This is a genomic window from Rhizobium sp. BK316 (genome assembly GCF_014193695.1).
Lineage (GTDB): Bacteria > Pseudomonadota > Alphaproteobacteria > Rhizobiales > Rhizobiaceae > Rhizobium.
In genome coordinates, this window is record NZ_JACHZR010000007.1 from 1 (window position 1) to 115343 (window position 115343).

109 protein-coding genes and 1 tRNA gene (1 of these 110 running past the window's edge) are annotated in these 115343 nt (G+C 60.0%); 51 read left to right on the top strand and 59 right to left on the bottom strand.

Annotated features, from left to right (window positions below; translation table 11 throughout):
- Nucleotides 1-190 precede the first annotated feature (190 nt).
- From FHT87_RS27300 to tsaD, 5 genes are read right to left on the bottom strand one after another with little or no spacing between them, the layout of a single operon-like run.
- Nucleotides 191-838, bottom strand: coding sequence for a methyltransferase (locus FHT87_RS27300; protein ID WP_183805896.1), 648 nt, complete (start codon nt 836-838; stop codon nt 191-193).
- Between the two features lie 6 nt (nt 839-844).
- On the bottom strand, nt 845-1276 hold the full coding sequence (locus FHT87_RS27305) for an EVE domain-containing protein (RefSeq protein WP_037101755.1): 432 nt from the start codon (nt 1274-1276) through the stop codon (nt 845-847).
- Between the two features lie 5 nt (nt 1277-1281).
- Nucleotides 1282-1575 (bottom strand): YciI-like protein, encoded by a 294-nt coding sequence (locus FHT87_RS27310; protein WP_183805898.1) that lies wholly within the window; start codon nt 1573-1575, stop codon nt 1282-1284.
- Nucleotides 1576-1584: 9 nt separating this feature from the next.
- Entirely contained in the window at nt 1585-2568 is a 984-nt protein-coding gene (locus FHT87_RS27315) for an NAD(P)H-dependent glycerol-3-phosphate dehydrogenase (RefSeq protein ID WP_183805900.1), read from the bottom strand.
- Nucleotides 2565-3662, bottom strand: a complete 1098-nt coding sequence (tsaD, locus tag FHT87_RS27320) for a tRNA (adenosine(37)-N6)-threonylcarbamoyltransferase complex transferase subunit TsaD (RefSeq protein ID WP_183805902.1) — start codon at nt 3660-3662, stop codon at nt 2565-2567. The genes FHT87_RS27315 and tsaD overlap by 4 nt, the downstream gene beginning before the upstream one ends.
- A 72-nt stretch (nt 3663-3734) precedes the next feature.
- Between tsaD and hemC the strand changes: the two genes are divergently transcribed.
- The 6 genes from hemC to FHT87_RS27350 all read left to right on the top strand — a co-directional run bounded on the left by hemC (nt 3735) and on the right by FHT87_RS27350 (nt 9597).
- Nucleotides 3735-4664: a hydroxymethylbilane synthase gene (hemC, locus tag FHT87_RS27325; RefSeq protein WP_183734379.1), complete on the top strand. Its 930-nt coding sequence runs from the start codon at nt 3735-3737 to the stop codon at nt 4662-4664.
- A 5-nt stretch (nt 4665-4669) separates the two neighbouring features.
- The gene (locus FHT87_RS27330) at nt 4670-5377 is read left to right on the top strand and encodes a uroporphyrinogen-III synthase (protein WP_183734380.1); all 708 of its coding nucleotides are present in this window, start codon (nt 4670-4672) and stop codon (nt 5375-5377) included.
- A gap of 68 nt (nt 5378-5445) precedes the next feature.
- Nucleotides 5446-6717, top strand: coding sequence for a COG4223 family protein (locus FHT87_RS27335; protein ID WP_183734381.1), 1272 nt, complete (start codon nt 5446-5448; stop codon nt 6715-6717).
- Between the two features lie 2 nt (nt 6718-6719).
- Nucleotides 6720-8327, top strand: a complete 1608-nt coding sequence (locus FHT87_RS27340) for a heme biosynthesis protein HemY (RefSeq protein ID WP_183734382.1) — start codon at nt 6720-6722, stop codon at nt 8325-8327.
- Between the two features lie 18 nt (nt 8328-8345).
- The gene (locus FHT87_RS27345; protein WP_183734383.1) at nt 8346-8831 is read left to right on the top strand and encodes a TerB family tellurite resistance protein; all 486 of its coding nucleotides are present in this window, start codon (nt 8346-8348) and stop codon (nt 8829-8831) included.
- Nucleotides 8821-9597, top strand: a complete 777-nt coding sequence (locus FHT87_RS27350; protein ID WP_183734384.1) for a glutamine amidotransferase — start codon at nt 8821-8823, stop codon at nt 9595-9597. Before FHT87_RS27345 ends, FHT87_RS27350 begins: the two co-directional genes overlap by 11 nt.
- Here the strand turns inward: FHT87_RS27350 and FHT87_RS27355 are convergent.
- Nucleotides 9551-10795, bottom strand: a complete 1245-nt coding sequence (locus FHT87_RS27355) for an MFS transporter (RefSeq protein ID WP_183734385.1) — start codon at nt 10793-10795, stop codon at nt 9551-9553. The two genes, FHT87_RS27350 and FHT87_RS27355, sit on opposite strands and share 47 nt — an antisense overlap.
- Nucleotides 10796-10933: 138 nt before the next feature.
- Between FHT87_RS27355 and FHT87_RS27360 the strand changes: the two genes are divergently transcribed.
- Both FHT87_RS27360 and FHT87_RS27365 read left to right on the top strand, forming a co-directional pair.
- Nucleotides 10934-11224, top strand: a complete 291-nt coding sequence (locus FHT87_RS27360) for a YggT family protein (protein ID WP_183734650.1) — start codon at nt 10934-10936, stop codon at nt 11222-11224.
- The gene (locus FHT87_RS27365) at nt 11221-11532 is read left to right on the top strand and encodes a DUF167 domain-containing protein (protein ID WP_183734386.1); all 312 of its coding nucleotides are present in this window, start codon (nt 11221-11223) and stop codon (nt 11530-11532) included. Before FHT87_RS27360 ends, FHT87_RS27365 begins: the two co-directional genes overlap by 4 nt.
- Before the next feature lie 3 nt (nt 11533-11535).
- Here FHT87_RS27365 and ppa read toward each other — a convergent pair whose 3' ends face one another.
- From ppa to FHT87_RS27385, 4 genes are all read right to left on the bottom strand, one after another.
- Complete coding sequence (ppa, locus tag FHT87_RS27370; protein ID WP_183734387.1) at nt 11536-12072, bottom strand: inorganic diphosphatase; 537 nt, start codon at nt 12070-12072, stop codon at nt 11536-11538.
- Between the two features lie 148 nt (nt 12073-12220).
- Complete coding sequence (locus tag FHT87_RS27375; protein WP_183734388.1) at nt 12221-12727, bottom strand: GNAT family N-acetyltransferase; 507 nt, start codon at nt 12725-12727, stop codon at nt 12221-12223.
- Between the two features lie 198 nt (nt 12728-12925).
- Nucleotides 12926-14746 carry a translational GTPase TypA gene (gene typA, locus FHT87_RS27380; RefSeq protein ID WP_183734389.1) on the bottom strand — a complete coding sequence of 607 codons (1821 nt, stop codon included), beginning with the start codon at nt 14744-14746 and terminating at the stop codon, nt 12926-12928.
- Nucleotides 14747-14905: 159 nt separating this feature from the next.
- Entirely contained in the window at nt 14906-16993 is a 2088-nt protein-coding gene (locus FHT87_RS27385; RefSeq protein WP_183805904.1) for a M3 family metallopeptidase, read from the bottom strand.
- Nucleotides 16994-17198: 205 nt separating this feature from the next.
- Between FHT87_RS27385 and FHT87_RS27390 the strand changes: the two genes are divergently transcribed.
- Nucleotides 17199-17645, top strand: coding sequence for a hypothetical protein (locus FHT87_RS27390; protein WP_183805906.1), 447 nt, complete (start codon nt 17199-17201; stop codon nt 17643-17645).
- Here the strand turns inward: FHT87_RS27390 and FHT87_RS27395 are convergent, their stop codons facing one another.
- Together FHT87_RS27395 and FHT87_RS27400 are read right to left on the bottom strand one after the other, a co-directional pair.
- Nucleotides 17646-18287 (bottom strand): LysE family translocator, encoded by a 642-nt coding sequence (locus tag FHT87_RS27395; RefSeq protein WP_183805908.1) that lies wholly within the window; start codon nt 18285-18287, stop codon nt 17646-17648.
- A 185-nt stretch (nt 18288-18472) separates the two neighbouring features.
- Complete coding sequence (locus FHT87_RS27400) at nt 18473-19696, bottom strand: argininosuccinate synthase (protein WP_183734392.1); 1224 nt, start codon at nt 19694-19696, stop codon at nt 18473-18475.
- A gap of 188 nt (nt 19697-19884) precedes the next feature.
- Here FHT87_RS27400 and FHT87_RS27405 point away from each other — a divergent pair, with 188 nt between their 5' ends.
- Entirely contained in the window at nt 19885-20736 is an 852-nt protein-coding gene (locus tag FHT87_RS27405) for an SDR family NAD(P)-dependent oxidoreductase (protein WP_183734393.1), read from the top strand.
- 87 nt (nt 20737-20823) lie between these two features.
- On the top strand, nt 20824-21465 hold the full coding sequence (locus tag FHT87_RS27410) for a LysE family translocator (protein WP_183734394.1): 642 nt from the start codon (nt 20824-20826) through the stop codon (nt 21463-21465).
- A gap of 24 nt (nt 21466-21489) precedes the next feature.
- Here the strand turns inward: FHT87_RS27410 and FHT87_RS27415 are convergent, their stop codons facing one another.
- From FHT87_RS27415 to FHT87_RS27435, 5 genes are all read right to left on the bottom strand, one after another.
- Nucleotides 21490-22284 carry an ABC transporter ATP-binding protein gene (locus tag FHT87_RS27415; protein WP_112970802.1) on the bottom strand — a complete coding sequence of 265 codons (795 nt, stop codon included), beginning with the start codon at nt 22282-22284 and terminating at the stop codon, nt 21490-21492.
- Nucleotides 22281-23159 carry an ABC transporter permease gene (locus FHT87_RS27420; protein ID WP_183734396.1) on the bottom strand — a complete coding sequence of 293 codons (879 nt, stop codon included), beginning with the start codon at nt 23157-23159 and terminating at the stop codon, nt 22281-22283. The genes FHT87_RS27415 and FHT87_RS27420 overlap by 4 nt, the downstream gene beginning before the upstream one ends.
- Before the next feature lie 223 nt (nt 23160-23382).
- Complete coding sequence (locus FHT87_RS27425; RefSeq protein ID WP_183734397.1) at nt 23383-24336, bottom strand: ABC transporter substrate-binding protein; 954 nt, start codon at nt 24334-24336, stop codon at nt 23383-23385.
- A gap of 93 nt (nt 24337-24429) precedes the next feature.
- Nucleotides 24430-25665: a 23S rRNA (adenine(2503)-C(2))-methyltransferase RlmN gene (rlmN, locus tag FHT87_RS27430; RefSeq protein ID WP_183734398.1), complete on the bottom strand. Its 1236-nt coding sequence runs from the start codon at nt 25663-25665 to the stop codon at nt 24430-24432.
- 245 nt (nt 25666-25910) lie between these two features.
- On the bottom strand, nt 25911-26426 hold the full coding sequence (locus FHT87_RS27435; protein WP_183734399.1) for an invasion associated locus B family protein: 516 nt from the start codon (nt 26424-26426) through the stop codon (nt 25911-25913).
- Between the two features lie 336 nt (nt 26427-26762).
- Here FHT87_RS27435 and FHT87_RS27440 point away from each other — a divergent pair, with 336 nt between their 5' ends.
- Nucleotides 26763-27323: a sigma-70 family RNA polymerase sigma factor gene (locus FHT87_RS27440; RefSeq protein WP_183734400.1), complete on the top strand. Its 561-nt coding sequence runs from the start codon at nt 26763-26765 to the stop codon at nt 27321-27323.
- Here the strand turns inward: FHT87_RS27440 and FHT87_RS27445 are convergent.
- Together FHT87_RS27445 and FHT87_RS27450 are read right to left on the bottom strand one after the other, a co-directional pair.
- Nucleotides 27320-27712, bottom strand: a complete 393-nt coding sequence (locus tag FHT87_RS27445) for a YkvA family protein (RefSeq protein ID WP_183734401.1) — start codon at nt 27710-27712, stop codon at nt 27320-27322. The two genes, FHT87_RS27440 and FHT87_RS27445, sit on opposite strands and share 4 nt — an antisense overlap.
- A gap of 64 nt (nt 27713-27776) precedes the next feature.
- Entirely contained in the window at nt 27777-28082 is a 306-nt protein-coding gene (locus tag FHT87_RS27450) for a 4a-hydroxytetrahydrobiopterin dehydratase (protein ID WP_183734402.1), read from the bottom strand.
- Nucleotides 28083-28117: 35 nt separating this feature from the next.
- Here FHT87_RS27450 and FHT87_RS27455 point away from each other — a divergent pair, with 35 nt between their 5' ends.
- Nucleotides 28118-28618, top strand: coding sequence for a low molecular weight protein-tyrosine-phosphatase (locus FHT87_RS27455; protein ID WP_183734403.1), 501 nt, complete (start codon nt 28118-28120; stop codon nt 28616-28618).
- Here the strand turns inward: FHT87_RS27455 and thpR are convergent.
- Nucleotides 28525-29118 carry an RNA 2',3'-cyclic phosphodiesterase gene (gene thpR / locus FHT87_RS27460; RefSeq protein ID WP_183734404.1) on the bottom strand — a complete coding sequence of 198 codons (594 nt, stop codon included), beginning with the start codon at nt 29116-29118 and terminating at the stop codon, nt 28525-28527. The genes FHT87_RS27455 and thpR overlap by 94 nt on opposite strands.
- A gap of 68 nt (nt 29119-29186) precedes the next feature.
- Entirely contained in the window at nt 29187-29831 is a 645-nt protein-coding gene (locus FHT87_RS27465; RefSeq protein WP_183805910.1) for an arylesterase, read from the bottom strand.
- Between the two features lie 72 nt (nt 29832-29903).
- Between FHT87_RS27465 and FHT87_RS27470 the strand changes: the two genes are divergently transcribed.
- The 4 genes from FHT87_RS27470 to FHT87_RS27485 all read left to right on the top strand — a co-directional run bounded on the left by FHT87_RS27470 (nt 29904) and on the right by FHT87_RS27485 (nt 34727).
- Nucleotides 29904-30611, top strand: coding sequence for an ABC transporter ATP-binding protein (locus tag FHT87_RS27470; RefSeq protein ID WP_183734406.1), 708 nt, complete (start codon nt 29904-29906; stop codon nt 30609-30611).
- Nucleotides 30608-33151 (top strand): ABC transporter permease, encoded by a 2544-nt coding sequence (locus FHT87_RS27475; RefSeq protein ID WP_183805912.1) that lies wholly within the window; start codon nt 30608-30610, stop codon nt 33149-33151. The genes FHT87_RS27470 and FHT87_RS27475 overlap by 4 nt, the downstream gene beginning before the upstream one ends.
- 178 nt (nt 33152-33329) lie before the next feature.
- Nucleotides 33330-34058, top strand: a complete 729-nt coding sequence (locus FHT87_RS27480; RefSeq protein ID WP_183734408.1) for a Bax inhibitor-1/YccA family protein — start codon at nt 33330-33332, stop codon at nt 34056-34058.
- A 111-nt stretch (nt 34059-34169) separates the two neighbouring features.
- A complete protein-coding gene (locus tag FHT87_RS27485; protein ID WP_183734409.1) occupies nt 34170-34727 on the top strand; it encodes a GNAT family N-acetyltransferase in 558 nt (185 codons plus the stop codon).
- Nucleotides 34728-34733: 6 nt separating this feature from the next.
- Here FHT87_RS27485 and FHT87_RS27490 read toward each other — a convergent pair whose 3' ends face one another.
- From FHT87_RS27490 to acnA, 3 genes are all read right to left on the bottom strand, one after another.
- The gene (locus tag FHT87_RS27490) at nt 34734-35135 is read right to left on the bottom strand and encodes a DUF2794 domain-containing protein (protein ID WP_183734410.1); all 402 of its coding nucleotides are present in this window, start codon (nt 35133-35135) and stop codon (nt 34734-34736) included.
- Between the two features lie 273 nt (nt 35136-35408).
- Nucleotides 35409-36149: a thioredoxin family protein gene (locus FHT87_RS27495; RefSeq protein WP_183734411.1), complete on the bottom strand. Its 741-nt coding sequence runs from the start codon at nt 36147-36149 to the stop codon at nt 35409-35411.
- A 236-nt stretch (nt 36150-36385) separates the two neighbouring features.
- Entirely contained in the window at nt 36386-39076 is a 2691-nt protein-coding gene (acnA, locus tag FHT87_RS27500) for an aconitate hydratase AcnA (RefSeq protein ID WP_183734412.1), read from the bottom strand.
- 261 nt (nt 39077-39337) lie between these two features.
- On the opposite strand from acnA, the gene ccmA reads away from it, so the two are divergent.
- Genes ccmA through FHT87_RS27525 form a run of 5 tightly spaced genes read left to right on the top strand, consistent with a single transcriptional unit; the run spans nt 39338 to nt 42229 of the window.
- Nucleotides 39338-39982 carry a heme ABC exporter ATP-binding protein CcmA gene (ccmA, locus tag FHT87_RS27505; protein ID WP_183734413.1) on the top strand — a complete coding sequence of 215 codons (645 nt, stop codon included), beginning with the start codon at nt 39338-39340 and terminating at the stop codon, nt 39980-39982.
- Nucleotides 39979-40638: a heme exporter protein CcmB gene (gene ccmB / locus FHT87_RS27510; protein WP_183734414.1), complete on the top strand. Its 660-nt coding sequence runs from the start codon at nt 39979-39981 to the stop codon at nt 40636-40638. The genes ccmA and ccmB overlap by 4 nt, the downstream gene beginning before the upstream one ends.
- 48 nt (nt 40639-40686) lie before the next feature.
- A complete protein-coding gene (locus tag FHT87_RS27515; RefSeq protein WP_183734415.1) occupies nt 40687-41448 on the top strand; it encodes a heme ABC transporter permease in 762 nt (253 codons plus the stop codon).
- Between the two features lie 2 nt (nt 41449-41450).
- A complete protein-coding gene (ccmD, locus tag FHT87_RS27520) occupies nt 41451-41624 on the top strand; it encodes a heme exporter protein CcmD (protein WP_183734416.1) in 174 nt (57 codons plus the stop codon).
- Nucleotides 41621-42229 (top strand): DsbE family thiol:disulfide interchange protein, encoded by a 609-nt coding sequence (locus FHT87_RS27525; protein ID WP_183734417.1) that lies wholly within the window; start codon nt 41621-41623, stop codon nt 42227-42229. Before ccmD ends, FHT87_RS27525 begins: the two co-directional genes overlap by 4 nt.
- On the opposite strand, the gene FHT87_RS27530 is transcribed toward FHT87_RS27525, so the two are convergent.
- From FHT87_RS27530 to FHT87_RS31315, 6 genes are all read right to left on the bottom strand, one after another.
- Nucleotides 42226-42813, bottom strand: a complete 588-nt coding sequence (locus FHT87_RS27530) for a DUF2585 domain-containing protein (protein WP_183734418.1) — start codon at nt 42811-42813, stop codon at nt 42226-42228. The genes FHT87_RS27525 and FHT87_RS27530 overlap by 4 nt on opposite strands.
- Nucleotides 42810-43454, bottom strand: a complete 645-nt coding sequence (locus FHT87_RS27535) for a septation protein A (RefSeq protein WP_183734419.1) — start codon at nt 43452-43454, stop codon at nt 42810-42812. The genes FHT87_RS27530 and FHT87_RS27535 overlap by 4 nt, the downstream gene beginning before the upstream one ends.
- A 59-nt stretch (nt 43455-43513) precedes the next feature.
- Nucleotides 43514-45079, bottom strand: a complete 1566-nt coding sequence (ftsY, locus tag FHT87_RS27540) for a signal recognition particle-docking protein FtsY (protein WP_183734420.1) — start codon at nt 45077-45079, stop codon at nt 43514-43516.
- A 16-nt stretch (nt 45080-45095) separates the two neighbouring features.
- On the bottom strand, nt 45096-46370 hold the full coding sequence (gene mtaB / locus FHT87_RS27545) for a tRNA (N(6)-L-threonylcarbamoyladenosine(37)-C(2))-methylthiotransferase MtaB (protein WP_183734421.1): 1275 nt from the start codon (nt 46368-46370) through the stop codon (nt 45096-45098).
- Nucleotides 46367-47269: a diaminopimelate epimerase gene (gene dapF, locus FHT87_RS27550; RefSeq protein ID WP_183734422.1), complete on the bottom strand. Its 903-nt coding sequence runs from the start codon at nt 47267-47269 to the stop codon at nt 46367-46369. The genes mtaB and dapF overlap by 4 nt, the downstream gene beginning before the upstream one ends.
- Before the next feature lie 169 nt (nt 47270-47438).
- On the bottom strand, nt 47439-47663 hold the full coding sequence (locus FHT87_RS31315) for a hypothetical protein (protein ID WP_246698181.1): 225 nt from the start codon (nt 47661-47663) through the stop codon (nt 47439-47441).
- A gap of 484 nt (nt 47664-48147) precedes the next feature.
- Between FHT87_RS31315 and ffh the strand changes: the two genes are divergently transcribed.
- From ffh to leuC, 9 genes are all read left to right on the top strand, one after another.
- On the top strand, nt 48148-49731 hold the full coding sequence (gene ffh, locus FHT87_RS27555) for a signal recognition particle protein (RefSeq protein WP_183734423.1): 1584 nt from the start codon (nt 48148-48150) through the stop codon (nt 49729-49731).
- Nucleotides 49732-49747: 16 nt separating this feature from the next.
- Complete coding sequence (locus FHT87_RS27560; protein WP_183734424.1) at nt 49748-50068, top strand: chorismate mutase; 321 nt, start codon at nt 49748-49750, stop codon at nt 50066-50068.
- 49 nt (nt 50069-50117) lie between these two features.
- A complete protein-coding gene (gene rpsP / locus FHT87_RS27565; RefSeq protein WP_183734425.1) occupies nt 50118-50486 on the top strand; it encodes a 30S ribosomal protein S16 in 369 nt (122 codons plus the stop codon).
- A 125-nt stretch (nt 50487-50611) separates the two neighbouring features.
- Nucleotides 50612-51181 carry a ribosome maturation factor RimM gene (gene rimM, locus FHT87_RS27570; RefSeq protein ID WP_183734426.1) on the top strand — a complete coding sequence of 190 codons (570 nt, stop codon included), beginning with the start codon at nt 50612-50614 and terminating at the stop codon, nt 51179-51181.
- A gap of 5 nt (nt 51182-51186) precedes the next feature.
- Complete coding sequence (gene trmD, locus FHT87_RS27575) at nt 51187-51888, top strand: tRNA (guanosine(37)-N1)-methyltransferase TrmD (RefSeq protein ID WP_183734427.1); 702 nt, start codon at nt 51187-51189, stop codon at nt 51886-51888.
- Nucleotides 51889-52086: 198 nt separating this feature from the next.
- Nucleotides 52087-52623 (top strand): 50S ribosomal protein L19, encoded by a 537-nt coding sequence (gene rplS, locus FHT87_RS27580; protein ID WP_183734428.1) that lies wholly within the window; start codon nt 52087-52089, stop codon nt 52621-52623.
- Between the two features lie 146 nt (nt 52624-52769).
- Entirely contained in the window at nt 52770-53567 is a 798-nt protein-coding gene (locus tag FHT87_RS27585; RefSeq protein WP_183734429.1) for a transporter substrate-binding domain-containing protein, read from the top strand.
- Between the two features lie 18 nt (nt 53568-53585).
- Complete coding sequence (locus tag FHT87_RS27590) at nt 53586-54404, top strand: amino acid ABC transporter permease (protein ID WP_183734430.1); 819 nt, start codon at nt 53586-53588, stop codon at nt 54402-54404.
- 241 nt (nt 54405-54645) lie between these two features.
- The gene (gene leuC / locus FHT87_RS27595; RefSeq protein WP_183734431.1) at nt 54646-56055 is read left to right on the top strand and encodes a 3-isopropylmalate dehydratase large subunit; all 1410 of its coding nucleotides are present in this window, start codon (nt 54646-54648) and stop codon (nt 56053-56055) included.
- An 83-nt stretch (nt 56056-56138) separates the two neighbouring features.
- Here leuC and FHT87_RS27600 read toward each other — a convergent pair whose 3' ends face one another.
- Together FHT87_RS27600 and FHT87_RS27605 are read right to left on the bottom strand one after the other, a co-directional pair.
- Complete coding sequence (locus FHT87_RS27600; protein ID WP_183734432.1) at nt 56139-56969, bottom strand: aldo/keto reductase; 831 nt, start codon at nt 56967-56969, stop codon at nt 56139-56141.
- Nucleotides 56970-57115: 146 nt separating this feature from the next.
- Entirely contained in the window at nt 57116-57664 is a 549-nt protein-coding gene (locus FHT87_RS27605) for a L,D-transpeptidase (RefSeq protein WP_183734433.1), read from the bottom strand.
- A 141-nt stretch (nt 57665-57805) separates the two neighbouring features.
- Between FHT87_RS27605 and FHT87_RS27610 the strand changes: the two genes are divergently transcribed.
- Nucleotides 57806-58489, top strand: a complete 684-nt coding sequence (locus FHT87_RS27610) for a response regulator transcription factor (protein WP_112564470.1) — start codon at nt 57806-57808, stop codon at nt 58487-58489.
- A 1-nt stretch (nt 58490) separates the two neighbouring features.
- Entirely contained in the window at nt 58491-58946 is a 456-nt protein-coding gene (locus FHT87_RS27615; RefSeq protein WP_183734434.1) for a cyclic nucleotide-binding domain-containing protein, read from the top strand.
- A gap of 6 nt (nt 58947-58952) precedes the next feature.
- Here FHT87_RS27615 and FHT87_RS27620 read toward each other — a convergent pair whose 3' ends face one another.
- The 6 genes from FHT87_RS27620 to tesB all read right to left on the bottom strand — a co-directional run bounded on the left by FHT87_RS27620 (nt 58953) and on the right by tesB (nt 66497).
- Nucleotides 58953-59756 (bottom strand): exodeoxyribonuclease III, encoded by an 804-nt coding sequence (locus FHT87_RS27620; RefSeq protein ID WP_183734435.1) that lies wholly within the window; start codon nt 59754-59756, stop codon nt 58953-58955.
- Nucleotides 59757-59855: 99 nt separating this feature from the next.
- Nucleotides 59856-60539 carry an outer membrane lipoprotein carrier protein LolA gene (locus tag FHT87_RS27625; RefSeq protein WP_183734436.1) on the bottom strand — a complete coding sequence of 228 codons (684 nt, stop codon included), beginning with the start codon at nt 60537-60539 and terminating at the stop codon, nt 59856-59858.
- Between the two features lie 135 nt (nt 60540-60674).
- A complete protein-coding gene (locus tag FHT87_RS27630; protein ID WP_183734437.1) occupies nt 60675-63350 on the bottom strand; it encodes a DNA translocase FtsK in 2676 nt (891 codons plus the stop codon).
- Nucleotides 63351-63588: 238 nt separating this feature from the next.
- Complete coding sequence (locus tag FHT87_RS27635; protein ID WP_183734438.1) at nt 63589-65019, bottom strand: ammonium transporter; 1431 nt, start codon at nt 65017-65019, stop codon at nt 63589-63591.
- Nucleotides 65020-65049: 30 nt separating this feature from the next.
- Nucleotides 65050-65400, bottom strand: coding sequence for a P-II family nitrogen regulator (locus tag FHT87_RS27640; RefSeq protein WP_007814595.1), 351 nt, complete (start codon nt 65398-65400; stop codon nt 65050-65052).
- A 212-nt stretch (nt 65401-65612) separates the two neighbouring features.
- A complete protein-coding gene (gene tesB / locus FHT87_RS27645; protein ID WP_183734439.1) occupies nt 65613-66497 on the bottom strand; it encodes an acyl-CoA thioesterase II in 885 nt (294 codons plus the stop codon).
- An 85-nt stretch (nt 66498-66582) separates the two neighbouring features.
- Here tesB and FHT87_RS27650 point away from each other — a divergent pair, with 85 nt between their 5' ends.
- On the top strand, nt 66583-67797 hold the full coding sequence (locus FHT87_RS27650) for a ubiquinone biosynthesis hydroxylase (RefSeq protein ID WP_183734440.1): 1215 nt from the start codon (nt 66583-66585) through the stop codon (nt 67795-67797).
- 9 nt (nt 67798-67806) lie between these two features.
- Here FHT87_RS27650 and FHT87_RS27655 read toward each other — a convergent pair whose 3' ends face one another.
- From FHT87_RS27655 to FHT87_RS27670, 4 genes are all read right to left on the bottom strand, one after another.
- On the bottom strand, nt 67807-67995 hold the full coding sequence (locus tag FHT87_RS27655; RefSeq protein ID WP_183734441.1) for a Trm112 family protein: 189 nt from the start codon (nt 67993-67995) through the stop codon (nt 67807-67809).
- An 8-nt stretch (nt 67996-68003) separates the two neighbouring features.
- Entirely contained in the window at nt 68004-68675 is a 672-nt protein-coding gene (locus tag FHT87_RS27660; RefSeq protein ID WP_183734442.1) for an LON peptidase substrate-binding domain-containing protein, read from the bottom strand.
- 102 nt (nt 68676-68777) lie between these two features.
- Nucleotides 68778-69752, bottom strand: a complete 975-nt coding sequence (gene trxA / locus FHT87_RS27665) for a thioredoxin (RefSeq protein WP_183734443.1) — start codon at nt 69750-69752, stop codon at nt 68778-68780.
- 56 nt (nt 69753-69808) lie between these two features.
- Nucleotides 69809-70318, bottom strand: a complete 510-nt coding sequence (locus FHT87_RS27670; protein ID WP_183734444.1) for a prolyl-tRNA synthetase associated domain-containing protein — start codon at nt 70316-70318, stop codon at nt 69809-69811.
- A 257-nt stretch (nt 70319-70575) separates the two neighbouring features.
- Here FHT87_RS27670 and FHT87_RS27675 point away from each other — a divergent pair.
- The 3 genes from FHT87_RS27675 to FHT87_RS27685 all read left to right on the top strand — a co-directional run bounded on the left by FHT87_RS27675 (nt 70576) and on the right by FHT87_RS27685 (nt 75090).
- Nucleotides 70576-70650 (top strand) — tRNA-Gly (locus tag FHT87_RS27675).
- Nucleotides 70651-71209: 559 nt separating this feature from the next.
- On the top strand, nt 71210-73672 hold the full coding sequence (locus tag FHT87_RS27680; protein ID WP_183805971.1) for a phosphoketolase family protein: 2463 nt from the start codon (nt 71210-71212) through the stop codon (nt 73670-73672).
- Nucleotides 73673-73770: 98 nt separating this feature from the next.
- Nucleotides 73771-75090 carry a glucoamylase family protein gene (locus FHT87_RS27685; protein ID WP_183734445.1) on the top strand — a complete coding sequence of 440 codons (1320 nt, stop codon included), beginning with the start codon at nt 73771-73773 and terminating at the stop codon, nt 75088-75090.
- 98 nt (nt 75091-75188) lie between these two features.
- Here FHT87_RS27685 and FHT87_RS27690 read toward each other — a convergent pair whose 3' ends face one another.
- Nucleotides 75189-76877: an ABC transporter ATP-binding protein/permease gene (locus tag FHT87_RS27690; protein ID WP_183805914.1), complete on the bottom strand. Its 1689-nt coding sequence runs from the start codon at nt 76875-76877 to the stop codon at nt 75189-75191.
- A 405-nt stretch (nt 76878-77282) separates the two neighbouring features.
- Between FHT87_RS27690 and FHT87_RS27695 the strand changes: the two genes are divergently transcribed.
- From FHT87_RS27695 to FHT87_RS27740, 10 genes are all read left to right on the top strand, one after another.
- Nucleotides 77283-78416, top strand: a complete 1134-nt coding sequence (locus tag FHT87_RS27695) for an ROK family transcriptional regulator (protein ID WP_183734446.1) — start codon at nt 77283-77285, stop codon at nt 78414-78416.
- An 8-nt stretch (nt 78417-78424) separates the two neighbouring features.
- On the top strand, nt 78425-79867 hold the full coding sequence (locus tag FHT87_RS27700) for a M81 family metallopeptidase (RefSeq protein ID WP_183734447.1): 1443 nt from the start codon (nt 78425-78427) through the stop codon (nt 79865-79867).
- Nucleotides 79868-80074: 207 nt separating this feature from the next.
- Nucleotides 80075-80800: a FadR/GntR family transcriptional regulator gene (locus tag FHT87_RS27705; RefSeq protein WP_183805916.1), complete on the top strand. Its 726-nt coding sequence runs from the start codon at nt 80075-80077 to the stop codon at nt 80798-80800.
- Nucleotides 80801-80879: 79 nt separating this feature from the next.
- Entirely contained in the window at nt 80880-82388 is a 1509-nt protein-coding gene (locus tag FHT87_RS27710) for an ABC transporter substrate-binding protein (RefSeq protein WP_183734449.1), read from the top strand.
- Between the two features lie 63 nt (nt 82389-82451).
- Complete coding sequence (locus FHT87_RS27715) at nt 82452-83399, top strand: ABC transporter permease (RefSeq protein WP_183734450.1); 948 nt, start codon at nt 82452-82454, stop codon at nt 83397-83399.
- Nucleotides 83396-84280 carry an ABC transporter permease gene (locus tag FHT87_RS27720; RefSeq protein ID WP_183734451.1) on the top strand — a complete coding sequence of 295 codons (885 nt, stop codon included), beginning with the start codon at nt 83396-83398 and terminating at the stop codon, nt 84278-84280. Before FHT87_RS27715 ends, FHT87_RS27720 begins: the two co-directional genes overlap by 4 nt.
- Before the next feature lie 21 nt (nt 84281-84301).
- Nucleotides 84302-86086: a gamma-glutamyltransferase family protein gene (locus tag FHT87_RS27725; RefSeq protein WP_183734452.1), complete on the top strand. Its 1785-nt coding sequence runs from the start codon at nt 84302-84304 to the stop codon at nt 86084-86086.
- A 2-nt stretch (nt 86087-86088) separates the two neighbouring features.
- The gene (locus FHT87_RS27730; protein ID WP_183734453.1) at nt 86089-86844 is read left to right on the top strand and encodes a DUF1028 domain-containing protein; all 756 of its coding nucleotides are present in this window, start codon (nt 86089-86091) and stop codon (nt 86842-86844) included.
- A gap of 40 nt (nt 86845-86884) precedes the next feature.
- Nucleotides 86885-88723 carry an ABC transporter ATP-binding protein gene (locus tag FHT87_RS27735; protein ID WP_183734454.1) on the top strand — a complete coding sequence of 613 codons (1839 nt, stop codon included), beginning with the start codon at nt 86885-86887 and terminating at the stop codon, nt 88721-88723.
- Between the two features lie 255 nt (nt 88724-88978).
- Nucleotides 88979-90310 carry a glucoamylase family protein gene (locus FHT87_RS27740; protein WP_183734455.1) on the top strand — a complete coding sequence of 444 codons (1332 nt, stop codon included), beginning with the start codon at nt 88979-88981 and terminating at the stop codon, nt 90308-90310.
- A 103-nt stretch (nt 90311-90413) separates the two neighbouring features.
- On the opposite strand, the gene FHT87_RS27745 is transcribed toward FHT87_RS27740, so the two are convergent.
- The 6 genes from FHT87_RS27745 to FHT87_RS27770 form a co-directional block, all read right to left on the bottom strand.
- A complete protein-coding gene (locus FHT87_RS27745; protein WP_183734456.1) occupies nt 90414-91451 on the bottom strand; it encodes an ABC transporter ATP-binding protein in 1038 nt (345 codons plus the stop codon).
- Nucleotides 91448-93115, bottom strand: coding sequence for an iron ABC transporter permease (locus FHT87_RS27750; protein ID WP_183734457.1), 1668 nt, complete (start codon nt 93113-93115; stop codon nt 91448-91450). Before FHT87_RS27750 ends, FHT87_RS27745 begins: the two co-directional genes overlap by 4 nt.
- Nucleotides 93116-93179: 64 nt before the next feature.
- Entirely contained in the window at nt 93180-94205 is a 1026-nt protein-coding gene (locus FHT87_RS27755) for an iron ABC transporter substrate-binding protein (protein WP_183734458.1), read from the bottom strand.
- 197 nt (nt 94206-94402) lie between these two features.
- Nucleotides 94403-95941, bottom strand: a complete 1539-nt coding sequence (locus FHT87_RS27760) for an aldehyde dehydrogenase family protein (protein ID WP_183734459.1) — start codon at nt 95939-95941, stop codon at nt 94403-94405.
- Between the two features lie 25 nt (nt 95942-95966).
- Complete coding sequence (locus FHT87_RS27765; RefSeq protein WP_183734460.1) at nt 95967-97250, bottom strand: FAD-binding oxidoreductase; 1284 nt, start codon at nt 97248-97250, stop codon at nt 95967-95969.
- A gap of 69 nt (nt 97251-97319) precedes the next feature.
- Complete coding sequence (locus tag FHT87_RS27770) at nt 97320-98726, bottom strand: VOC family protein (protein ID WP_246698182.1); 1407 nt, start codon at nt 98724-98726, stop codon at nt 97320-97322.
- A 102-nt stretch (nt 98727-98828) separates the two neighbouring features.
- Here FHT87_RS27770 and FHT87_RS27775 point away from each other — a divergent pair, with 102 nt between their 5' ends.
- From FHT87_RS27775 to FHT87_RS27785, 3 genes are all read left to right on the top strand, one after another.
- Complete coding sequence (locus tag FHT87_RS27775; protein WP_183734462.1) at nt 98829-99737, top strand: LysR substrate-binding domain-containing protein; 909 nt, start codon at nt 98829-98831, stop codon at nt 99735-99737.
- A 70-nt stretch (nt 99738-99807) separates the two neighbouring features.
- Nucleotides 99808-100044 carry an Lrp/AsnC ligand binding domain-containing protein gene (locus FHT87_RS27780; protein ID WP_113299657.1) on the top strand — a complete coding sequence of 79 codons (237 nt, stop codon included), beginning with the start codon at nt 99808-99810 and terminating at the stop codon, nt 100042-100044.
- Nucleotides 100045-100159: 115 nt separating this feature from the next.
- Nucleotides 100160-101314, top strand: coding sequence for a glycosyltransferase family 4 protein (locus FHT87_RS27785; protein ID WP_246698183.1), 1155 nt, complete (start codon nt 100160-100162; stop codon nt 101312-101314).
- A 97-nt stretch (nt 101315-101411) separates the two neighbouring features.
- Here FHT87_RS27785 and FHT87_RS27790 read toward each other — a convergent pair whose 3' ends face one another.
- The 9 genes from FHT87_RS27790 to epmA form a co-directional block, all read right to left on the bottom strand.
- Nucleotides 101412-104723, bottom strand: a complete 3312-nt coding sequence (locus tag FHT87_RS27790; RefSeq protein WP_183734463.1) for an alpha/beta fold hydrolase — start codon at nt 104721-104723, stop codon at nt 101412-101414.
- Nucleotides 104724-104813: 90 nt separating this feature from the next.
- Entirely contained in the window at nt 104814-105992 is a 1179-nt protein-coding gene (locus FHT87_RS27795; RefSeq protein ID WP_183734654.1) for a glycosyltransferase family 4 protein, read from the bottom strand.
- A 46-nt stretch (nt 105993-106038) separates the two neighbouring features.
- Nucleotides 106039-108513: a glycoside hydrolase family 2 protein gene (locus FHT87_RS27800; RefSeq protein WP_183734464.1), complete on the bottom strand. Its 2475-nt coding sequence runs from the start codon at nt 108511-108513 to the stop codon at nt 106039-106041.
- 16 nt (nt 108514-108529) lie between these two features.
- The gene (locus FHT87_RS27805) at nt 108530-109510 is read right to left on the bottom strand and encodes a DUF1839 family protein (RefSeq protein ID WP_183734465.1); all 981 of its coding nucleotides are present in this window, start codon (nt 109508-109510) and stop codon (nt 108530-108532) included.
- Nucleotides 109501-110409, bottom strand: a complete 909-nt coding sequence (locus FHT87_RS27810; protein WP_183734466.1) for an amino acid--[acyl-carrier-protein] ligase — start codon at nt 110407-110409, stop codon at nt 109501-109503. Before FHT87_RS27810 ends, FHT87_RS27805 begins: the two co-directional genes overlap by 10 nt.
- Before the next feature lie 4 nt (nt 110410-110413).
- The gene (locus tag FHT87_RS27815) at nt 110414-111595 is read right to left on the bottom strand and encodes an acyl-CoA dehydrogenase family protein (RefSeq protein WP_183734467.1); all 1182 of its coding nucleotides are present in this window, start codon (nt 111593-111595) and stop codon (nt 110414-110416) included.
- Nucleotides 111595-111846 carry an acyl carrier protein gene (locus FHT87_RS27820; protein WP_183734468.1) on the bottom strand — a complete coding sequence of 84 codons (252 nt, stop codon included), beginning with the start codon at nt 111844-111846 and terminating at the stop codon, nt 111595-111597. Before FHT87_RS27820 ends, FHT87_RS27815 begins: the two co-directional genes overlap by 1 nt.
- Before the next feature lie 264 nt (nt 111847-112110).
- Complete coding sequence (locus FHT87_RS27825) at nt 112111-113163, bottom strand: lysine-2,3-aminomutase-like protein (RefSeq protein WP_183734469.1); 1053 nt, start codon at nt 113161-113163, stop codon at nt 112111-112113.
- Nucleotides 113160-114224 (bottom strand): EF-P lysine aminoacylase EpmA, encoded by a 1065-nt coding sequence (gene epmA, locus FHT87_RS27830; RefSeq protein WP_183734470.1) that lies wholly within the window; start codon nt 114222-114224, stop codon nt 113160-113162. The genes FHT87_RS27825 and epmA overlap by 4 nt, the downstream gene beginning before the upstream one ends.
- Before the next feature lie 149 nt (nt 114225-114373).
- On the opposite strand from epmA, the gene efp reads away from it, so the two are divergent.
- A complete protein-coding gene (gene efp, locus FHT87_RS27835) occupies nt 114374-114943 on the top strand; it encodes an elongation factor P (protein WP_064696465.1) in 570 nt (189 codons plus the stop codon).
- 129 nt (nt 114944-115072) lie between these two features.
- Here efp and FHT87_RS27840 read toward each other — a convergent pair whose 3' ends face one another.
- A protein-coding gene (locus FHT87_RS27840; RefSeq protein WP_183734471.1) for an SIS domain-containing protein crosses the window boundary here: on the bottom strand, nt 115073-115343 show its 3' end. It continues 458 nt past the right edge of the window; only the last 271 of its 729 coding nucleotides appear in the window; its start codon lies off the right edge, out of view; its stop codon occupies nt 115073-115075.

Sequence of the window (115343 nt, forward strand, 5' to 3'; positions counted from 1 at the left end):
CGCAATCCATCACTGACCTCCAAAAGTCAGTGTTGAATCTGATTTGCCACCTCTTGGGAATCTCAATCCGTTAAATCGTCACCACGACCTAGAGCATGTCGCGCAAAAGTGTGCAGCGGTTTTGCGATAACGACATGCTAAAATAAGAGCTTAAAGCGTATCAGGCGAATCTGAAAGATCGCGATACGCTTTAAGGCCTGAACCGCCAGACGGTCGTCTTCTTGACCTCGCTGTCTTCAAGCGCCCGGGTGACGGGCACTTCATAGACGGCGCAGAATTCCAGCCTGTCCTTTGGTAGATAGGCCCGCCCGGGATCGCCGACCAGCACATCCTTGCCCTCGGCAGCGAGCGTTTCGAACCAAGGCACCAGCGCACCGGCGAAGGATTTGTCGTAGAAAACGTCGCCGGCAAGAACCACATCCGCATCGACATTCTGACCGATGAGATCGGCTCTGGTGAAATCCAGCGAGACGGAATTGACGGCCGCATTCAGCCGCACCGCCGTCTGCGACCACGGATCGATATCAGCCGCCGTCACCCTGGCCGCGCCAGCCTGGCTTGCGGCAATTCCTACCAATCCGGAACCGCTCGCGAAATCGAGGACGCGCCTGCCACGGACCGTTTCGGGGTGATCGAGAACATAACGCGCCAACCCCTGCCCGCCCGCCCAGGCGAAGGCCCAGAAGGGTGGCGGCAGGCCGATCGCCTCCAGCTCCTCTTCCGTCTTCAGCCAGAGTTCATGGGCTTCGCTCGCGAGATACAGCCGGATCTCCGGCACATGCGGCGGCGCAAGCAGGCTGGTATTGGCGCGGATGAAGGTTTCCGGGTCGGTTTTCAAAGCTGCTCAGCGCGGCGGATTGTCGAAACCGCCCATGCGGCAGACCTCGGCCCATTCGTCATCCGTCACCGGCTGCACGGAAAGCCGCATCGAGGTGACCAGCGACATCTTGGACAGTTTCTCGTTTGCCTTGATGTCCTTCAGCGTCACCGGCTTCGGCACATCCATGACGGCGCGGATATCGACGCAATCCCAGCGATCGTCACCCTTCGCCGTCGAATCGGGATGCGAGAGCGCGCAGACCTCGACGATACCGACGATCTCCAGCCCGTCATTGGAATGGTAGAAGAAACCCTTGTCGCCGATCTGCATTGCCCGCATATTGTTGCGCGCTAGGTAGTTGCGCACGCCTGTCCATTCGGTGCCCTTCTCTCCGGCTGCCTTCTGCTGTTCCCAGGACCAAGCAGCAGGCTCGGACTTGTATAGCCAATGCGCCATCCCGCTTAAGCCTCCGGCTTGTTGAAGACCCAGTTGAAGGGCTTGATCTCAACGCTTTCGAACAAGCCGGCCAGCGCATAGGGATCGGCAGCGCCGAGCGCCTTGGCATCATCAGCCGTTTCTGCATGAACGATGACGAGACTGCCATTCGGCTTGCCTTCGGCATCGAGGAATGGACCAGCCATGGCAAGCTTGCCTTCGGCATTCAGCTTGTTGAGATAATCGAGATGGGTCGGACGCGTTTCCATGCGCACGTTGAGATGGCCGGGCTTATCCTTGCAGAGGAGGGCGAAAAGCATGTCTGTCTCCTATTCGGTCGTAATCGGACGTGTCATCAATTGTTCGATGGCTTCGGATATGCCGAGCTTGCCTTCGATGATCGCTGAAACCGCATCGGTGATCGGCATCTCGACACCAAGCTCCCTGGCAAGCCGCGACGCGACAGCCGCGGCGAAAGCCCCTTCCACCAGCTCGCCACGGGACGGATCGACCTTTTCGCCACGCCCGAGCGCAATGCCGAAACGCAGGTTGCGCGACTGATGGCTGGTTGCCGTCAGCACTAGATCGCCGAGGCCGGAAAGCCCGCGCGCCGTATCGGCATGGCCGCCCTTGGCGACGATGAAGCGTGACATCTCGGCGAGACCACGGGCAATCAGCGCCGCACGCGCCGAATCGCCGATACCGCCGCCTTCGACGATGCCGCAGGCAATCGCCAGCACATTCTTCAAAGCGCCGCCAAGCTGCACGCCGATGCGGTCCGCCGATGCATAGAGCCGGAAGGTGCGACCCGAAATCGCCTGCGCCAGCCGTTCGGCAACCTGCATGTCGGCAGCGGCAATCGCCATGGCCGTCGGCAAACCCTTGGCGATATCGGCGGCAAAGCCCGGACCGGAGAGCACGGCTACCGGATGATCCGGCAGTTCCCGCTCCAGCATATCGGTCAGCAGCGCGCCGGTTGTCCGCTCGATACCCTTTGCACAGGTGACGACGATGGCATCCTTAGCCAGATAAGGACCATATCTCCGCGCCGCATCTGCTTGTGCCTGCGAGGGCATGGCAAAGAGTACGATATCCGCATCGCCGATCGCGTCGGCTTCGGCAGAAAATTCCAGTGTTTCCGGCAGCGCAATGCCGGGCAGAACAGCATCATGTAGCCGCTCCGCCTTGAGATCTTCGATCAGCGACGGATTGCGGCCGACGAGGATAACCGAGTTGCGCCCTGTCAGCGCGATGACGGCCGCGAGTGCCGTGCCGAAAGCTCCCGATCCGACGACGGCGATGCGCTCGCTCATGCCTTGGCTCCCCGCTTTCCGGACCCAAGCACGGTCGCTGCGTTGGAATCGAGCGGCCAGCGCGAACGCGGCTGCACGTCGAGATCGTCAGGCGCAACACCCTTCGCCATACGTTCTAACCCGGCCCAGGCGATCATCACGGCATTGTCGGTGCAAAGCCGAAGCGGCGGCGCGATGAAGCGGAAGCCGTTCTTATCGCAAAGCGTCTGCAGCGTGCTGCGGATTTCCAGATTGGCGGCGACGCCGCCAGCCACCACCAGCGCCGGCTTTTCGGAAAGGTTCGGGAATTCCGTTTTGAACCGCTGCAGGCCACGGCCGATACGATCCTTCATCGTACGGGAAATCGCTTTTTGGAATGAGGCACAGATATCGGCGACATCCTGATCCGTCAGTGGCGCAATCCCAATTGCCGCCTGCCGCACGGCCGTTTTAAGGCCGGAGAACGAAAAGTCGAGCCGCGCCTCGCCCACCAGCGGTCGAGGGAATTTGAATCGATCGGCATTGCCGCCCTTCGCCATTCGCTCCACCGCCGGTCCACCTGGATAGGGAAGGCCGAGCAGCTTTGCCGTCTTGTCGAAGGCTTCGCCCAGCGCATCGTCGATCGTCGTGCCCCAGCGCTCATACTCGCCGATGCCGCGCACGAGGATGAGCTGCGTGTGACCGCCGGAGACGAGCAGCATCAGATAAGGAAAGGAAAGACCATCCGTCAGCCGCGCCGTCAGTGCGTGGCCTTCCAGATGGTTGACGGCATAGAGTGGCTTTCCAGCGGCCTTGGCGATCGCCTTGCCGGTCATCAGCCCCACCAACAAACCACCGATCAGTCCGGGACCCGAAGTCGCGGCGATCGCATCGACATCGGAGAGCGACACATTGGCGCGCTTCAACGCCTCGTCGATCAACTCATCCAGCGCTTCCACATGGGCGCGCGCTGCAATCTCCGGCACCACGCCACCATAGGCGCTATGCTCGTCCAGCTGGGAAAGAACGATATCCGATAGTATATTGGAGCGACCTTCCGCATCGCGCTCGACGACGGCAGCAGCGGTTTCGTCGCAGCTTGTCTCGATACCGAGGATGCGCAGAAAGGGAGCCATGAAACCTGTTCGTTGATTGCGATAGGGGTTAAACCTGTTTACGAGAACTCCGGTAACAACGGATCAAAGCGGATGCAAACAAAACCTTTCCGGATCGGCACGCGCGGCAGCCCGCTGGCGCTCGCACAGGCGCACGAAGCCCGCGACCGGCTGATGGCAGCCCATAACCTGCCGGAGGAGATGTTCGAAATCGTCGTGCTGACGACCAAGGGCGATCGTATCACCGACCGTTCGCTGGCCGAGATCGGCGGCAAGGGGCTTTTCACCGAAGAGCTGGAGCAGCAGCTCATCGCCGGCGATCTCGATTTCGCCGTGCATTCCAGCAAGGACATGCCGACCACCCTGCCGGAAGGCCTCTATCTCTCCGCCTACCTGCCGCGCGAAGATATCCGCGACGCGGTCGTCGGCCGCACCGCGCCAAAGCTGATCGACCTGCCGCATGGTGCGACCGTCGGCTCGTCCTCGCTTCGCCGTCAGGCGCTCATCCGCCGCATGCGGCCGGATATCAACGTCATCACCTTCCGCGGTCTCGTGGAAACGCGCCTGCGCAAGCTGCAGGAAGGCCAGGTCGACGCGACGCTTCTGGCGCTCGCTGGCCTCAAGCGTCTCGGCAAGGTCGACGTCATTACCGATATCCTCGACCCCGACAATTTTCCGCCCGCACCGGCGCAAGGGGCGATCTGTCTTGAAAGCCGCATTGGCGACAGCAGGATCGACGATCTGCTGGCGCCGATCAACGATTCGCCGACCTTCGACACGGTCTCCTGCGAACGCGCCTTCCTTGGCGCCCTCGACGGCTCCTGCCGGACACCGATCGGCGGCTATGCCGTCTGCGAAGGTGATCAGATACGATTCTCGGGCCTCATCATCACGCCTGACGGCCGCCACCACCATGCCATCACCATCGACGGCCATCGCCGAGATGCAGCGGCACTCGGCACCCGCGCCGGACAGGACGTCCGCGAAAGGGCTGGCAGCAGCTTCTTCGAGGACTGGAGCTAGCCTACATGCGCGTGCTCGTCACCCGTCCGGCGCATTCGGGCGAGCGCACCGCTCAACGTTTGCGCGAGCTGGGTCATGAGCCGTTGCTGCTGCCGCTCGCCCATCCCGTCCACGACATGGTAGCTGCTCGGCTGGCTCTGGAAACATCAACCGGGTCAATCGCCATAACGAGCGCCGAAGCGGTGCGCACCTTGCAGGCTTTAGGCGAGGCACTTTCACCTCACCTTTCTCGCAGCCTTTTTGCCGTTGGCGAAACGACGGCCGACGAGGCACGCAAGCTGGGCTTCCATTCTGTCACCGCATCGTCAGGTAGCGGCCGTGCGCTTGCCGAACTGATCGCTGCAAGTAACGCAGGAGAGCTTCTCTATCTCGCCGGCAATCCGCGCGCCGGGACCTTCGAGACGCGACTGGCGGAGCTCGGGCACAATGTCTCGATTGCCGAATGTTACCGGATGGAGCCCGCCGCACCCAACCCGGAAGCCGTCACGACGCTCCTGACAGAGAATGCTCCGGATGCGGTTCTTTTTTACTCCCGCCAGACCGCTGGCAATTTCTTTCACATCCCGCAGGTAGAGTCCCTTTTTCTGCAGCAGCCGAAAATCCGTCTCATTTGTCTCAGCAACACTGTTGCGGAAGCTGTTCCACCGGTCTTGAAGAGAGCCCTGGAGATTTCGCCAATGCCGGATGAAAAAAGCCTTTTGTCGCTGCTTTGAAGGCTTTAGCCGCCCAAATTTGATCTAACCTCTTCCCTTAATTGTCATCCCTGTCTAGTTTCGTTGCAATGCAGGATAATGAGGACCTCATGGTATCGGGAAATCCGCCACGCCACTCGAAGAGCTCCGACGAACCGGTCACGATCGACTTGGACGCGCAAGACTTCGCCTCGGCGAACGACCCCGAAAAACCTGCCGAAACGTCAGCGGAAGTAGCCGGTGATGCGCCAGCCACCGAAGCCGTAGCGGCTGCGGAAGCCAGCGGTGAGCCCCTTTCGGAACATGAGAGCGAGCGAGCCGCAGGAGCACAGGAAGAACCGCCGGCCAAAGAGCCTCCCCTGAGCGAACCTGTGCGGCCAGCACCTCAGAAGGGTGCGGGCACTTCGGGTCTTATCGCCGCTGGCATCTTCGGCGGCCTCGTCGCCCTGCTTGGCGCTGGCGCGATCCAGTATGCCGGCTATTTGCCGAGCTCCTCGACCCAGCAGACGAACTCGGGTGAATTAGCCGATCTCTCTAGCGAGATCGAAGGCCTCAAGCAATCGGTCGCGAGCCTTGCCGCCAACCCACCACCGGCCGCCGATAGCAGTGCGCTCGAAAAGCGCGTCGCTGCTCTCGAAGCGGCCCCTCCGGCGCCGGCACCCGGCACATCGATCGGCTCGGCCGATGCCGAAGCGCTCAACCAGAAGATTGCAGATTTGACAGCTGAGATCGATCAGCTGAAGACGAGCCTTGCGCAGACCACCGAGCAGCAGGCTTCAAACGACGCCGATGTTTCGAGCCGCCTCGCCGAAGCCGAAAAGAAGCTGAACGAACCGCGCGAGGATGTCGCCGTCGCTCGCGCCATCGCTGCTGCGGCTCTGAAGGCCGCGATCGACCGCGGCGGCCCCTTCATCGCGGAACTCGATACGTTTGCGGGCGTCGCCCCTGATGATCCGGCCGCGATCGATCTGCGCAACTTTGCCGAAACCGGCGTGCCCTCGCGCGCCGAGCTGATCCGACAGGTTCCCGATGTCGCCACGGCCATCGTCGAATCCGTCAACCAGCCCGATCCCAACCAGAGCTGGTCGGACCGGCTGATGTCGAGCGCCAAATCGCTGGTGTCGGTCCGCCCCGTCGGCAATGTCGAAGGCGAAAGTGTCGAAGCGATCGCCGCGCGCATGGAGGACAAGGTGAAAAACGGCGATCTGCCCGGTGCAGCCACCGAATGGAACAGCCTGCCCGCAACGGCAAAACAGGCTTCCGCCGCCTTCAAGCAGTCGCTCGAAGCCCGCATCCGCGTCGAAGATCTCGTTGGCGGTGCTCTCTCCAAGGCCGTTTCCGGCACCGGCAAGGAAGGATGAGTATGGTCCGCCTGGTTATCTTCGCGCTCCTCGTCCTTGTTCTTGCTTATGGTTTCTCCTGGCTTGCCGACCGCCCTGGCGATCTGTCGCTGATCTGGGAAGGTCAGATCTACCAGACCAAGCTGATCGTTGCGGCAAGCGCCATCATCGCGTTGATTGCCGCCGTCATGGTGGCTTGGTGGTTCGTCCGCCTCATCTGGACCTCGCCGCATTCGGTGACGCGTTATTTCCGTGCCCGCAAGCGTGATCGCGGCTATCAGGCGCTGTCGACCGGCCTCATCGCTGCCGGCGCGGGAAACTCCCTGCTCGCCCGCAAGATGGCGGCCCGCTCACGCGGTCTCATCCGCGCCGATCAGGAACCGCTGATCAATCTTCTGGAAGCACAGGCCGCTCTCATCGAAGGCCGCTATGACGAGGCACGCTCCAAGTTCGAGGCGATGGCCAATGACCCCGAAACACGCGAGCTCGGCCTGCGCGGTCTTTATCTGGAGGCCAAGCGCCTCGGTGCCAACGAAGCCGCCCGTCAATACGCGGAAAAAGCCGCCGACAACGCGCCCTACCTGCCCTGGGCCGCACAGGCGACGCTCGAATATCGCAGCCAGTCCGGTCGCTGGGATGACGCTATCCGTCTGCTGGAACAGCAAAAGGCCGCCAAGGTCGTCGAAAAGGCCGAAGCCAATCGCCTGCATGCCGTACTTCTGACCGCCCGCGCCGATGACAAGCTGGAAAGCGACCCCGTCGGCGCTCGCGACGATGCCCAGCAGGCGCTGAAACTCTCCGCCGATTTCGTGCCGGCCGCGCTTATTGCCGCCAAGGCGCTTTTCCGTGAAGGCGGTATACGTAAGGCAGCCTCCATTCTCGAACAAACGTGGAGGGCCGGGCCGCATCCGGAGATCGGCCGCATCTACGTTCGCGCCCGCAGCGGCGACTCCACGCTCGACCGCCTGAAGCGCGCCGAGCGGCTAGAGAGTATGCGACCGAATAATGTGGAATCCCTCCTCATCGTCGCTCAGGCGGCGCTCGACGCGCAGGAATTTGCCAAGGCCCGCGCCAAGGCAGAAGCCGCCGCTCGTATCGAACCGCGCGAAGCAGCCTTCCTTCTGCTTGCGGATATCGAGGAAGCCGAAACCGGCGATCAGGGCCGTATGCGCCATTGGCTGGCACAGGCGCTGAAGGCACCGCGCGATCCGGCCTGGGTTGCCGATGGTTTCGTCTCCGACAAATGGCTTCCCGTCTCGCCCGTAACCGGCCGTCTCGACGCCTTCGAATGGAAGGCGCCTTTCGGTCAGCTGGAAGGACCGGTGGAGGAGGGTTCGACCGCCCCCCTTGAAACGGCGCTGAAGACCTTGCCGCCATTGCGTGAAACCCGGCCGGAAAGCGTGGTCAACGACCACCGCATCATCGAGCTGGAGCGGGCCGCAACGATTGCCGAAGCCGTGCGTCCGGCAACTCCTGCACCCGCACCGGCAAAAGCCGCCGACCCGTCTGCCTCCCGGCCGGTTCCTCCGACACTTGAACCAAAACCCTTCTTTGGCGGCCTGCCAGATGATCCCGGTGTCCGTGACCCCAAAGTGGAACCGGAACCGAAGACACGGCTCCGTCTTTTCTGAAATGGAACGAAAAACCGCATGCTCGAACGCTTTCAGGCCTTTTTCCAGCATCTGACCGCCGACCGTCCGAAGTCAGGCTTTGCCCCCGATGATCCGCGCATCGCGGTAGCCGCGCTCTGTATGCAGGTCATGGAGGCCGACGGCCAGATCAAGGACAGCGAGAAGAAGCGACTGCGCAAGCTCCTGAGGGAGCAGTACGCGCTTGATGGTAAGCAGCTCGACGCGCTGATGGCCGCGGGGCGGGAAGCCGAAAGCTCGGCGGTTGATTATTTCCGCTTCACATCCGATCTTAAGAGGCATCTCAATACCGAACAGCGACTGGAGCTGATCGGCATTCTCTGGGATATCGTCTATGCCGATGGCGAGCGCAGCGAGATGGAAGACCATGTGATCTGGCGTATCGCCGATCTCCTGGGTGTTTCTTCCCGTGAGCGTATTCAGAAGCGGCAGGAGGCGGCCGCGCGGGTTACGGACGCACAGGTGGTGCAGGACGATGCCGACTGACAGAATTATGAGACGCGACAAGCGTCCCATTCTCATCATTCTTCATCAGGAGCGTTCCAGCCCTGGTCGTGTCGGCCAGCTTCTCATCGAGAAAGGCTATGATCTCGATATCCGCCGCCCGGTACTCGGCGATAAGTTGCCCTCCACGCTCGATGATCATGCCGGTGCAGTGGTTTTCGGCGGCCCGATGAGCGCCAACGATCCCGATGAGTTCGTGAAAGCGGAGATCGACTGGCTGGAGATACCGCTCAAGGAAAACCGCCCCTATCTCGGCATCTGCCTTGGTGCACAGATGCTGGCGCGCCAGCTCGGCAGCAAGGTCACTGCCAATTGTGACGGGTCCACCGAGATCGGCTGGTATCCGCTGCATACGACCGAAAGGGGTCGGCTGCTGATGCACTGGCCGAAAATGGTCTATCACTTCCACCGGGAAGGATTTGAACTGCCGCATGGTGCCGAGCTGCTGGCATCCGGCGACGCTTATCCCAATCAGGCCTTCCGCTACAATGGCAACGCCTGGGGCCTGCAGTTCCACGCGGAGCTGACACGGGTGATGATGCATCGCTGGGTGGTGCACGGCGCCCACCGCTTCATCCTGCCGAATGCACAGCAGGGGCGCGAACATCTCGAAGGTCGCATGCTGTTCGATGCGCCGCTGAAAGCCTGGCTCGACGAGTTTCTTGACGTCGTCTTCGAAGGCAAGGCGATAGTAGCAGAAGCTAAGCCGCTTCCCGCACAGGCGCATCGAGCGTATCGATCTTCCTGAGTTTCGGAAAACCGGTCGCCCAGAGCGCGGCGACGGCAAGCGTGCCGATCCCGCCGATGATGACGGCCGGGACAGCGCCGAAGACCGAAGCCATCGTGCCCGCCCTGAATTCTCCGAGCTCGTTGGACGCACCGACGAAGACCGTATTGACCGCGTTGACGCGACCGCGCAGATGATCCGGCGTCCAGAGCGCAATCAGGCTTTCGCGGACATAGACGGAGATCATGTCCGCAGCCCCCATGATGGCGAGGGCAGCGATGGAAACCTCGGTATTCGTCGACAGGCCGAACACGATCGTGCCGAGGCCGAAGATAGCCACGCCGATGAACATGTAGATCCCCGCCTTATGCTTCAGCGGATAGGCGGCAAGGAAGATTGCCATTATGATGGCGCCGACACCCGGTGCCGAACGAAGCAGACCAAGGCCCCAAGGTCCAAGTGTCAGGATGTCACGCGCAAAAATCGGCATTAGCGCAGTGGCGCCGCCGAGCAAAACAGCGAAGAGATCGAGCGAGATGGCGCCGAGCACCACCTTCTCCTCCCGGATATAGCGGAAGCCGCCGAGGATCATATCCCAGCTCTTGGCCTCGCCTGCCGTCTTCTGCGGCGGTTTGGGGATCATGTAGAGCAGGATCGCGCCGAGTGCGGAGAAGACGACGGCAACGACATAGGCGGTTGATGCGCTAACGCCATAAAGCAGACCGCCGAGCACAGGGCCGGTGATAGCCGCAAGCTGCCAGGAGGATGAGTTCCAGGCAATCGCGTTGGAAAGATCCCTTTCCGGTACGAGGTTCGGCGCGAGCGACTGCACGGCGGGCGTCATAAAAGCGCGCTCGATGCCGAAGATCAACAGCACAATGAAGACCGGGATCGGTGAAAATGTGCCGGTAATCGTCATTCCCAAGAGCGCAAGCGTGCAGAGCGCGCTGACCAGAGAACAGATCGAAGCGATGGCGCGACGATTGTGCTGATCGGCAGCGGAGCCGGTAACAAGGATCAGCAAGAGTGACGGCAGGAACTGCACGAGCCCGATCAGCCCGAGATAGATTGCGCTCCCTGTCTGATCATACATCTGCCAGCCGACCGCGACGCTGACGATCTGCTGCGAGAAGGAAAGCAGAAACTTCGCGAAGAAGAAACGGGTGTAGGACGGATGCCGGAACGCGGCAAAACGGTCTCCGGTGGGCGAAAGCGACATACAAGCTTTTCCGAGGAAACGGCGCCAAAGCCGTGCAAAAGCGGCCGTTAAACATGATTCATCGTGCGGTTCCACACGGCACTTGCTCGTTTAGTCGCCAATGTCTACATGTCTGTCAACAACGAATTGGAGACGACGATGATTGCGCTGTTTCAAACCATTGATTTGGCTTTGCAACTTTATACTTGGATCCTGATTGCCAGCGCTATCTTCTCCTGGCTCTATGCATTCAACGTCATCAATTCCAGCAATCAGTTCGTCAATCAGGTCGGAACGTTCCTCTATAACGTCACTGAACCCCTGCTGCGCCCGATCCGTCGCCTGCTGCCCAATCTCGGCGGCATCGACATCTCGCCGATCATCCTTTTGCTGATCATCTTCTTCCTGCGTTCCTTCCTCTGGACGACGATCTATCCGCTCGTCGCTTGACCTCGCCCTGGAAGAAATTTGACGATCATATCCGCCTGGCCGTCCGGCTGACGCCGAATGGTGGGCGGAATGCCGTTGACGGAATCGAAGCCGATGGCGAAGGCGGGATGCTGCTGAAGGTCCGCGTCACTGCTGTCCCTGAAAAGGGAAAAGCCAACAAGGCGCTCATTGTCCTCGTTTCCAAATCGCTCGGCATCGCCAAATCCTCCGTCGATCTCGTCTCCGGCGACACATCGCGTAAAAAAATCCTCCGGATCGATGGCGACCCGGAGGATTTGATCAAAAAGCTTGAAACGCTTGTCGCCTGAAGATCAGGCCTTTTCCTTCTTGGCGCGTTCGATCGCTTCGAGGATGAGCGCGCCGGCTTCCTTGGAATCGCCCCAGCCGTAGATCTTCACCCATTTGCCGGGTTCCAGATCCTTGTAGTGCTCGAAGAAGTGCTCGATCTGCTTCAGCGTAATTTCCGGAAGGTCGGTGTAGTCCGTGACCTTCTCATAGCGCAGCGTCAGCTTGGGCGACGGAACGGCAATGATCTTTTCGTCCTTGCCGGAATTGTCTTCCATCTTCAGAACGCCGATCGGGCGGACGTTGATGACACAGCCCGGGACCAGCGGGCGGGTGCTGGCGATCAGGACGTCGATCGGGTCGCCGTCTTCCGAGAGCGTATGCGGTACAAAGCCATAGTTACCCGGATAGGTCATCGGCGTGTAGAGGAAACGGTCGACAACCAGCGTGCCGGCTTCCTTGTCCATTTCATACTTGATCGGATGACCGCCGACCGGAACCTCGACGATAACGTTGACATCTTCTGGTGGATTATTACCGATTGAAACGGCATCGATGCGCATAGGAAACTCCCGCGAGGTTGAATTGCTCGCAGCCAGTTAATCGGTTTCATCCCGCAACGCAACATGCCTCGCAAGCAATGCTTAATATGCAAGGACACTCAAAAGTAGAATATTTGCAGCGTAAAATGGATCGGTTGCGAAGCCGTAATCAGTTCCAGATGAAGCCGATCTTTTTGATCTGCTTATGGTCGAAATTTTCCATGCCTTCGCAGAAATCGATACCGCCATGATCGCGATAAAAGCTGGCAGCCGTCTCGTTTTCTTCCAGGCACCAGACGACCATCCCGTTGCAACCGAGGGACTTCAGCAGTCGCCGGGCTTCGCCGAAAAGCAGTTTACCGAGGCCGATGCCCTGGTATTCCGGACGGAGGTAAAGCTCGTAGATTTCGCCTTCCTGCGGCAGCGCGCGGGCGCGATTGAGGCCGAGGGTCGCATAGCCCGCGACAGTGCCCGCCACATCGAGAACAAGCAACGTGGCAGGGCCACGTGTCGCCTTGCGCCACCAATTTTCCCCGCGGCGTTCGATCATCTGGGTGAGTGCGCGATGCGGAATGATGCCTGCATAAGTATGCTGCCATGAAAGCCGATGGGCTTCCGAAATGGCTCGGGCATCATGCGGTTCGGCCCGCCGGACATCAATCGACAACGTCTTCATAACGCTTACTCTGGTCCTGCCGGAGGCAATTAACCATATGCGCTGACCGCATCGTGATCGATTGCCCACAGACTTGATATGTGGACGACAGATAAATTTTAACGCTTTTTTAACGATTGTCACAAGCCGGAATCGACGCAGCGCACAATAAAAAACCCCGGCGCAACGGCCGGGGTTTTAAGGGATGGCTCAAGGCTCTTAGAGCGCCGCCTTCGACTTTTCGAACCGCTTGCGGTCGTTTGCGTCGAGATACATCTTGCGAAGACGAATATTCTTCGGCGTCACTTCCATCAGCTCGTCGTCTTGGATCCAGGAGAGCGCACGATCAAGCGTCATGCGGATCGGCGGCGTCAGCTTCACCGCTTCGTCCTTGCCGGCGGCGCGGATGTTGGTGAGCTGCTTGCCCTTCAGGACGTTTACCTCAAGGTCGTTGTCGCGCGAATGGATGCCGATGATCATCCCGGCATAGACCTTTTCGCCCGGCTCGATGATCATCGGGCCACGATCTTCCAGGTTGAACATCGCATAAGCGACGGCTTCGCCGGAACCGTTGGCGAGCAGCACGCCATTGACGCGGCCACCGATCACACCCTTGTAGGGCTGGTAGTCATGGAACAGGCGGTTCATGATCGCCGTGCCGCGCGTATCCGTCAGCAGCTCCGACTGGTAGCCGATCAGGCCACGGGTCGGTGCGTAGAAACGCAGGCGAAGGCGGTTGCCGCCCGACGGGCGCAGCTCAGCCATTTCGGCCTTGCGCTCGGACATCTTCTGGACGACGACACCGGAATGTTCTTCGTCGACGTCGATGACGACTTCTTCGATCGGCTCCAGAAGCTGGCCGCTTTCGTCCTTGTGCATCACGACGCGCGGACGTGACACGGCAAGCTCGAAGCCTTCACGACGCATGGTTTCGATGAGAACGGCGAGCTGAAGTTCGCCGCGGCCGGAAACGTAGAACGAATCCTTGCCTTCGGCTTCTTCGATCTTCAGGGCGACGTTGCCCTCGGCTTCCTTGAAGAGACGGTCGCGGATGACGCGGCTCGTCACCTTGTCGCCTTCGGTGCCCGCCAGCGGGCTGTCGTTGACGATGAAGGACATGGTAACCGTTGGCGGGTCGATTGGCTGCGCCTTCATGGCTTCCGAGACGGACGGATCGCAGAACGTATCGGCGACAGTACCCTTGGAGAGACCAGCAATCGCGACGATGTCGCCCGCCTGCGCATCGTCGATCGGCTGACGCTCGATGCCGCGGAAGGCGAGGATCTTGGAAATACGACCGGTTTCGATCAGCTTGCCATCCTGGCCGAGAACCTTGACGGCCTGGTTCGGCTTGATCGAGCCCGATGCGATACGGCCGGTGATGATACGGCCGAGGAAGGGGTTGGCTTCGAGAATGGTGCCGATCATGCGGAACGGACCTTCTTCGACGGTCGGCTCCGGAACATGCTTCAGCACTAGGTCGAGAAGCGGCGCAAGACCCTCATCCTTCGGTCCCTCTGGATTGACGTTCATCCAGCCGTCGCGGCCCGAACCGTACATGATCGGGAAGTCGAGCTGTTCGTCGGTTGCGTCGAGGTTTGCAAAGAGGTCGAAGACTTCGTTGATGACTTCTTCATGGCGGCCATCGGGGCGGTCGATTTTGTTGATCGCGACGATCGGGCGAAGGCCGACCTTCAGTGCCTTGGAGACGACGAACTTCGTCTGCGGCATCGGGCCTTCGGAGGAATCGACCAGAACGATCGCGCCATCCACCATCGAGAGAATGCGCTCGACCTCACCGCCGAAGTCGGCGTGGCCGGGGGTGTCGACGATGTTGATACGGACACCCTTCCACTCGACCGAGGTCGCCTTGGCGAGAATGGTGATGCCGCGTTCCTTTTCGAGATCGTTCGAGTCCATCACGCGTTCTGCAACGCGCTGGTTCTCGCGGAACGAGCCGGACTGTTTCAGGAGCTCGTCGACGAGGGTCGTTTTGCCATGGTCAACGTGCGCGATGATCGCGATGTTGCGAAGTGCCATTTGTCATAATCTCTGAGGCTGGGGCGCTACGCTTAGTGGACGCGCCATTTATGTTTGGCGCGCTCATACCGTTTTTTTCGCGATTGCGAAAGGGGGTGGCACGCGAAAGCTGCGGCATGGCCGTCACCATGCCGCTTTGCTCTATGTCATCAAACTGTCTTATGCGTCGCTACCTGTCAATTCCTCGAAGGTCGCAAGCCCCTTTTTGACGAGCATGGCGTCGGGGCTCGGCAGCTTGCCGCGGAAAGCCTTGTAGGCATCTTCCGGATCGACGGAGCCACCGGTGGAGTAGATGTTCTCGCGAAGCTTCCTGGCCATTTCGCCATTAAAGGCATCGCCCGTCTCTTCGAAGGCGGCGAAGGCATCGGCATCGAGCACTTCAGACCACATGTAGGAATAGTAGCCTGCCGAATAGCCGCCGGAGAAAATATGCTGGAAGTGCGGCGTGGCATGACGCATGACGATCGATTTCGGCATGCCGATCTCCGAGAGCACCTCAGCCTGGACTGCCATCGGATCATCCACCTTGTCACGCGTATGGAAAGCCATGTCGACAAGCGCCGAAGAGGTAAACTCCACCGTGTTAAAGCCGGAATTGAAGGTACGCGCTGCCAGGACCTTGTCGAGCAGCGCCTGCGGCATCGGTTCCCCGGTTTCGAAATGCACAGCATATTTCTTGAGGACATCGGGAACCGTCAGCCAGTGTTCGTAGAGCTGTGAGGGTAGCTCCACGAAATCGCGCGAGACGGCTGTGCCGGCGACCGAGGGATAGGTGACGTTGGACAAGATACCGTGCAGCGCGTGGCCGAACTCATGGAACAGGGTGCGCGCATCATCAAGTGAAAGCAGAGCCGGCTTGCCTTCGGCAGGCTTTGCGAAGTTACAGACATTGTAGATGATCGGCAGCTCGCCGTGATGACCGTTCTTCAGCACCAGCTTGTGCTGCGACTGGAAGGAACTCATCCAGGCACCTGAACGCTTCGAGCCGCGGGCGAAATAGTCGCCGAGGAAGAGGGCGACCAGCTTGTCGTCGCGGTCGCGGATCTCGAAGACGCGCACGTCGGGATGATAGGCAGCAATGCCCTTCTTCTCCACGGCACGAATGCCGAACAGCCGGCCGGCAACGTCAAAGCAGGCATCGATGATCTTTTCGAGCTGCAGATAGGGTTTCAATTCCGCTTCCGAGAAATTGAACCGCTGCGCCCGGATCTTCTCCGCATAATGGCGCCAGTCCCAGGGCATAACCTCATGGTTCTTGCCCTCGGCAGCGATCAAACCGGCAATATCGGCTTCCTCCTCCTTGGCACGCTTCACGGCCCTTGCCCAGACGGCACGCAGCAGATCGTTCACGGCCTCTGGCGTCTTTGCCATCGTGTTGTCGAGCTTCAGTTCCGCAAAATTGCCGTATCCAAGGAGCTTCGCCACCTCGTCACGGAGAGCAAGCGTCTCGCGAATGATGCTCCTGTTGTCAGTCGCGCCGGCATTTTCACCGCGCGCCACCCAAGCTTTGAAGGCCTGCTCGCGAAGATCGCGCCGCTCCGAAAAAGTGAGGAATGGCTCGATGATCGAGCGCGACAGCGTTACGGCATATCTGCCGTCCTCGCCGCGCTCGCGGGCAGCAGCCGCCATCGCGTCGCGCAGGAAATCGGGAATGCCGGCGAGTTCGTCTTCACTGGAGAGGATCAGTGACCAGCTCTTCTCGTCGGCCAGCACGTTCTGTCCGAAGCCGGTGCTGAGGCCGGCGAGTTTTTCATTGATCGCAGCAAGCTTCTCCTGCTCCGCCTTAGGCAGCTTGGCGCCGGATTTGACGAAGCCTTTCCAATGCCGTTCCAGCACCCGCGTCTGTTCCAGCGTCAGCCCAAGGCTTTCACGTTTTTCCCAGAGCGCATCGATGCGTTTGAACAGGTCGGCATTCATGCCAATCTTCGAATAATGCCGCGACATCTTCGGCGAAATATCCCGTTCCAGTGCCTGAATGACGTCGTTGGTATGGGCACCAGCGCGGTTCCAGAAAAGAGCGGAAACGCGCGACAGCTCATCGCCGGCGATTTCGAGCGCTACGACCGTATTGTCGAAGGTCGGTTCCTGCCCGTTACCGGCGATCTCGTCGATCTCTCTTTCGTGCGAGGCAAGAGCAGCCTCGAAGGCAGCCTCGAAATCGCCATCGGCAACCGCATCAAAACGCGGCAGTCCATGAAGGCCATTCCAGCTGACAAGTGCCTGATTGAATTGACTGGGAGAAGACATATGAAAGTCCTTTATGCCGGCAAGTGGATCGGTAATATAGGAAGGCCGTCACAGAATTGATATGTGGGTAACTTGGACTTTTGCCCGCCTGGCTGAATCTTAAGGGCAAGAATTGATACATGAAAATTAACCAATCGTTAACGATTGACGCGAATCGGGCCGAGACGCTAGTTTCCCTTTAATCTTCATGTAAGAGGACATGCGCATGGAAATTTTTTCCCTGCGGTCTTCTCAGACTTTGCTATTCAAAAACAATCCCAATAATAACGCAAAAAGTTCGAAGACCGCTGATATTACAATCGGACCCAAGCCGGCTGTCACCCAAGGTTCGTTCCAGATCGACGATTCTGACAAAGGGCAGGCGCTCGATTTTACGGCCGTCAGCCCGGGTGAATTGCGCAGCTATGCACGCCAGAGCTACGATAACGGCCTGATCGATCAGAAAACGTTTGCAGCAATATCCGAACCGCTTCCGATGCACGCGATCGATCCGCTCGGCAATGTCATCGATCTATCCAACGTCACCGACGGCACGAGCTTCAACTTCCTCGACTACTATCGCAGCCAGCTTCAGATCGCCATGTCGATCGGCGATCCGAACGAGGTTCAGACGCTGAATTCGGTCGTTGGTTTCCTGGGCAGTGAGGCCTGATCAGGCCTTCCGCCAGCCGAGCAGACCGGGCGTGGCGTGCCACAGCGCCTGCACGGCAAAACCCATGAAGAGCACGCCCGAGCAACGGACGATCAAACGTTCATGCGCGCGGTAGAAGCGGCGCACAACGCCGGCGCCGATGATGCCGATCAGGATGATATCCGCCGTGATGAAGCCCACGAAGGAAACACTGAGCAACATCGGCAGCGCCTGGAAATCGAGCGCGTTCGCAGAGCCCGCAACTAATGCCGTGAACGTGGCGAGCGCCACTGGATAGCCCTTCGGATTGGTGACGCCGAAGATCAGCCCACGTCGGAAAGGCCGCTCCACCACCATCAATGCCTGCCCCTCCGCTTTCGGCTTAGCATTGACGGCGCTCCAGCCGATCCAGGCAAGATAGAAACCGCAGGCGAGCCCGAGCAGGTCGAACACGAAAGTGCCTATGGTCTTCGCCCCGACGATCGCGACCAGCGCCAGTCCCGACCAGATAAGATCGCCGACGAGATGGCCCATCATGAAGAAGGCGCCTGCCTTGCGGCCCTGCCCGGCGCCAATGCCGAGAAGCTGCAGGAAGGCCGGACCGGGAATGAGCACATAGAAAAGCGCCGCCAGAAAGGCGCTGAGAAGCAGGGATTGCGGCATGGAAATGCTCCAGTGATGACGGCTCAGCTTATGCGACAGCCCTGCCGCGTCAAGACGTAGCAACCTGCAATCGGTGCGAAAAAGAAAAGGCCCGCGTTCCGTGAACTGCCCCCGAAGGTTGTCGTCCAACTTTCGGGGGTCAGTTCACGGAGCGGCGGGCCTCTTTGAGATCGGTCTGAAGCCGCTTACTTCTTCAGGTTACGCTTGCCGAGCGTGCGAAGACGCAGCGCGTTGAGCTTAATGAAGCCCGCAGCATCCTTCTGATCGTAAGCGCCCTGATCGTCTTCGAAGGTAACGAGCTTGTCGGAATAGAGCGACTTTTCGCTCTCGCGGCCGATGACCATGACATTGCCCTTGTAGAGCTTCAGCGTCACTTCACCTTCGACATGCTCCTGGCTCTTGTCGATGAGAGCCTGCAGCATCTCGCGTTCCGGCGAGAACCAGAAGCCGTAATAGATGAGTTCGGCATAACGTGGCATCAGCTCATCCTTGAGGTGAGCAGCACCACGGTCGAGCGTGATCGACTCGATGGCGCGATGCGCCGCAAGCAGGATCGTGCCGCCGGGGGTCTCGTAGACACCGCGCGACTTCATGCCGACGTAGCGATTTTCGACGAGGTCGAGGCGGCCGATACCGTTGTCGCGGCCGTAATTGTTGAGCGCCGCAAGCAGCGTCGCAGGGGACATCTCGACACCGTTGATCGAAACGGCGTCGCCCTTGCGGAAGCCGACCTTAATGGTGGTCGCTTTGTCGGGCGCCGCTTCCGGCGAGATGGTGCGCATATGCACATATTCAGGTGCTTCCTGCGCCGGATCTTCCAGAACCTTACCCTCGGAAGAGGAGTGCAGCAGGTTAGCGTCGACCGAGAAGGGCGCTTCGCCCTTCTTGTCCTTTGCGACCGGGATCTGATGCTTCTCGGCGAATTCAAGCAGGTCGGTACGGCTCTTGAAGGCCCAGTCGCGCCACGGCGCGATGATTTTGATATCGGGGTTCAATGCATAGGCCGAAAGCTCGAAACGGACCTGGTCGTTGCCTTTACCGGTCGCGCCATGCGCGATCGCATCGGCGCCAGTCTTTCGGGCGATATCGATGAGATGCTTGGAGATCAGCGGACGGGCAATCGACGTGCCGAGCAGATAGACGCCCTCATAGACGGCATTGGCGCGGAACATCGGAAAGACGAAATCGCGCACGAATTCTTCGCGCACGTCCTCGATGTAGATCTCCTTGATGCCGAGCATCTCGGCCTTCTTGCGCGCCGGCTCCAGCTCTTCGCCCTGGCCGAGATCGGCCGTGAAGGTGACGACTTCGGCGCCGAGTTCGGTCTGCAGCCATTTCAGGATGATCGAGGTATCGAGGCCGCCCGAATAAGCGAGCACGACTTTCTTCACGTCTTTGTGTGATGCCATGATGATGAGGTCCGTTGCATGAAGGCCGCGGCACACCCGCAAAGCCCAGTATCCCGGCACTTTTAGCGAGATTGGCGCGTGACGCAAGGGCAACGAGGACGGCAACCGGCCCGATAGGGTTTGACAGCGCAAACCGTGAGCCCATATTCGGCAACGTCCGAACAATGCTCCGAGGAGAGGCTAGGCCCGTGACAAATATTCAAGACATTTTCAAGCAATCCAATGTTGCCGTCATCACCGGCGGTGCGTCCGGCATCGGCCTTGCGGCCGCAAAGCACTTTGCCAAGGCCGGCATGAGTGTCGTCATCGCCGATCTGGGCGGCGACAAGCTGGCGGAAGCGCGCGCCGAACTGGAAGCGATCGCCGGCCAGGAACATGTAATGGCCGTCGAGACCGACGTTTCGCAGAAAGAACAGATCGAAGCTCTCGAACGCGCCGTCATCCAACGCTTCGGCCGCGTTCACGTGCTGATGAACAATGCCGGCATCGGCCCGGAAACATCAATTTTCAGCGCCCAGGCCGGTTGGGACAATATACTCGCCGTCAATCTTCTCGGCGTCATCAACGGCGTCAGAACCTTCGGCCCTGGCATGATCGCCCATAACGAACCGGGCCTCATCATCAATACCGGCTCCAAGCAGGGCATCACCACGCCGCCCGGCAACCCCGCCTACAATATTTCAAAAGCCGGCGTGAAGGTTTTCACAGAAGCGCTCGAGCATGAACTGCGCAACACCGCAGGTGCAGGCATTTCCGCGCATCTCCTGATCCCCGGTTTCGTCTTCACCGGCCTCACCAAAGGTGACCGCAGCGAAAAACCTGCCGGCGCCTGGACGCCGGAGCAGACCGTCGATTTCATGGTTGAAAGCCTGGAGCGCGGCGACTTCTACATCCTCTGCCCCGACAATGACGTAGCCCGCCCCGTCGATGAACGCCGCATGGCCTGGGCGATCGGCGACATCATCGAGAATCGTCCGCCGCTGTCACGCTGGCACAAGGATTACGCCGACAAGTTCAAGGCCTTCCTCGAACAGAAGTAATCGGCGCCATAACAAGGTTTGATTGGTAATTTTCTGAAAGCCGGATAAGAGATCCGTCAGATCTTTTTCCAGCTTTCAGAGCAGACCATGGATTTCCTGCCGAGCTTTCCGACGCTTATTGCCTTTGCCGCCGCCACCCTGTTGCTTGCGGCAACTCCCGGCCCTGACATGACGCTGTCGATCAGCCGTGCGCTTGCGCAGGGCAAGAAGGCAGCGCTCTTCGTCGTTCTCGGCACCAGCCTCGGCATCGTCGTGCACACGATGCTGGTCGCCTTCGGCATCTCGGCGCTGATCACTGCGTCCCCGACCGCCTTCCTGATCCTGAAGACCGGAGGTGCGGCCTATCTCTTCTGGCTGGCCATCCAGGCGATCCGCTTCGGCTCGAAGCTGACGGTTGCCAAGGTCGAAGGCCCGAAGGGGACGATCCTCTCGAACGTCTCCTCAGGCTTCTGGGTCAATCTGCTGAACCCGAAGGTCATCATCTTCTTCATGACCTTCCTGCCGCAGTTCGTCAGCGCCAGCGATCCCGCCGTCACGCACAAGCTGCTCTTCCTCGGCTTCTGCTTCATCGTGATCGGGATGCCGGTCAACGCAGCCGTTGTCATGGCGGCCGACTGGCTGGCGAGCTGGCTGCAGAAGAACAGGAAGGTGCTACGTGGCATGGATTATACCTTCGCCGGCGTCTTCTCGGTTTTCGCCGCCAAGATCCTGCTCACCCAAGCCCGCTAATCAACCGATCAGCACGCTGTCGGCTTAGCCGATCAGCAGGGCATCGTCATCGAGCGTCTGGCCGCGCATCTTGCGGAACATGGCGATCAGGTCTTCGACCTGCAGGTTCTTCCTGTTGTCGCCGGCGACATCGAGAACGATCTCGCCGCCATGTAGCATGATCGTGCGGTGACCGTAGTCTAGTGCCTGACGCATGGAATGCGTGACCATCATCGTCGTCAGCTTGCGTTCAGAAACGATCTTCTGGGTGAGGTTCATGACGAACTCGGCCATGCCTGGATCGAGTGCTGCCGTATGCTCGTCGAGCAGCAACACTTCAGAGCCGGCAAGCGTCGCCATGACCAGCGAAACTGCTTGACGCTGCCCACCGGACAGCAGGTCCATACGGTCTTTCAGCCGGTTTTCCAGCCCGAGATTAAGCTCGGCGATTCGCTCCTTGAAATAGTCGCGGCGGCTTCCACCGAGTGCTGCGCCGAGCCCGCGCTTTTCACCACGCCGGGCGGCCAGAGCGAGGTTCTCCTCGATCGACAGCGCACCGCAGCTTCCGGTCAATGGATCTTGGAAAACGCGCGCCACCAGACCGGCGCGGGCCGATGTAGACTTGCGCGTCACGTCGGTCTTGCCGATCAGCACCGAGCCTTCGCTCGGCATGACATCACCGGCGAGCACGCCGAGCAGTGTCGATTTGCCGGCGCCGTTGGAGCCGATGACGGTGACGAAAGAGCCTTCCTCGATGGTCAGGCTGACGCCGTTCAGCGCCTGTTTCTGCAGCGGTGTACCGCGTCCGAAAACGACCTTGATGTCCTTGACGCTGATCATGATGCGGCACCTCGGCGAAGGCGGGGAAGAATGAGCGCGACGGTCACGAGCACGGCCGTCACGAAATTGAGATCGGAGGCCTGCAGGCCGACGACATCACTCGAAAGCGCAAGCTGGATGGCGATGCGGTAGATGATCGAGCCGAACACGCATCCAACAAGCGCAATCAGCAGCCCGCGGCGACCGAGCAGAGTCTCACCGATGATGACGGCGGCAAGGCCGACGACGATGGTACCGACGCCCGAAGTCACATCGGCAAAGCCGTTGGTCTGTGCAAAGAGTGCGCCTCCAAGTGCCACCAGCGCATTGGAAATCGCCATGCCTAGATAGATCTGCCTGCTGGTATCGACACCCTGAGCGCGGGCCATGCGGGCATTGGCGCCGGTTGCGCGCATCGCAAGCCCGCCATCGCTTTCCAGAAAGCGCCAGACGACGATGACGGCGACAACGACCAGAACGCCGACGAAAAACGGACGCACGTAAAAATCCCTCAGACCATGACCGAAGAAGGGGCTGATCATCGTATCGGCATTGATAAGCGCGACATTCGGTTTGCCCATCACCCGCAGGTTAACGGAGAAGAGCGCGATCATCGTCAGGATCGAGGCGAGGAGATTCAGGATCTTGAAGCGTACATTGAGGAGCGCCGTCACCATGCCTGCCGCAGCACCTGCACTCATCGCAATCAGAGCCGCAAGCCAGGCGTTGACGCCAGCAATGATCAACACTGCAGTCACCGCCGCGCCAAGCGGAAACGAACCGTCCACTGTCAGATCCGGGAAATCGAGGACACGGAAGGCAAGATAGACGCCGAGAGCGACGAAGGAATAGACTAGGCCGAGCTCGACGGCCCCCCAGAATGCGATTTGGCTCAAGGCTTTCAGCCCCTTCTTGTTTCCGTTCCGCCCGTCGCGAAACCGGAGCCTTTTAGCGCATAACCCCTTAAATCGGAACCGATTTAAGGAAAGGATTATGCGCAGTTTTTACATTGTTACAGCGTCCTTGCGCGCCATCTGGCGCGCGGCGCTGTAATGCAACAGCCGCCCCCGTGCAAACGGGAGCGGCTGATTGTCACTAAGACCTTGGAACGACGGTCGTTTATTCAATAACCTTGTTGGCGCGTGAAATAACGCTATCCGGCAGAGTCACGCCCATTTTGGTTGCGGCAGCCTTGTTGATGACGAGGTCGCTGCCAGCTGCGGTCTTCACCGCGATATCGCCCGGGTTTTCACCCTTCAGCACCCGCACGACGATCTCTCCCGTCTGCTTGCCGACATCATAATAGTTGAAGCCGAGCGCTGCGATCGAGCCGCGAGAAACGGAGTCCGTATCAGCAGTGAAGAGTGGCAGCTTGCTCTCTTCGGCGACGGCAACGGCACCTTCGAGCGCCGAGATGATCGTGTTATCGGTCGGGATGTAGATCGCATCGGCACGGCCGACCAGCGCGCGGGCAGCGCCCTGCACTTCGGCAGACTTCGTGGCAGCCGATTCAACGATGGTGATGCCGGCCTTGTCGGCTTCGGCCTTCAGCGCTGCCAGCAGCGAGACGGAGTTCGCCTCGCCGGAATTGTAGAGGTAACCGATCGTTTTCACGTCAGGCAGGATTTCCTTGATCAGCGCAATATGCTCGCCGACCGGCGACATGTCGGAAAGACCAGTCACGTTACCGCCGGGCTTGTCCATGTTCTTGACGAGTTGCGCGCCGAGCGGATCGGACACGGCGGTGAAGACGACAGGGATATCGCGCGTCGCGGAAACGACGGCCTGGGCGGACGGCGTGGAGATCGGCACGATGACGTTGGGCTCATCGCCCGCGAACTGGCGGGCGATCTGGGCTGCCGTTGCGGGATTGCCCTGTGCGGATTCGAAGACGAACTTGAGGTTTTCGCCTTCCTTGTAGCCGGCAGCGGCCAGCGCATCCCTCACGCCGTTACGGGCTGCATCGAGTGCCGGATGTTCGACGATCGCGGTTACGGCAACCGTAACGTCATCGGCCTTCGCCGGCAGCGTCAGGGCCAAAGTTGCGGCAAAAGCCAGAAGAATTGAACGCATGAGTGTCCTCCACGATGATTTTGAGGGCATTTTTAGGAAAAGTGCCCTCGATAATCAATCGCGGAGAATTGTAATGAAGATCAAACTTGCTGATCAGTCGTCGGCTCCGTGATTGGCGATCATCATCGCCTCGAACGCAAGACGTTCCGTCTTTCGCATGCGCTCGGATTCCGACTTGAGCTGACCGCAGGCCGCCAGAATGTCACGGCCGCGCGGCGTGCGGATCGGCGAAGCGTAACCGGCCGAATTGATGAAATCGGCAAACTTCTCGATCTGCGCCCAGTCGGAGCACTGGTAGTTGGTGCCCGGCCACGGATTGAAGGGGATGAGGTTGATCTTCGCCGGCACGCCTTTCAGGAGCTGGATCAGTCCCTTGGCGTCTTCCAGGCTGTCATTGACGTCCTTCAGCATCACATATTCGAAGGTGATACGCCTCGCGTTCGAAAGCCCCGGATAGTTCCGGCAGGCCTCGATCAGTTCCTTCAGCGGATACTTCTTGTTGATCGGCACGAGAATATCGCGCAGGTCATCGCGAACGGCATGCAGCGAGATCGCCAGCATGACGCCGATTTCGTCACCGGTGCGGAGAATTTCGGGTACGACGCCTGACGTGGACAGCGTCACGCGGCGCTTGGACAACGACAGGCCGTCACCATCCGTGGCGATCAACAACGCTTGCTTGACGGCATCGAAGTTATAGAGCGGCTCGCCCATACCCATCATCACGATATTGCTGACTTTGCGGCCTTCGGAGGGCACTACGGCGCCGACAGGCACGTCGCGGTCCGGGAAGTCGCCCAGCCGGTCGCGGGCCAGCAGAAGCTGGGACAGGATTTCCTCGGCAGTCAGGTTACGCACCAGCCGCTGCGTGCCGGTGTGACAGAAGGAACAGGTGAGCGTGCAGCCGACCTGGCTGGAAATGCAGAGCGTACCACGGCCTTCTTCGGGAATATAGACAGCCTCGATCTCGACCGGCCGGCCGGCGCCGCGGGGCGGAAACCGCAGCAGCCACTTACGTGTGCCGTCATTGGAAATCTGTTCCTCGACGATCTCAGGCCGGGCGATGGTGAAATGCTGCTTCAGCATCTCGCGCATGTCCTTGGCGACATTCGTCATGTGGTCGAAATCGGAAACGCCGCGCACGTAGATCCAGTTCCAGAGCTGCGAGACACGCATCTTGATCTGCTTGTCCGGCACGCCCTTTTCGCGCAGTGCCGCAGCCATTTCCTCGCGCGTCAGACCGATCAGCGACGGCTTTGGCGAAAGCTCAACGCCGAGAGGCGCCCGGGTGGCGGGCTTGGCAACGGTCATCGCATCCATGACGGACATAATCTTCTAATCCCGAACTCAACATGGCAACCATCCCGGGAAGCCGGAAGACTTACGGGGCCGTTGACGCATGATTGCAGAAAATGAATGGCGGAGCGGCGATGAGACCGCCATCTTTCCGCAGTTGCGCGCCGCTTTAGCATCATTTTTGGCCCACGTCACTAGACATGGAAGCGTCACTATAGATGGAAACGACAAAGGCCGGCGCAAGGCCGGCCTTTGAAACATTGGCCCGAAACGCGAGCTTACTTGCAGCTTTCGATCTGCTTCAGCGCAGCCGAGATGCCGGACAGAGAGTAGCTGTAGGAGGTACCGGTACCCTTGCGCGAGGTAGCGCTGACAGTCATCGAATGACCGGTCTTCATGGCTGCGACGAGCGCCGGCTCCTGAGCCGCGTTCTCGACCCATCCGGCCTTGTCCTTGGTGAACATCACGAAAGTTTTATTGTCGATCGTAACGTTGATCTTCGAATTTTCCTTCACCGTATAGCCCATCATCGCCTGCGGCTCATAGGAGATGTTCTGGCCGGGGCGCTGCGACACGATGAAGAAGTTATCGCCATGGTCGACGCTTGCCGGCTGCTTGGCGGTCGGCACCGAAAGCACGTAGCAAACGGTGGAGGCGCCGGACTTGTAGGAATAGGCGCCCCATGCCTGGAACTGCTGAATGCGGGTCGGTGCTGCTGCCGCCTGCTGCGCTGCCGCCACTCCGGTCATAGCAACTGTGAGGGCGAAAGCGGATACGATACTTTTTACAAACATGGAATTCCTGCCGGTTCTTGCGGTTCAAGGCCCGAAGCGATCATTGCGGGCGGCGCATGATCACGATCTGCTTTATTTTGACTTAATTCAGGTTACCAAATGGTCAACAATGGCTGCGAATTGTATCTGACTGTTTCATTTTCGCCCGACTGTTAATTTGCGAACCGACAGCGGCGCGTAGGGTTACACGCTGCCTTGATGGCTGAGCCCATCCGTTCGGCTGAATTTAAGACACAAAGATTCAGGCAAGAGTTTGACCTTTCTAAAATCCGTTGTAGGTCGTTAAGGTGAGGAAATTCGGATCGAAATCTTGGCTGCGGGGAGTTCGTGAGAGGGATGGATGCCGAGGAAAGACAGCGTTTCGCTGCCCTCGCAAAGGCCGTTGCCGATGAACGCGACGAGTCGGCATTCTCCATACTCTTCGACCATTTCGCGCCTCGCCTGAAATCGTGGCTGATGCGCCAGAAAATGACATCAGGCGAGGCTGAGGAACTGGTGCAGGAGATCATGATCGTTCTCTGGCATAAGGCCGATCTCTACGATCCCACCCGCTCCTCCTTCTCTACTTGGCTTTTCCGCATCGCCCGCAATCGGCGCATCGATCTCCAGCGCCGCGCGCTGGTACGCGTTTTCGATGAGAAGGATCCGACGCTTCAGCCACCGGAAGAAATGAGCGCCGACGAAATCGTCGCCAATGATGACCGTGACGCCAAGGTACGCGATGCCATCGCCCAACTCCCGCAGGAACAGCGAGCGCTGCTGCAGGCCGCCTTCTTCCTTGGCCAGTCGCATACCGAAATCGCCGAAGCGACCGGCCTGCCGCTTGGCACGGTCAAGTCGCGCATCAGGCTTGCCTTCGGCAAGCTCCGAAACCTGGTGGAACGGGAAGAGGCCTAAATCGTCTTCATGCCGTCTTCGGAACGCTCGGCAAGAACGCGATCGGCCGCCTCATAATGGCTCGGTCGGATATTGCCCCTGATCATGGCAAATGCCGCCGACAGGACGGCGATATCGTCAGAAAAGCCGATAACGGCAAAGATATCCGGGATGATGTCGACAGGCATGACGAAATAGGCAAGGGCCGCCAGGAGCACGCCGCGCACTCTGGTGGGCGTCTGCGGATCGAGCGCGCAATAAAAGCCGGCGACCACATCGCGTGAAAACGGAATCTGCCGCACCGCACGACGAAAGGTCGGCCAGAATTTCTGCCGCACCGTCTCCTCGCGCCGGTTCTGCGTATCCTCGTCGCCCGGCAACAGGATCTCTCCGTATTTGACCTCGTCCATCCCGATATCCCTTTTCGTCGCTCCGATCATATGGTGATGGCCCGAGCTGAATCAATCGGCCGATTCAATCGGTCCGTCTTGCCGCCGCCTTCTCCATGGCCTTTGCCAGCTTGAAGTCCAGCTCCGTCAACCCACTGGCATCATGGGTGTTGAGCTTCACCTCGACACGGGAATAGACGTTGAACCATTCCGGATGATGGTTGAGCTTCTCGGCGGCAAGCGCCGATTCAGCCATGAAACCGAAAGCTTCCACGAAACTCGCGAATTTGAACGTCTTCGAAATCGAGCTTGCGGAATCGTCGAGCGCCCAGCCCTTGAGCTCGCCGAGCAATTGGTTGATTGCCGATCTTTCCAGCTTTTCCATTTTCATGCCATGCTCCTTTCATCCTTCCGTCGGATCCTCAGATGAAACGTATCAGTCTCCTCTTTGTTTGCATGGGCAATATCTGCCGCTCTCCACTCGCCGAGGGAATATTCGATCACGTTGTGGGCGAGGCAGGCCTTGGCAATGCACTCCGCATCGATTCCGCCGGCCTCGGCGGCTGGCATCAGGGAAAACTGCCCGACCCTCGCTCGATCGCCACGGCCAGCGCGCATGGCATCGACATTACCGGGCAGCGCGCCCGAAAGATCTTGCCCGAGGATTTTGACGATTTCGATCTGATCGTCGCCATGGACCGCTCGAATGTCGTGGAACTGCGCCGCCGTTCGCCACACGCAGACAACACTCATCTCTTCGGCGATTTCGCGCTTGGCACCGGCGAAGATATTCCGGACCCCTATTATGGCGGCCCGGAAGATTTTGAACTCGTCTATGCGAGGCTCTTGGCCGGCTGCAGCACGCTGGTCGAAAGGCTCGGCGCCATCAGCGGCTCGTGGAGCGGGAAGACTTCCTCGGTCAGGTAAGGCCCGCCGCCGACCGATTCGCGCGACGACAGAAGCACGAAACGCGGCACGGTGAAGGTAGAAGTCTGGAAGTTGCCGCGGCCGGCGAGATAGTGAACCACATCATCGACACGCGAATATTTCAGCCGGGCCAGCGTGACATGCGGCGTGAATTTGCGCGGATCCGGCGGCAGGCCGATGCGTTGGCAGATCCGCTCGATCTCGCCTTGAAGGGCGTACATTTCCGGCGAAGGAGAAACGCCAGCCCAGATCGAATGCGGTTTCTTGGAGCCGAAAGAGCCGATACCATCGAGCCGGAGCTGGAATTCCGGCCGGTCGATCCGGTCAAGGCGCTCGACGATTTCATCTGCGGTGCGGCCATCGACATCGCCGATGAAGCGAAGTGTGATGTGGTAATTCTCCACATCGATCCATCGTGCTCCGGGAAGACCACCGCGCAACAATGACAGGCTCATCGCCGCATTGCGCGGAATTTCGAGGGCGGTAAATAGTCTCGGCATAACGAGCACTCCCCGAATCTTTTGCAGGTGCTCACACGGAATCACGCATTACAAACCTGTGCAAGCCCCTATTTCTTCACAGAAGAAATCGTGTCGACGAATTTTGTGACAGCCGGCTCCATCTTCTCCACCATCACGTCCACGCCCTTGGCATTGGGATGCATGCCATCATCGAGCTTCAGGCCCGCATCGAGCACCACACCGTCGAGGAAGAATGGATAGAGCTCAACCCCATGTTTTTCCGCAAGTTTTTGGTAGATCGGGTTGAAGCGTTCGGCGTAGTCCGCACCCATGTTCGGCGGCGCCATCATGCCGGCAAGGAGCACGGCAATGCCACGCTCTTTTAACCGGCTTATCATCTGGTCGAGATTTTTTTCACTCTGTTCCGGCGGGATACCGCGAAGCGCATCATTGGCGCCAAGTTCGAGGATCACCCCGTGGGTTCCGTCAGGAATGGACCAGTCGATTCGCGCCAGCCCGCCCGTCGTCGTATCGCCGGACACGCCGGCATTGGTGATCGAAACGTCAATCCCCCTGGCCTTCAGCGCCGCCTGCAGCCTCTCGGGAAAGCCGTCGCCTGGCGGCAACTGGTAACCTGCCATCAGGCTATCGCCGAAACCGACCAGATTGATCGTACGCGCTTCGGCAACTGTCGAGAAAATCAGCGAGAAGATGATGACAGCGAAGTGAAGGGCGGCAACTTTAAATCTCATAATGCTTTCCCTAGATTGGCTAGGTGCCGTTATGCGGCCATTCGGTTAGGGAATTATATAGGGCGATTTCTGTTGGCCAAAACCATCATCGATCTGAAACACGCCGATTTGACGCTCGGTAATGCTGCCGCCTCCGTTCATGTGCTGAAGGGCATCGATCTGGAGATCAGCGCCGGCGAATCCGTCGGCATCGTCGGCCCCTCGGGCTCCGGCAAGTCGACGCTGCTGATGGTGCTTGCGGGCCTGGAAAAGCTCGACAGCGGCGAGATCAACATCAATGACACACCGCTTCACGCGCTGAGCGAGGATCAGGTCGCAGATTTCCGCGGCCGCAACATCGGCATCGTCTTCCAGTCCTTCCATCTGATTGCCAACATGACGGCGCTGGAAAACGTCGCGGTGCCGCTCGAACTTGCCAATATTCCCAACCCCTTCGAGATCGCCCAACGCGAGCTGAATTCCGTCGGCCTCGGCGAACGCCTGAGCCACTACCCCGGCCAGCTCTCCGGCGGCGAACAGCAGCGTGTGGCGATCGCCCGCGCGCTGGCACCATCTCCCGCCCTGCTGATCGCCGACGAGCCGACCGGCAATCTCGACACCGATACCGGCCGGCAGATTGCCGACCTCCTGTTTTCCAAGCAGGCCGAACGCGGCACGACCCTGCTGCTGGTGACCCATGATATCGGCCTTGCCAACCGCTGCTCACGCCAGATCCGTGTCCGCTCCGGCCGCATCGAAGGCGATAGTGCCGTCCGCCAATCCGAGGCGGCGATTGCATGACGATCGTCACCCCGCACATCTCGCTCGCCTTCCGCCTGGCCCTGCGCGAGCTGCGCGGCGGCCTGAAGGGCTTTTACATTTTCCTCGCCTGCATCGCACTCGGCACTGCGGCAATCGCCGCCGTCAATTCGGTGTCGCAGTCGATCACAGATACGATCGCTTCGCAGGGGCAGGAGCTTCTCGCCGGCGACGTTCGTTTCGAGCTCAACAACCGTGAAGCCACACCAGAGGAGATGAATTTCCTGCGCGGCCTCGGAGAAGTCTCCGTCTCCACCGGCCTTCGCTCCATGGCCCGCAAGCCTGACGGATCCGATCAAGCGTTGGTCGAGGTCAAGGCCGTCGACGAGGCCTATCCTCTCTACGGCACCTTCGAAGCGGAACCGAACTATCCGCTCGCCTCCATGCTATCGGGAGAAGGCGGCACCTACGGCGCCATTGTTGCCCCGCTGCTACTGGAGCGGCTGAGGCTGCAGATCGGCGATGAATTGCTGCTCGGCAACGTCAAGCTCAGCATCACGGGCACCGTCAAGACGGAACCGGATGCGCTCTCGGAAGGCTTCGGTTTCGCCCCCCGCATGCTGGTCAGCCGGAACGCGCTTCAAGCCTCCGGGCTGATCCAGACAGGCAGCCTTGTGGAGCATGCCTACAAGATCAAGCTCGAAGACCGCGGCACGATGGCTGGCATCCAGGCCCGCGCTACCAGAGAATTTCCTTCGGCCGGCTGGTCGATCCGCACCAGTGATCGTGCAGCACCGTCGCTGACGGAGAACATCACCCGCTTCTCACAGTTCCTGACGCTGGTCGGCCTGACCGCGCTGATCGTCGGCGGCGTCGGCGTCGCCAACGCGGTACGCGCCTTCCTCGACGCCAAACGAACCACGATCGCGACCTTCAAATGCCTCGGCGCGCCGGCGGCCGTCGTGGTGTGGATCTATCTGTTCCAGATCGCCATCATCGCGGCGGGCGGCGTCGTGATCGGCCTGGTGCTTGGCGCGCTGTCACCAATGCTGGCCGCGCAGTTCCTTGCCCAATTCCTGCCAGTTTCTACCGATCCGACCCTCTATCCCGGCGCGCTGTTGCTTGCGGCCCTCTTCGGCATACTGACGACACTCGCCTTCGCCATCCTGCCGCTCGGCCATGCACGCGAGGTTCCGGCAACCGCGCTCTTCCGCGAGCAAGGCTTTGAAGCCCGCCGCCTGCCCTCCTGGCCCTATGTGCTGCTGGCCGTGCTCTTCTTGGCCGCATTGGCCGGCCTTGCCATCTTTACCGCCTATGACCGCTTCATTGCTGTGGTCTTCGTCGGAGCCATCATCTTCGCCTTCGTCATTCTGCGCCTCGTCGCGGCTCTGATCGCCTGGCTGGCGCGCAGGTGCCCGCGCGTAAGCTCGCCGGCGCTCCGGCTGGCGATCGGCAATATCCATCGCCCGGGCGCTTTGACACCCTCCGTCGTCCTTTCGCTCGGCCTCGGCCTTGCACTGCTGGTGACCCTGACGCTGATCGACGGCAACCTGCGCCAGCAGTTGACCGGCCGCATGAACGAAGGTGCACCGAATTTCTTTTTCGTCGACATCCAGAGCGCCGAGGTCGACGCCTTTCGCAACCTGATCCACGCCCAGTCGCCGAACGGCAAGCTGGTGGAAGTGCCGATGCTGCGCGGCCGCATCATTGCCTTCAACGGTCAGGACGTGACCAAGATGAATGTTCCGGCGGCGGGCCGCTGGGTGCTGAATGGCGACCGCGGCATTACCTACGAGGAAAGCCTGCCGGAGAATTCGGCACTCGTCGAAGGGCAATGGTGGGGAAAGAATTATAGCGGCGAGCCGCTCGTCTCCTTCTCGGCGGAAGAGGCCCATGAGCTCGGCCTCAAGATCGGCGACACCGTCACCGTCAACGTGCTTGGCCGCAACATCAGCGCCAAGATCGCCAATCTCCGGCGGGTCGAGTGGGAATCGCTGTCGATCAACTTCGTCATGGTCTTCTCGCCGAATACCTTCCGCGGCGCGCCGCATGCTTGGCTTGCGACACTGACCGATCCCGCATCGACCGAGACTGAAGACGCCGCAATCCTGAAGTCGGTGACCAATGCTTATCCGACGATTACGAGCGTACGCGTCAAGGATGCGATCGATATCGTCAATCAACTGATCGGCGAGCTTGCAACCGCGATCCGCGCTGCAGCTTCCGTCGCCCTCATCGCTTCCGTCCTCGTGCTGGCTGGTGCACTTGCCGCCGGCAATCGCGCGCGAACGCATGATGCGGTGGTGTTGAAAACGCTTGGTGCGACGAGAACCATGCTGATCCGTGCCTTCAGCTACGAATATCTGATCCTCGGCCTCGCCACCGCCATCTTCGCACTCTTTGCCGGCGGCGTGGCAGCCTGGTTCATCGTCAGCCGCATCATGCGCCTGCCCTCCAGCTTCATGCCCGATGTTGCCGGCCTTACCCTCGTCACGGCGCTCGTCCTGACCGTCGGCATCGGCCTGATCGGCACCTGGCGCATCCTCGGACAGAAGGCAGCACCCGTTTTGCGCGAGCTGTAGCAGGTTGGATACTCAAATCCCTTCACCTTACGGCGATTTAACCGAACGGCTGATTGTAAAGGCCTTGTCTGAAAAGGTCGAAAGCCTCATATTGTCAGCAGGCATGCTGAAGCTCCGCAGCGGCGCCCGGGTCGTGAACCCGACACCGTATTTCCATCGGAGCTTGTAAGAGGAAACTATGGCTGATCTTCGTAACTACCAAAGCCGTGCACAAACCGGCGAAGTGATTGATCAAGGCCTCCGCGCTTATATGCTCAAGGTCTACAACCTGATGGCGCTGGGTTTGGCGATCACCGGTGTGGCCGCCTATCTGTCATTCCAGTTCGCTTTCGCCAATGGTGAGCTAACCGCATTCGGTCAGGCGATTTATGCGAGCCCGCTTCGGTGGGTTGTGATCCTTGCACCGCTTGCTGCCGTGTTCTTCCTGAGCTTCCGTATCAACCGGATGAGCGTGGCTGCAGCGCAGACCACCTTCTGGATCTATTCCGCACTGGTTGGGCTGTCCCTCTCGTCGATCTTCATAATCTATACGGGCCAGAGCATCGTACAAACCTTCTTCGTGACGGCCGCCTCCTTCGGTGCGCTGTCGCTTTACGGCTACACGACAAAGCGCGACCTGTCGGCAATGGGTTCGTTCCTGATCATGGGTCTCTTCGGCCTGATCATCGCTTCGATAGTCAACATCTTCCTGGCTTCGTCCGCCGTGCAGTTCGCGATCTCCGCGATCGGCGTGCTGATCTTCGCAGGCCTCACCGCCTACGATACCCAGCGGATCAAGGAAATGTATTTTGAAGCAGACGGTTATGACGTCGCTGGCCGCAAGGCCATCATGGGCGCGCTGACGCTCTACCTCGACTTCATCAACCTCTTCATGTTCCTGCTGCAGTTCATGGGCAACCGGAAATAAACGGCTCACACTGAAAACGGAAAAGGCGGCTTCGGCCGCCTTTTTTGTTGCGAGCGGCTGACCGGAGTGCTTCAACAGGAGCCTTCCTTCAACCGTGCCGATCGATCCGAAATGCCCCCTATTCTACGCGACGCTCTTCCTTCCGATTTTCCCGCCATTACTGAAATCTACCGCGAGTCCGTGCTGAACGGTACGTCCAGCTACGAGATCGTACCGCCGACGCAGGCAGAAATCGCAGCCCGCTTCTCCGCCATCCGCGAGCAGAGCTATCCGTACATTGCTGCCACGGGCGAAGACGGAACCCTGCTTGGCTATGCCTATGCCTCCGCCTTCCGCACGCGGCCAGCCTATCGCTGGCTGGTCGAGGATTCGATTTATCTCAGCACGGAGGCGCGCGGAAAGGGCATCGGCAAGCTGCTGCTCGCAGAGCTGATCTTCCGCTGCACTGTGTCTGGCTTCCGACAGATGACCGCAGTCATCGGCGGCGCGAGCCCGGCTTCGATCGCGCTTCACCGCTCGCTCGGTTTCGAAGTGATCGGCCTGATGAAGGGTGCTGGCTACAAGCATGGCCGCTGGCTGGACACGATGCTGATGCAACGGGAGCTCGGCGAAGGGACGGAAACCCATCCCGATCCCGAGGCCTATCCCGGTACGCTGTTCAAGGGATGAGCTTGTCTACTTATCGACGAGCTTCAACGACTTGTCGAAGACCTTCAGCACCGGTCCGAGCTCGTGACCGCGCTTCAGGATCATGCCGCTGAAATTCACGACGGAAAAAGCGCCCTGCTTTGCGGCAAGCTTCGGGTTCTTCTCGATTCGGAAGAGAGGCATTTCGCCTGAGCGCTTGAAGACGGAGAAGACTGCCTTCTCCTTGGTGTGGTCGATGGCATAGTCTTTCCACTCGCCCTCGCCCACCATTCGACCGTAGATCCACAAGATCTGGTCGAGTTCTCGCCGGTGAAACGTCACCGGCATCGGCTCCTTGTTTTGTCTGTATTCCCTGAGATCAACGACGGTTGAAGAGTTATTGTCGACGGAGCGGCTTTCGCCGTGTCGCAAATCCGGCGTATCTGTCATCAGAATCCCAAGACCTCCACGTGTGACAGGAGAGTGACAGTTTGCCCGAGCCGCGGCAAAATGCAAGGCCACGGACTGCCACACTGGGGACGAAACCGGCTTTCTCCGCCGTGCCGCATTTCAGTCAAAACAGCGCCTCATTTCCAAGAGAACTATAGGTCCCAGTTTGGCGCCAGCGCGCCAAAGGGCCCGGCGGAGCGTATCGACCTTAACCCCAGCCCCGAATACGCTTGGCCGGGCCGCCTGACATTCATCTGCAAGCAGATGAAATTCTTAGATATTTTTTCCAGCCATGACGACGGCCGCGCCGAGGATTGCTCCCGGATCGCCGTTAGCTGTCGCAGACTGCAAGAGAATCGCCGACCCCTCCAGATCAGGTTTTTCCATCACGCTCGCCGGCAGGGTGAGCGTCGTGGCCTTGCCATCCCACATGCCGACGGTCTCCACATCGGTCACGCTGTGGAGGTAAGAAATCTTCTTGCCGCTGTTTTCGCCCTTCTCGACATCGATCGTTTTTTCCTTCTCGAAATAGACGATCACGACATTGGCCTTGCCCTGTCCGGCGCCGAGCTTGATCTCCAACTCATCGCCGCTCATGCGCGCGCTGACAGGTATAGTCAGGCCTTTACCCTCGTTGGCATAGCCGTTTATCTTGCCGTTGATGCCGGCGAGATCCGCACCTGCAAGATGGTCACGGCCATTGACGATCACCTGCGGCGTATAGACGTTGCTGCGGCCCATCATGCGAGCATAGCCATACTGCCGCTCGGTATTTTCCTTTGAGCTCAGCGTGTCGGCCCAGCCGAGATAATTCCAGTAGTCGACATGATAGGCGAGTGCGATGACATTGCCCTGGCTGACGAGCTTGCGGAATGCGGCATCGGCCGGCGGACAGGAGGCACAGCCCTGCGCCGTGAACAGCTCAACGACGCCTTTCGGCGTGCCGTCTTCGGCCAAGAGCGGACCTGCAAAGGCAAGCCCGGCGACCAGCGGGATCAGAAAACGCGGGGACATTCACCAGCACCTCTTTTTCAGCGCCGGCAACAGTCCTGAACCGCCGGCTCTGAGATATGAACGTACGAATAATCCTTCCAGGTCCAAACGCAAAGTCACGAACGGGTGAGACGGAGCCGCAGGCGGAGTGCAGCCGAAACACATCACCGTGAGCAGTGAAACACCCTCGTTTTCCGCAAAGGAAAACCGCCGGAAATTGCTTTCCGGCGGTCATTATCAGGCAAGTATCTTAACAATCAGGCTGCAAGATCGCGCAGAACTGTCTGCAGGATGCCGCCATTGTTGAGGTAGACGACCTCGTCCAGCGTATCGACGCGCGACAGCAGCGGAACATCCTTCACCGTGCCGTCGGCATAGGTGATCTTGGCGATCTTCTTTTCGCGCGGCTTAATGTTTTCGAGGCCCTCGATGGTGACGAGTTCGTCGCCCTTCAGGTTGAGGCTCTGCCAGGTCGTGCCCTCTTCGAAGACGAAGGGGATGACACCCATGCCGACCAGGTTCGAACGATGGATACGCTCGAAGCTCTGGGCGATCACGGCCTTGACGCCGAGCAGGTTCGTGCCCTTTGCAGCCCAGTCACGCGAAGAACCGTTGCCATATTCCACGCCAGCGAAGATGACGAGCGGAACGCCTTCGGCCTTGTACTGCATGGCCGCGTCGTAGATCGAGGTCTCTTCCTTGGACGGATAGTGGATGGTGTAACCACCTTCCTTGCCGTTCGCACCGAGCATGAAGTTGCGGATGCGGATATTGGCGAAGGTGCCACGCATCATGACCTCATGGTTGCCGCGACGCGTACCATACTGGTTGAAGTCGGCGACTGCGACGTCATGGCCGAGCAGGTAGGCGCCGGCCGGCGAAGCAGCCTTGATCGAACCGGCCGGAGAAATGTGGTCGGTCGTGATCTTGTCGCCGAAGAGGCCAAGAACGCGTGCGCCCTTGATGTCCGACGTGCCGGTACCCTTCTTGCCCATGCCGACAAAGTATGGCGGGTTCTGGACGTAGGTCGAGTCGTCGTCCCAGGCATAGGTCTGGCCTGGAGGAACCTGAACGGCCTGCCAATTTTCGTCGCCCTTGAAGACGTCGGCATACTTGGTTTCGTAGAGCTCGCGGGTCACGTACTTCTGGATGAAGTCCTGCACCTCGTGCGAGGTCGGCCAAATGTCCTTCAGATAGACCGGATTGCCGTTCTGGTCTTCACCGATCGGCTCCTTCGTCAGATCCTTCTGAACCGTGCCGGCAAGCGCGTAGGCGACGACGAGCGGCGGCGAAGCGAGGTAGTTCGCCTGGACGTCAGGAGAAATACGGCCTTCAAAGTTACGGTTGCCCGAAAGCACGCCGGAGACGATCAGGCCCTTGTCATTGATTGTCTTGGAGATCGGCGCCGGCAGCGGACCGGAATTGCCGATGCAGGTCGTGCAGCCGAAACCGACGAGGTTGAAACCGAGCTTGTCGAGATCGGCCTGCAGGCCGGACTTGGCAAGATATTCGCCGACCACCTGCGATCCCGGAGCAAGCGAAGTCTTGACCCACGGCTTGGTCTTCAGACCCTTGGCAACGGCGTTGCGGGCAAGAAGGCCGGCAGCGATCAGAACCGACGGGTTGGAGGTGTTGGTGCACGACGTGATGGCGGCAATCGCCACGTCGCCATGGCCGAGATCAAAATCCGTGCCTTCGACCGCATAGCGGTTGGAAAGTTGGCCGGGCTTCTTGTAGTCGGCATCCATCGAGCCGGCGAAGCCGGAAGCGATGTTTTCGAGCGCGATGCGGCCTTCCGGACGCTTCGGACCGGCCATCGACGGAACGACGTCGCCGAGATCGAGTTCCAGTGTGTCGGTGAAGACGAGGTCGGAACCGTCGCCTTCGCGCCACATGCCCTGAGCCTTCGAATAGGCTTCGACGAGCGCGATCCGGTCATGCGTACGGCCGGACATGGTGAGGTAGTTGATGGTTTCGCCGTCGACCGGGAAGAAGCCGCAGGTCGCGCCATATTCCGGACCCATGTTACCGATCGTCGCGCGGTCGGCGAGCGGCATGTTGTCCATGCCCGGGCCGAAGAATTCGACGAACTTGGAAACGACGCCCTTCTTGCGCAGCATCTGCACGACGGTCAGAACGAGGTCGGTCGCGGTTACGCCTTCCTTGAGCTTGCCGGTCAGCTTGAAGCCGATGACTTCGGGCAGAAGCATCGAGACCGGCTGGCCGAGCATGGCGGCTTCAGCTTCGATACCGCCAACACCCCAGCCGAGAACGCCGAGGCCGTTGATCATCGTCGTGTGCGAGTCGGTGCCGACGCAGGTATCCGGATAGGCGATCGTTTCGCCGTCCTCTTCCTTCGTCCAGACGGTCTGGCCGAGATATTCGAGATTGACCTGGTGACAGATGCCAGTCCCCGGAGGAACGACGCGGAAGTTCTTGAATGCCTGCTGGCCCCACTTCAGGAAGCGGTAGCGCTCCCCGTTGCGCTGGTATTCCAGCTCGACGTTCTTGGCGAAAGCCTGCGGCGTGCCGAATTCATCGACGATGACGGAGTGGTCGATGACGAGATCGACGGGAACGAGCGGGTTGATCTTTTCCGGATCGCCACCGAGAGAAACCATCGCGTCGCGCATTGCGGCCAAGTCGACGACGGCGGGAACGCCGGTGAAGTCCTGCATCAGCACGCGGGCCGGGCGGTAGGCAATCTCGTTCTCGACGGCGCCCTTGTTGTTCAGCCACTCAGCAACGGCAAGGATGTGCTCCTTGGTGACCGATTGACCATCCTCGAAGCGCAGCAGATTTTCCAGCAGCACCTTCATCGAATAGGGGAGCTTCGATACGCCCGGCAGGCCGTTTGCCTCAGCCTTCGGCAGACTGTAGTAGACGTAGTCCTTTCCACCAACGGAAAGCTTGGACCGACAATTGAAACTGTCAAGAGATTTAGACACGAGAGACCCCGTTTCTGATAGCCAACACAGTCGTGCGAACGCCTATGCACTTAATGCACATCAGGATGCGGGTACGGCCATTTCCGCTGTCCGCACGTGAGGAGAAGACCCCAAGTTCGGCGCAAGGATGAAATTCACGCCGACCGCTGGCGTGGTTGCAGGTCTTATAGATAATTTCGTAAAGACTTGCCATACCGACAAAGGTCAAAATTGGACATTTTTTGAGCCTGCCCGAGAGCGTAACGAAGAAAGAGCCGATGCATGCATCTTACCGCTGAAAATCTGGCTGCCCGGCGCGGGGAAGATCTGATTTTCGTTAACGTTTCCTTTCACTTGCAGGCCGGCGAGGCGCTTATTTTGACGGGTAAAAACGGATCGGGAAAATCCACTTTATTGCGCGTGGTGGCGGGTCTTCTAAGGGCTGAGAAAGGCTCCGTCACAGTCACTGATTCTCACGGTGGCGAGAGCGGCCCGGCAGCCGAAGCGAGCCACTACCTTGGTCATCGCAATGCGATGAAGAATGAACTTACGGTTGCAGAAAATCTGGATTTCTGGCGATCCTTTCTTGGACCCGGCAAAACCGCAAGCCCGAGCATCGAAGAAGCCGCCGAAGCGGTAGGCCTGCCCGGCATCACGCATCTTCCCTTCGGCTATCTCTCCGCAGGCCAGCAGCGCCGCTTTGCCTTTGCCAAGCTTTTGGTCGCACATCGCCCGATCTGGATCCTCGACGAGCCGACGGCAGCACTCGATGCCAGCGCAGACAAGTTGTTTGCGGGACTGATCGAAACGCATCGCCGCGAAGGCGGCATCGTGATTGCCGCGACGCATCAGCCGCTTGGACTCGAAAATGCCGGAGAATTGCGCATGACCGGCTTTGCTGGCGTCGACCACGGAGTATGGGGATGATCGCCCTTTTCCTTCGCGACCTCAAGCTTTCCATTCGCGCCGGCGGTGGTGCCTTGATCGGCATTCTCTTCTTTCTGACGATCGTTGCCGTCATTCCCTTTGGCGTTGGCCCCGATCTTGCGCTTCTTTCACGCATCGGCCCGGCCATCGTCTGGATCGGCGCTCTGCTTGCGGCCCTTCTCGGGCTCGATCGCCTGTTCCAGGCGGAGCGCGACGATGGCTCGCTCGATCTGATGCTCATGCAGGAAACGCCGCTGGTGCTGACCGTGCTCGTCAAATGCGCTGCGCACTGGACGGCAACCAGCCTGCCGCTCGTCATCGCCTCCCCATTGCTCGGCCTCTTCATGAACATGAACGAGACGGCGATCGGCGCGACCATGCTCACCCTTCTCGTCGGCTCGCCGGCGATCACCTTCATCGGCGCCGTCGGTGCAGCCGTTGCCGTTGCGCTGCCGCGCGGTGGCCTGCTGGTCTCGGTGCTGATCCTGCCGCTGACGATCCCCGTGCTGATTTTCGGTGTCAGCGCCACCTATGCAGCAGTCGTGGGACCGTCGCCCTTCCTGCCACCCTTTCTTATCCTCATTGCCCTGACGCTTTTCTTCGCGGTCATTGGTCCGGCGGCTGCAGTCCTTGCACTCAGAAACACGGCGGATTGATCGGCGCTTCGATTGCGGCTCCGGGCGGATCAAGGTAAGGAAGCGGATATGAACGAAACGAGCCTTGCCATCAGCAAATTCAGCGACCTCGCCAACCCGACGCGGTTTCTGGCGCTGGCATCGCGTGTCATTCCATGGCTGGCCGGCATCACCGCCCTCTGTTTTATCATCGGCCTCTATCTGAGCTTCTCGACGGAAGGGGATTACCAGCAGGGCGAGACCGTGCGCATCATGTATGTGCATGTACCCGCCGCCTGGCTCTCCATGATGTGCTATACGGTCATGAGCATTTCGGCGATCGGCACACTCGTCTGGCGCCATCCGCTGGCCGATGTGTCGGCCAAGGCCGCCGCCCCGCTCGGAGCCGCCTTCACCCTGCTTGCACTCGTCACCGGCTCGCTCTGGGGCAAGCCCATGTGGGGCACATGGTGGGTCTGGGATGCGCGGCTGACCTCGGTCTTCATTCTCTTCCTGATGTATCTCGGCCTGATCGCGCTGAACCGCGCCATGGATGAACCCTCCAAGGCTGCGCGCGTCACCGCCGTCCTCATCCTCGTTGGCTTCGTCAATATCCCGATCATCAAGTTCTCGGTCGACTGGTGGAACACGCTGCATCAGTCGGCAAGCGTCATGCGCCTCGATGGCCCGGCGATCGATCCGGAATTCCTGCGCCCGCTGCTGATCATGGCGATCGCCTTCACCCTGCTGTTCTTCACGCTGCATCTAATGGCGATGAGGAACGAGATCTGGCGCCGCCGCATCGCCTCCCAGCGCCGCATGGCTGCCCGTATGGCAGGTCGGGAGGAATAGCGATGGGTAGTAGCTACGCTTTCTACGTCTACGGCTCCTACGGCTTCGCCGCCCTGGTAACGATTGCGGTAACGCTCTGGACCTGGTCTGACGGGCGGGCGCGCCGGAAGGAATTGGCAGCGCTCGAAGCCGCCGGCATCCGCCGCCGTTCCGCCAGACCGAGGGACGGCGAATGACCGAGGCTCCACAAGAAAATAGACCGAAGAGCCGCGGCCTCAGCCGCTATGCACTTGCTCTGATCCCGCTGGTCGTTTTCGGCGGCATTGCCGCGACTGCAGCAAAAATGCTCTACGATCAGGATTTCCACGGCAAGAACGTCGCCGAGATTCCCTCCGCCTTGATCGGCACCAAGGCACCATCGCTGAACCTGCCGCCGCTCGAAGGCTCTGGCCTGCCGGCGCTGACGGATGAGGCGGTCAAGGGCAAGCTCACCCTCGTCAACGTCTTCGCCTCCTGGTGCATTCCCTGCCGCGACGAACATCCTCTCCTGAAGCAGCTCGCCGAGGATGGGCAGCTGAATATCGTCGCCATCAACTACAAGGATAAAAACGACAACGCCCTGCGTTTCCTCGGTGAACTCGGCAATCCCTATCGAGCCATCGGCATAGACCCGAACGGCAAGGCAGCGATCGACTGGGGTGTCTACGGCATTCCGGAAAGCTATCTCGTCGCGCCTGACGGCACGATCATTTACAAGCGTGTCGGCCCCTTCGACGATCTCAGCCTGAAGGAAGGCCTCTTTCCGGCAATGGAAAAGGCGCTGGGCAAGCCGGTTTCTTAAGCCCCGCTCTGCCAGACCTTGATCGCTTCGACAGGCCAGATCAACATCAGCACATTCAGCGTCAGATTGTCCCGGATCACGTAACCGGTGAAAATCTCGAAGAAGATTGCGATCGCCACCGTCAGCGCCACGGGCGCCCTTGATGCAAAGAAGAAGCCGACAGCCATGAAGATCGTATCCATGACCGAATTGATGATGCTGTCGCCGTAGTAATCGAGCGAGATCGTCGCCGTGCGGTAGCGATCGATGATCAGAGGCGAATTTTCCAGAAGCTCCCAGCCGGATTCGACGAGCATAGCTAGAAGCAGCCTCGCCGCCAGCGGCTTGCCGCGAAGCAGGAGGTGCGCAAGCCCGTAGAACAGAAAGCCATGGATGATGTGCGACGGCGTGTACCAGTCGGACAGGTGCTGGGAATTGCCGCTGGAATTGACCGTGCCTTCCCAGAGTTTGACGTAACCGCAGGTGCAGATCGGCACCCGGCCCATCAGATATTCGGCGACGATCTGGACGACCAGCACCGCAAGGCATGCAGAAAACCAGAAGACCTGATGCCGCGCTCGGTCGGCGCCGTCGATGACAGTCACTTTTCGCTTTCCGCCTCGGTGGAAATGCTGTGCTTCAGCACCAGCGGCATCTGCGCCATCGTGAAGATGATGGTGATCGGCATCGTGCCCCAGACCTTGAAGGCGATCCAGAAATTATCCGAGAAATTGCGCCAGACGACCTCGTTCAGCACCGCGAGGAAGAGGAAGAAGATGCCCCAGCGGATCGTCAGCTTGCGCCAGCCTTCGGCATCGAGCTGGAAGGCAGCGTTGAAGACATAGCCGAGAAGCGACTTGCCGAAGGCAAGGCCGCCGAGCAGGGCAAAGCCGAAGAGCGCGTTGACGATGGTCGGCTTCATCTTGATGAAGGTTTCGTTCTGCAGCCAGATCGACAAAGAACCGAAGATCAGCACGACGATGCCTGAAACGAAGGGCATGATCGGCAGATGGCCAAGCATGATCTTGGAAACCACCAGCGAGAGAATGGTCGCGCCCATGAAGAGGCCGGTCGCCACGAAGAGCGGACCACCGAGTTCGGCCAATGCCGGAAAACGCGCGACGAGCCATTCACCACGCAGATTGGCAAAGAAAAAGACCATAAGCGGCCCGAGTTCCAGCGCCAGTTTCAGAAGCGGATGATGCCGGTCTGCGGCGCTGGGAGTAATATCGCTTTCAGTCGTCATGCTTCTTCAAACCTGCTTTTTTGCAATGCATGCAAGCCATCAACGGCTAATCTGTGGCATCATTGGCCAATGCCGGCAATGGCCTGCGCAAAATCCTCGGCCTCGAACGGTTCGAGATCGTCGACCCCTTCCCCGACGCCGATGAAATAGACCGGCAGCTTATGCTTGGCGGAGATCGCCACCAGGATGCCGCCGCGCGCCGTGCCGTCAAGCTTGGTCATGATCAGCCCGCTGACACCGGCGACATTGCGGAAGATCTCAACCTGATTGAGCGCATTCTGACCCGTCGTCGCATCGAGTGTCTGGAGCACGGTATGCGGCGCATCGGGATCGAGCTTACCGAGCACGCGCACGATCTTTTCCAGCTCGGCCATCAGCTCCGCCTTGTTCTGCAGGCGGCCCGCCGTATCAATGATCAGCACATCGCACTTCTTGGCTTTCGCCTGCTCGAAAGCGTCATAGGCAAGCCCCGCCGCATCCGCGCCGAGCTTGGTGCCGATGAATTCGGATTTGGTGCGATCGGCCCAGATCTTCAACTGCTCGATGGCGGCAGCGCGGAACGTATCGCCAGCCGCCACCATCACCTTGAGTCCGGCGCCGGAAAGCTTGGCTGCCAGCTTGCCGATCGTTGTCGTCTTGCCGGTACCATTAACACCGACGACGAGAATGACATGCGGCTTGTGCGAGAGATCGAGCTGCAGCGGCTTGGCAACCGGCTTCAATACCTTGGCGATTTCACTCGCCATGATGCGGCTGACATCCTCACCGGTCACATCCTTGCCGTAACGCTCGGAGGCGAGTGTATCGGTAACACGCATCGCCGTCTCGACACCAAGATCGGCCTGGATCAGCAAGTCCTCGAGATCCTGCAGCGTGTCGTCATCCAGCTTGCGCTTGGTGAAGAGCGCGGCGATCTGGCCGGTAAGCTGAGAAGAGGTGCGCGCGAGACCATTGCGCAGGCGCTGGAACCAGGAAAGCCTCGGCTGCGGCGCGACCACGGGTTCGGGTTCGGCTTCCGGTCCGGTGGCAAAGCCTCTGGGAAGGATGGGATTCGGCGCCGATTCGGCGGGGGTGACACCCCCCTCTGTCCTGCCGGATATCTCCCCCACAAGGGGGGAGATTGGCAAGGATTGAGAATCCTGCACTACCTTAGCTGGAATTTCCTGGGCGTCACGAGTTGGAATCTCTTCCGGAAATGCCTCGGTTGGCTCGACTCTGCCTTCCTCTCTCACGGCAGCGTCATCCTCCAAACGATCTCCCTCCTTGTGGGGGAGATGTCCCGAAGGGACAGAGGGGGGTGCTGCCGCAGCGTCGTCTGCACTCGCTTCCGCCTCGGCTTCCAACAGCGACAAAGGGACAACGCCCATGTCGCCCAGATCATCGGCAGTAGGGAGTAATTCGGACCGGGCTTCAACCGGTTCTTGCTCCGCGAGAGCTTCCTCGATATCCGCCGCCGGACCGCCGGCCGTATCCATTTCCTCAGCTAGGACCGGATCAGCAGCAACCGGCAGATCTTCGTCGCGCGAGCGCGGCTCCAATTCCTTCTCCACGGCTTCCGGCACGAGCTCTTCAGCCGGCTTGTCCTTGCCGAAAGTGAAGACCTTTTTGATGAAACTGAGTGCCATGAAGCTGTCCGTGAAGTCAGGCCGCCGCGGCAGCCGTCAATTGCATGTCGAGATGCTTGCCATTGTGGCCAGTGATCGTCGCTTCGACGATATCGCGCGGACGAAGACCGGGCACCGCGACAAGCGTGAAGTTTTCCGTATGGGCAAGACCGTTATTTTCCACCAGCAGCCATTGCCGCGTTCCGACCATCTTGTCCAGATGGCGCTGGTGCAGCATCTGTCCAGTGGCACGGAGGCAAGCGGCGCGATCCTTGATGAGCGAGCGATCGAGCTGTGGCATGCGCGCGGCGGGCGTGCCGGGGCGCGGGCTATAGGGGAAGACGTGCAGATGCGCGATGTCAGCCTCTTCCGCCAGCCGCACCGCATTTTCGAACATCTCTGCGGTCTCTGTCGGGAAACCGGCGATCATGTCCGCACCAAAACTCATCTCCGGCCGCAGCCGACGCACGTCTTCGATGAATCGCAGGGCGTCAGCCCGCAGATGCCGGCGTTTCATGCGCTTGAGGATCATGTCGTCGCCATGTTGCAGCGATAGGTGCAGATGCGGCATGAAGCGCTGCTCGTCGGCGATCAGATCCATGAGATGGCGATCGGCCTCGATGCTGTCGATGGAAGACAGCCGCAGGCGGCGGATATCGGGCACCTGCTTCAGCAGCGTTTTTGCCAGCAGACCGAGCGTCGGCTGGCCGGGAAGATCGTCGCCGTAACTCGTGGCGTCGACGCCGGTCAGCACGATTTCGCGATAGCCGCTTTCGACGAGGTTGCGCGCCTGATCGACCACCGCCCCCATCGGCACGGAACGCGAATTGCCCCGGCCATAGGGAATGATGCAGAAAGTGCAGCGATGGTCGCAGCCGTTCTGCACCTGGATGAAGGCGCGCACATGGCCGTCGATATGCCTGACCATCTGCGGCGCGGTGTGGCGCACACTCATGATGTCGTTGACGCGCAGCTTCTCTTCCGCCGAAACGCCGAAATCCGGAAGCGCGCTATAAGAGGCAGCCTTCAGCTTCTCCTCATTGCCGAGCACGGCATCGACCTCGGCCATTTCGGCAAAGGTCTGCTTTTCCGTCTGCGCCGCACAGCCGGTGACGATGATGCGGGCATGCGGATTGTCGCGGCGCGCACGGCGGATCGCCTGGCGGGCCTGGCGCACGGCTTCGCCGGTCACGGCACAGGTATTGACCAGGATGGCGTTGTTGAGCCCGGCTGCTTCCGCCTGCGATCTCATCACTTCGGATTCATAAGTATTGAGACGACAGCCGAAGGTGATGACCTCGACGCCGCTCACCGCGCTTCCGCTCCGCGTTCGGCATCACGCGACCATGTGCCGGTCGACGGATCGAGCGTGCCGGACCATTCCCATTCGGCAGGACCGGTCATGACCACGTGATCGTCCTCGCGCCAGTCGATAACGAGCGGCTGGCGGATCGGGCTGGAGGCGACGTCGATCGTCACCTTGCGGCCGGTACGACCAGTGCGCGCAGCACTGACGGCGGAGGCGCAGGCGGCCGAACCGCAGGCGAGCGTCAGACCTGCTCCGCGCTCCCAGGTGCGCGTCCGCAGCGCCGAGTCCGAGATGACCTGCGCCAACGTGATATTGGCCTTTTCCGGGAAGATCGGATGGTTTTCGAGCAGCGGCCCGAAACGTTCGAGATCGAAGCTCATCGGATCGCGATCGACCCAGAAGATCGCATGCGGATTGCCCATGGACATGGCCGAAGGCGAATGCAGCACGGGATTGTCGATCGGCCCGATCTGCAGCTCGATACGGCTCGTATCGTGGAATTCTTCGGCGAGCGGAATACGGTTCCATTCGAAAACTGGCAGGCCCATGTCGACAGAGATCGTGCCGTCTTCATGCTCGACGGCATTCAGAATGCCGGCGACCGTCTGGAAGGTGAAGGCCTTCTTGCCGGTTTCAGCGGCCAACGCCTGCACGACGCAGCGCGTACCGTTGCCGCAGGCCTGCGCCTTGGATCCGTCGGAATTGAGGATATCGATATAGACGTCGGTGCCCTGCGCCTTCGGATCATGGATTGCCATGATCTGATCGAACTGGGTCGCGGCATCGGCATTGAGCGCGACTGCCGCCTGCGGCGTCACCTTGTCGGTCCGCCCGCGCATGTCGACAACCAGGATCTTGTTGCCAAGCCCGTTCATCTTCGCGAATTCGACCGTATTGCTCATCTGACTATTTCCGCTGCGTTTCGGCTGTATATGGCGGAAATGCGCAGGGATTACCAGTGGGTGAGCGCCAAGCGAGGTCCGTCCTTTTTCTTACGCGCAAAGCAGAAGCCCCGCGAAATCACAACGGGTACGGCACAGTCAGCCTTTATAAACCAGGCCAAATCCAGACCTACCGCACCGTCCCATCGGAATTGAGGGACGCCGCGTGGGCTTCGACGATAGCAGCGGTAATGACCTTTCTGAGCTCGTAGACCAGCAAGCGAGACCGTTTGCGATCCAGGTCCTGTGCCGCCTTCGCCAAATTCAGGCCTTCCTTCAGAACTATATTATGGGCGCGAGCCAACGCCCAGCTTTCTATATCCGGGTTTATCATTTGATATCTCCGCCGATTCATTCGGCATCAAGGATATTCACGAATCATTTTACAGAATTTACTTAAGTAGAAAGTAGAATCAGAAGCGGAATATTTTGCAACTGGCTTTTAGCGCGAATTCGGCTCACCGATCGAAATATTCTACCAGACATCGGCGAATTCTAAAGCGAATATGTTAGTATATATAGATATATACTTCCGTCGTCGCGACCGGCTGCGTGATGTATCATCCCTCGCCATTCCTGCCGTTCGGCTTCAGAAAAGCCCGCAACGACGTCGCCAGACGCATTCGCCTTGACTTTCCCGCAACTTTCCTGTTTATCGCGCCAAATCCGCGACGAGTAACAGACTCCGAGCCGCCGACCGGGACTAGATTCCGGAGGTCAACACCCGACAGCGCGTCGCGCCCTCGGGTGCTTTTTGGCTTTGCGTCTTGTTTTCGTCAAGGAAAAGCACGACGTTCGGGACATCCCAAAACTCCCCGAAACGTAGCAAGGAAGAGCCGATGTTTGAGAACCTCCAGGACCGTCTTGGTTCCATCCTGAATGGACTGACAGGCCGTGGCGCGCTTTCGGAAAATGATGTTTCCGCAGCGCTGCGGGAGGTTCGCCGTGCGCTTCTGGAAGCCGACGTCTCGCTGGAAGTGGTCCGCTCCTTTACCGACCGCGTCCGTGAAAAGGCCGTCGGCGCCGAGATCCTGAAGTCGATCAAGCCCGGCCAGATGGTCGTCAAGATCGTCCATGACGAACTGATCGAGATGCTGGGTGGCGAAGGCGTTGGCGTCGATTTGCACGCGGCCGCCCCGGTCGTCATCATGATGGTCGGCCTGCAGGGCTCCGGTAAGACGACGACGACGGCAAAGATTGCCAACCGGCTGACGACGCGCGAGAAGAAGAAGGTGCTGATGGCATCGCTCGACACGCGCCGTCCGGCGGCACAAGAGCAGCTTCGCCAGCTCGGTGCCCAGGCGAATATCGACACGCTGCCGGTCATTGCTGGTCAGTCGCCAACCGATATCGCTGCTCGTGCCGTTCAGGCCGCAAAGCTTGGCGGCCATGATGTCGTCATCCTCGACACCGCCGGCCGCACTCATATCGACGAACCCTTGATGGCCGAAATGGCCGACATCAAGAAGAAGTCGAATCCGCACGAAATCCTGCTGGTCGCCGATAGCCTGACCGGTCAGGACGCCGTGAATCTTGCGCGCAGCTTCGATGAACGCGTCGGCATCACCGGCCTCGTCCTGACCCGTATGGACGGCGACGGCCGCGGTGGTGCTGCCCTTTCCATGCGAGCCGTCACCGGCAAGCCGATCAAGCTGATCGGCGTCGGCGAACGAATGGGCGAGCTGGAAGAATTCCATCCCCGCCGTATCGCCGACCGCATTCTCGGCATGGGCGATATCATCTCGCTCGTCGAAAAGGCGGCCGAAAACATCGACGCCGAAAAGGCGGCCGCCATGGCCGCCAAGATGGCCAAGGGTAAGTTCGACCTGAATGACCTCGCCGACCAGCTGAAGCAGATGCAGAAGATGGGCGGCATGGGCGGCATCATGGGCCTGATGCCCGGCATGAGCGGCATGAAGGACAAGATGGCAGCCGCCGGCCTCGACGACCGCCTCTTCAAGCGCCAGCTCGCCATCATCTCCTCGATGACCAAGGCCGAGCGCGCCAATCCCGACATGCTCAAGCATTCGCGCAAGAAGCGCATTGCCGCCGGTTCCGGCACCGATGCTGCTGACATCAACAAGCTTCTGAAGATGCACCGCCAGATGGCGGACATGATGAAGATGATGGGCGGCAAGGGCAAAGGCGGCATGATGAAGCAGATGATGGGCGGCCTCGCCGGCAAGATGGGGCTGGGGGGCCTCGGCGGCATGGGCGGCATGCCCGATCTCTCGAATATCGACCCGAAGCAGCTGGAAGCCTTGCAGAAGCAGGCGGAAGCTGCGGGTCTCGGAAAGCCGGGTGGGGGTATGCCCGGTCTAGGCGGAGGCTTGCCGGGCGGATTGCCCGGTCTTGGCGGCGCAAAGCTGCCGGGCCTCGGTGGTGGTTTCCCGGGTCTGCCCGGATTGCCCAAGAAGAAGTGAAAGGATCGCCTGCCCCATGATTGATCCAGACGTCAAAGTCCAGCTTTCGAGCTACCGCCAATCGATCGACAATATCGATGCAGCGCTCGTCCACATTCTGGCCGAACGCTTCCGCTGCACCAAAGAAGTCGGCGTGCTGAAGGCCAAGTACAAGTTGCCGCCGGCCGATCCGGCGCGCGAGGAATACCAGATCGCCCGTCTTCGTCAGCTTGCCGAAGATGCGCATCTGGACCCGGATTTCGCCGAGAAGTTCCTGAACTTCGTCATCAAGGAAGTCATCCGGCATCATGAGCAGATCGCTGCGGACCACGCTGAACAGAGCGCCGCAGCCCGATAACCACGCCGCCCAACGAAGCGGCTCAAGAAAAGCCTAAGGAGTAAAGAACATGGCACTGAAAATTCGTCTCGCACGCGGTGGTTCCAAGAAGCGCCCGTATTACCACGTCGTTCTCGCCGATGCCCGCAGCCCGCGTGACGGCCGTTTCCTTGAGAATCTCGGTTCTTGGAACCCGATGCTCGCCAAGAACGACGAGAAGCGCGTTCAGCTGAACGGCGAGCGCATCAAGCACTGGCTCGACCAGGGCGCCCTGCCGACCGACCGCGTCCTGCGCTTCCTCGACGAAGCCGGCATCTCCAAGCGCGAAACCCGCAACAACCCGGTAAAGGCAAAGCCGGGCAAGAAGGCTCAGGAGCGCGCTGCCGAGAAGGCTCAGAAGGCTGCTGACGCCGCTGAAGCTGCTGCTTCCGCCGAATAATGATTTCGACCTCATCTGAACGGGCGGCATGGCGACATGCCGCCCGTTTTCGTTTCCATTCCCGCGCACTTCGTTTATGAGAGGCGTGATTTCAGCTTCCTGCCAGCGTTCGGATGAAGGAACCCATGACCAAGCTTGAAAACCCGGTGCTGATGGCAACCATCGGCGGCGCCCAGGGCATTCGCGGCGAGGTGCGTGTAAAGGCCTATACGGCCGATCCGACCGCGCTCGGCGACTATGGCCACCTGCACAGCATGGATGGACGCGTTTTCGAAATTCTCGAATTGCGCGAGATGAAGAACATGGTCGTGGTCCGATTCCGCGGCGTCAACGACCGCAATGCTGCCGAGGCGCTGAACGGCCTGGAGCTCTATATGGAGCGCGACAGCCTGCCGGATGAGGAGCTGGAGGACGACGAGTTCTTCTATGCCGATTTGGAAGGGCTGGAAGCCTATGACGACCAGGGCGTCAACTACGGCACCGTGACCGGCGTCTTCGATTTCGGCGCCGGCGATCTGCTGGAGCTCAAAGGCCCTGGCAAACGTCCCGTCCTGATCCCTTTCTCGGAAGCCTCCGTACTGGAAATCGATCTCGAAGCCGGCAAGCTGCTCATCGACCCGCTTGCAGCGGGCCTCATCGACGATCCTGACGATCTGAAGGGGCTTGCTCCCGACAGGCCGAAGAAAAAGAAGTAAGCGCCATGGCGTTCCGGGCGACCGTGCTGACCCTCTATCCGGAAATGTTTCCGGGCCACCTTGGCTTCTCTCTCGCCGGCAAGGCGGCCGAACGCGGGCAATGGTCGCTCGATACCGTGCAGATCCGTGATTTTGCCACCGACAAGCACCGCACCGTCGATGACACACCTGCCGGCGGCGGTGCCGGCATGGTGCTGAAGCCCGACGTGCTCGCCCGGGCAATCGACAGCACCTCCGAAAATGACACCCGCCCACGTCTGCTGATGAGCCCGCGCGGCAAACCGCTGACACAGGAGCGCGTGCGCCAGCTGGCGACCGGTGATGGCGTCATCATCGTTTGCGGCCGTTTCGAAGGCGTCGACCAGCGGGTGATCGAGGCGCGCGAACTCGAAGAAGTCTCGATCGGCGACTACGTACTGTCGGGCGGCGAGCCAGCCGCGCTGATCGTGCTCGACGCGATCGTGCGCATTCTGCCGGGCGTGATGGGCAATGATCTCTCGGGCCTGCACGAGAGTTTCGAAGGCGGGCTTTTGGAACATCCGCACTACACCCGCCCGCAGGAATGGGAAGGCCACGAGATTCCGGCAATCCTGACATCGGGCAATCACGGCGCCATCGAGAAATGGCGGCACGAACAAGCGGTCGTGCTGACAAAGGAAAGACGGCCGGACCTGATTGCGGCGCAAAAGGCCGGAAAAGCCGGTTGATTTCACAAATTTGTCGTCCTAGGGATGACAAGCGGAAGTCTTTCGTGTAATGGCCCACGCGGAAATGGGGCTAGCCCCGTCTGCCAGCAAACAAAGAATGGCGAATCCGCTCCCGCCCGCAAGGGCAAACTCCGGAGGCATCGACCGAAGGACAGTGTGAGCGCTCTGGCTGTTTCAGAAGAACCAAAGGTTAAGACGATGAACATCATTCAGCAGCTCGAGGCCGAACAGGCCGCCAAGATCGAAGCCAAGCGCACCCTTCCTGAGTTTTCCCCGGGCGACACCGTCCGCGTCAACGTGAAGGTTACGGAAGGCAACCGTACCCGCGTTCAGGCCTATGAAGGCGTTTGCATTGCTCGCTCCGGCGGCGGTCTGCAGGAAAACTTCACGGTCCGCAAGATCTCCTACGGCGAAGGCGTCGAGCGCGTATTCCCGGTTTACTCCCCGATGATCGAAAGCGTCGAAGTCGTTCGCCGCGGTAAGGTCCGTCGCGCCAAGCTCTACTATCTGCGCGACCGTCGCGGTAAGTCGGCTCGTATCGTCGAGAACACCGGCACCCGCGCCCGCAAGCTCAACGATGCAGAGCGCGCAGCCATTGCCGAGGAAAAGGCACGTATCGAAGCTGAAAAGGTTGCAGCAGCTCAGGCTCTCGCCGCCGAAAAGGCAGCAGCGGAAGCCGCTGAAGCAAAGGCCGCCGCAGAAGCTGCAGCCGCTGCTGAAGGTTCGGCTGAATAAGCATCTCGCGAAAGCGAAATCATTGCATGGGAAAGGCGGTCTTTGGGCCGCCTTTTCTTTTTTGCGCCGGTGCGTAGCGCCTGCAGCCTTGCCATATCAGTATCTTCCATGACAATTCTGCCGTTCAAATATTGGGGAGCCACACCATGTTCTTTCGCCGCACCGTTCTCGCCGGTCTAACGGCCGCTATGCTTTCGCCGCTCGGAGCCTTTGCCGCCGGCCTGCCGGATCTCGGTGGCAAGACTGTCATCGTGGTGACCGAAAATGCCTATCCGCCGCTGCAGTTCGTCGACCCCAAGTCCGGCAAGGCGATCGGCTGGGAATATGACGCGATGAACGAGATCGCCAAGCGGCTGAACTTCAAGGTCGAGTACCAGAACACGAGCTGGGACGCGATGATCCAGGCTGTGTCCGACGGACAATACAATATCGGCATGACCGGCATCACCATCAAGGACGATCGCAAGCAGAAGGTCGACTTTTCCGATCCCTACATGCGTTCGCAGCAGTTCATGCTGGTGCGGGGTGATGAGAAGCGCTTCACCGACGCCAAAAGCTTCGGGGCCTTCAACGACGGCCTGATCGGCGCCCAGCCCGGCACTTCGCCCTTCTATACGGCCGTCTATGAAATTCTCGACGGCAACGAACAGAACCCGCGCATCAAGCTCTTCGAAACCTTTGGTGCAACCGTACAAGCTCTGAAGACCGGAGACGTCGACCTCGTCCTGACAGACAGTGTCGCCGCAAAGGGCTATGTCGATTCCTCGAATGGCGGGTTGAAGGTCGTCGGCGAACCGCTCGGCACCGAGGACTTCGGCTTCATCTTCCCGAAGGGTTCCGACCTAGTCGCACCCGTCAATGCCGCTATCGCTGCGCTGAAGTCGGACGGTACCTTCGATGCGCTGAACAAGACGTGGTTCCTCGACTATAAGATGGGCCAGTAATCCCCCGAGCGATCGCAGATGGCACTACCACCATCCCCGCGACACGAGAAGGACGACCGTCCCTGGTGGCTGGTTGTCCTTGTTCTGATCGGCATCGTTCTCGCGGTCGTCATCATCACCAACGACATCTACGCGCAGGTCTTCCGGACGGTCGTGAATGGTGCCGGTATTACCGTGTTCGTGACACTCTTGGCCTTTGTGCTGGCGACCGTGCTCGGTCTGGGCATCGCGTTACTTGGCCTCTCCGACAATATCGTGCTGCGCCAGATCGCCCGCTTCTACATCGAGATTATCAGAGGCATTCCGATCCTCGTCCTGCTGTTCTACATAGCCTTCGTCGGCGCGCCGGGCGTTGTCGCCGCCTATAATTTTTTGATCACGCCCTTCGTGAAGGCCGGTTTTGCAGAACCGATCCTCGTGCGCGACCTGTCGCTGATGTGGCGCGCCATCATCGCGCTCATGATCGGCTATTCGTCCTTCATCGCCGAAATTTTCCGCGCCGGTTTTCAGTCGGTCGATATCGGCCAGATCGAGGCGGCCAAGTCGCTTGGCCTGTCGCGCTATCGCCGCTTCCGCCTCGTCGTCTTTCCGCAGGCAATCCGGGTGATCTTCCCGCCGCTCTCCAACGACTTCGTCTCGATGGTGAAGGATTCCTCGCTCGTCTCCGTCCTCGGAGTCGCCGACATCACACAGATGGGCAAGGTCTATGCCTCCGGCTCCTTCCGCTTCTTCGAAACCTACTCGATCGTCACCTATATCTATCTGATCCTGACGATCGGCCTGTCGCTCTTCCTGCGGCGGATCGAGAAGAAGATGAAGCAGATGCCGCGGCGCTAGGCCCTCAACGATTCGAATTGCCGTTTCGATCAAAAATCGCTATATCCGGCCCCATGGAATCCAAGTTCAGATGCATCGGTGCGCATATTTTCGTGCTGCAGGACCATTATCGCCTGCCGGCACGCTTCTTTGCGTCCGTTTCCGGTGCGCTCAACAGCCGACTTCGTTGATCGAATGACGGCCGGCGGAGCCTGTCCGCCACACCCCCAATTCCATGCTCCAGCCAAAACGGACATTAGCCATGAGCGCACCGCGTACCCTTTACGACAAGATCTGGGCCGACCATCTGGTCGACGAACAGGAAGACGGCACCTGTCTTCTCTACATCGACCGTCACCTGGTCCACGAAGTCACTTCGCCGCAGGCTTTCGAAGGCCTGCGCATGTCCGGCCGCAAGGTCCGCGCGCCCGAAAAGACGCTTGCCGTCGTCGACCATAACGTTCCAACGTCGGCTGACCGCCATCTCGGCATCAAGAACGAGGAAAGCCGCATCCAGGTCGAGCAGCTCGCCAAGAACGCCGCCGAGTTCAACGTCGAATATTATTCCGAGAACGACAAGCGCCAGGGCATCGTCCACATCATCGGACCGGAACAGGGCTTCACCCTGCCGGGCATGACGATCGTTTGCGGCGATAGCCACACCTCCACGCACGGCGCCTTCGGTTCGCTCGCCCACGGTATCGGCACGTCGGAAGTCGAGCACGTTCTCGCGACCCAGACGCTGATCCAGAAGAAGGCGAAGAACATGCTGGTGCAGGTCGACGGCCAGCTGCCGGCAGGCGTCACCGCCAAGGACATCGTTCTTGCCATCATCGGCGAGATCGGCACCGCCGGCGGTACTGGCTATGTCATCGAATATGCCGGCGAAGCCATTCGCTCGCTGTCGATGGAAGGCCGCATGACGATCTGCAACATGTCGATCGAAGGCGGCGCCCGCGCCGGCCTGATCGCGCCTGATGAGATCACCTTCGAATATATCAAGGGCAAGCCGCGTGCGCCGAAGGGCGAGGCGCTGGAACAGGCAATCGCCTACTGGAAGACGCTGAAGTCTGACGAAGGCGCCCATTTCGACCGCATCGTCAAGCTGAACGCAGCCGAATTGCCGCCGATCGTCTCCTGGGGCTCCTCGCCGGAAGACGTCGTCTCCGTTCAGGGTATCGTACCGAACCCGGATGAGATCCAGGACGAGACGAAGCGCGCCTCCAAGTGGCGCGCGCTCGACTATATGGGCCTGAAGCCGGGCACGAAGATGACGGACATTGCTGTCGACCGCGTCTTCATCGGCTCCTGCACCAACGGCCGTATCGAAGACCTGCGCGCCGCTGCCAAGATCGTTGAAGGCAAGACCGTTGCCTCGACCGTCGATGCCATGATCGTACCGGGCTCCGGTCTCGTGAAGGAACAGGCGGAAGCCGAAGGACTCGACAAGATCTTCAAGGCTGCCGGTTTCGACTGGCGCGAGCCGGGTTGCTCCATGTGCCTTGCCATGAATGACGACCGCCTGAAGCCGGGCGAGCGTTGCGCCTCGACCTCGAACCGCAACTTTGAAGGCCGCCAGGGCTTCAAGGGCCGCACGCATCTCGTCTCGCCGGCCATGGCCGCCGCAGCCGCGATTGCCGGTCACTTCGTCGATATCCGCGAGTGGAACTGATCTCTCTCGCACATCCGAGATGATAAAAGCCCGGCGCGCGAGCGCCGGGCTTTTTTAATTGCGCGAGGCTGAGAAGACGGCGCTTAGAACGTCGCCGTGTACGGATCCGGACCCATGCGAGCGCCGGCGCTATCGAGCTTGGCAATCGCGGCCATGTCTTCGCCATCCAGCTTGAAATCGAAGACGTTGAAATTCTCCTCGATGCGCGAGGGCGTCACCGACTTCGGAATAACGACGAGGCCGGTATCGATGTGCCAGCGTATTATCACCTGCGCCGGCGTCTTGCCGTGCTTGGCAGCAATCTGACCGATGACCGGATTGGAAATGAAACGGCCCTGGCCGAGCGGGCTCCAGGATTCCGTGACGATGTTCAGTTTCTTATGCGCTTCCTGCGCCGCTTTCTGCTGAAAGTCCGGATGCAACTCGATCTGGTTGATAACAGGAACCACGCCTGTATCGCCGACGATATGGTCGAGATGGTCCGGATAGAAGTTCGACACGCCGATGGAGCGGACGCGGCCTTCTTCCTTCAAGCGCACGAAAGCCTTCCAGGTTTCGCGGTAAAGCCCGCGATGCGGCGACGGCCAGTGAATGAGATAGAGATCGATATAGTCGCTGCCGAGCTTCTTCAGGCTGACCTCGAAGGCACGCAATGTATTGTCATAGCCCTGGTCGGTATTGCGCAGTTTCGTGGTGACAAAGATATCCTTGCGGTCGATGCCGGAGGAGCGGATGCCTTCGCCGACGCCCTCTTCGTTGTCATAACCGGACGCCGTATCGATGTGGCGATAGCCGGCGGCAAGTGCGGTGCGCACGGTCGGAGCCGCGATATCCTGCGGCGTCTGCCAAACGCCGAGACCCACCTGGGGAATGGAATGTCCGTCGTGGAAAGTCATGATGGGCTGAGTGGTCACAATATATCTCCGGAAGTTTGAAGGATTGGCCAAAGACACGAATTGAATGGGGCATGAATTGAAGCCGCGAGGCGGTTTTCCCTGGACGCATTGCAGCCCGCGCGCCCGGTCGAAAGTCCATATAGGACAGAGAGTCCGCAATACAATCAGAGAACGCGGAGGATCGTTCCCTTTCTGATGTGAGGCAGAATGCGACGCATGTCGCGGGCACTGATCGCAACACAGCCGGCGGTCGACTCGTATCCTGGCCGGATGAGATGGAAAAAGATCGCTGATCCGCGATTGCGCGCCCGGGAGGTCACGTTCCAGTCGAGCACCAGGCAGATATCGTAAAGCCCGTCCTTCCGCTTCATCTCCTCATGGCTCGGTTTGAATGGCGCCTTAACCAGCCTGTTGTAATTCGCATCGGCAGGCTGATCGCACCACAGCATGTCGGACCGGATGCGCTTGATGGGCAGCGCCGTCGGGAGATGGCCGTTTCGTTCGCCGCGCCGGAAACCGTAGAGCAGCCGCATGGCAGCAATCGGCGTCGCCCCGTCGCCTTCCCGCTTGATCACGGTCCGGCCGCTACGGCCGATCGCGGCGGGCAAGATGAGAGGGCCAAAACGGACGATGGCTCTGTTTGGCTTGCCTGGCGCGGCACGCACCACGAGCGTTGAGGGCTGCCCATTTCGCTCTCGCCTTGCTTTTTCCATTTTTCTCGCATGTTCTTGAATTGCCTTGGGCTTCGATTGAAACCATATGAAACCCTAGGCAGCAACAGCAGCAGATCGCCAATCCTTGCCAAATGTGGAATTTGGCGTAGGAGTATCTGACCAACGCAAGGACGCACCCGCATGACCGCACGCACCATTCTTCTGGTGGATGACGACGACGACCTTCGCCAGACACTGACGGAGCAATTGTCGTTGTATGAGGAATTCACGGTTCTGCAGGAAGCGACCGCGGGCAAGGGCGTCCAGGCCGCCCGTTCCAATCCGGTCGATCTGCTGATCATGGACGTCGGTCTGCCCGATATGGACGGCCGCGAGGCGGTAAAGCTGCTGCGCAAGGGCGGCTTCAAGGCGCCGATCATCATGCTGACCGGTCATGACACGGATTCGGACACAATCCTTGGCCTTGAGGCCGGCGCCAACGACTATGTCACCAAGCCCTTCCGTTTCGCCGTGCTTCTGGCTCGCATCCGCGTGCAGCTTCGCCAGCACGAACAGAGCGAAGACGCCACCTTCACCGTCGGCCCCTATCTCTTCAAACCGAGCCAGAAGCTGCTGACGACCGACAACGGCCAGAAGATCCGCCTGACGGAAAAAGAAGCGGCGATCATCCGCTATCTCTACCGCGCCGAACAGAAGGTCGTCACCCGCGACGTGCTGCTGGAAGAAGTCTGGGGCTACAATTCCGGCGTGACCACCCACACGCTGGAAACCCACGTTTACCGCCTGCGCCAGAAGATCGAGCGGGACCCATCCAATGCCGAGATCCTCGTGACGGAAAACGGCGGCTACAAGATCATCCCTTAGCATGTCTCTTTCTGACGATATCCATCTGCTGTCGCAGCTTCCGCTCTTCAAGGACATGAACGACGATCAACTGCGTCTGATTGCCTTCGGTGCCGACCGTCGCGTGATTGCCGCCGGGCAGATGCTGTTCCGTCAGGGCTCACCCGGCGAAAGCGCCTATGTGATTACCAGCGGCAGCCTCGAGCTCAGCGTGACGGGATCCGATGGCATGGGACGGACCGAAGCGATCGCAGGCCCCGGTGCACTGATTTCGGAATTGGCACTCATAACGCTAGTGGAACGCAAGTTCACGGCGATCGCACGCGAGGATACCGGCATTATCCGCATCACACGGGCGCTGTTCCATCGCCTGATCGAGGAATATCCCTCGGCCGCGCGCATCATGGAAAACCGTATCCGCGACAGCATTGCCGATCTTGCGGCGCAAGCCGCAAGCCAGTTTCACCGTTTCAGCTGACTCATGTCAGAGATTGAGATGCACGGTCACCGGCACATGGTCGGACGGCCGGTCCCAGCCGCGCGCTTCCTTCAGCACCTCGATGCGTTGCAGATGCGGACCAAGGTCGGGCGAGGACCAGATATGGTCGAGGCGCCGGCCCTTGTCGGCAGCTTCCCAATCCTTCGCGCGGTAGCTCCACCACGTGTAGAGCTTCTCATTAGCAGGCACATGCTGGCGCATGAGATCGTGCCAGCCGCCGCGCTTCATCACCTCGATAAGCCCGTCGGTTTCGACAGGCGTATGGCTGACGATCTTCAGAAGCTGCTTGTGCGACCAGACATCGTGCTCCAGCGGAGCGATATTGAGATCGCCGACAAGAATGGCTGACGTATTCGGCTCGGCACTGGCCTTCAAGTTCTTCATCTCCTCGATGAAATCGAGCTTGTGGCCGAATTTCGGATTGATCGTACGATCCGGCTCGTCACCGCCGGCGGGCACATAGAAATTGTGCAGGCGGATGCGCCGGCTGCCGCGCTCGAAGATTGCCGAAATATGGCGCGCATCACCGACATTGCAGTAATCCTGCCGATGGTCTTCAGTCAGAGGCACGCGGGAGGCGATGGCGACCCCGTGATAGCCCTTTTGACCGTGGATGATGATGTGCTCGTAGCCCATGGCGCGCAGCGGCGCGAGCGGGAAGAGATCGTTCGTTACCTTGGTTTCCTGCAGGCAAATGATATCGGGCCGTTGCTTCAGCACAAGCTGCTCGACGATCGGCATGCGCAGCCGCACCGAATTGATGTTCCAGGTGGTGATGGAAAAGCTCATACCATGCCCTTTCAGATCCCTCTGAAAGGGCTTTAGAGCAAAGGCGTCGGCGAGAAAACCAGCCGCAGGCAAAAGCGACCGGCGATCAACCGAAAAGCATCAATCGCGGTTTGCCGAGGTGCCCTTGATATCCTCGTAAGGCACGCGGAAGACGCGCTGGTCGAAGGCAACGCCGGTCTTCACGTTGAAGATCATCACCGACGTGTCCTTGCCCTGGTTGTCAGTGATCGTCCACTGGCGCAGGTCATAAGTCTTCGGGTCGAACATCATCGTGATGGTCGAATTGCCGAACACCGTATTGTTGCCTAGCGAGATCGTCGTCAGATCGGACTCTTGCTTCACGCCCTTCACCATGCCGGCCGAAAGGTCGATACGCGGCGCAAGCAGCAGACTGAGCGGCGTCTTGGAAAGCGGATAGAGATCCCAGGTCTTGAGCTTCACGTTGCCGATTGCGACGTTCCTGCCGTCGGCAATGACGCGCATCGGTGACGGAGCGTCATAGTTGAAGCGCAGCTTGCCGGGACGCTCGATGAAGAACTTGCCGCCGGTCTGTTCGCCACGAGGGCCAAACTGCACGAACTCGCCCTGCATGGTGGCGACGCCGGAGAAATGATCGGCAATCGCCTGTGCCGTGGCACTGTTGCCAGCGGGTGCTGCCGCCTGGGCGACCTGGGCGAGAGCGGGAAACGGTGCGGCGGTTGCAACGGCAGCAGCCGCAAAGACGCCAAGGACATCGCGGCGGGTTACCGGCAGGCCGGAAAAGATGGGCACGGAGTTGGTCATGTGAACCTCCTGTATGCGATCTGCATGCCGCCGAAAGGCGGCGTCTTCAAGGCGCCGCGATCGCCCGGTGAAAGGTAACGGATTACATGCCCCGAGGTTTCCACCGAATGGGCGGCACAGCAAAATTATCCTGTATCAGCGGTCGAGAATATCCCCGTCCGTCGGCACGAGAATCTCGCGTTTGCCGGCATGGTTGGCAGGGCCGATGATGCCCTCCTGTTCCATGCGTTCGATCAGCGATGCCGCACGATTATAGCCGATGCCGAGCCTGCGCTGAACATAGGACGTGGAGGCCTTTCCGTCACGCAGCACGATGGCAACGGCTTGGTCATAGGGATCTTCGGAATCGGAAAGATTTGCCGTGCCGGCGGGACCGCCACCATAATCACCATCCTCGTCGTCATCGGCTGTGATGGCGTCGAGATATTGCGGCGAGCCCTGTGTCTTCAGATAGGAGACGATCTCCTCGACCTCGACGTCGGACACGAAAGGACCATGGACGCGCTGGATGCGGCCGCCGCCGGCCATATAGAGCATGTCGCCCATGCCGAGCAGCTGTTCAGCGCCCTGTTCGCCGAGGATCGTGCGGCTGTCGATCTTGGAGGTGACCTGGAAGGAAATGCGGGTCGGGAAGTTCGCCTTGATCGTACCAGTAATGACGTCGACCGAAGGACGCTGCGTTGCCATGATGACATGGATACCGGCCGCACGCGCCATCTGCGCAAGGCGCTGCACGGCACCTTCGATATCCTTGCCTGCGACCATCATCAGGTCAGCCATTTCGTCGATGATCACGACGATATAGGGCATCGGCTGCAGATCGAACTCCTCGGTCTCGTAGACCGCTTCGCCGGTCTGCCGGTCAAAACCGGTCTGCACCGTGCGCGAAATCGTCTCCCCCTTGGCCAGCGCCTGCTCGACGCGCGTGTTGAAGCCATCGATATTGCGCACGCCGATCTTCGACATCTTCTTGTAGCGCTCTTCCATCTCACGGACGGTCCACTTGAGCGCAACGACCGCCTTCTTGGGATCGGTGACGACGGGCGAAAGCAGATGCGGGATGCCGTCATAGACGGAGAGCTCGAGCATCTTCGGGTCGATCATGATGAGACGGCACTGTTCCGGCGTCATGCGGTAGAGCAGCGACAGGATCATGGTGTTGATGGCGACGGACTTACCCGAGCCGGTCGTACCGGCAACGAGCAGATGCGGCATCTTCGCAAGATCGGCGATGACGGCTTCACCGCCGATCGTCTTGCCGAGCGCCATTGCGAGCTTTGCCTTGGAGCCTTCGAAGTCGCGCGACCCGATCAACTCGCGCAGATAAACGGTTTCGCGCGTCTGGTTCGGCAGTTCGATACCAATTGCGTTGCGGCCCGGGACGACTGCGACACGAGCGGCGATCGCGCTCATCGAGCGGGCAATATCGTCGGCAAGGCCGATAACGCGGGACGACTTGATGCCGGGCGCCGGCTCCAGTTCGTAGAGAGTGACGACGGGGCCGGGGCGGACATGGATGATCTCGCCCTTGACGCCGAAATCCTCAAGCACGCCTTCCAGCATGCGGGCATTCTGCTCCAGCGCATCGGCCGAAAGCGTGGAATCGCGCACGACATTCTTGGGCTCGGCGAGCAGATGCATGGAGGGAAGCTGGAAACCTTCCGGCCGGATGAACGAACCCTGCGCCTCGCGTTCGACGCGCGCGCCAGGCTTCGGGCGAGCCGAGGCGGGAATGACGCGCGGCTCGGGCTTGGCGGACGATTTCGCCGGTGCGCGGATCATCCAGTCATCGTCATCATCGTCGGGCAGGATATCGGCCGGACGCGGCGGCATGTCGACATAGAACGGCGAATCGTCGTCTTCGTCCTCATCGTCGTTGAGTGAAATAGAGGGCGTCGAGACGACGCGGCGGCTCGATGTGGCACGCGCCTCCATGGAGGGATCCATCCGCTCGCTCCGCGCGGCGGGCTTGGCGCGCACCGGCTCGTTCAGCGTACCGAATTCATCGTCGTTGAAATCATAAGGCGATTCGAAATCACTCTGGCGGCGCTTGCGCGGACCCATGCCGAAAAGCCGACGGAAACGGGCCTGGTTCATGTACCAGGCATGTGTCATGGCACCGCTAAAGGCCATCCAGCGGGACCCATCGTCGTCTTCATCCTCTTCGCCGACAACGCGCGCCTTGCTGCGCGTATCGACATAATCCTCTTCTTCGTCTTCCTCCTCGTCGAGCTCGCTGCGGCCGACGATACCGGCGGCAAAGAGCATCATCCAGGCAGTCGGGATAGCGAAGACGCAGCCGACAGCCATAGCGAAAACGCCGGTCGGATAAGCGCCGACAAAGAGCGCCGGAAAGCGCAGGATCATGTCACCGATAACACCGCCGATACCGTTCGGGATCGGCCAGGTGAGCGGCGGCGGGAAGCAGCCGATGACGGCGGACGAAAGCACCGTGCCGGCAAGCCAGGCACCGGCACGTGCCGGAATGCGGCTGATTCGGCGGCCGGAGATCAGCGCCAGCGCCCAGGCAACGATCGGCAGCATCGAAACGACGCTTGCCAATCCCAGGAACTGCATGGCGACGTCGGCAAAGGCAGCACCGCTATAACCGAGCACATTGGTCGGCAGGTTGCCGGTAGCGTAGGAATAGCTGGGATCGGTGACGTTCCATGTCGCAAGCGCCGCTACCGCGAGCGCCAAGAGCAGGAAGACCGCAAAGCCCATAAGGGCCTGGATCTGCCGCAGCATGAATGCCGAGAAGGAGAACCGGTCAGGACGGCCGTCCATTGCCGGAGACGTGCTTCTTGCCATGTGTCTAACCCGTCCAATGCCTGTGGGCACGCGAATCGCAAATGCTTCGCCGCGCCAAATGCGTCCGCTCCACCTAATCAAAGTAGAGTTAAAGCGATGTTAACCATGCATATGCCGGATCGCTAAAAAGAAAGAGGCCCGAACCTTGTCAGGTCCGGGCCAAGAGCGGCTTATGGTTAGATAGGCCGCGACGGGCCGTTCAGCGGCGCCCTTATGCCGGGCGCCGCAAACCCTGTGATTAAGAGTGGTAGGCAGCTTCGCCATGCGTTGCGAGGTCGAGACCTTCGCGCTCGGCTTCGACCGAAACGCGCAGACCGATGATGACATCGACGATCTTGTAGAGGATCGCCGAGCCGATGCCCGACCACAGAAGCGTCGTGAGCACGCCCTTGGCCTGGGCCAGGACCTGCGTTGCCGTGCCGGCATAGGAGGCAGCGAAATCGGCCGTCGAGTAGTCGACGATACCGGCGCCGCCGAGGGCCGGGTTGACGAGGATACCGGTGCCGAGAGCACCGATGATGCCGCCGATGCAATGGACACCGAAGACGTCGAGGCTGTCGTCATAGTTGAACTTGTTCTTCACGACGTCGACGAAGAAGTAGCAGACCGGCGAGACGATGAGACCGAGAACGATCGAACCCATCGGGCCGGCAAAACCTGCCGCCGGAGTGACGGCGACGAGGCCGGCGACGGCACCGGAAGCGGCGCCAAGCATGGAAGCCTTGCCGCGAGCAAAGCTCTCGACGATGCACCAGGACACGGCGGCGGCGGCCGTCGCAACGAAGGTGTTGATCATGGCGAGCGATGCATAGGCATTGGCTTCGAGGTTGGAGCCGGCGTTGAAGCCGAACCAGCCGACCCAGAGCAGCGATGCGCCGACCATGGTGAGCGTCATCGAGTGCGGAGCCATGATCTCCTTCTTATAGCCGGTGCGCTTGCCGAGCATGATGGCGCCGACGAGACCGGCGATACCGGCATTGATGTGAACGACCGTGCCGCCGGCGAAATCGATTGCGCCATAGGAGAAGATCAGGCCGGCCGGCGAGGTGTAGGAACTCGGACCGCCCCAGAACCAGACCATGTGCGCCATCGGGAAGTAGATGAAAGTGACCCAGAGCACGACGAAGAGCATGACGGCCGAGAACTTGATGCGCTCGGCGAATGCACCGACGATCAGGCCGGGCGTGATGCAGGCGAAGGTCATTTGGAATACGATAAAGGTGTATTCAGGGATGGCGACACCCTTCGAGAAGGTTTCTGCGAGCGATGACGTGTTGACCCCGGCGAGGAACGCCTTGGAGAAGCCGCCGACGAAGCTGTTCAGCGAGCCACCATCGGTGAAGGCGAGCGAATAGCCGTAGGTCACCCAGATCAGCGCCACGACGGCGGTGATCATGAAGACCTGCATCAGCACGGAGAGCATGTTCTTGGCACGCACGAGGCCGCCGTAGAAAAGTGCAAGACCCGGGATCGTCATCAGGAGGACGAGCGCCGAGGAGACGAGCATCCAGGTATTGTCACCCTTGTCCATGGTGAAGGCCGGAGCAGCGGCTGCAGCATCGGCGGCTGCCGGGGCTGCTTCCTGCGCGAAAGCGACGACCGGCGCCAGGAGAGCGGCCGAAAGGGCGCCTACCCGTGCGATGTTGGAGGAAAACTTCGAAATTGACATTGGAAATAGCTCCTTGATCTGCCGTTCTTTTTACAGCGCTTCTGAATCGGTCTCGCCCGTACGGATGCGCACGGCATGGTCGATCGAGTAAACGAAGATTTTGCCGTCGCCGATCTGGCCGGTCTTGGCAGATGCTGCGATGGCCTCTACCGCCTTGTCGACGATTTCGGATGCAACCGCGATTTCGATCTTGAGCTTCGGCAGGAAGCTGACCGCATATTCAGTGCCGCGATAGATTTCGGTATGCCCCTTCTGGCGACCGTAGCCCTTCACTTCGGTCACGGTCAGGCCCTGGATGCCGATCGCCGTGAGGGCTTCGCGGACCTCATCGAGCTTGAAAGGCTTGATAATGGCCATCACAATTTTCATCTGGTTTCCCATCCTTCGTTATCCTCGGCGCGGAGCCGACTCTCCTTGCCGCTGACGGTTTCTTCAACAGCGACCGGCGATAGACATTCAAAGGGCGTGCCAGATTCGTGACAGTCTTTAAGTTATTGAAATATAAAGGATACAAGGGAGAGCGCTAATAAACAGGCAAATGATTGGCCAATAAGCGCACAAATAATGCGCAAATTTATAAATATGCACATTATTTATTCATTTGCCTTTTTCCGAATCAAGCCCTCCTGCGCGACCGACGCGATCAGGACACCGGACCGTGTAAACAGGCTACCACGGGTCAATCCCCGGGCACCTGAGGCCGACGGACTGTCCTGCGTATAAAGCAGCCAGTCGTCAAGTTTGTCCGGCCGGTGGAACCACATGGCATGGTCGAGACTTGCGACCTGCAAATTCTGATCGAAGATGGACGTTCCATGGGCATGCAGCGATGCATCAAGCAGCGTCATGTCCGAGAGATAGGCAAGTACCGCGGCCTGATAGAGCCGGCTGTCCGGCACGGGACCGGTGGCGCGCACCCAGACGTCCTGCCGCGGCTCGAGCTTCTCACGCGTGAAGTAATGTTTGAGCGAGACCGGTCGAATTTCGATCGGTCTCTCGCGCTCCCAGTATTTGCGCACGGCCGCCGACGCATGGGCGAGATACTGTTCCTTGATCTGCTGCTCGCCGAGCAGCGTTTCCGGCATCGGCACAGCCGGCATGTGGATCTGGTGGTCGAAGCCCGGTTCCTCGACCTGGAAGGAGGCCGACAGCGCAAAGATCGCCTTGCCGTGCTGGATCGCGACGGCCCGGCGCGTATTAAAGCTCGATCCGTCGCGAATGCGCTCGACCTGATAAATGATCGGCACGGAGGGATCGCCGGGGCGCATGAAATAGGCGTGCAGAGAATGAATGAAACGTTCGCCCTCGACCGTGCGATGCGCCGCCATCAGTGCCTGTGCGATCACTTGCCCACCGAACACCCGCTGCCAGCCAACCTGAGGGCTGCGGCCGCGAAAGATATCGACCTCGATCGGCTCGATATCCAGCGTCGAAATCAACGTTTCCATGGCGGTGGGCTTGCCCGTCTGCTCCGTCATTTTGTTCGGCTCCCGGCGGTAGGAAGTGGCAATCTGATGATCTATATAGATCGCATCTGATCGTAGAAAGTAACAGGAGCAGGCGATGCTGGATTTGCTGGTTGTGGGCGGAGGTTATGTCGGCCTGTCCGTGGCTGTCGCTGTCAAGCAGGCGGCACCTCACCTTGACGTCGCCGTCGTCGAGGCAACGGCGGAACATGTCTGGAAGACGGACATGCGCGCCTCCGCCATCATCGCTGCGGCAACGAAGATGCTCGAGGTCTTCGGCATCTGGGACGAGATCGAACCGGAGGCCCAGCCGATCAGCAAAATGATCGTGACAGACTCCAAGATGTCCGATCCGGTCCGCCCGATCTTCCTGACCTTCGACGGCGAAGTGGCCGATGGCCGGCCATTTGCCCACATGATCCCGAATGTCGTCATGGTCGGCGCGCTGCGCGGCGCCTGCGAGCGGCTCGGCATCGAAATCCGCCATGGCCTCAGCGCCACGGGGCTAAAGACAGGCGATGCCAATATCGAGGTCAGCCTATCCAACGGCAGTACGCTGCAATCGCGCTTGCTGGTCGCTTGCGACGGCGTGCGCTCCAGACTGCGCGACTTTGCCGGCATCAAGACCGTGACCTGGGATTACGGCCAGTCCGGCATCGTCACCACCGTCGAGCATGAGCGCCCGCACCATGGCTGCGCGGAAGAGCACTTCCTGCCGTCCGGCCCCTTTGCCATCCTGCCGCTGCGCAACAACCGCTCATCGCTGGTCTGGACCGAGCGAACGAATGATGCCGCTAGGCTCGTCGCCGCGGACGACCTGGTTTTCGAAGAGGAACTGGAACGCCGCTTCGGCCACAAGCTCGGCGCCCTCAAGGTCGTCGGCGATAAGCGGGCATTCCCGCTCGGCCTCACGCTCGCCCGTTCCTTCATCGCTCCGCGCTTCGCGCTTGCCGGCGATGCCGCACATGGCATCCATCCGATTTCCGGCCAGGGCCTCAATCTCGGCTTCAAGGATGTGGCGGCGCTTGCCGAAACCATCGTGGACGCCGATCGACTCGGTCTCGATATCGGCGCCATCAACATTCTGGAGCGTTATCAGAGCTGGCGCCGTTTCGACACCTTCCGCATGGGCGTCACGACCGATGTGCTGAACCGGCTCTTTTCCAACGACATGGCACCGATCCGAATCGCCCGCGACTTCGGCCTAGGCATCGTCGATCGCCTGCCCGGTCTGAAGTCCTTCTTCATCGGCCAGGCGGCGGGAACCACAGCCAAGGACAATCCACGGCTGCTCTCAGGCGAAACGATCTGACATTACTCGTCAGTCTTCGAGTGCGCGCGCCTCCGAAACCAGCATGATCGGAATGCCGTCCCTGATCGGATAGGCAAGCCGCGCCTTTTCCGAGACCAGCTCATTGTGCTCGCGATCGTAGGAAAGCCGCCCCTTGGTCAGCGGGCAGACGAGAAGTTCGAGAAGTTTCGGATCAACCCGGCTCAGCTTTTCGTCCATGGCATCCTCTACTGCAGCACGGTGTCGGAATCGCCAAAAACGCGGGCGAGAACGATTTCAGTAATGGCGATCAGGGTTTCCGCCCTGGTTTTCAAGTCGGGTGCCTCAAGCAGCGCCTGCTTCTCAGCCGGGCCGAAGGGCGACATCATGGCGAGCGAATTGACGAGGGTAAGATTGCTGGCACGCTCCACGCTCTCCCAGTCCGCCTCCAGCTTGTTGGCGTCGAGATAGGCCTTGAAGGCCGTCAGCAGGGCGTTGCGGTCGACGGCATCCTCCTCGTTTTCGGCAGAAAGATCGGAAATGAACGGCGCTATGCGGAAAGTACGGAACGGCTGGCCATGTGATCGCTCCTCCAGCAGCCGGAAGCGGCACACGCCTGTCAGCGAGACGATATAACGCCCATCGCCGGTTTCAGCATAGGACGTGATGCGGCCAAGGCAGCCGACGGCCGCAAGCTCCGGCGCATGTGCCTTGTCCTCATGCTCGCCGTGCGCCGGCTGCACCATGCCGATCAGACGGTTTCCGGTGAGCGCCGCATCGAACATCGCAAGATAACGCGGCTCGAAGATATTGAGAGGTAACTGCCCGGCAGGCAGGAGAAGCGCACCTGTCAGGGGAAAAACAACAATTTCGTCCGGTAAATCACCGGGCTTCAGATATCTGGCATTGCCCACTTGCATGAAGACTGGTCCCGCACTCTTGCGGTGGGCGTGTCCAACACGCCCACCCTGACGAGAAATGTGGTGCCCTTGTCCGAAAACGCAAGGGTGAAGGCGGCAAACTCAGGAAAACAGGATCGAGGAAAGCTTGCGGCGGGCCGAAACAGTCGCCGGATCCTTGAAGCCCCAGACCTCGAAGAACTGCAGGAGCTGGCGTCGCGCACCATCATCATCAAAGGCGCGATCCTTGCGCATGATGAAGAGCAGGTGTTCAGCCGCTTCCTCGCGTTTGCCCTCGACATTGAGGATCTTGGCGAGTTTCAGGCGGGCTTCGTGATGATCCGGGTTCAATGCCAGCTCGCGCTCCAGGGCAATGGGATCGCCGAGCTTGCGGGCTTCTTCGATCTGGTCGAGCTTCTTCAGCACCGCCTGGATGCCGGCATCCTTGGAAGCCTCTTCCGGCAACTCGCTCAGCATCTGGCGGGCCTCGCCATGCTGGTCGGCTGCGATCAGGCACTCGGCCATGCCGGCAAGCGCCTTCGCATTTTCCGGATCAGCCTGAAGGATGGCACCATAAAGCTGACCCGCTTCATTGATATCTCCAGCAGCCAGCGCTTCGGAGGCCTGCGCCAGATAAGCTTCGATTTCTGCGGTCTCATCAGCACCCGCAGGACCTGCGAGGCGATCGATGAACTGGCGAACCTGGCTTTCCGGCACCGCCCCCATGAAACCATCGGCCGGGCGGCCATTGACGAAGGCGATGACGGCCGGAATGGACTGGATGCCAAGCTGACCGGCGATCGAAGGATGATCGTCAATGTTCATCTTGACCAGTCTGACGCGGCCCTGACCTTCATTGACGACCTTTTCCAGAACCGGCGTAAGCTGCTTGCACGGACCGCACCAGGGCGCCCAGAAATCGACCAGCACCGGCTGATTGCGCGATTCCTCTAGAACATCCTTCGCGAAATTCGCCGTTGTGGTGTCCTTGATATAGCCACCGGCCGCTGTCGCAGGCTGGGGTGCTGTACCGTAGCTCGCCGTTGCCGACATCTGGTTGCCGAAAGAACCGTTGTAGGGATTGTCGCTGCCGCTCATGGATATCTCCCGCCGCGCCGATCTGCCGGCGTCTCTTGTAGCGCTAAAATCGTATGTCAGCACGTCACTTTCAAGACAAGCGGCTTATGCCCCGTCGCTTCCATAAATCGTATCAGGTCGGCACTGCCGATCGAAGTGGTCGCGTCGTTGGAGAGCGGATGGCAGTTGATGATGTCGTCATGCATCAGATCCGCATCGAGCACGAAGGTGACATTGTTACCGGTATCGTTGATCGCACCGAGCGCAGTAACCGCGCCCGGAATGACGCCCAGATATTCCATCAACTTTTCAGGCTTGCCGAAGGACACGCGGCCGGAGGCACCGATGATGGTGTGGACCTGCTTAAGGTCGACAGCGGCATTTTCCTCCACCGTCAGCAGGAAATAACGATCTTTCTTGTCCCTCACGAAGAGGTTCTTGGTGTGGCCCCCGGGAATCTCGTCCCGCAGCGCCACCGATTCGGCAACAGTGAAGACAGGGGCATGATCTTTGGTGCTGTGGGCGATGCCGATTCCGTCGAGAAAGGCGAAAAGATCCTGGCGAGTCTTGGGCTTGTTTTCGGTCATCGTCATTCCATCAGACAGGAAAAGGTAGATTGGATTGTCTGCTTACGTCCGCCTCATCAACTTGGCAATCTTCAGGACCGACGCATTGCCCTGCATTCGCGGCGTTTCCGAAGCCGGTTTTCCACCGCCAAAACTTTTCTTCGTTTTTCCGTCATTTCCCTGTTGCATTTGAAAATCGTTTGGGCGATATAGCGCCCGTCGCCGCAAGGTGGCGCCCACGGTCCGCTACTTACTACCCCGGACCGGCGTGGATTTGAGCGGGTGTAGCTCAGGGGTAGAGCACAACCTTGCCAAGGTTGGGGTCGAGGGTTCGAATCCCTTCGCCCGCTCCAGTTTTCCCAATATGGCTTACGCATACCGGAGCTTAAAACGTCTTTATGACGTGCGCTTGGTGTTGCCACCGGCCGCGCAGTGAATCGCCATCACCGGCTTCGTCAGGACAAAAGCAGGCCAAGTATCAATCGATACCCGATGCCGGAAGGCATGCGTTGCTCCTTCGGTCACCTTTCCGCAGACAAATTTGCGGCGTTCGATTGATCCAACTCAATGCAAAATGCGGTAGTATCCGATTAGGCTTCTTGAGCTTTGTTGGGAGAATTCTTCGCGCAAGCGGTTACCTATGCCTACCTCTGGTATAGGCAGAGGAAGATTCCCATCGTTCAGACCTGCGGTGGATCGATATGCTCGTCAAAGATGTAATGACGACAACGGTTGTCACAGTATCACCTGACAACAACGTTCGGCGGAAGGTGTCCGTGGTGTCCGCGGCGTGGTGGAGCATTTCCCGGAATCTCCTCCTCAATAATACCCCAGCATCGACATGAGACTGCATCGGCCTTCGTGAAACAGGCCAACGAGATTCAGCAATGTTATTTTGATTGGGAGACTCAGATGGCTTCACCTGAAACGGCAGTCATGAACAAACCAGCCTCAATCGCGTCGTCTGGAAAGACCCCGCTTTCCACTGAGGAACTCCGCCTGATGGAGGCCTATTGGCGGGCATCGAACTATCTGTCTGTTGGGCAGATCTATCTGCTCGACAATCCTTTGCTCAAAAAGCCTCTCGCACGCGAACACATCAAACCGCGGTTGCTCGGCCATTGGGGAACCTCGCCAGGCCTGAACATGCTATATGTGCACCTTAACAGGGTGATCAAGCGAGACGACCTCAACATGATCTATGTGATCGGCCCTGGCCATGGCGGACCGTCGCTCGTTGCACATGCCTATCTGGAGGGGACGTACACCGAATTCTACCCGAATATTGGTCAGGACGAGGAAGGCATGAAGCGGCTGTTCAAGCAGTTCAGCTTTCCTGGTGGCATCCCGAGCCACGTTGCTCCCGAAACACCAGGGAGCATACATGAAGGTGGCGAACTCGGTTATGCGCTCAGCCACGCCTATGGAGCAGCCTTCGACAATCCCGATCTGATCGTCGCCTGTGTTGTCGGTGACGGGGAGGCTGAAACCGGACCGCTTGCGACGGGATGGCATGGCAACAAATTCCTCAATCCAGCCCGTGACGGATGCGTTCTGCCGATCCTGCACCTCAATGGCTACAAGATCGCCAATCCCTGCTTCCTTGCCCGTATTCCCAAGGAGGAATTGCTGAAGTTCTTTGAGGGCATGGGATATGCGCCCCTCTTCGTGGAGGGCCATGAGCCAGACAAGGTGCAGCAACAGCTTGCCGCGGCCATGGACACCGCCGTCGCCAGGATCAAGGCGATCTGGTCGGAAGCGCGGGACAAGGGAAATGTCAGCCGGCCGGCGTGGCCGATGATCATCTTCCGCACGCCGAAGGGCTGGACCTGCCCGGAGGAAATCGACGGCAAGAAATGCGAAGACTATTGGCGCTCGCATCAGGTTCCGATGGGCGACATGGACAAAGCGGAACATATCAAGGTGCTTCGTCACTGGATGAAGACCTACAGGCCCGAAGAACTTTTCGACGACGATGGCAGACTGCGTGCTGAACTGGCCGCGCTGGCACCGACCGGACATCGCCGGATGAGCGACAATCCGCACGCAAACGGTGGTCTGTTGTTACGAGATTTGAAGATGCCGGATTTCCGCGATTACGCCGTCTCGGTTCCCAAGCCCGGATCGGTGACCGCAGAATCCGCTCGCGTCATGGGCAAGTTCCTGCGCGATGTGATGAAACTGAATCTTGGCAGCAAGAACTTTCGGCTGTTTAGCCCCGATGAGAACAATTCCAACCGTTGGCAGGACGTGCTGGAAGTGACGGATCGCTGCTATATGGCCGAGATCTACCCCGAGGACGATCATCTGTCGCCCGACGGCCGCGTCATGGAGGTCCTGAGCGAGCATCAATGCCAGGGCTGGCTTGAAGGCTATCTGCTGACTGGCCGTCACGGCTTTTTCTCCTGCTACGAGGCGTTTATTCACATCATCGACTCGATGTTCAATCAGCACGCCAAATGGCTGAAGGTGTGCAACCACATCCCTTGGCGGCGGCCAATCGCCTCGCTCAACTACTTCCTGAGTTCGCATGTGTGGAGACAGGATCACAACGGCTTTTCTCATCAGGATCCGGGCTTCATCGACCATGTGATCAACAAGAAGGCAGAGATCATCCGGGTCTATCTTCCGCCGGATGCCAATACGCTCCTGTCCGTTACCGATCATTGTCTGCGCAGCCGCAACTATGTGAACGTGGTGGTGGCGGGCAAGCAACCCGCCCCGCAATGGCTCACGATGGATGAGGCCATCAAGCACTGCGCCGAAGGTCTCGGTATTTGGGAATGGGCCAGCAATGACCGGGACTCGGAACCCGACGTGGTCATGGCCTGCTGCGGCGATGTGCCGACCTTGGAGACGCTCGCAGCCGTACAGCTGATCCGTGAGCACCTTCCCCAAGTGAAGGTGCGGGTCATCAATGTCGTCAATCTGATGAAGCTGCAGCCCTCGAGCGAACATCCTCACGGACTTTCGGATCCTGACTTCGACGCGTTCTTCACAAAGGACAAGCCGATCATCTTCGCATTCCACGGATACCCCTGGTTGATCCACCGGCTGACTTATCGACGAACCAACCATAAAAACCTGCACGTCCGAGGATATAAGGAAGAGGGAACAACCACGACGCCGTTCGACATGGTCGTTCTGAACCAGCTCGATCGCTTTCATCTCGTCGAAGACGTCATCGATCGGCTACCGCAACTTGGCGCGCGCGCGGCCTATTTCAAGCAGGCAATCCGCGGGAAGCTGATCGAGCACCGGCAATATATCGAGGCGCATGGTGATGATATGCCTGAGATCAGCGGCTGGGCATGGGGCGTCAAGAGCGCGGGGAAAATGAAGGCGGCGACCTCCACAGAGGGAGACAATGCCTAATAGACGCGTTGCGCGTAAACGATCATGCCGGCAGGCGTCCGGCCAAGGCCGCCTCCGGTTGTCCGACGAAACCATCTGATCTCCTCGGCTACCCTATCATGTCGGAATTACTGTCAACCGATCCCGAATTGAACCGAATGCCGACGGATGAGGACCTCGGTCGCCTTCAGTTCACGACCTTGCTCTATTATCTGCAATGCACGAATCCGGACAATGGATTGGTTCGCGACAAGACACAGGCGGGCGCACCGGCGAGCATCGCCGCCATCGGCATGGCTCTTGCGACCATTCCTGTCATAGTGGAGCGCGGAGTCGTCATTCGCGAGTTTGCCGCCAAGATCGCCCGACGCCGCTTGGAATTCCTGATGTCCTGCCACCAGGGGCCGGAACCTGATGCGTCCGGCTACAAGGGTTTCTTCTACCATTTCCTCGACATTGAGACGGGGCGACGGGTCTGGCAATGCGAATTGTCAACGATCGACTCGGCTTTCCTGTTCGCCGGCGCTCTGACCGTCGCAGCCTATTTCGATGCAGACACCGAGGACGAGGCGAAGGTTCGCGCACTTGCCAAATCGCTGTATGAGCGAGTGGACTGGAATTGGGCTCGCGACCACGGGGCTACGCTCACCCATGGTTGGCGACCGGAAAGCGGATTCATTCCATATCGGTGGCGCGGCTATGACGAAGGCCTGCTTCTTTACATTCTCGGACTAGGCTCACCGAGCCACCCTCTGCCGCCTGAAAGCTTCACGGCCTATACGGAGAGCTACGAATGGCGGAATATCTTCGGACGTGAATTGCTCTATTCCGGTCCGCTCTTCACGCACCAGCTTTCACATATGTGGATCGATTTTCGTGAAATTCGCGATAAATTCATGCGCGGGCACGACAGCGACTATTTCCAGAACAGCCGGCACGCCACGTTCGTTCAGCAGGGATACGCCATTCGCAACCCGCTGAACTTTAAAGGCTACGGCGAACATTGCTGGGGTTTCACGGCAAGCGATGGGCCTGGCTGGATCAAGCGAAACATAGACGGCGTCGATAGGGAATTCTTCGACTACGTCGCCCGGGGCGCTCCCTATGGGCCGGATGATGGAACGGTATCCCCCTGGGTTGTGGTTGCCTCGCTGCCATTTGCGCCGGAAATCGTCATCCCGACCGTGCGAAACTTTGCCCGCATGAAACTGGGCATGACGCGACTTTACGGGTTTAGGCCGTCGTTCAACCAGACATATACGACTGGCGACAACAACGACGGATGGTGGGTCAGCCCCTACCATTTCGGGATCGACCAAGGTCCCGTCGTCCTGATGATCGAAAACTACCGAACCGGCTTGCTGTGGAACATCATGCGTCGATGCGAGCCGGTGGTGGTCGGACTAAGACGAGCAGGGTTTTCAGGCGGCTGGTTATGATGGTCGTGCCGAATCCGCCCCAACTTCCTGACACACAACCGGCTAGCGCACAGCACTGCAGACGACCTGAGGTTTCAAAGAACCAAGCTGCGTGACAGTCAGGCTTTCTGTTTTTGATCGATCCACCTCCAGGAACCGTCCGAAACATATTCCAGAACGGCATCATAGGATGAGCGCGGGGCACCCGGCTCGGCGAAGTTGACGCACGCGATCCTTCTTTCGGCCAGGAGCCCGAGGATAGCGGTCAGAAGTTCGTGACCGAAGATGGCATCGGCTTTTTCCAGAATAATGTATGACGGAGTGGCTATGATCGCGCTTGCAAGTGCGACGAGCTGTTGTTCACGCGGCGACAGCAACGTGGACCAGTCTTGCTCGCTGTCCAGATCGCTGGGTGTCAAACCGCGTGCAAGGCCGAGATTCCTCAGCAAAGCGAGGATTTGGTCATCCGTTTCCTCTATCGAGCGCTCCGCCGGCGCCAGGATCTGGCGCAGGGTTCCCGGACCCGAATAGGCCCGCTGACCGAGAAACCGCACATGTTGACGGGGTGGGATGACGATGCGCCCGGTCCCTGACGGATTAAGTTCTGCCGTGGCCCGGAATAAAGCGGTGGCCGCGGCCTCACTTTCTCCAGCAACGATCACTCGCGTATCTGTCGGGATGAGAACCGACAAATCCTTTACCAATGCCTCTCCTGTCGGCGACCTCAGCGTCAGATGTTCATAGCTAAGGCTCCCCTCAGCCTCGACGAGTTCGAGACTGATGTCTGCTGGGCTGCTGGGCTCCTCGATCGCTTCCAAAAGGGAACTGAGACGCGCCACGACGGTCGCGAAATTCGAGATCGAGTTGAATTGTGCGACGATGAATGAGAACGCACCGACAAGCATGGCAAAGGCCGCCGCCGACTGCGTGATGACACCAAATTCCATGTCACCGCGCATGAACGCGGGTGCGATGATAACGACAGGAATGATCTGTATCATCCAATTGTAGCCGGTGGTGAAGAAACCAACATTGCGATTGATGCCAATTATCCGCCTGAAGTTTGCAGCGACGCTATCAAACTGCTTGAGGAGCCGATCTATGTGGCGTAGCTCGGAGCCCCCGATCATGATCGATTCCGTATTTTCGCGAACACGGATCAGCTCGGACCGGAAGGCCGCTTCGCGATCGAGCTGGTTATAGTTCAGGTCGATCAAAGGTCGTCCCAACATGATCGTCATAAACGACCCGAAGGCCGCGTAGATAACCGCCGTAAAGAAGAGAAGCGGACTGATCAGCCACAACACGCTCGAAAAGGTGAAGACCGTCAATACGCTGCTGAGCAGCATAAGCAGAAAGGAGAGCGTCGTCGTCGTGAACGCTTTGACATCCTCAGCGATCCGCTGATCAGGATAGGAAACTTTACCCTGAATGCCGAGCCGGTGGAACGTACCGTCGGTCATATAAACGCTGATTGCACGACGGGTGAGGTGTTCTCGCCAAAGCAAAGCCAGTCGTTCTTCGGCGAAGCGGGCAATCACCGATACGACCGTCGAAGCAGCAAAAGCGCCAGCGTAGAGGATCGCCTGGCGAACAAATTCGGCAGTCTGCCTTTCAGCGATCGCAGTCATGAAATGCCGGCCGACGAAACTGTTGACGACATTCAGAGCACTGATACCGGCAAAAAGAGCGATCAGCGATGCGAGAAGGAACCCGGCTCGTCCACCGACATCGGATGTCATGAACAATTTGATCGCGTGGATGAACCGCGTCGCCGTCAACTTGAGCAGAATTTGCTGCTGGCCCATAGTTGCCTCCAACTTATGCTTGGACGAACTATAGCGCGAAAAACGTGCGACAGAGAACGGCGCGCGAGCGGATGAGCCAGCCTTCTCCATGGCGGGCTCCCAACCGGGATATGACTCCTAAACGATCGATCCTGCGCAACGCAAGACGCGTTGCATCTATCTGCTATTTTCGCGGATCGAGCAGGCCGAAAGCGGCGCAAACAGCGCTCCGGCACAACCTAGTGCGAATTGGCGAGCGCTAATAAATTTCTTGCGTATGATATCCATAGATTCACCCTCTTTTGATTCTTGAAACCGCCCTTTTGGTCCGCCTTGATCAATTTTTGTAATTTATATTGATTGATTGGTTCATTTTGTGAACTTATTGTCGAGGCGAAATCACAAGCAGTAGGATCAGGAATTTTAATGTTCAACTCATCGCAGCGCGAGCTTCTGCGGGTCATAAGCGAGTCCGGTCCCCTCAGCCGGACCGATCTCGCATCTGCGATCGGGCTGAGCAAAGCGGCGATGAGCGGCATTGCCCGCGAGTTGATCGATCGCGGCGTTCTACATGAAACGGAAACGGTCTACGGCCAGGGCCGCCCCTCCGTCCTGCTCGACCTGAAGCCGGAATGCGCCTTCTTCATCGGCATATCGCTTCTGGAAGATCCTGCGCCGATGATCCTCAGCGATCTTAACGGCAATATCATCGCCCGCCAGCAGTTGCCCTATTCCCGCGATCCCAAGGTCATCGCCAATGCCATCACCTCCAGCCTGCCGGAAATCCTGAAGGGCCAAACGCAGGCAAGCTCGAAGCTAGCCGGCATCGGCGTGGCGCTGTCGGGCTTCGTCGATGAAAAGCAGGCGACCTGCGTACAATCCACCCTTCTTGGCTGGCAGGATGTGCCGCTCGCCGAAATCATCCGCCAGGCAAGTGGCGTCGATACTTTCATCGAAAACGACGCCAAGGCCGTGGCCGTCAGCGAGAAGCTCTTCGGCATTGCCCGCGACACGCCGAATTTCTCGGTCGTGTCACTGGGAGACGGTATCGGCTGCGCCCATTTCATCGACGGCAGACTCTATCGCGGCAATCATGGCGGTGCCGGCGAAATCGCCCATGCGACGATCGACCCCGGCGGCGCGCCCTGCCGCTGCGGCAAGCGCGGCTGTCTCGATACGATCGCCTCCATGAAAGCGATCAAGGAGATGACGCGGGCCGCCGGGCTAAAATGCACCTCGCTGTCGGAACTGGAAGAAGAAGCCTCGCACGGCACCGCCGAAGCGATCGCCATCATCCACAAGGCGGGCGCCGCGCTCGGGCTGGCGATCTCGCATCTGATCCAGATGAACGATCCCGGCATGATCCTCATCACCCACATCGAGGGCTCCTTCGACGGCCTGTTCGGCACGGTCGTGCAACAGGCGATCGAAGCCAATGTTCTTCCCCGTTACGCAGGCACAACGCCGATCCGCACCCGCCGCGTCGACAGCGACGTCTGGGCACGGGGCGCTGCCAGCATCGCTGCCCATAATTTTCTGATTGGTCCCAAGATAAGCTGAGGTTTCCCATGCGCATCGCCGTCGGTGGCATTCACATCGAATGCAGCACGTACAATCCCGTCCTGAACGAGGAGAAGGACTTCCGGGTGGTGCGCGGCGAGGGACTGCTGACCGCTCCATATTTTGCGTTTTTGAAGGATTACGACGCCGAATTCCTGCCGACGATCCATGCCCGCGCCATTGCCGGCGGCCCTGTCGCGCGCCACACCTACGAGGCCTTCAAGGCCGAATTCCTGGAACGCTTAAAGCCGCTTCTGCCACTCGACGGCCTCTATCTCGCCATGCACGGCGCCATGTATGTCGAAGGCATGGAGGATGCGGAAGGCGACTGGATCAGCGCTGCCCGCGCGCTCGTCGGCGACGATTGTACAGTTTCGGCAAGTTACGACCTGCACGGCAACGTCACCCAGCGCATCCTCGATGCGATCGACATGTACTCTACCTACCGCACCGCGCCGCATATCGATGTCGAGGAGACGATGCGCCGTTCGGTTTCGATGCTGGTGAAGAGCCTGAAGAGCGGTGTGAAACCCACCCTGCTTTGGGCACCGATCCCGGTCGTCCTGCCGGGCGAACGCACGAGCACCGTGGATGAACCGGCAAAGAGCCTCTATGCCGAACTGCCCGGCATCGATGCACTCGATGGCGTCTGGGATGCCTCGCTGATGGTCGGTTATGTCTGGGCCGACGAGCCCCGCGCCACCGCCGCCGCCATCATGACCGGCACGGACTGTGCCGTTCTGGAGCGTGAGGCAAAGCGTATAGCAAAGGCCTATTGGGACGTACGCGAGGAATTCGTCTTCGGCTGCGAGACCGGCTCGATCGAGGCATGCGTCACCAAGGCGATCGCTAGCCCGACCGGCCCCGTCGTGCTTGCCGAATCCGGCGACAACCCGACCGGCGGCGGTGTGGGCGATCGTGCCGACGTCCTTGCCGAACTGATCGCTAAGGGCGCCACCGGCGTTGTCTTCGCCGGCATTGCCGACAAGGCGGCAACGGAAGCCTGCTATGCGGCCAACGTCGGCGCTACGCTGGACCTGACCGTCGGCGCCTCGCTCGATACCAAGGGCAGCAAGCCGGTGACGGGACGCTTCACGGTGAAGTTCCTGCACGAAACCGGCGACGCAGCCGATCGGCAGGCCGTCGTTTCCATCGGCGGCATCGATCTGGTGCTCTCCGCCAAGCGCCGCCCCTATCACAACATCGTCGATTTTACCCGCCTCGGTCTTGATCCGCGCACGGCAAAGATCGTCGTCGTCAAGTCGGGTTATCTCTCGCCGGAACTCGCACCGATCGCCAATCCCAACCTCATGGCGCTCTCGGTCGGTGTCGTCGACCAGTTCGTCGAGCGCCTGCCGCGCCTGCGCAAGCAGCACCCGACCTATCCTTTCGACAAGGATTTCGGCTTCGAGCCGCAAGCTTTCCTATCGGCACGCTCCGCGAACCGCTGAGGTTTGATAGGCGAACCAATTGATTTTTGGTACCGCACGTTTGTCTAGCGTGCAGTTCTCATCAAAACGTGTGCGTACCTTTGGATCTGTCGCAAATATAGGCCATACGATCAATAAACAGGCAGATATTTATTTGCACAAAAAAGCGCTTGACGATCCGCTGGATTTGGTTTGCATTGAACCAATATTAAATTGGTTCAGCCAATCATGGACGATACGCAAGGCAATTCGAACTACGCGCTGGAGAAGCTGAGGGCTCTCCTGCAGTCGGATAGTCTCGATGCCGATGGCAAGCTGCCAACCGAACGTACGCTCTCCGAAATCCTCGGCGTCAGCCGCCGCTCGATCCGTCGCGCGCTGGAAGTGCTGGAGGCCGAGGGTCGCATCTGGCGCCGGCAAGGCTCCGGCACCTTTGCCGGCAAGCGGCCGGACGGTTGGAGCAACCATGTCGATTCCATCGTCGCCGACACCGATCTCATGGAAATCATGGAAGTGCGCCTGCGCGTTGAACCTCAGCTTGCACAACTTGCTGCTATGCGCGCCAAGGTAGCCGATGTCGAGCGGATGCATGATCTGGTGAAGAAGATCTATGAAAGCACGGATGCCGACGGCCGCGAACTCTGGGATGGCGCGCTGCATCGCCAGATCGCCCAATGCGCCGGCAACACATTCTTCCTCATGATCTTCGACGTCATCAACCGCGTGCGCCAGGACGAAGCCTGGCAGGCGATCCGCGAGCGCGCCCGCAGCGCCAGCCGCACGCGCGAAGTCACCCATGGCCAGCACACAGCCATCGTCGATGCTATCGCCGCCCGCGATCCGGGAAAAGCCGGCGAAGCCATGCGCCAGCACCTGCTGACGCTGCAGGAAAGCCTCATCCGCATTACCTCTCTCGACCACAGCGAGACGGAGGTCGAGAAGGAACCCACCTGAGCGGGGAAACGGCACGGCGGAGATAACCGACGGCTCGACACGACAATCGTGAAACAAAAACATAACAGAGGAGAATGAAATGAAATTCGCCAGATTGCTGACATCAGCCGCAGCGGTAGCGCTTTTTGCGCTTCCCGCTGTCGCGACCGAACTGAAAATCGGCCTGCAGGACGATGCCGACGTGCTCGATCCCGCGCAGTCGCGCACCTTCGTCGGTCGCATCGTCTATACCGCGATGTGCGACAAGCTCGTCGATGTCTCGCCCGACCTGAAGATCGTGCCGCAGCTTGCGACCGAATGGAACTGGTCGGCTGACGGCAAGGCACTCACCATGAAGCTTCGCCAGGGCGTGAAGTTCCAGGACGAGACACCCTTCAACGCCGAAGCCGTCGTCGCCACCATCGAGCGCAACATGACCCTGCCGGAATCGCGTCGCAAGAGCGAGCTGAGCTCCGTCGAGAAGGTCGAGGCGTCAGGCGAATATGAAGTCAAGTTCACGCTGAAGAGCCCAGATGTCACCCTGCTGGCCCAACTTTCCGACCGTGCGGGCATGATCGTCTCGCCGAAGGCCGCAAAGGAACTCGGCGCGAAGTTCGGCGACCATCCCGTCTGCGCCGGCCCCTTCAAATTCGTCGAACGCGTCCAGCAGGACCGTATCGTGCTCGAAAAGTTCCAGGACTACTGGAACAAAGACAATGTCTTCATCGACAAGCTTACCTATCTGCCGATCCCGGATTCGACCGTACGCCTCGCCAACCTGCGCTCCGGCGATCTCGATATGATCGAACGCCTGGCTGCCACCGACGCCGAGACGGTCAAGAGCGACCCGAACCTCGTCTACAAGGATGTCGTCAATACCGGCTGGCTCGGCATCTACACCAATGTCGGCAATGGCGTGCGCGCCGACAACCCGATGGGCAAGGACAAGCGCCTGCGCCAGGCCTTCTCGTTGGCAATCGACCGCGATGCCGCCATGCAGATCGTCTTCGAAGGCACCGGCGTTGCCGGCAACCAGCCCTTCCCGCCGAGCAGCCCGTGGTTCGACAAGAATGTTCCGGTTCCGGCCCGCGACGTCGAAAAAGCCAAGGCCCTCGTCAAGGCGGCAGGCTTCGACCGCATTCCGGTTGAAATGCAGGTGTCGAACAGCCCGGTGGTCATGCAGATGATGCAGATCATCCAGTCCATGGTCGCCGAAGCCGGCTTCGACCTGACCCTGAAGACAACGGAATTTGCCACCCTGCTCAACGAGCAGACCGCCGGCAACTATCAGCTCAGCCGCTCCGACTGGTCCGGCCGAGTCGATCCTGACGGCAATATCCAGCAGTTCGTCACCTGCGGCGCCGGCCTGAACGACAGCAAATATTGCAATGCCGATGTCGACAAGTTGCTGAACGAGGCTCGCCAGTCCCCTGACGATTCCGTGCGCAAGCAGAAATACGATGCCGCAACCACGATCCTCAATGACGATTTGCCGATCATCTTCCTCGGCCACCAGTCCTGGATCTGGGCGCTGCACAAGAACATCACCGGCTTCGTTGCTTCGCCCGACGGCATGATCCGCCTCGTCGGCGTGAAGAAGGAAGGCTGATAGCCGCACGCTTCAGGAACGCGGCGATCCTCGCCGCGTTCCGCTGATGGTATCGGAGCGCCCATGTACAGGTTCATCGCCAAGCGGCTGCTGGTCGCCATTCCAACTCTGCTGATCATTTCGGTCTTCGTCTTCTCCCTGCAGAAACTTCTGCCGGGCGATCCGGTCCTAGCCATGGCCGGCGAAGAGCGCGATCCGCAGGTGCTGGAATTCCTGCGGGAAAAATATCACCTCAACGATCCCGTCCCCTACCAGTATTTCTACTGGCTGGGCTCGGCCCTGAAGGGCGATCTCGGCATTTCGCTGCGCACCAACCAGCCGGTTCTCGAACTGGTGGCCGAGAAACTACCGGTTACCGTCCAGCTCGCCATCATGTCGATGATCTTCGCCTTCGTCATCGGCGTGCCGATGGGCATCCTGGCGGCTGTCAAGAAAAATACGATCATCGATTATCTCGCCAACATCATCGCATTATCCGGCCTGTCGATCCCGAATTTCTGGCTCGGCATCATGCTGATCCTGCTGATCTCGGTGAACCTCGGCTGGCTTCCAGCCTCGGGTTACGAGCCCTTCTTCTCCAATCCGCTGCGCTCGATCGAGACCATGCTGATGCCCTCCTTCGTGCTCGGCAACGCGCTTGCCGCCACGCTGATGCGCCACACCCGCTCGGCGATGTTGAGCGTCTTGAGCGCCGACTACATCCGTACCGCCCGTGCCAAGGGGCTTCCGGAAAGCTCCGTCGTGCTGGAACACAGCTTCCGCAACGCGGTCCTGCCGATCGTCACACTGACCGCTCTGCTTTTTGGCGAACTTCTCGCCGGCGCAGTTCTCACGGAGCAGATTTTCACCATTCCAGGCTTTGGAAAGCTCATCGTCGATGCCGTCTTCAACCGCGATTACGCTGTCGTCCAGGGGGTCGTCATCTGCACGGCGATCGGCTTCATCCTGATGAACCTCGTGGCCGATGTGCTCTACGTTCTCCTCAATCCGCGCATGAGGGCTTCGCTATGACCGCAATCGATCAAGTCGTTGCCGCACCCATCGCCTCAACCGAGCAGCGTGCGCCGAGCCGCGCCTGGCGCAAGCTCAAAGCTAACAAGGGCGCGCTCGTCGGCCTCGCCATCATCGCCTTCTTCGCCATCCTTGCCATCATCGCGCCACTCCTGCCGCTCCCCGATCCGAATGCCACGAGTTGGTCGATGATCCGCAAGGCACCGTCAGCGGCCCATTGGCTCGGCACCGACGACATTGGCCGCGATATTCTCTCCCGCATGATCTGGGGCGCGCAGGCCTCGCTGATGGCCGGCGTCTTTTCCGTGGCGATCGCCGTTCTCATCGGCGTGCCCTTCGGCCTGATCTCAGGCTATTTCGGCGGCTGGATCGACATGATCATCTCCCGCATCACCGAAGCCTTCCTCGCAATGCCTTTCCTGATCACCGCGATTGCGCTTGCCGCCTTCCTCGGTCCGAGCCTCAGCAACGCGATGATCGCGATCGGCCTTTCGGCAATGCCTATCTTCGTGCGGTTGACGCGTGGCCAGGTACTGGCGGTCAAGACAGAGGAATATATCGAAGGCGCGCGCTCCATCGGTCTTCGCCATTTCAGCATCATCACCCGTTACATCCTGCCGAATGTTTTCGCACCTATCCTCGTGCAGGCGACGCTGACGATCGCGACCGCCATCATCGCCGAAGCCAGCCTCTCCTTCCTCGGCCTCGGCCAACAACCGCCCGCGCCGAGCTGGGGCTCGATGCTGAACGTCGCCAAGAATTTTCTCAGCCAGGCGCCCTGGATGGCGATGTGGCCGGGCATTGCCATCTTCCTCGTCGTTATCGGTTTCAATCTCTTGGGCGACGGCCTGCGCGATGCGCTCGATCCGCGCGAAGCATGACTCTTCGAAAGGACATATGAAATGACCGCATTTACGACCCGCCCCGAAATTCTGGGCACGTTCGGCGTCGTCACCTCAACGCACTGGATCGCCTCGGCGGTCGGCATGAGCATCCTGGAAAAAGGCGGCAATGCCTTCGATGCGGCGGTTGCGACCGGCTTCACCTTGCAGATCTTGGAGCCGCACCTCGTCGGTCCCGGTGGAGACATGCCGGCAATCATCTATTCGAAGAAAAAGGACAAGGTCGAGGTCATCTGCGCGCAGGGTCCTGCTCCCGCAGGAGCCACCATCGAACACTATACGTCTGAGGGCCTAAAACTCATCCCGGGCGACGGCCTGCTCGCAACCGTCATTCCCGGTTCCTTCGACGGCTGGATGCTGATGCTGCGCGACTACGGCAGGATGAGTGTGCGCGACGTGCTCGAGCCGGCGATCTACTACGCCGAAAACGGCCATCCGCTGCTGCCCCGCGTTTCGGCCACCATCAAGGGGCTTGCCGAATTCTTCGAAAAGGAATGGCCGACCTCCTACGACACCTGGGTGCCGGGAGGCTCTGTTCCGGAGCCGAATTCCAACTTCAAGAACCCGGTTCTGGCCGAGACCTGGAAGCGCATCATCTCCGAGGCGGAAGCAAAGCAAAACCGCGAGGCGCAGATCGAAGCCGCCCGAGACGCCTTCTATCGCGGCTTCGTCGCCGAGAAGATCGCAGACTATCTAAAAAACGCGGAAGTGATGGATGCAAGCGGCAGCCGGCATAAGGCAGTGCTGACGGCGGATGACATGGCGAACTGGTCGGCAACGATCGAGGAGCCGCAGACCTACGACTATCACGGCTGGACGGTCGCCAAGATCGGCCCCTGGGGCCAAGGTCCGGTCTTCCTGCAGACCCTGTCGATCCTCAAGGGCATGGACATCGCCGCAATGGCGCCTGATGGCGCCGACTTCGTCCATACCGTGACCGAAGCCATGAAGCTCGCCTTCGCCGATCGAGAGGTCTACTACGGTGATCCCAAATTCGGCGAGGTGCCGCTCGATCAGCTTCTGTCAGACACCTACGCCGCCGTCCGCCGCAAACTCATTACGAACGAAGCATCCTTCGACCTGCGTCCCGGAAAACTGGCGGGCTTCGAGCAGCAATATGACGTAACGATGGAGATGCTCGGCGCAGATTCCAAGACAGGCGCAGTCTACGAGCCGACCATGGCGCATCTGACGGAAAAGCGCGGCGACACCGTCCATATCGATGTCATCGACCGCGAAGGCAACATGGTCTCGGTCACGCCCTCAGGCGGCTGGCTGCAGTCCTCGCCGATCATTCCGGGCCTTGGCTTCTGCCTGAATTCGCGTGCCCAGATGTTCTGGCTGAGGCCCGGCCTGCCGACGTCGCTCACTCCCGGCAAGCGCCCGCGCACGACGCTGACACCTTCGCTCGCCCTTTACGAAGGCCGCCCGACACTTGCCTTCGGCACGCCGGGCGGCGATCAGCAGGAACAGTGGCAGCTCTCCTTCTTCCTGCGCTATGTCCATCACAAGATGAACCTGCAGGCGGCGATCGACCAGCCGCTCTTCCACACCTCGCATTTCCCCGGCTCCTTCTATCCGCGCACGCGTGAACCCGGCGGCCTGATGGTGGAAGGCAATTTCAGGATCGATGTGCTCGATAACCTGCGCGCCCGCGGCCACGCGCTCACCGTCTCCGAGCCCTGGACCATTGGTCGCCTAACGGCTGCCCGCCGCGATACCGATGGATTGCTGCGCGCCGCAGCCACGCCGCGCCTGATGCAGGCCTACGCGATTGGGAGGTAAGTATGACCTGGTCCATGGTCGCCCGCGATCCCCAGACTGGTTATCTCGGCATAGCCGTCGCCACCCGTTTCTTTGCGGTCGGCGGGCTGGTGCCGCATATCCGCGGCGGCATCGGTGCGGTCGCCACTCAGGCTTTCGTCAGCCCACTCTACGGCACGGATGGCCTTGTCCTGCTTGCCGGCGGCAAGGCGCCGGATGAGATCATCGCCGAACTGACCAGTCGCGACGCCGGTCGCGACCAGCGCCAGTTTCACCTGATCGATGCCGCCGGCCGCAACGCTGCTTTTACCGGCACGAAATGCATCGACTGGGCCGGTCATCTGGTGGACGACAACATCTCCGTCGCCGGCAACATGCTGGCTGGTCCCGAGGTCGTCGCTCAGACGCTTGCCGCCTACAAGAAGGCGATGGACAAGCCCTTCATCGCGCGCCTGCTCGAAGCCATGCAGGCCGGCGAGGATGCCGGCGGCGACAAGCGCGGCAAACAGTCCGCCGCCCTCCTCGTCCACCGCGACCAGGATTATCCCTGGCTCAGCATCCGCGCGGACGATCATCCCGATCCGCTCGCCGAACTGCACCGTCTCTATGCCGTAGCGCAGGAGCGCTACATGCATGTTGCCGAGACCATGGCTACGAAAGCCAATCCTGACGGAATGATTGACAGGCGCGAGATCGATGAAAAGATCGCAGCGCTGGAAGCCGCGCGCATTGCGGAAGGGCGGCCATCGGCCTCCTTCGCTACGCCTTTGAAGACCTGAAAGCCCGACCATCCGGTATAAAAAAGAATAAGGGAACGAAATGAGTGATCAGCCTGCAGCATCCGTCTCTCCGGTTCTTTCCGTCCGGAACCTGACGACCTCCTTCCTCGCCGACGGTGAATGGAAATCCGTCGTCCGCAACGTCTCCTTCGATGTCATGCCGGGGGAAACGGTAGCCATCGTCGGCGAGAGCGGTTCGGGCAAGAGCGTCACCTCGCTCTCCATCATGCGCCTGCTTGCCAAAGGCTCGAGCCGTGTCGAAGGCAGCATCACGCTCAATGGCCGTGACATCCTTTCGCTCTCCGACAGCGATATGCGCGCGGTCCGCGGCAAGGAGGCAGCCATGATCTTCCAGGAGCCGATGACCAGCCTGAACCCGATCTTCACCATCGGCAGGCAAATTTCCGAAGCGCTCACCTGCCATGGTGATATCAGCAGGGCTGACGCGCGGGCTGAAACCATCCGCCTTCTGGAGAAGGTCCGCATTCCCAATGCCGCCTCCCGCTTCGACGAATATCCGCACCAGTTTTCCGGCGGCATGCGCCAGCGCGTGATGATCGCCATGGCGCTCGCATCGCGGCCGAAGCTTTTGATCGCCGACGAGCCGACCACCGCGCTCGACGTGACGATTCAGGGCCAAATCCTCGATCTCATCAAGGTGCTGCAGGAAGAGGAGGGCATGTCCGTTCTCTTCATCACCCATGACATGGGCGTGGTCGCCGAGATCGCCGATCGCACCATCGTCATGTATCGCGGCGAGGCGGTCGAAACCGGTATGACGGATGATATCTTCAACCGCGGTAAGCACCCTTATACGCGTGCTTTGCTTTCCGCCGTGCCGCGTCTCGGCTCGATGGACGGGCAAAAATGGCCTTTGCGCTTTCCCGTTATAGATACGGCGACGGGCGAGCGCAGTGAACCAGTGGAGGTGGCCGACACCATCGACCGTCGCAAGACGCCGATCCTTGAGGTGAAGAACCTCGTCACCCGCTTCGATATTCGCGGTGGCCTCCTGGGCCGCAGGACAGGCGCTATTCATGCCGTCGAGAATGTCTCCTTCAACCTCTTCCAAGGCGAGACATTGGCGCTCGTTGGCGAATCCGGCTGCGGCAAGTCCACGACCGGCCGTTCGATCACCCGCCTGGTGCAGCCGAATGGCGGCTCCGTCAACCTTGACGGCTATGACGTGCTGAACCTCGATGCGACCAGACTGCGCAACATGCGCCGCAGCATCCAGATGATCTTCCAGGATCCTTTCGCGAGCCTCAATCCGCGCATGACGGTGGGAGCAGCCGTTGCCGAACCTTTCATCGAACACGGGCTGGGCACCCGAGCCCAGGCGCGCGACAAGGCCGCGGACCTGCTCGAACGCGTCGGCTTGAAGCCGGACATGATGAAGCGTTACCCGCATGAGTTTTCCGGCGGCCAGCGTCAGCGCATCTGCATCGCCCGCGCTCTTGCGCTCGACCCGAAAGTGATCGTTGCGGATGAAAGCGTCTCGGCTCTCGATGTCTCGATCAAGGCGCAGGTCTGCAATCTCCTTATGGACCTGCAGCAGAGCCTCAACCTCGCCTTCCTCTTCATCTCCCACGATATGGCTGTCGTCGAACGTGTCAGTCACCGCGTCGCGGTTATGTATCTGGGTGAAATCGTCGAAATCGGCCCGCGTGAAGAACTCTTCCGCAACCCGCAGCATCCCTACACCAAGAAACTCATGGCGGCGGTTCCCATACCGGATCCCGCCCGCCGCGGCATCCGCCGCAATCTCGGCACCGACGAACTGAAAAGCCCTGTCCGCCCCGTGGGTTACGTGCCTCCGAAGCGTCAGTTCCGCGAGGTCGTGACGGGCCATATGGTGCGGATGGAGGAAGCCGCCTGAGCCAGTCCAGCAGGTTCAACCGACAGCTTGAGAATGGTAGATATTGCGCGAGACGAACCGCATCCGGGGGTGCGGTTTAATCCCTTTTGCTGCATCGCTTATATCATTTATTCCAGATATTATTTCACTGGGAATTATTAACGCCAATTGCCGGCGTTTGTGTTCTCTTATCCTTGCGAATCAAAAAGGTTTGATTTGCCTGGGGGCAGCCACCATGTTGAAGCATGGGGCGATATAACAGTTGGGCAGGAGCACATGCTGCAACGGATTGAAGACATTGATGCCGCGCTAGTCGACAGGCTGCAGCACTCAGCGTTCAAATATTTCCTGAAATATTCCAATCCAGAAAACGGGCTTGTGCCGGATACGTCGATCCCTGGCGTGCCGGCAAGCATTGCCGCGGTCGGCTTCGGACTTTCCTCCTATCCTGTTGGCGTCGAGCGCGGCTGGATCACCCGCGCGGAAGCTGCCGAGCGCGTCTTCAACACGCTGCACTTTTTCGCCAACGCCAAACAGGGTACGGAACGCCACGCAACCGGGCATCGCGGCTTCTTCTACCACTTCCTGCACGTGAATACCGGCAACCGCGCCTGGAACAGCGAGCTTTCGACCATCGATACCGCTCTGCTCGTCGCCGGCATTCTGACCGCCGCGCAATATTTCGACGGCGAGGATGAAACCGAGACCGAGATACGCGCGCTCGCAAAATTCATCTACGAGCGCGTCGACTGGCGCTGGGCGTTGAACAAGGGCGACACTATCTCGATGGGCTGGAAGCCTTCTTCCGGTTTCCTGCGCTGGCGCTACCATGGCTTCGATGAAGCGATCCTCCTCTACACGCTGGCGCTTGCGTCACCGACCTACCCGATCCCGCAATCGAGCTATGACGCCTTCACGGCAAGCTATTCGTGGATGATCTTCAACGAGCAGCCCTATCTCTATGCCGGCCCGCTCTTCATCCATCTCTTCTCCCATGCCTGGATCGATTTCCGCGGCATCAAGGACAAGCCGATGGCTGAGCGGAACTGGGATTATTTCCGCAACACGCAGGTCGTCATCAACGTCCAGCGCGATTATGCGGAACGCAATCCCGGCCAGTTCGTCGGCTACAGCAAGGATATCTGGGGATTTACCGCTTGCGATGGCCCGCCGCCGACGCGGCGCATGCGCGGCGGCCGTAACCCGAAAGTGCTTGGTTATGCTGCCCGTGGCGCTCCGCTCGGTCCCGATGACGGCACGATCGCGCCCTGGGCATCACTCGCCTGCCTGCCTTACGACCGGCAGGCCGCCATCGACGGCACCAAGGCACTGCTGACCACCTATCCGAACCTGCTTCTGGAAGGCGGCTTCCCTGGCGGCTTCAACCCGACCGTCCAGACCAAGCGGCCGGAAGGCTGGGTCGATGACCGCACCGTCGCCATCGACCAGGGTCTCGTCGTCATGACGGTCGAGAACGAACGTTCCGACTTCATCTGGAAACTGATGCGCAAGAACGCGGTGATCCGCCTCGGCCTCGAGCGCGCCGGCTTCACCGGCGGCTGGCTGGCTGGCGAGGAGTCGGAAGAACTGGTTCTGAAGGCAGGCTAGAGAGCAATTCCAATAAAACTGCGCAGCGGTTTTCCTTCCGGAAGTGCGCGAAAAAGAGAGACAGAGCATTTCCGCATTCGAAGAAAACGGAAATGCTCTGGACCTATCGCACGAAAACATGCGCCTTGCCGGCGATATCGAGGCGAACGAGATCGCCCCGCGCCGGCAATGCTACACTTGAGGTCTTGATCAGGATCGGCGGCAGGGCGACAGCAGCAAGCGACACCGCCACCGTGCAGGTCGCGCCGCCGAATTCCACATCCACGACACGCCCGCCATATTTCGCATTCGCCTCATCGACGACGACGCGAATCTGCTCCGGCCGCAGCATGATTTCCGCTTTGCCCTGGTGGGCTCCCTCAACCGGCACATTGCCGAGCGCACAATCGGCAAAACCATTCTTGATGATCGCCGGCAGCATCACCGCATCGCCAAGGAATAGCGCCGTCTCGCGGTCACGCGGCTTGAGATACAGCGTCTGCGGCGTGCCGGCCTGCACAAGCCTCCCCTCGCGCAAGACCGCAACCTGATCAGCAAAGGATAGGGCCTCCCCCTGATCGTGCGTCACGAGGACCGCGGTAATGCCAGCCGTCTGCAGCACGCGGGCAACCGCTTTGCGCATGTTTTCGCGAAGCCCCGTATCGAGCGCCGAAAACGGCTCGTCGAGCAGCATGAGGCGCGGACGACGGCCAAGCGCACGAGCAAGCGCCACGCGCTGCTGCTGACCGCCCGAAAGCTGATGCGGACGGCGCTCCAGCATGCCGCGGTCGAGCTCCACCATTTCGAGAAGGTCGAAGATGCGCTTTTCGCGATCCGGCGCACCGCGCTCGAATCCGAAACCGATATTCTCCGCCACACTCAGATGCGGAAAGAGCGCGCCATCCTGCGAGACGATACCGATGCCGCGCTTGTGGGCAGGCACGCAGGCCGGCCCGTCAGCCAGAACCTCGCCATCGAGTATTATCCGGCCGATGTCCGGCTGTTCGAAGCCGGCGATGATGCGCAGCAACGTCGTCTTGCCGGAGCCGGAGGGACCGACGACCGCCGTGCGGCTGCCCGCCTGCACTTCAAGCGAGATGTCCTTCAAGGCTTGAACCGGTCCGTACCGCTTGCTGATAGTGTCGATCGTAAGCAGCGTCATTGGCCGGCAGTCCGTTTCGATTGAGCATAGAGCATGAGGGTAAGCGGCAGTGACAGCACGACCATCATGAAGGCATAGGGTGCCGCCGAGACATAATCGATCTCGCTGGTCAGCGACCAGAATTTCGTCGCCAGCGTGTCAACGCCATTCGGCGAGAGCATCAGCGTCGCCGTCAGCTCGTTGGTGATGCCGAGCGCTGCAAGCGCCAAACTGGCGGCAGCCCCTGGCGCAGCAAGGCGCATGGTGATCTGGCGCACTGCCTGTCCCGGCGTGCGGCCAAGCCCCATCGCCGCACGCTCCAACTCGACAGGAGCCTGCGCGATGCTGGCGCGCAAGCCGACCATGGCACGTGGCAGGAAGAGCAGCACATAGGCGACAAGCAACGTCGCAAACGTCTGGTAGAGCGGCAGTACGAGGCGGACGGTAATGGAAACAAGCGCCAAGGCCACGACGACACCCGGCAGCGAGCCGACATAATAGTGGCAGGCTTCGAGAATACGCTGGAAGCGGCCCGGCGCGCGCACCGAGAGCCAAGCCATGGGCGCTGCGGCAACCGTCGCCAGCACACCGCCTGCGATGGCGAGAACGATCGTCTGCGCGAAGGCACTCGCGACCTCGATGCGCCAGATGCCAAGCCCACCGAGATAGAGCCAGCGGCCAAGCGTGATCAGCGGCACGCCGAGGGTCAGCACTGCAAGGATGATCGGCAGCGCCACGGCCGGTACCACGAACCAGCCGAGCCGGCGTCGATCAGCCGGTCGCGCCGAGCCGGAGCCGACGCGCGCATAGCGCTCGTTGCCGCGCAGCAGAATCTCGAGACCAAGCAGGAACAGGCAGCAGCCGACGAGCACGCCGCCGAGCATGTTGGAAGCCGGGCTGTTATAGGAGGACTGGAACTGATCGACGATCGCAGTCGCGAACGTGTCGAAGCGGATCATCACGAACAGTCCGTATTCCGAAAGCAGATGCAGCGCGATCAGCAGCGAGCCGCCGCAGATCGCAAGGCGGAGCTGCGGCAGGATCGTCCGGAAAAAGACGCACCACGGATCGAGGCCGAGAGAGGCGGCGGCATCCTCGATCGCCGGATCGAGCCGACGTAGCGCCGCCGCGACCGGCAGATACAGAAACGGATAATAGGCAAGCACCGAAACGAAGGCGCCGCTTTGCAACCCGCGCATGCCCGGAAGCAGGCTCACCCAGGCATAGGAATGCACGAAGGCCGGCACGGCGAGCGGGGCAATGGCGAGCCACGCCCAGAGCCGCGCAAGCGGGATATCCGTCCGCTCTGTCAGCCAGGCGAGCGTGACGGCAAGGACGATCGACAGCGGAATGGTGATCGATTCCAGCAGAACCGTATTGACGAGAAGCTCGCCGACGCGCGGGCGGAAGACCAGCGTCTTCACCGTTTCCCAGCCGACGTCATAGGTCACCCAGGCAATGAAGCCGAGCGGCACGAGGCTGAAGATCGCCACGATGGATGCAAGGAGGACGACGGGAGCGTGCGGCATGCGCCCACGCGGCAAAACGATTGGCGTGGCCCCCGGCGCCACCGGCGCCTCATTGCCGGATGCGAGCAATCTGTTGTCCTGCAGCAAGGCCGATGCCTTCACACGCTGAAAAAGGAAGGCAACCGCCTTTGAAGAGCGGTTGCCGGATTTTGTCATGCCCTAAGGTTTTCTTGAGCCAAAAGCAATAGTTTTGGCCGGAAGAAGACTGCGACAGAAAAGCTTAGATGAGACCAGCGGCCGTCATCAGCTCCACGACCTTCTTGCTGTCGAGGGTCGAGGCTTCAACCTTCGGAGCGTTGAGGTCGGCAAGCGGCACCAGCTTGTCGTTGGAGGCCGCATTCTTGCCGACGGCATATTCAAAGGAATCGCCGTCCTTAAGCACCGCCTGGCCAGCCTTGCTGGTGAGGTACTTGATGAAAGCCTGGGCTTCCTTCATATGCTGCGTGGACTTCAGGATACCGCCGCCCGAAACGCTGACGAAAGCGCCCGGATCCTGGTTCTTGAAATAGTGCAGGCCGACATTCTTGCTGTTCTCGCCGGTCTTCGCCTGATCGCCGAACCAGTAATAGTGATAGATGATCGCGCCTTCGACTTCACCGGCATTGACGGCCTTCATGGCGACGCTGTTGCCCTTATAGGGGGTGGCGTTGTCCTTGAGACCCTTCAGCCAGGCCTTGGTGGCGTCTTCGCCCTTCAGCTGCAGGAAGGCGGCAACGATTGCCTGGAAGTCTGCGCCGGCAGGCGCAGCACCCCAGCGGCCCTTCCAGGCGGGATCCTGAAGGTCGAGCATCGACTTCGGCAGCTTGTCTTCCGTCAGCTTCGTCTTGTCATAGACAAAAACGGTGGTGCGGGCGGCGATGCCGGTCCACATGCCATCGGCCGGGCGGTACTGTTCCGGAACCTGATCCAGCGTATCTTTCTCGATCGGCGCGAACAGGCCGGCGCCGTCGACCAGCGACATGGCCGGCGAGTTTTCGGTCAGGAACACGTCGGCAGGCGATGCATCGCCTTCCTGGATGATCTGGTTGGCGAACTGCATGTCGCTGCCCTGACGCATGGTGACCTTGATACCGGTCTCCTTGGTGAAGGCATCGATCCATTCACGGCCGAGGCTTTCGTGCTGGGCGTTGTAAACGACGATACCTTCGGACTCCTGCGCATTGGCGCTGCCGGTGAGTGCGGTGGCGGCTAGAAGCGAAGCGGCAAGCGCGAGCGCGCTGGAAAGATGGTTAAGGGCAGTTTTCATGATGGCCTCCGTGGCGATGTCACCCGAGCAAGGGCGATGGCAGGCGTATATTTTTGTTGACTGATAATTTCAAGTTTCAGCGGCAAAAATAACATCAAAATATCTTGACTCAATCTTTCATCTTCGCGGGAATAAATTCGGATTTGAAAAAAAGCGACGCCGGTGAGGCGTCGCCTGTTGTATTCCAATGCGTTAGCCTATTCGACGTCGAATTTGACGCCCTGTGCCAGCGGTAGGGTCTTTCCGTAGTTGACGGTGTTGGTCGAGCGCCGCATGTAAGCCTTCCAGGCGTCGGAACCCGATTCACGACCGCCGCCCGTTTCCTTCTCGCCGCCAAAGGCACCGCCGATTTCCGCACCTGACGGGCCGATATTGACGTTGGCGATACCGCAATCCGAACCGCGCGACGACAGGAAGGTCTCTGCTTCACGCATATTGTTGGTGAAGATCGACGATGACAGGCCCTGCGGCACGGCATTGTGCAGCTCCAGTACGGCGTCGAAATCGCTGTACTTGATGACATAGAGGATCGGCGCGAAGGTTTCGTGCTCTACCGGGCCGGTCTGTTCCGGCATTTCGACGAGTGCTGGACGAACATAGAAGGCCTCTGCCGAACCGTTCTCGACGCGCTCGCCGCCGACGACAGCGCCGCCGGCAGCCTTTGCCTGGCCGAGGGCACTCTGCATCTTGTCGAAGGCCTGGCCATCGATCAGCGGGCCGACCAGCGTGCCGGTTTCCAGCGGGTTGCCGATCATCACCGAACCGTAGGCCTTCTTCAGCCGCGGTACGAGCTGGTCATAGACGCTCTCATGAACGAAGAGACGGCGTAGCGTCGTGCAGCGCTGGCCAGCCGTGCCCATGGCCGCGAAAGCGACACCGCGCAACGTCAGATCGAGATCGGCCGTCGGGCAGACGATCGCAGCATTATTGCCGCCGAGCTCAAGGATTGCGCGGGCAAAACGCTGCGACAGGCGCGGGCCAACGGCGCGACCCATGGCCGTGGAGCCGGTTGCCGAAACGAGCGGGACCTTCGGATGGTCGACCAGCACTTCGCCGATTTCGCGGCCGCCGATCAGCAGCGTGGAGAGATTTGCGGGAGCCTTGCCGCCTTCGGCGACGAAACGCTTCAGCGCCTTCTCGAACAGAGCCTGGACGGCAAGCGCCGTCAGCGGCGTCTTTTCCGAAGGCTTCCAGACGGTGGCATTGCCGCAAACGATGGCAAGCGCCGCATTCCACGACCAGACGGCAACCGGGAAGTTGAAAGCCGAGATGATGCCGATGGCGCCGAGCGGATGCCAGCTTTCCATCATGCGGTGCTCGGCGCGTTCGGTGGCGATCGTCAGGCCATAGAGTTGGCGGGAAAGACCGACCGCGAAATCGCAGATATCGATCATCTCCTGCACTTCGCCGAGGCCTTCGGAAGTGATCTTGCCGACTTCGATCGAAACGAGCCGGCCGAGTGCTGCCTTGGAAGAGCGCAATTCTTCGCCGAGCAGACGGATCAGCTCACCGCGCTTCGGCGCCGGAACGGCCCGCCATTCGAGGAAGGCCTTGTGGGCCGCGTCGATCGCCGCCTTGGCATCCGCAACGGAATGTTCCCTAAGCTTGCCGATTTCCTTGCCCGTGATCGGCGAGGTGACGGAAAGTGTGCCACCTGTGTAGCTGTTGGCATCGACGCCGAGATCGGCGAGCAGCTTGGCGGTTTCGGTGGCGAGATCGAGGACGGCGATGTTCATTGTCTTGGTTCCAGTCTTGTTGTTCTCAGAAACGGGCATCGGCGAAATGGGCGACCTGAGCGCCGGCTTCGTACCATAGTTCCCTAAGTGCGCGGAAGCTCGGCTCACACGGATCGGTCAGCGGCAGCGGCAGGTCCGCCTCGCCGACCCGGCCAAGGATATGTTCCGCCAACGTGCGGCCGAACACCGTGCCGGGCGCGATCCCACGACCATTATAGCCCGAAAAACCAACAACGTTGGGGGCGAATTTGTGGAAGCGCGGCAGCGCATTGTCGGTCATGCCGATCTGACCGTACCACTCGCATTCGAACTCGATATCGCCGATTTCAGGGAAGAGCCGCTTCAACGAGCGTTTGGCCCAGCCCTTGTGCACGGAAAGACCGGTATTGCGCAGCGCCCCGACACTGCCGAAAACGAGACGCCCTGCCTGATCCATCCGGAAGGAAGAGAGGATTTCCTTCGTATCCCAAACGCCTTCGCGATTGGGGAGGATGGACTGGCGCAGATTATGGCCGAGCGGCACGGTGGCGAAATTGAAATAGGGCAGAAACACCTGCTCGTTGCGCACCTGCTCCCAGGGGCCAGTGCTATAGGCGTCGGTCGCGACGATGATCCAGTCGGCAGTGACCTGTCCCTGCGCCGTCTTCACCACCCAGCGGCTGCCCTGAAGCTCCGTTGCGATGACCGGGCTCGCCGTATGCAGCACGACTCCCGCCTTCTGCGCGGCATGGGCAAGCCCGCGCGCATAGGCAAGCGGCTGTAGCGTGCCGGCGCGCATGTCCAGAAGCGATCCGGCATAAGCATTCGTGCCGATACGTTTTGCCGTCTCGCCCGCGTCAAGCAGCATAACGGGCGCTCCGCGCGCCGACCATTGCCTGTAGCGGTCTTCGATTTCCTTCAAGCCGTCGGCACCGACGGCGCAGTGCAGCGTGCCATGCTTTTCGAGCTCGCAGGCGATCCCGTGCTTTTCGATCAACTCCATCACTAGTCGCGGCGCATTGCCGAGCAGATCGAGCAGCCGCTCGCCATAGACAGGGCCGAGCACGTCGGGAAGATCATCCGGCATGACCCACATGCCCGCATTGATCAGGCCGACATTGCGGCCTGCCCCGCCGAAGCCGATTTCCTTCGCTTCAAGCAGCACGACCCGCGACCCCGCCTCGGCCAGATGCAGGCCGGAGGAAAGGCCGGTATAACCGCCGCCGACTATGACGACATCAGCCTCGACAGCACCCGCCAGTGCAGATGTGACGGGTGGCTGAGGAGCAGTCTTTTCCCATAGGCCGTGGGAGCGCGGATCATTGAGCATCGGACAGTCCAGTCAGGATCGAAATCAGCACTCTAGCGCCGCCTCCACTCTCGCGGAAGCGGCCAAATATCAGGCGACCGTCTTCAGCTTCAGACCGGAAAGGCCGAGCTTTTCCATAGCCATGTCGAGCGAAGCAGTCTGTCGCTCGGCATAAAGCGCGAGCTCATCCAGCACATCAGCGCCGAGTGCTTCCTCGAAGGCTGCCCGGTTCGAGCGCGTCGCATAATTCTGCTGCTGATCGGTACCGAGGTTCGACTGGAATATGCCGGCCGCACTCACGGGCAGGAAATCCTCGTAGATGATAGGATCAAAGCCAAGATAGCCCTTGGCGATGAGAATTTCCGGATCGGAGGGGAGCTGCCCCCTCGCCGCAATGCCTTCGGGGGACGCCGAATAGTGGAAGAAGGCCAGCCCTTCGCGCCGCAGTCCGTCCCAGCTGTCCGGCAGCGCTTTGAAGCGTTCGGTGAGCTCGGTATCGTAGTCCCCGGCCTTGGCGCCGGATGCCCCGACCTGCACTTCACTGCGCACCGTAGCAAGCAGCCGATCATAGAGCGCCCGGCCCTTGGCCGTCAGTGCCACGCCGCGCTGCTCGATCTCGCCGAAGCGGGCCGTATGCGTGCCTGATGTCGTCCCGGCCGCTCCGGTAAAGGCGATCGGTTCTTCCAGCGCCTTGAAGCTCGTCTGCCGCAGCAGGATATCGCAATTGCGCGGCGGCGGCCCCTCGATGACGGCCTTGGGCGTGATGCCACGTTCCGGCATGCGCCGCTGCACTTCGTCGATATCGAGCGTGCGCGGTGTCAGATGGTTGATATGCGGCCCTTTGAAGCTGACGACATCGGCAATAAGACGGTGCGCGTCATGCAGACGCTTGTAGGTCTCAGCGCTGACCGTCGCCTCGCCATGCCAGCGGAAGGTCTCCAGCGCCTCGGCGACGAATTCCGTCGCTTCCGCTTCCGTCAGCCCGCCAGCCTTCTCGTGCTGCTCGATGAGCTCGATAGCGCGTGGCGTATAAATTCGCCGTTTTGCGAGAATAGCCGCGGCTTCGGCACGCAGCTCCTCGTCCTCGATCAGCTCCAGTCGCAGAAGCGAGGTGAAAACACGAAAGGGATTGACGTTCAGCGCCGCTTCCTCGACCGGCCGGAAACAGGTGGAATGCACGGGAACGCCGGCGACCGAGAGATCGTAATAGCCGACCGACTGCATGCCCATCACGGCAAAGAGCCGGCGGATCGTGAAGAGCTCCCCGGCAGTTCCGAGCCGGATCGCACCGTGGCGCTCGACATCGATGCGCTCAAGTTCGCCTGCACGCCGAAGCCGCGCGCTCAATTCCCCGTCTTTTGCTAGGACTTCGGCGTTGACCTCCCCCACAAGCTCAACCAGCGTGCCGTATTGCGGAACCTCCGTCCGGTACATCTGCGACATGGCTTCGGTGAAAAGCGAACGGATGCGATCCGTGGAGACGAAAGCGCCGGGCATGAAGAACTCCGCGTTCATTCCGATTTTGCAGGATGAAGTTCTTTACAAATCGGTCGGAGCAATGAATATCGACGTTTTGGAAACAGCTCATTCTGAAATGGAATGAACATGCTCGCAGCAAGGCGCTTTTTGCCATCGACCGCCCATCTTGCCGCCTTCGAAGCGGTCGCTCGCACCAGCAGCGTGACGGCAGCAGCCCGCGAGCTCGACCTGACGCAGAGTGCTGTCAGCCGCCAGATCAAGGCGTTGGAAGAGCAGCTTGGCGTCGAGCTTTTCCTGCGCGAGCGCCAAACGGTGCGCCTTACCCTTGCCGGCGATGCCTATGTGCGGGAAATCCGCGAAGCGCTGCGGCGCATCTCCAGCGCCTCGCTGAACCTGCGTGCCAACCCCCATGGCGGCACGCTGAACCTTGCCATCCTGCCGACCTTCGGCACACGCTGGCTGGCACCACGCCTCGGTCGCTTCCTCGCCGCCAATCCCGGCGTCACGATCAATCTCGTAACCCGGCTTTCCTCCTTCGATTTCCGCCTCGATTCCATCGATGCTGCCATTCATTTCGGCCATTCTCATTGGCCAGGTGCGGAGCTCGCCTTCCTAATGTCGGAGCGCACGCTACCCGCCTGCAGCCTGGATTTTCTGAAGCACAGCGCAATCTCCCGCCCGGAAGATCTGTTGACGGTGCCTCTCCTGCACCTGACGACCCGGCCTGATGCCTGGGAACGCTGGTTTGCGGATAGCGGCGTCGTCTTCGAAAGCGTGCATGGCATGCTGTTCGACCAGTTTGCGACGGCTGCGCAAGCAGCGATCGCCGGCCTCGGCGTCGCTCTTCTGCCAACCTTTCTCATCCAGGAAGAGTTGAAGCGCGGCGATCTCGTTGCCGCCGTCGACCGCGAAATGGAAAGCCGCGAGCGTTATTATCTGGCCTTCCCGCCGGAGCGCGCCGATTACGCGCCGCTTGCCGCCTTTCGCGACTGGATCATCGCCGAAGCCCGTTCGGGTTCTGAAACGTAAGGAAGGCTTGCATCGCGGCAGCGGTTTCGACCATTATGCGCGCCATCAGAATTCGATGCAGGAAATTCCCATGAAGCCGATCTTCGTCCAGCTCCAATGCGCCCCCGGCAAGACCTACGAGGTCGCCGACGCCATCTACAAGACCGAACTGGTCTCGGAGCTCTACTCGACATCAGGCAATTACGATCTGCTGCTCAAGGTCTACATCGAGGAAGGCCAGGATATCGGCAAGTTCATCAACGACAACATCGCCAATATCCCCGGTATCATCCGCTCGCTCACGACATTGACCTTCAAGGCGTTCTGAAGCGGTTAACCCTTTTGCTAATAAAGCCTGCAGCGGCGCGCCCTTCATAAACCACCCCTTAAGCACTGACATGACTGATAATACCCACAAAAACAGGTGGGAAATGTCCGTCTCCATGAAAGAGACCTTCGAGAATAGGGAGCAGCCGCAGGTGGCACCGCTCATCGTCCATGTCGTCCGGCAGTTCCTGCCGAACCGCGGCGGCATGGAAGATGTGGTCGCCAATCTGGCTCGCCAGACGTTGAAGCGCGGATATCGCGTTCGCGTCGTCACGCTTGATTCCCTTTTTACCGCTCCCGAAAACAAGCTTCAACGACGCGAAACCATCGACGGCATCGAAGTCGTCCGCATCTCCTGGTCCGGCACAAGCCGCTATCCGCTGGCGCCGCAGGTCTTTCGCCATATCGGCGATGCCGATCTCATCCATGTCCATGCCATAGACTTCTTCTATGATGCGCTCGCCTGGGGCCGCTTCCTGCATCGCAAGCCCATGGTGGTCACGACCCATGGCGGCTTCTTCCACACAAAGAAATACCTTGTTATCAAGAAGATCTGGTTCAGTACGCTGACACGGCTTTCTGCAATGGCCTACCGACAGGTCGTTTGCTGCAGCGCGTCCGACCTCAGCCAGTTCATCCGGATCGTTCCTGACGGCATCACCATCGAAAACGGCGCCGATATCGGCAAATTTGCCGATATCGGCTCGCGCGCACCGGAACGGCGCATCGTTACGATTGGGCGTTTTTCCGTAAACAAACGGCTCGATCACCTGCTGGATGCCGGGGCCGCACTTGTCAGACGTCATCCCGACTGGCATCTCGATATTGTCGGTGCCGAATCTGATCTCAATGCCGCCGATCTCCGGCGGGAGATCGCGGCAAGGTCGCTGGAGAAGTCCGTCACGCTCACCATCTCGCCTGACAACCAGGAGATCCGCGATATCATCGCCAAGGCTTCGCTCTTCGCTTCCGCTTCGGAATACGAAGGCTTCGGCCTCGTCGCACTGGAAGCGATGAGTGCCGGCCTGCTGCCGGTTCTGAACGCCAACGACGCTTATCGTTCGCTGGCCGGAAGACATGAGGCAATCGTGCTCGCTGACTTCGCGAAACCGGAAGCGGCCGCAGATGCGATCGAAGACGCTTACCTCAAAGTCGCTGCCGGGGGTGCTATCCTACGGAAGAACCTCATCGATGCCGCCCACGCCTATTCGTGGGATGCCGTGGCGGAGCGCTACATCGACCTTTACCGGTCGATCGGCATTATCGCTTAGACAAATTCCAGCAAACGCGCGCAGCCCCTTTGTGTCCGCAATTATGGGAACACAAGCGAGAAAGCGCTTCCGCCATTCGAGGAAAACCAGAAAATTCTCAGGCCTTCGCCAGCCGAACAATCTCCTCCAGCACCAGCTTGCGTGATTCCGGCGGTGTCAGGTTGTGGTCGGCATCCTGCAGCATCACCAAACGCACATTCGGGTGCCGGGCGAACTTGTGCCCGCGCGGACCGAAGTGGAAATACATGTGGTCGAGGCCGACATCGCTTTCGCTGTAGATCAGCGTCAGCGGCACCTTTCGTTTGGCGAGCGCTGCAAAGGACTGGCGGACCTGCCGAGCGACATGGCGGCGTCCCGGGATAAGTTCGACGAGCGGCGCAATGCGCGGCGAAAGCCTGCGGCCGACCGCAATGAAGATATTCTGCAGCGCTGCGAAGACATCGACCTCGCCGCGGAACAACCGCTTGAGCGTGTCGAGCCGCATCATCCGCTGGCCATAATCATCGACACTGCGCGGAACCGAAACGACATGCTCACGCCGCACCGGCATGTCGGGATCCCAGTAGTAAACGAAAGGATTGATGGAAACGATCGCTTTCAGACGTTCATCCTCGATGCCTGCGCGCAATGCCACATAACCACCACTGCAGCGACCCGCGACCATGATCGGGCCGGCCACGAAGCTTTCCAGCAGATCGAGCGAGGCGAGCGCATCGTCCGTCTGCGTCGCCGAATAGAGAACCTGCTCCGGCGCATCCGGACGCGGAACGCTGTCGCCGACATTGGCAGAATCGAAGCGCAGCGAAACCACGCCCTGACGCGCCAGCGCGCGCGCCATATCGACCGTCGTACGGCCCCAACCGGCATGCCGGTCATAGGCCGTCGACATGAAGAGAACAGCATTGCCTTTGATCTCGCCCTGCGGCCGGCTGACGACACCGATGAGATGCTGGAAGGCGCCGAAACGTACCGGAACTTCCTCAAAGCCGTCGCCCGCGAGCGACTGATTTTCGATCACTTGCGGTGAGTGCTCGGCTGATGTTGAGGGCCTAGTCGTTTCGACGAGCCATTCGGAAAGCAGCTCGATGACTGCCATCGGCGTCTTGGCAAAGAGCGGGTTCGTGACCAGCTCGTCATACCCTTCGAAAACGCGTTGCTCGACATTGCCGCCGAGCGCCTTCAGCGCGTCAGCGAAGGCCGTATCATCGACGCGAACCGGGCGTTCTAGTATAAGATAATTCGGCGCCGCCAGGTCCTGCGGTGAACTGATGTTGAGTTTGCCGATTTCCGCGGCAATCGCGTCCGGCAGGGTCAATCCGGCGATCTGGACCTGGGTGCTCGGCGCATGTTCCTTGCCGAGACCGAGGTCGGCGTGGATGATCCGTGACCACATGTTGATTTCGCGCAGATGCCCCCTGCCGCTTAAAACAGGCGCAAGCAGCACGATGTTGTCGACGCCCTCGATCGTGTGGCCGGTCAGATGGATAAGCGTGCCGCCGAGACCCTGGCCGACAAGAATGATCTGCGAGCAACCACTGAGTGCCTTCAGCTTCGCAGCGGCCGCGCGGATGGAATTCTTCCAGATTTCGAGGCTCGGTGCGTGATCACCGAAATCCAGCGCGTCGCCCGTGCCTGGATAATCGAAACGCAAGCTCGGAACGCCAATATCGGAGAAGTGCTCTGCAGCCACGCGGTAGAATTTCCGTGTGCACATTTCCTCGAAACCCCAGGGGCTGACGAAGAGAACGGCAGCCGAGCGTTTTACGACGTCAGGCTTTTCCGGCATGAAGAGACCGATCGTCCCATCGAAGACAATAGGAAGGGCGGCGGCGCGGCCGGCGCCTTCTGCCGGCTCACGCGAAAATTCCTCGTTGACCGGCCTTTTCTCTTCCCCTTCGGGGGTCGGCGCGGTGATGAAATTGACCGCGCGCCTTGCCGTTCCCTGCAGCAGCGCCGGCATCTTGTCGAGGATCGAGCGCAGGACTTGAATATCCTCGGCCGGAACGGCACGGAAGACCTTCAGCGCAGCAAAATAGGTAAACGTGCCGACGATGATCGCAGCGACAAGACCGATCGGCCCCTGGACGAACTCAAGTGCGGTAATGGCGCCGCAAGCGCAAAATACCGCTGCGAGAGCAATCTTCGTAAGGCTGAGATAAAGGCCCGAAAGCTGAGTTCCGAATCCCGTTTGTCTGACCATCATTACCGACATCGCAACAAATACGGCTATGCGCACGAGCGCGGCACCCTCGGCGGCCAGACTAGGTACGATGAGTAAACAACCCACTACCATCAGGAGGCCACCTATCACACTGATTTTCAACCGTACGTTAGCTTTATCGATGGAAAGCAGGTATAGGCTGAGAACCTGCATGAAGGTGTAGGCCGGCGCGACAAGCGCAAGCAGGGCAACAACCCCACCGCTTCGATCGAAGGCTTCGCCGAAGACGACATGCACGAGTTCGCTGGAGATCGCGGCAAGCCCGAGGCTCATCGGCAGCACGATATAGGCCATGCTGCGGATGACGGCGGTAAAGGCTTCGACCGGAAATTTCGAGTCGGCGCTGGTATGCCGGCGCTCCGAATAATAGGGCAGCAGACTGCCGCTCATCTGGATCGGAAGCTGCAGCGCGATATTGGCGATCGACAGGCCGGCAGCATAGAAGCCTACCATTTCCACCGACCAGAACTGCTGCAGGAAAAGCAGCTCGATACGATTAAGGAAAATCGAATCGATAATGAACTGCATCGACAGGATGACCGAAGACGAAGCCAGATATTTGAGGGAGATGCCGCAGCGGTCACGGCGGGTAAAGAGGATCGGTAAGGTAGCGACGAAAAGCACGAACTGGCCGAGCGCATAACCGACGAGCACACCTTCCACCCCATAAAAGACGGCGCCGATCGCGACACCTGCGAGTTGGAAGACCGAGACGATCAGCGTCAGCTGGAAGAAGGTGCCGAGCCGCTTTTCGCCGATGAGGTAGAATTTGACGAAGGAACCGATTGCCTGGATGAAGAAAAGGATACCGGTGACCAACGCCACCGACGGCGCGGTATCGGCCCAGTGCATCTCCTCCGACGTCAGGAAGAACATGGCGTAGAGCCCCAGCAGCACGAGCGTGGAGCAGACCATGAAAGTGACGAGGATCGAAGCAAATCCCTTGCGCTGCTCAAGACCGTAGCCCTGCGCCGAGAGTTGCGGCAGCGTCTTCAGAAGCGTGATGCTGGAGCCGAGTTCGGCAATCGAGGCGCCGGTGACGACGAGCCAGAGCGAGAAAGCGACGATGCCGTTGGCCTCAGGCCCGAGCAGGCGCGCGGTTATGATTGAGGACACGAACCCCGTCACCAGAAGCAGCATGCCCGCCGCCGCATTCATCATCGAATTTGCGATAATGCCCTTCGACATCTGTCCATCCGTTGCACGCCGCATCGCGGCCGAAAAACAAGCCATCTCTAAATTGGAAATGTTAAAATAAAGGGGAGTGACGCCCTCAGCTTAGCTCGCCTGCATTGCCGAAAGCCTTGAAAGCGCCTTGTCGTAGCTGTGCTCGGCAAGGTGGCGCATCAGATAGTCCCGAGCCGCCTCAGCCTTCCGCCTCGCACCATCAGGATCGGAATAGATGCTCTTCAGATGCGCTGCCGCTTCCGTCGGCGAAGGATCGGCCCAGACGGCATCCTTGAGATCGGCAAATTCCGGATGATCATCGATGACGGGAATGAGTGAGGGCTCGACCAGCCAGGTATTATCAGGGTCGCAAAAGTCTGCGGTACCCGACCATCCGGTCGAGACGACAGGCGTGCGGTGCATGATCGCTTCAGCCACCGTCAAACCAAACCCTTCCGAACGATGCAGCGAAAGATAGGCGTTGGAATCACGGATAATGCCGTTGATCTCCGAACTCGCCAGATTGTCGGTAACGATCCTGATGTTAGGGTCGCCCTCGACGGACTGCATGAGCATTCGGAGCGCTTCGTCCCTGCCCGGATTGCCGCTCGCCTTCATCAGCAGGAAGGCATTGGGGCACTCGGTGCTGAACAGCCTGAAGGCCTCGATGGCAGCCTGCGGATTCTTGCGGTTGATCGAGGAGCCGGCACTGAAAATGAAGGATACGAGGAAGGCATCCTCGGCAATCCCGAATTTCCGCCTGATACCGTCAGCCGCCGGCCGCTCGGTCACCGGATGCGGCACGACGACGACAGGTGCGCTCGTATGCGGCGCGATCGCCCGCCTGGTGAATTCGGAGGGAACGAAGACGGCGTTCATGTAATGCATGGCATTGCGCCATTCCGCCGGCACCACTTCGAGCTCCCAGGCCCAGTAGCCGATGTTGAAGGCACGGGTGAAATTGCCGAGGCCTTTCTTCAGGATCGCGCGCGGCAGCATGGGCGGATTGAGATGCCATATGCGGTTTCCTGGCTGACCTTGGGAAACCTGTGTAGATGCCCACTCCACCAGCTTGCCTTCATCCGGATGCGTGCTGACATCAGCAAACATGATCTCACGGCCAATCTGTGAGAGCGCAGCGGCGCAAAGCCGCGCGGATTCGCCGACACCTGCCGCCATCGACAGATAACCGACGACTTCCACTGGGCGGCGCGGGTCGAAGGCGAGCCGCGATTTGACGATGAGCCGCTGCAACACATGTCCGCGCACGCTCCGATAGACGCCCCGCAAAGCCTCTTCCGCCTGCACTCTTATCGTCATTGCCACTCCCCAGCCCTTAAAGCGCGAAACGGCGCGAGGCGCCGACGCTCCTGATTTCGCCCGTCGGCAATGCATCGCCATCCGTACCCGCAGTGGCGATGAGCTTGACCCGCTTGGCAGAACCCGGCGCCAGATGGAACCAGTCTTCTTCAGGTCGATAACCTTCGACATCGATATGGACCGATTGGGCGAGCCTGTCGGTCGCAAGCGTGATGAACCAATCATCGCCCTCACGCATGAAGGATGCCTCGATCGTTGCGTCGTGGAACGCCCTGGTTCGCCCGCGCGGAAAATGGAACGCCTGCGCCAGCAACGCGCCGTCCATGGTCGATCGTAGCCAGGCGACGCTCACATCATGTGACGGCGCGCCGAAACGGAAGGCATAGGCCGCATCGAAGAAGCCACCGAAGAGATCGGTGCAGGCGATGCGCTCCGCGCTTCTGGGATCAAGATTGAAAGCCTTGCTGCCACTCGCTACCTGCTGGCGCCCATCGCGCAGGCAGGCAACATCGAGTTCGAGAGCGACCACCTTGTCCGTTTCATTGATAACATGAGCGTAAAGGCCGTTCGTCCCCTCATCGGTGAATATGAGTTGGACAGGACGGAAGGCGCGGCGCATGGCATGCCAGACGGGCTTCGGCTCGCCGGTGGAATCGATCACGCCCCAGCCAGCGCCCGGCAACAGATCCTGCAGGGTCCAGACGAGCGCGCCATTGCAAGGCGATTCCTTACGCCTCCATTCGGCAAAGGTCTCCTCCAGCACCTCGCCCGTCACGGCGCGCGAAAGATCGAGATAGCGCTCTGGGTCTTCGCGACGGAGCTTAGCCGGGTCGAGATCGTAGAGAAGCCCGAGATAGAAATCCCTGATATCCTCGAAATCCCAGGACGCGCCGCGGTCGCGCGGCACCCGCTCTTTCCAGAGCGGACTGTGAACCGAGGGCACGTCGAGATGCCGCTGCAAGGTCCTCTGCTGCGGCACATGGGCGAAGGCCAGGCTTTCGGCCGCAAAACGGACCTCGGCACGGCGCGCATCCTCGAGCGGCCGCATATAGGCACCCACGCCGTAATAATGCGTGACGCCGGCATTGGGCGAAAAGGGCATGGTTCCGCCATAGGGCGAATTTGGCACATAAGGCACATCCGGCCGCATGCGCTGGCAGATCGCCGGGATGATCTCGTCGGTGATCGGCCCGCTCCAGAAATCCGCCGGCAGGCCGAACATCGCCGCCTGCTGGTGGATTTCGCTGCCGCCGCAGAGCACGGCAAGCGAGGGCGAGAGCTGCACGCCGTGCAGAAACTCCTCCACCTCGGCATGCACATGGCCGATAAAGGCCTTGTCGTTCTTCGGATAGTCGAAATTGGCGAACATGAAGTCCTGCCAGACCATCAGCCCGAGCGCATCGCAGAGCGCGAAAAAGTCGGGCGTTTCATAGGCCATGGTACCGCCGATGCGGATCATGTTCATGCCAGCTTCTGCCGCAAGCCGCAGGTAGGGCTCGTAATCGGCTCGCTCGCCAGGCAGCCGTACGATATCGGCCGTTGTCCAGACCGCTCCGCGGCAAAAGACCCGCTCGCCGTTGACGACAAGCGCGAAATCATTGCCATCAGCACCGCGGTCTGCCTCGATACGGCGAAAACCGGCTTTGCCCAGCGAATGTTCTTCGCCATCGATAACCAGCGTCACGTCATAGAGATGCGGTACGCCATGCGTATGCGGCCACCAGGCCTCGATGTCGGAGAGCTTGAGAATTGCCGAATAATGCCGATCGCCGATCTTCTCGAAACCTTGTTCGGCGCCAGCGCAACGCAACAGCATCACCGGCTCCTCGCCAGCAGTATAAAGCGAAACGCTGAGCCGCCCCGCGCCACTTTCCTCCAACACCGCGCGCACCGAAACATTATCGACCGAGGCCGCGCCTCGGCGCACGAGCGAAATCGGCCGCCACGGCCCGACTGCATGGATTTCCGGGCACCAGCCGGGCATATGCCCGAGCAGCGTCGTGCGGATATTCTTCAGCCCTTGCGGTGTGATCATCTGCGGGCGCCAGCGGGCTCGCGGTCCGGGTTCGCCAAGGCGGGGGGCGAGCGCCCGGAAGCAGAGCGCCAGTTCATCGCCGCCTGCGAGCGTCACCGGTATCTCATGGGCGGTGAACATGCTCTCGGAGAAAAGGATCTCCACCCCGTTCAGAAAAACATGGCAGACCGTCGCCAGCCCCTGAAAACGCAGGAGCGCCTCGCCCGGCTCCACATCGAAGAGGCGAGTCAGATACCAGGCATCCCTGGTGTTGAGCGCTTGGGCATTTTCCCGGTCGAAAAGCCCGGCTCTTTCCAGCGCAGCCGCGACAGTGCCCGGAACGGGTGCCGGAATGAACTGCGCTGACAGATGGATATCGTGCGGCGTCGCACAAGCGTCAGGCTCAGTCAGAACCAGATTCCATCCTTCGGAAAGCAAGCTTTCCTCAGCCCCGATGCTTGCTAACCGCCCCCGCATGGTCAGATCTCCGGCTTCAGAATCGCTCCGCGAGCGATGCCATCATCGAATCCCATGCATCGGCGGCCGGATCAAGTGCCGCCTTCAACGGCTCGAACTTGCGACGGGTGACAGCACGGGCAAGCTGGAACTGAACCGACTTCGCTACTTCCGAGATCCGGCGCGCCTCTTCGGCCGCAACACCAAACTCGCCGGCCGAAAGCCAGGCCAGATGATCGGCAGCAAGCTCGAAATTCGCACCAACCTGCCGCAGCGTGTTGAAGGCATATTTATGGAAGAAGCCGAAGGAGCGGTCAGCCACCGCTTCGACCTGTAACGGGAAAACCTCTGCAAAGGCGCGGATCGGATTGGCGCTCGGACGACGTTTGAAATGGAAGCCGAGAAGCCCCCGCGACGCCTCGCGCAGATGTGCCTCGCCGACCGGACGTTCGGGGAACTTGGCGAACTCCGTATACGGGAGGAACGGCGCATCCTCATCCGTCAGATGGGACTGGAAAAGCCCGTCGAAATCCTCTCCCTCGATACGGAAAAAGCCGGCATTGTGGAAGTAGTCGACGCGCTTGCCGGCAAAGTCCAGGCGGTTGATCGCGACCGTAGTCTTGCCGTGCTCCTGCCGGTAGGCAGTGCCGCGCGTGTCCGGCATGTAGAAGGAATCCATCTCGATAAGGCAAAGCCGCCCGCGGGCGATCTGCACCTCGACATGTCGCTCGACGCGGTCATAGATCGCAAGCTCGGTGGCCCGGATGTCATAGAGCGCTTCGAGATCTTCCAGCGGCACCTTGAAGAAGGTGAACTGGTCGCCCTCGAAATCCTGCGTCAGCGTGAAGCCCAGCATCGCCTCCGGCGCAACGCCGAAGGTCGAGAGCACCTCGATCCAGAGGTCGATGTAACAATTGGTCTCCGGCCACATGCGCTCGCTGGAATGCAGCGCATGCGGCTTGTAGGTATCGGGATCGATACCCGCAAAGACCGATATCATCGAGCCGCTCAGCCCCACAGGACTTTCCGTACGCTGGCCGGCCATTCCTTGACGTCAAGGCCGTGGTGATGGAAGAGCGCCAGAGCAATGCGTTCCAGGCCGAAGCCGACGCAGGCGGTGTGGGCGACACTGCCGTCTTCGAGGTTCAGGCCCCACTTCAGGCCGAACGAATCCTGGTGGTAGTTGAAGCTCATGCAGGCGGTTGGGTTCGCCGCCGAGGTGATCGGGATCAGCAGCTCGAACTTCAGGTTCTGGTCACGCTGATTGTTGACCATCATCTTGCCAGCGCGGCCGAAGAACGGGTCGTTGGCAACGTCGATGGTCACGTCGAGACCGACCTGCTTCATCATTTCGACGCCGCGGTCCATCCAGCTCTGGCGGAAATCGGTCACATGCTGCTCGGTGCCCATGCAGACATATTCGCGCATGCGGAAAAGCTGCTGGCGAGCCGGGTCCTTCGAGGGCTCATGGCGGAAGCAATAGGACTGCAGATCGAAAAGGCCGCCCTTGGCCGGCAGATTGCCGCGTTTCGCAACCGTCGGATAGAGCGGATAGCAGGCGGCCGGCGTCAGCACGATATCGGTTGCTTTCTGGTCCTTGGTCCAGTCTTCGCCAACTTCCATGCATTGCAGCAGGCTCATGTGATCGAGCTCGCTGCCGCAGAAGCTGTGCACCGTGCCGGCAAGCTGCGGGAAGCTCTTCATATAGCCGCTCTTTTCGAAGAGCGCGCGGTTCATGCCGGGCGGAAAACGCATCGCCTCGGCGCCGTCGGCACCGCCGAACTTGTCGATCAGCCGTTCGAAGGCGGCAATGACGTCTTCAAACTGGCCGCTGCGGCCATAAAGGCCGTCAACGCCGGTATCGATCAGCAGGCCGGACTCGAAGAGCCGGTCCAGAAACGATGTCTGCATATCCATGGCTTTACCCCAGTAGGCTAGTGTCCTGCTTGTGGACGAGGAGCATGCTCGACGTATTGCCGAGGATGCGGTCGTTCGAGATCATGAGCTGTGCGGAATGGGCATCGCGCAGATGACGTCCGAGGCTGAAGGGCGTACCGTTCTTGTAGCCCATGATGCCGCAGATGAGCATGGTGTGATTGACGATTTCCAGGATCGTTTCCGAGGAAGCGATCTTGACGTTGTTCATCGCTACCGCAAAGCCCATCGATGAGAGCTTGTCGCCGTCAGCCTTGGCATCTTCATAGGCCTTGAGGCCGGCAACGACGTTCGACTTCACCATCTGCAGGAGGTTGGAGACCTCCGCGAGGCGAAGTGCGCCGGGCGGCGTCGCATCTGGAGACTTGCGGGCAGCGGCACGTACGAAGGCCTGTGCGCGGGAAACGGCATCGACGGCAATGCCGTACCAGACACCGCTCCAGAGTAAGTGTGACGATGCCAGCATCGACTGCGCAGCGATTTCAGCAAAAGGCTTCGGCAGGATCTGTACAGCCGGCGCCTCGCCCTTGAACAGGAAGCCGTCGGAGCAGGTGCCACGCATGCCGAGCGTATTCCAGACATGCGTCTTTTCGATCGTGTACTGATCTTTCAAGAAAGCTGTCAGCACCTGATCGGAAGAGGCGGCCTGCGGATGGCTGCGCGAGGTTATGAGAATGGCATCGGCATGCGAGCCGTAGGAAATGACGGTCGCATCTTTTTCCAGCCGGCAGATATCGCCATCGATTTCGATGGCGCAGATGCTGTTGCGCAGATTGCCGCCGATTCCGCCCTCGGTGGTCGCGGAGGCGATCAGGAGCTGTTCAGCGACGATGCGGCGCATGAAGGCGCAATGCCATTCGCCGTCGACGCCATGTTCGACGAGGCTCGAAAGCTTGATCTGGTGCATGGCGAAGACCATCGCGCTTGCCGCGCAGGCCTGGCCGAGCATCGAGCACAATTCGGCAATATCGGTGGTGGAAGCAGCCTCGCCACCAAGATGGCGGGGAATCTGGATACCGAGCAGTCGCTCGGCTTTCATCGCATTGACGGCTTCCTGCGGAAACCGGCCTTCGATATCGACGGCATCCGCGTGTCTTGCCGCAATTTCGGCGACGCGGGCAGCCCTTGCGACAAGGCTGTCTTCCGTGATCTTGACCGGGAAGTTCATCAGGCGACCTTTCGGCTATCCCGGATGAGATCGACCGTTTTGGCGATCGCCGAGATGCTCGCAAAGGACTTACGGTTCAGGAGATTGTCGGGAAATTCGATGTCGAATGCCTCTTCGATGCCGAGCATGAGCTGCACCGAGGCGAAGGACGTCAGACCTGCAACGTAAAGATCCGCATCATCGGCAACCTGATCAACCGGAACAGGGAGCTTACCGAACTTGGCTACGAGGTCGCGGATTGTCTTGTTCATCCCATTCACTCCAGATTTTCATGATCCTGAGCCGGCATTCATCGCCTTTTCATGGGAGTGCTTTTAGTGCGGAAAACAGAACATTCCGCTAATATAATTAGTTAAATATGACTGTGACTCATACTTGGTATTTTACAAATCATGCTCGCTTGAGGCCTAATACTTAATTTCTATCAATAGGTTGATGTGGCCTGAGAAGACCGGCAGTAAATGGTGCCGGCTATGTTGAGTGCAGAAATGGCACGCCGGGTGCGCGTTTTTGCGTTAACCGGCAGGCGGATAGGAATGCTCGTCGCCGCGATAATCCGAAACCGAATAGCAACCCTCACCGGTCGCCTGCACAGCGCCTTTGCCGATCACAGCCTTGCCGTAACCGCCGGGAATATCGAGAATATAGGTGGGCTGGCAGAGGCCCGAGATACGGCCGCGAAGCGAGGCGACGATCTTCTGCCCCTCCTCTATCGACAGCCGGAAATGGCTGGTGCCGGGCGCAAGATCCGGATGGTGGAGATAATAGGGCTTCACGCGCGTCTCGACGAAGGCCCGCATCAGCTCCGCCAGGACATCGGGATTATCGTTGACGCCCCTTAAGAGCACCGACTGGCTGACCATGACGATGCCAGCATCGACGAGACGGGCGCAGGCAGAGCGTGCTTCCGCCGTCAGCTCACGCGGATGATTGGCGTGAAGCGCAACATAGATGGTCTTGCCGCTCGTTTTCAGCGCCGCGATCAGCGCCGCATCGATCTTCTGCGGATCGACGACAGGTACGCGCGTATGGAAGCGCACGATTTTCACATGCTCGATCTCTGCAAGCTGGCTCAGAATCTCACCAAGCCGCCGTGGTGAAAGCACCAGCGGATCGCCACCGGTCAGGATGACCTCCCAGATTTCACCATGCCCGCGGATATAGTCGAAGGCGGCCGCCAGCGCCGTTTGATCGAGCGTGCCAAGCCCCTGCGGCCCTACCATCTCGCGCCGGAAACAGAAGCGGCAATAGACGGGGCAAACATGTACCGCCTTCAGCAACACGCGGTCCGGATAGCGATGCACGATGCCTTCGACCGGACTGTGCGCCTGATCGCCGATGGGATCGGCCCGTTCTTCGGGCGTGGTGACGAGCTCGGCGGCATCAGGCACGAATTGCCGCGCAATCGGATCGACCGGATCGCCATGATCGATCAGCCTCGCCATGGCGGGCGTCAGCGCGATGGCGTAACGCATGGCGACCTCATCGAGCGCCAGCCGTTCGGCTTCCTCGACCAGCCCTGCCCTGACGAGATCATCGACACTCTTTATCGGGCGCATAGCGTTCATCGACCATACTCCGCAACCGGCGCCCAGAGGACCTGATCGATCCGCGATGCACCCGTCGCCAGCATCACCAGCCTGTCGAAGCCGAGCGCGATGCCGCTTGCTTCCGGCATGATCGCAAGCGCCGCCAGAAAGTCCTCGTCGATCGGATAGGCCTCGCCGTAGATCCGCATCTTCTCCGCCATTTCGATCTCGAAACGGCGCCTCTGCTCGGCAGCATTGGTCAATTCGCCAAAACCATTGGCAAGCTCGACGCCGCAGGCATAGAGCTCAAAACGCTCAGCCACGCGCGGATCGTGCCCAGACGGCCGCGCAAGAGCGGCTTCGGGAACAGGATATTCATCGAGAATGGTGACGCGGCCGAAACCGAGATGCGGCTCGACCTTTTCCACCAGCACCCGGCTGAAAAGATCGGCCCAATGATCGTCATCGGCAACGCGCATGCCGACCCGCCGCATTTCGGCGGCGAGATGCTCGCGATCCGTCGAGCCGTCGGCGGAAACCGACGCCAGAAGATCGATACCGGCATGGCGGCTGAACGCTTCTGCGACGCTCACCCGCTCCGGTCCTGCGAAAGGATCGCACTCAGCACCGCGATAGGTGAGCTTTGCCGCTTTGACCGTTTCGGCGGCAAGCGCCAGCAAACGCACGCAGTCCATCATCAGGCTCTCATAGCTTTCGCCCGCCCGATACCATTCCAGCATGGTGAATTCCGGATGATGCAGCGGCCCGCGCTCGCGATTGCGATAGACATGGGCAAAACAAGCGATGCGCTGCTCACCGGCCGCAAGCAGCTTCTTGCAGGCAAATTCCGGCGACGTGTGCAGATAGAAGGGTGCCGCTTGACCGTCCGTCGTCAGCGCCTGTGTGGCAAAGGCATGCAGATGCGCCTCGTTGCCCGGTGACACCTGCAGCGTGGCGGTATCGACCTCTATGAAGTCCTCGCGGGCGAAATAACCGCGCAGGGCTGCCTGGATCGCATTGCGCCCGACGAGGAACGGGCGGCGATCGGCATGCACTGATGGTGTCCACCAGGGAGACGCTTTGGCGCTCGTGGGGTTCATTCAACGTTTTCCTCGCCGGATTCGGCCGGGATGGGGTGGCTATTTCCGCGATTTTAGGTTAGTGCGCCCCCGAAGAAAAACATTTTGCGTCTTCAGGGCCATTCCGACAGTCCTCTACGACGCCGAAAGCCGACTTACAAGGAAGTCTTATGGTCAAGGTCATCGCCTCCTCGGTCCGCAAGGGCAACGTTCTCGATGTCGACGGCAAGCTCTACGTCGTTCTCACGGCTCAGAATTTCCATCCGGGCAAAGGTACGCCGGTCACTCAGGTCGACATGCGCCGCATCGTCGACGGCGTGAAGGTTTCCGAGCGCTGGCGCACCACCGAACAGGTCGAGCGCGCCTTCGTGGAAGACGTCAATTTCCAGTACCTCTACGAAGATGGCGAGGGCTTCCACTTCATGAACCCGGCGACGTACGACCAGGTCGTCGTCAGTGCTGAAACCATGGGCGACCAGAAGGCCTACCTGCAGGAAGGCATGACCTGCATCCTGTCGATCCACGAAGGTATCCCGCTGGCGCTGGAACTGCCGCGCCACGTCACGCTTGAGATCGTCGAGACCGAACCGGTCGTCAAAGGTCAGACGGCATCTTCTTCCTACAAGCCGGCTATGCTCTCCAACGGCATCCGCACCTCGGTTCCGCCGCATATCGATGCCGGTACCCGCGTCGTCATCGCGACGGAAGACAATTCCTACGTCGAGCGCGCCAAGGACTGATCGCGCATCGGTTTCCAGACATTCGAACGGCCTGAAGCACCCGCTTCGGGCCGTTTTCGTTTGGGACCGTTGATTTTGAGACGACACGGTTGGATGGAGAAGATCGGCAAAAGCCGGCCTCTCTTTCCCTTAAAGATGCGGATTGCGCGGCCGGTACTTCTTGACCAGTTTCTGGTTGGTCTCGGCAGCACCCGGCATGTTGGCACTGAGATAGACCGGCGCATCCCCGGATTTGGAAAGCTCGGAGGCGACCTCCGCGAAAATGGCGTTGATGACAGTCACGCCGACCGCCGTCGACACCGGCCCGACCCGAAGGCCCGTGCCGTCGAGATCAAGAACGGCGTCACCCGGCGGCAGCCCGTTGTCCAGAATCACGTCGGCCACATCGGCAAGTCGTCGG

Coding starts and splice junctions, on each gene's coding strand:
- FHT87_RS27305 (WP_037101755.1), bottom strand. CDS start 1,276: ATGGCGCATTGGCTATACAAGTCCGAGCCTGCTGCTTGGTCCTGGGAA.
- FHT87_RS27310 (WP_183805898.1), bottom strand. CDS start 1,575: ATGCTTTTCGCCCTCCTCTGCAAGGATAAGCCCGGCCATCTCAACGTG.
- FHT87_RS27315 (WP_183805900.1), bottom strand. CDS start 2,568: ATGAGCGAGCGCATCGCCGTCGTCGGATCGGGAGCTTTCGGCACGGCA.
- tsaD (WP_183805902.1), bottom strand. CDS start 3,662: ATGGCTCCCTTTCTGCGCATCCTCGGTATCGAGACAAGCTGCGACGAA.
- hemC (WP_183734379.1), top strand. CDS start 3,735: ATGCAAACAAAACCTTTCCGGATCGGCACGCGCGGCAGCCCGCTGGCG.
- FHT87_RS27330 (WP_183734380.1), top strand. CDS start 4,670: ATGCGCGTGCTCGTCACCCGTCCGGCGCATTCGGGCGAGCGCACCGCT.
- FHT87_RS27335 (WP_183734381.1), top strand. CDS start 5,446: ATGCAGGATAATGAGGACCTCATGGTATCGGGAAATCCGCCACGCCAC.
- FHT87_RS27340 (WP_183734382.1), top strand. CDS start 6,720: ATGGTCCGCCTGGTTATCTTCGCGCTCCTCGTCCTTGTTCTTGCTTAT.
- FHT87_RS27345 (WP_183734383.1), top strand. CDS start 8,346: ATGCTCGAACGCTTTCAGGCCTTTTTCCAGCATCTGACCGCCGACCGT.
- FHT87_RS27350 (WP_183734384.1), top strand. CDS start 8,821: ATGCCGACTGACAGAATTATGAGACGCGACAAGCGTCCCATTCTCATC.
- FHT87_RS27355 (WP_183734385.1), bottom strand. CDS start 10,795: ATGTCGCTTTCGCCCACCGGAGACCGTTTTGCCGCGTTCCGGCATCCG.
- FHT87_RS27360 (WP_183734650.1), top strand. CDS start 10,934: ATGATTGCGCTGTTTCAAACCATTGATTTGGCTTTGCAACTTTATACT.
- ppa (WP_183734387.1), bottom strand. CDS start 12,072: ATGCGCATCGATGCCGTTTCAATCGGTAATAATCCACCAGAAGATGTC.
- FHT87_RS27375 (WP_183734388.1), bottom strand. CDS start 12,727: ATGAAGACGTTGTCGATTGATGTCCGGCGGGCCGAACCGCATGATGCC.
- typA (WP_183734389.1), bottom strand. CDS start 14,746: ATGGCACTTCGCAACATCGCGATCATCGCGCACGTTGACCATGGCAAA.
- FHT87_RS27385 (WP_183805904.1), bottom strand. CDS start 16,993: ATGTCTTCTCCCAGTCAATTCAATCAGGCACTTGTCAGCTGGAATGGC.
- FHT87_RS27390 (WP_183805906.1), top strand. CDS start 17,199: ATGGAAATTTTTTCCCTGCGGTCTTCTCAGACTTTGCTATTCAAAAAC.
- FHT87_RS27395 (WP_183805908.1), bottom strand. CDS start 18,287: ATGCCGCAATCCCTGCTTCTCAGCGCCTTTCTGGCGGCGCTTTTCTAT.
- FHT87_RS27400 (WP_183734392.1), bottom strand. CDS start 19,696: ATGGCATCACACAAAGACGTGAAGAAAGTCGTGCTCGCTTATTCGGGC.
- FHT87_RS27410 (WP_183734394.1), top strand. CDS start 20,824: ATGGATTTCCTGCCGAGCTTTCCGACGCTTATTGCCTTTGCCGCCGCC.
- FHT87_RS27415 (WP_112970802.1), bottom strand. CDS start 22,284: ATGATCAGCGTCAAGGACATCAAGGTCGTTTTCGGACGCGGTACACCG.
- FHT87_RS27425 (WP_183734397.1), bottom strand. CDS start 24,336: ATGCGTTCAATTCTTCTGGCTTTTGCCGCAACTTTGGCCCTGACGCTG.
- rlmN (WP_183734398.1), bottom strand. CDS start 25,665: ATGTCCGTCATGGATGCGATGACCGTTGCCAAGCCCGCCACCCGGGCG.
- FHT87_RS27435 (WP_183734399.1), bottom strand. CDS start 26,426: ATGTTTGTAAAAAGTATCGTATCCGCTTTCGCCCTCACAGTTGCTATG.
- FHT87_RS27440 (WP_183734400.1), top strand. CDS start 26,763: ATGGATGCCGAGGAAAGACAGCGTTTCGCTGCCCTCGCAAAGGCCGTT.
- FHT87_RS27445 (WP_183734401.1), bottom strand. CDS start 27,712: ATGGACGAGGTCAAATACGGAGAGATCCTGTTGCCGGGCGACGAGGAT.
- FHT87_RS27450 (WP_183734402.1), bottom strand. CDS start 28,082: ATGAAAATGGAAAAGCTGGAAAGATCGGCAATCAACCAATTGCTCGGC.
- FHT87_RS27455 (WP_183734403.1), top strand. CDS start 28,118: ATGAAACGTATCAGTCTCCTCTTTGTTTGCATGGGCAATATCTGCCGC.
- thpR (WP_183734404.1), bottom strand. CDS start 29,118: ATGCCGAGACTATTTACCGCCCTCGAAATTCCGCGCAATGCGGCGATG.
- FHT87_RS27465 (WP_183805910.1), bottom strand. CDS start 29,831: ATGAGATTTAAAGTTGCCGCCCTTCACTTCGCTGTCATCATCTTCTCG.
- FHT87_RS27475 (WP_183805912.1), top strand. CDS start 30,608: ATGACGATCGTCACCCCGCACATCTCGCTCGCCTTCCGCCTGGCCCTG.
- FHT87_RS27480 (WP_183734408.1), top strand. CDS start 33,330: ATGGCTGATCTTCGTAACTACCAAAGCCGTGCACAAACCGGCGAAGTG.
- FHT87_RS27485 (WP_183734409.1), top strand. CDS start 34,170: ATGCCCCCTATTCTACGCGACGCTCTTCCTTCCGATTTTCCCGCCATT.
- FHT87_RS27490 (WP_183734410.1), bottom strand. CDS start 35,135: ATGACAGATACGCCGGATTTGCGACACGGCGAAAGCCGCTCCGTCGAC.
- FHT87_RS27495 (WP_183734411.1), bottom strand. CDS start 36,149: ATGTCCCCGCGTTTTCTGATCCCGCTGGTCGCCGGGCTTGCCTTTGCA.
- ccmA (WP_183734413.1), top strand. CDS start 39,338: ATGCATCTTACCGCTGAAAATCTGGCTGCCCGGCGCGGGGAAGATCTG.
- ccmB (WP_183734414.1), top strand. CDS start 39,979: ATGATCGCCCTTTTCCTTCGCGACCTCAAGCTTTCCATTCGCGCCGGC.
- FHT87_RS27515 (WP_183734415.1), top strand. CDS start 40,687: ATGAACGAAACGAGCCTTGCCATCAGCAAATTCAGCGACCTCGCCAAC.
- ccmD (WP_183734416.1), top strand. CDS start 41,451: ATGGGTAGTAGCTACGCTTTCTACGTCTACGGCTCCTACGGCTTCGCC.
- FHT87_RS27525 (WP_183734417.1), top strand. CDS start 41,621: ATGACCGAGGCTCCACAAGAAAATAGACCGAAGAGCCGCGGCCTCAGC.
- FHT87_RS27535 (WP_183734419.1), bottom strand. CDS start 43,454: ATGACGACTGAAAGCGATATTACTCCCAGCGCCGCAGACCGGCATCAT.
- ftsY (WP_183734420.1), bottom strand. CDS start 45,079: ATGGCACTCAGTTTCATCAAAAAGGTCTTCACTTTCGGCAAGGACAAG.
- dapF (WP_183734422.1), bottom strand. CDS start 47,269: ATGAGCAATACGGTCGAATTCGCGAAGATGAACGGGCTTGGCAACAAG.
- FHT87_RS31315 (WP_246698181.1), bottom strand. CDS start 47,663: ATGAATCGGCGGAGATATCAAATGATAAACCCGGATATAGAAAGCTGG.
- ffh (WP_183734423.1), top strand. CDS start 48,148: ATGTTTGAGAACCTCCAGGACCGTCTTGGTTCCATCCTGAATGGACTG.
- FHT87_RS27560 (WP_183734424.1), top strand. CDS start 49,748: ATGATTGATCCAGACGTCAAAGTCCAGCTTTCGAGCTACCGCCAATCG.
- rpsP (WP_183734425.1), top strand. CDS start 50,118: ATGGCACTGAAAATTCGTCTCGCACGCGGTGGTTCCAAGAAGCGCCCG.
- rimM (WP_183734426.1), top strand. CDS start 50,612: ATGACCAAGCTTGAAAACCCGGTGCTGATGGCAACCATCGGCGGCGCC.
- trmD (WP_183734427.1), top strand. CDS start 51,187: ATGGCGTTCCGGGCGACCGTGCTGACCCTCTATCCGGAAATGTTTCCG.
- rplS (WP_183734428.1), top strand. CDS start 52,087: ATGAACATCATTCAGCAGCTCGAGGCCGAACAGGCCGCCAAGATCGAA.
- FHT87_RS27585 (WP_183734429.1), top strand. CDS start 52,770: ATGTTCTTTCGCCGCACCGTTCTCGCCGGTCTAACGGCCGCTATGCTT.
- FHT87_RS27590 (WP_183734430.1), top strand. CDS start 53,586: ATGGCACTACCACCATCCCCGCGACACGAGAAGGACGACCGTCCCTGG.
- leuC (WP_183734431.1), top strand. CDS start 54,646: ATGAGCGCACCGCGTACCCTTTACGACAAGATCTGGGCCGACCATCTG.
- FHT87_RS27605 (WP_183734433.1), bottom strand. CDS start 57,664: ATGGAAAAAGCAAGGCGAGAGCGAAATGGGCAGCCCTCAACGCTCGTG.
- FHT87_RS27610 (WP_112564470.1), top strand. CDS start 57,806: ATGACCGCACGCACCATTCTTCTGGTGGATGACGACGACGACCTTCGC.
- FHT87_RS27615 (WP_183734434.1), top strand. CDS start 58,491: ATGTCTCTTTCTGACGATATCCATCTGCTGTCGCAGCTTCCGCTCTTC.
- FHT87_RS27620 (WP_183734435.1), bottom strand. CDS start 59,756: ATGAGCTTTTCCATCACCACCTGGAACATCAATTCGGTGCGGCTGCGC.
- FHT87_RS27625 (WP_183734436.1), bottom strand. CDS start 60,539: ATGACCAACTCCGTGCCCATCTTTTCCGGCCTGCCGGTAACCCGCCGC.
- FHT87_RS27630 (WP_183734437.1), bottom strand. CDS start 63,350: ATGGCAAGAAGCACGTCTCCGGCAATGGACGGCCGTCCTGACCGGTTC.
- FHT87_RS27635 (WP_183734438.1), bottom strand. CDS start 65,019: ATGTCAATTTCGAAGTTTTCCTCCAACATCGCACGGGTAGGCGCCCTT.
- FHT87_RS27640 (WP_007814595.1), bottom strand. CDS start 65,400: ATGGGAAACCAGATGAAAATTGTGATGGCCATTATCAAGCCTTTCAAG.
- tesB (WP_183734439.1), bottom strand. CDS start 66,497: ATGACGGAGCAGACGGGCAAGCCCACCGCCATGGAAACGTTGATTTCG.
- FHT87_RS27650 (WP_183734440.1), top strand. CDS start 66,583: ATGCTGGATTTGCTGGTTGTGGGCGGAGGTTATGTCGGCCTGTCCGTG.
- FHT87_RS27655 (WP_183734441.1), bottom strand. CDS start 67,995: ATGGACGAAAAGCTGAGCCGGGTTGATCCGAAACTTCTCGAACTTCTC.
- FHT87_RS27660 (WP_183734442.1), bottom strand. CDS start 68,675: ATGCAAGTGGGCAATGCCAGATATCTGAAGCCCGGTGATTTACCGGAC.
- trxA (WP_183734443.1), bottom strand. CDS start 69,752: ATGAGCGGCAGCGACAATCCCTACAACGGTTCTTTCGGCAACCAGATG.
- FHT87_RS27670 (WP_183734444.1), bottom strand. CDS start 70,318: ATGACCGAAAACAAGCCCAAGACTCGCCAGGATCTTTTCGCCTTTCTC.
- FHT87_RS27680 (WP_183805971.1), top strand. CDS start 71,210: ATGGCTTCACCTGAAACGGCAGTCATGAACAAACCAGCCTCAATCGCG.
- FHT87_RS27685 (WP_183734445.1), top strand. CDS start 73,771: ATGTCGGAATTACTGTCAACCGATCCCGAATTGAACCGAATGCCGACG.
- FHT87_RS27690 (WP_183805914.1), bottom strand. CDS start 76,877: ATGGGCCAGCAGCAAATTCTGCTCAAGTTGACGGCGACGCGGTTCATC.
- FHT87_RS27695 (WP_183734446.1), top strand. CDS start 77,283: ATGTTCAACTCATCGCAGCGCGAGCTTCTGCGGGTCATAAGCGAGTCC.
- FHT87_RS27700 (WP_183734447.1), top strand. CDS start 78,425: ATGCGCATCGCCGTCGGTGGCATTCACATCGAATGCAGCACGTACAAT.
- FHT87_RS27705 (WP_183805916.1), top strand. CDS start 80,075: ATGGACGATACGCAAGGCAATTCGAACTACGCGCTGGAGAAGCTGAGG.
- FHT87_RS27710 (WP_183734449.1), top strand. CDS start 80,880: ATGAAATTCGCCAGATTGCTGACATCAGCCGCAGCGGTAGCGCTTTTT.
- FHT87_RS27715 (WP_183734450.1), top strand. CDS start 82,452: ATGTACAGGTTCATCGCCAAGCGGCTGCTGGTCGCCATTCCAACTCTG.
- FHT87_RS27720 (WP_183734451.1), top strand. CDS start 83,396: ATGACCGCAATCGATCAAGTCGTTGCCGCACCCATCGCCTCAACCGAG.
- FHT87_RS27725 (WP_183734452.1), top strand. CDS start 84,302: ATGACCGCATTTACGACCCGCCCCGAAATTCTGGGCACGTTCGGCGTC.
- FHT87_RS27730 (WP_183734453.1), top strand. CDS start 86,089: ATGACCTGGTCCATGGTCGCCCGCGATCCCCAGACTGGTTATCTCGGC.
- FHT87_RS27735 (WP_183734454.1), top strand. CDS start 86,885: ATGAGTGATCAGCCTGCAGCATCCGTCTCTCCGGTTCTTTCCGTCCGG.
- FHT87_RS27740 (WP_183734455.1), top strand. CDS start 88,979: ATGCTGCAACGGATTGAAGACATTGATGCCGCGCTAGTCGACAGGCTG.
- FHT87_RS27745 (WP_183734456.1), bottom strand. CDS start 91,451: ATGACGCTGCTTACGATCGACACTATCAGCAAGCGGTACGGACCGGTT.
- FHT87_RS27750 (WP_183734457.1), bottom strand. CDS start 93,115: ATGACAAAATCCGGCAACCGCTCTTCAAAGGCGGTTGCCTTCCTTTTT.
- FHT87_RS27755 (WP_183734458.1), bottom strand. CDS start 94,205: ATGAAAACTGCCCTTAACCATCTTTCCAGCGCGCTCGCGCTTGCCGCT.
- FHT87_RS27760 (WP_183734459.1), bottom strand. CDS start 95,941: ATGAACATCGCCGTCCTCGATCTCGCCACCGAAACCGCCAAGCTGCTC.
- FHT87_RS27765 (WP_183734460.1), bottom strand. CDS start 97,250: ATGCTCAATGATCCGCGCTCCCACGGCCTATGGGAAAAGACTGCTCCT.
- FHT87_RS27770 (WP_246698182.1), bottom strand. CDS start 98,726: ATGCCCGGCGCTTTCGTCTCCACGGATCGCATCCGTTCGCTTTTCACC.
- FHT87_RS27775 (WP_183734462.1), top strand. CDS start 98,829: ATGAACATGCTCGCAGCAAGGCGCTTTTTGCCATCGACCGCCCATCTT.
- FHT87_RS27780 (WP_113299657.1), top strand. CDS start 99,808: ATGAAGCCGATCTTCGTCCAGCTCCAATGCGCCCCCGGCAAGACCTAC.
- FHT87_RS27785 (WP_246698183.1), top strand. CDS start 100,160: ATGAAAGAGACCTTCGAGAATAGGGAGCAGCCGCAGGTGGCACCGCTC.
- FHT87_RS27790 (WP_183734463.1), bottom strand. CDS start 104,723: ATGTCGAAGGGCATTATCGCAAATTCGATGATGAATGCGGCGGCGGGC.
- FHT87_RS27800 (WP_183734464.1), bottom strand. CDS start 108,513: ATGCGGGGGCGGTTAGCAAGCATCGGGGCTGAGGAAAGCTTGCTTTCC.
- FHT87_RS27810 (WP_183734466.1), bottom strand. CDS start 110,409: ATGGATATGCAGACATCGTTTCTGGACCGGCTCTTCGAGTCCGGCCTG.
- FHT87_RS27815 (WP_183734467.1), bottom strand. CDS start 111,595: ATGAACTTCCCGGTCAAGATCACGGAAGACAGCCTTGTCGCAAGGGCT.
- FHT87_RS27820 (WP_183734468.1), bottom strand. CDS start 111,846: ATGAACAAGACAATCCGCGACCTCGTAGCCAAGTTCGGTAAGCTCCCT.
- FHT87_RS27825 (WP_183734469.1), bottom strand. CDS start 113,163: ATGAACGCTATGCGCCCGATAAAGAGTGTCGATGATCTCGTCAGGGCA.
- epmA (WP_183734470.1), bottom strand. CDS start 114,224: ATGAACCCCACGAGCGCCAAAGCGTCTCCCTGGTGGACACCATCAGTG.
- efp (WP_064696465.1), top strand. CDS start 114,374: ATGGTCAAGGTCATCGCCTCCTCGGTCCGCAAGGGCAACGTTCTCGAT.